Source organism: uncultured Bradyrhizobium sp. (assembly GCF_947648125.1).
Lineage (GTDB): Bacteria > Pseudomonadota > Alphaproteobacteria > Rhizobiales > Xanthobacteraceae > Bradyrhizobium.
Genome location: NZ_CANSMR010000019.1, coordinates 55,933 through 149,453 on the forward strand (window position 1 = coordinate 55,933; position 93,521 = coordinate 149,453).

General features: G+C 61.7%; 80 protein-coding genes and 4 pseudogenes. 53 read left to right on the forward strand and 31 right to left on the reverse strand.

What is annotated here, in order from left to right:
- Positions 1-146 precede the first annotated feature (146 nt).
- Positions 147-1,025, reverse strand: coding sequence for an IclR family transcriptional regulator (locus Q0030_RS28060; RefSeq protein ID WP_298374449.1), 879 nt, complete (start codon positions 1,023-1,025; stop codon positions 147-149).
- A gap of 173 nt (positions 1,026-1,198) precedes the next feature.
- Between Q0030_RS28060 and Q0030_RS28065 the strand changes: the two genes are divergently transcribed.
- Genes Q0030_RS28065 through Q0030_RS28075 form a run of 3 tightly spaced genes read left to right on the forward strand, consistent with a single transcriptional unit; the run spans position 1,199 to position 4,484 of the window.
- Entirely contained in the window at positions 1,199-2,839 is a 1,641-nt protein-coding gene (locus Q0030_RS28065) for an MFS transporter (RefSeq protein WP_298374451.1), read from the forward strand.
- Positions 2,840-2,893: 54 nt separating this feature from the next.
- A complete protein-coding gene (locus Q0030_RS28070) occupies positions 2,894-3,859 on the forward strand; it encodes a nitrilase (protein WP_298374454.1) in 966 nt (321 codons plus the stop codon).
- A 7-nt stretch (positions 3,860-3,866) separates the two neighbouring features.
- Positions 3,867-4,484 carry a flavin reductase family protein gene (locus tag Q0030_RS28075; protein ID WP_298374457.1) on the forward strand — a complete coding sequence of 206 codons (618 nt, stop codon included), beginning with the start codon at positions 3,867-3,869 and terminating at the stop codon, positions 4,482-4,484.
- Here Q0030_RS28075 and Q0030_RS28080 read toward each other — a convergent pair.
- The 3 genes from Q0030_RS28080 to aspT (Q0030_RS28090) all read right to left on the reverse strand — a co-directional run bounded on the left by Q0030_RS28080 (position 4,376) and on the right by aspT (Q0030_RS28090) (position 8,550).
- Positions 4,376-4,990: a winged helix DNA-binding protein gene (locus Q0030_RS28080; RefSeq protein WP_298374460.1), complete on the reverse strand. Its 615-nt coding sequence runs from the start codon at positions 4,988-4,990 to the stop codon at positions 4,376-4,378. The two genes, Q0030_RS28075 and Q0030_RS28080, sit on opposite strands and share 109 nt — an antisense overlap.
- A gap of 158 nt (positions 4,991-5,148) precedes the next feature.
- Positions 5,149-6,843, reverse strand: coding sequence for an aspartate-alanine antiporter (gene aspT / locus Q0030_RS28085; protein ID WP_298374462.1), 1,695 nt, complete (start codon positions 6,841-6,843; stop codon positions 5,149-5,151).
- A gap of 15 nt (positions 6,844-6,858) precedes the next feature.
- Complete coding sequence (gene aspT, locus Q0030_RS28090) at positions 6,859-8,550, reverse strand: aspartate-alanine antiporter (protein WP_298374465.1); 1,692 nt, start codon at positions 8,548-8,550, stop codon at positions 6,859-6,861.
- A 365-nt stretch (positions 8,551-8,915) separates the two neighbouring features.
- Between aspT (Q0030_RS28090) and aspD the strand changes: the two genes are divergently transcribed.
- On the forward strand, positions 8,916-10,547 hold the full coding sequence (aspD, locus tag Q0030_RS28095; protein ID WP_298374467.1) for an aspartate 4-decarboxylase: 1,632 nt from the start codon (positions 8,916-8,918) through the stop codon (positions 10,545-10,547).
- Between the two features lie 478 nt (positions 10,548-11,025).
- Positions 11,026-11,229, forward strand: a pseudogene (locus tag Q0030_RS28100) (hypothetical protein); the annotation flags it as partial.
- Between the two features lie 222 nt (positions 11,230-11,451).
- Here the strand turns inward: Q0030_RS28100 and Q0030_RS28105 are convergent.
- The gene (locus Q0030_RS28105; protein ID WP_298374470.1) at positions 11,452-11,712 is read right to left on the reverse strand and encodes a hypothetical protein; all 261 of its coding nucleotides are present in this window, start codon (positions 11,710-11,712) and stop codon (positions 11,452-11,454) included.
- Between the two features lie 301 nt (positions 11,713-12,013).
- Here Q0030_RS28105 and Q0030_RS28110 point away from each other — a divergent pair, with 301 nt between their 5' ends.
- The gene (locus tag Q0030_RS28110; protein WP_298374472.1) at positions 12,014-13,093 is read left to right on the forward strand and encodes an AI-2E family transporter; all 1,080 of its coding nucleotides are present in this window, start codon (positions 12,014-12,016) and stop codon (positions 13,091-13,093) included.
- Positions 13,090-13,530 (forward strand): potassium channel family protein, encoded by a 441-nt coding sequence (locus tag Q0030_RS28115; RefSeq protein WP_363323502.1) that lies wholly within the window; start codon positions 13,090-13,092, stop codon positions 13,528-13,530. The genes Q0030_RS28110 and Q0030_RS28115 overlap by 4 nt, the downstream gene beginning before the upstream one ends.
- Positions 13,531-13,538: 8 nt before the next feature.
- On the opposite strand, the gene Q0030_RS28120 is transcribed toward Q0030_RS28115, so the two are convergent.
- Entirely contained in the window at positions 13,539-14,207 is a 669-nt protein-coding gene (locus tag Q0030_RS28120; protein ID WP_298374688.1) for a helix-turn-helix domain-containing protein, read from the reverse strand.
- A gap of 248 nt (positions 14,208-14,455) precedes the next feature.
- On the opposite strand from Q0030_RS28120, the gene Q0030_RS28125 reads away from it, so the two are divergent.
- The 3 genes from Q0030_RS28125 to Q0030_RS28135 all read left to right on the forward strand — a co-directional run bounded on the left by Q0030_RS28125 (position 14,456) and on the right by Q0030_RS28135 (position 17,571).
- A complete protein-coding gene (locus Q0030_RS28125) occupies positions 14,456-16,300 on the forward strand; it encodes an ABC transporter substrate binding protein (RefSeq protein WP_298374475.1) in 1,845 nt (614 codons plus the stop codon).
- Positions 16,301-16,385: 85 nt separating this feature from the next.
- Positions 16,386-17,018, forward strand: coding sequence for a response regulator (locus Q0030_RS28130; protein WP_298374478.1), 633 nt, complete (start codon positions 16,386-16,388; stop codon positions 17,016-17,018).
- 178 nt (positions 17,019-17,196) lie between these two features.
- Positions 17,197-17,571, forward strand: coding sequence for a response regulator (locus Q0030_RS28135; RefSeq protein WP_298374480.1), 375 nt, complete (start codon positions 17,197-17,199; stop codon positions 17,569-17,571).
- 16 nt (positions 17,572-17,587) lie between these two features.
- On the opposite strand, the gene Q0030_RS28140 is transcribed toward Q0030_RS28135, so the two are convergent.
- Both Q0030_RS28140 and Q0030_RS28145 read right to left on the reverse strand, forming a co-directional pair.
- Positions 17,588-18,139 (reverse strand): invasion associated locus B family protein, encoded by a 552-nt coding sequence (locus Q0030_RS28140; RefSeq protein ID WP_363323503.1) that lies wholly within the window; start codon positions 18,137-18,139, stop codon positions 17,588-17,590.
- Between the two features lie 64 nt (positions 18,140-18,203).
- Positions 18,204-19,091 carry a dienelactone hydrolase family protein gene (locus Q0030_RS28145; protein WP_298374487.1) on the reverse strand — a complete coding sequence of 296 codons (888 nt, stop codon included), beginning with the start codon at positions 19,089-19,091 and terminating at the stop codon, positions 18,204-18,206.
- A 150-nt stretch (positions 19,092-19,241) separates the two neighbouring features.
- On the opposite strand from Q0030_RS28145, the gene Q0030_RS28150 reads away from it, so the two are divergent.
- The 3 genes from Q0030_RS28150 to Q0030_RS28160 all read left to right on the forward strand — a co-directional run bounded on the left by Q0030_RS28150 (position 19,242) and on the right by Q0030_RS28160 (position 24,335).
- Positions 19,242-20,936, forward strand: a complete 1,695-nt coding sequence (locus Q0030_RS28150) for a SulP family inorganic anion transporter (RefSeq protein WP_298374489.1) — start codon at positions 19,242-19,244, stop codon at positions 20,934-20,936.
- A gap of 178 nt (positions 20,937-21,114) precedes the next feature.
- Complete coding sequence (locus Q0030_RS28155) at positions 21,115-23,865, forward strand: decarboxylase (RefSeq protein WP_298374491.1); 2,751 nt, start codon at positions 21,115-21,117, stop codon at positions 23,863-23,865.
- Positions 23,866-23,900: 35 nt separating this feature from the next.
- Complete coding sequence (locus Q0030_RS28160; RefSeq protein ID WP_298374494.1) at positions 23,901-24,335, forward strand: hypothetical protein; 435 nt, start codon at positions 23,901-23,903, stop codon at positions 24,333-24,335.
- A 42-nt stretch (positions 24,336-24,377) separates the two neighbouring features.
- Here Q0030_RS28160 and ppk2 read toward each other — a convergent pair whose 3' ends face one another.
- Positions 24,378-25,178 (reverse strand): polyphosphate kinase 2, encoded by an 801-nt coding sequence (gene ppk2 / locus Q0030_RS28165; RefSeq protein WP_298374497.1) that lies wholly within the window; start codon positions 25,176-25,178, stop codon positions 24,378-24,380.
- Positions 25,179-25,203: 25 nt separating this feature from the next.
- Complete coding sequence (locus Q0030_RS28170; protein WP_298374500.1) at positions 25,204-25,656, reverse strand: hypothetical protein; 453 nt, start codon at positions 25,654-25,656, stop codon at positions 25,204-25,206.
- 155 nt (positions 25,657-25,811) lie between these two features.
- Between Q0030_RS28170 and Q0030_RS28175 the strand changes: the two genes are divergently transcribed.
- The 8 genes and pseudogenes from Q0030_RS28175 to Q0030_RS28210 form a co-directional block, all read left to right on the forward strand.
- Positions 25,812-26,255, forward strand: coding sequence for a hypothetical protein (locus Q0030_RS28175; protein WP_298374503.1), 444 nt, complete (start codon positions 25,812-25,814; stop codon positions 26,253-26,255).
- A complete protein-coding gene (locus Q0030_RS28180; protein WP_298374505.1) occupies positions 26,248-27,480 on the forward strand; it encodes a biotin/lipoyl-binding protein in 1,233 nt (410 codons plus the stop codon). Before Q0030_RS28175 ends, Q0030_RS28180 begins: the two co-directional genes overlap by 8 nt.
- Positions 27,481-27,504: 24 nt before the next feature.
- Positions 27,505-27,918 carry a hypothetical protein gene (locus tag Q0030_RS28185; protein WP_298374507.1) on the forward strand — a complete coding sequence of 138 codons (414 nt, stop codon included), beginning with the start codon at positions 27,505-27,507 and terminating at the stop codon, positions 27,916-27,918.
- Between the two features lie 121 nt (positions 27,919-28,039).
- Positions 28,040-29,338: a TAXI family TRAP transporter solute-binding subunit gene (locus Q0030_RS28190; protein ID WP_298374512.1), complete on the forward strand. Its 1,299-nt coding sequence runs from the start codon at positions 28,040-28,042 to the stop codon at positions 29,336-29,338.
- Between the two features lie 87 nt (positions 29,339-29,425).
- The gene (locus Q0030_RS28195) at positions 29,426-31,117 is read left to right on the forward strand and encodes a DUF3300 domain-containing protein (RefSeq protein ID WP_298374513.1); all 1,692 of its coding nucleotides are present in this window, start codon (positions 29,426-29,428) and stop codon (positions 31,115-31,117) included.
- On the forward strand, positions 31,114-32,046 hold the full coding sequence (locus Q0030_RS28200; protein WP_298374515.1) for a DUF2950 domain-containing protein: 933 nt from the start codon (positions 31,114-31,116) through the stop codon (positions 32,044-32,046). Before Q0030_RS28195 ends, Q0030_RS28200 begins: the two co-directional genes overlap by 4 nt.
- A gap of 28 nt (positions 32,047-32,074) precedes the next feature.
- Positions 32,075-32,497, forward strand: coding sequence for a hypothetical protein (locus Q0030_RS28205; protein ID WP_298374517.1), 423 nt, complete (start codon positions 32,075-32,077; stop codon positions 32,495-32,497).
- A 250-nt stretch (positions 32,498-32,747) separates the two neighbouring features.
- Positions 32,748-32,861: pseudogene (locus Q0030_RS28210) on the forward strand (aldehyde dehydrogenase family protein); the annotation flags it as partial.
- 741 nt (positions 32,862-33,602) lie between these two features.
- Here Q0030_RS28210 and Q0030_RS28215 read toward each other — a convergent pair.
- Entirely contained in the window at positions 33,603-34,862 is a 1,260-nt protein-coding gene (locus Q0030_RS28215; RefSeq protein ID WP_298374520.1) for an ATP-binding protein, read from the reverse strand.
- 689 nt (positions 34,863-35,551) lie between these two features.
- A complete protein-coding gene (locus Q0030_RS28220; protein WP_298374522.1) occupies positions 35,552-35,986 on the reverse strand; it encodes a DUF2721 domain-containing protein in 435 nt (144 codons plus the stop codon).
- Between the two features lie 612 nt (positions 35,987-36,598).
- Between Q0030_RS28220 and Q0030_RS28225 the strand changes: the two genes are divergently transcribed.
- Positions 36,599-37,900, forward strand: coding sequence for a TAXI family TRAP transporter solute-binding subunit (locus tag Q0030_RS28225; protein ID WP_298374524.1), 1,302 nt, complete (start codon positions 36,599-36,601; stop codon positions 37,898-37,900).
- On the opposite strand, the gene Q0030_RS28230 is transcribed toward Q0030_RS28225, so the two are convergent.
- The 4 genes and pseudogenes from Q0030_RS28230 to Q0030_RS28245 form a co-directional block, all read right to left on the reverse strand.
- Positions 37,897-38,721: an LssY C-terminal domain-containing protein gene (locus Q0030_RS28230; protein WP_298374527.1), complete on the reverse strand. Its 825-nt coding sequence runs from the start codon at positions 38,719-38,721 to the stop codon at positions 37,897-37,899. The two genes, Q0030_RS28225 and Q0030_RS28230, sit on opposite strands and share 4 nt — an antisense overlap.
- A 96-nt stretch (positions 38,722-38,817) precedes the next feature.
- Positions 38,818-39,015: pseudogene (locus Q0030_RS28235) on the reverse strand (phenol degradation protein meta); the annotation flags it as partial.
- 82 nt (positions 39,016-39,097) lie between these two features.
- Positions 39,098-39,610, reverse strand: coding sequence for a helix-turn-helix domain-containing protein (locus tag Q0030_RS28240; protein WP_298374530.1), 513 nt, complete (start codon positions 39,608-39,610; stop codon positions 39,098-39,100).
- Between the two features lie 137 nt (positions 39,611-39,747).
- Positions 39,748-40,392, reverse strand: a complete 645-nt coding sequence (locus tag Q0030_RS28245; protein WP_298374690.1) for a response regulator — start codon at positions 40,390-40,392, stop codon at positions 39,748-39,750.
- 823 nt (positions 40,393-41,215) lie between these two features.
- On the opposite strand from Q0030_RS28245, the gene Q0030_RS28250 reads away from it, so the two are divergent.
- Positions 41,216-41,398, forward strand: coding sequence for a hypothetical protein (locus Q0030_RS28250; protein WP_298374532.1), 183 nt, complete (start codon positions 41,216-41,218; stop codon positions 41,396-41,398).
- Positions 41,399-42,056: 658 nt separating this feature from the next.
- Here the strand turns inward: Q0030_RS28250 and Q0030_RS28255 are convergent.
- Positions 42,057-43,166, reverse strand: a complete 1,110-nt coding sequence (locus tag Q0030_RS28255; protein WP_298374535.1) for a biotin/lipoyl-binding protein — start codon at positions 43,164-43,166, stop codon at positions 42,057-42,059.
- 35 nt (positions 43,167-43,201) lie between these two features.
- Here Q0030_RS28255 and Q0030_RS28260 point away from each other — a divergent pair, with 35 nt between their 5' ends.
- The 4 genes and pseudogenes from Q0030_RS28260 to Q0030_RS28275 all read left to right on the forward strand — a co-directional run.
- Entirely contained in the window at positions 43,202-43,600 is a 399-nt protein-coding gene (locus Q0030_RS28260) for a hypothetical protein (RefSeq protein WP_298374538.1), read from the forward strand.
- Positions 43,601-43,783: 183 nt separating this feature from the next.
- Complete coding sequence (locus Q0030_RS28265) at positions 43,784-44,137, forward strand: response regulator (RefSeq protein WP_298374539.1); 354 nt, start codon at positions 43,784-43,786, stop codon at positions 44,135-44,137.
- Between the two features lie 176 nt (positions 44,138-44,313).
- Positions 44,314-46,113: a sensor histidine kinase gene (locus Q0030_RS28270; protein WP_298374542.1), complete on the forward strand. Its 1,800-nt coding sequence runs from the start codon at positions 44,314-44,316 to the stop codon at positions 46,111-46,113.
- Positions 46,114-46,122: 9 nt separating this feature from the next.
- Positions 46,123-46,221 (forward strand): annotated as a pseudogene (locus Q0030_RS28275) (IS481 family transposase); the annotation flags it as partial.
- Here the strand turns inward: Q0030_RS28275 and Q0030_RS28280 are convergent.
- The 5 genes from Q0030_RS28280 to Q0030_RS28300 all read right to left on the reverse strand — a co-directional run bounded on the left by Q0030_RS28280 (position 46,215) and on the right by Q0030_RS28300 (position 49,848).
- Positions 46,215-46,466 carry a hypothetical protein gene (locus tag Q0030_RS28280; protein WP_298374545.1) on the reverse strand — a complete coding sequence of 84 codons (252 nt, stop codon included), beginning with the start codon at positions 46,464-46,466 and terminating at the stop codon, positions 46,215-46,217. The pseudogene Q0030_RS28275 and the gene Q0030_RS28280 overlap by 7 nt on opposite strands.
- Before the next feature lie 89 nt (positions 46,467-46,555).
- Positions 46,556-47,302: an outer membrane beta-barrel protein gene (locus Q0030_RS28285; protein WP_298374547.1), complete on the reverse strand. Its 747-nt coding sequence runs from the start codon at positions 47,300-47,302 to the stop codon at positions 46,556-46,558.
- A gap of 128 nt (positions 47,303-47,430) precedes the next feature.
- The gene (locus Q0030_RS28290) at positions 47,431-48,384 is read right to left on the reverse strand and encodes a helix-turn-helix domain-containing protein (protein WP_298374549.1); all 954 of its coding nucleotides are present in this window, start codon (positions 48,382-48,384) and stop codon (positions 47,431-47,433) included.
- A 121-nt stretch (positions 48,385-48,505) separates the two neighbouring features.
- Positions 48,506-48,859: an HdeA/HdeB family chaperone gene (locus Q0030_RS28295; protein ID WP_298374552.1), complete on the reverse strand. Its 354-nt coding sequence runs from the start codon at positions 48,857-48,859 to the stop codon at positions 48,506-48,508.
- 272 nt (positions 48,860-49,131) lie between these two features.
- Entirely contained in the window at positions 49,132-49,848 is a 717-nt protein-coding gene (locus Q0030_RS28300) for an outer membrane beta-barrel protein (RefSeq protein ID WP_298374555.1), read from the reverse strand.
- Positions 49,849-50,499: 651 nt separating this feature from the next.
- Between Q0030_RS28300 and Q0030_RS28305 the strand changes: the two genes are divergently transcribed.
- From Q0030_RS28305 to Q0030_RS28315, 3 genes are read left to right on the forward strand one after another with little or no spacing between them, the layout of a single operon-like run.
- Positions 50,500-51,150: a hypothetical protein gene (locus Q0030_RS28305; RefSeq protein WP_298374557.1), complete on the forward strand. Its 651-nt coding sequence runs from the start codon at positions 50,500-50,502 to the stop codon at positions 51,148-51,150.
- Between the two features lie 11 nt (positions 51,151-51,161).
- Positions 51,162-52,595 (forward strand): DUF1254 domain-containing protein, encoded by a 1,434-nt coding sequence (locus tag Q0030_RS28310; protein ID WP_298374561.1) that lies wholly within the window; start codon positions 51,162-51,164, stop codon positions 52,593-52,595.
- Between the two features lie 29 nt (positions 52,596-52,624).
- A complete protein-coding gene (locus Q0030_RS28315; RefSeq protein WP_298374564.1) occupies positions 52,625-53,311 on the forward strand; it encodes a hypothetical protein in 687 nt (228 codons plus the stop codon).
- 264 nt (positions 53,312-53,575) lie between these two features.
- On the opposite strand, the gene Q0030_RS28320 is transcribed toward Q0030_RS28315, so the two are convergent.
- The gene (locus Q0030_RS28320; RefSeq protein ID WP_298374566.1) at positions 53,576-54,697 is read right to left on the reverse strand and encodes an alkene reductase; all 1,122 of its coding nucleotides are present in this window, start codon (positions 54,695-54,697) and stop codon (positions 53,576-53,578) included.
- Positions 54,698-55,282: 585 nt separating this feature from the next.
- Here Q0030_RS28320 and Q0030_RS28325 point away from each other — a divergent pair.
- Entirely contained in the window at positions 55,283-56,224 is a 942-nt protein-coding gene (locus tag Q0030_RS28325) for a ring-cleaving dioxygenase (RefSeq protein ID WP_298374569.1), read from the forward strand.
- Here Q0030_RS28325 and Q0030_RS28330 read toward each other — a convergent pair.
- Both Q0030_RS28330 and Q0030_RS28335 read right to left on the reverse strand, forming a co-directional pair.
- Positions 56,221-59,082 (reverse strand): winged helix-turn-helix domain-containing protein, encoded by a 2,862-nt coding sequence (locus tag Q0030_RS28330; protein WP_298374571.1) that lies wholly within the window; start codon positions 59,080-59,082, stop codon positions 56,221-56,223. The two genes, Q0030_RS28325 and Q0030_RS28330, sit on opposite strands and share 4 nt — an antisense overlap.
- A 92-nt stretch (positions 59,083-59,174) precedes the next feature.
- Entirely contained in the window at positions 59,175-59,606 is a 432-nt protein-coding gene (locus Q0030_RS28335) for a hypothetical protein (protein ID WP_298374573.1), read from the reverse strand.
- 197 nt (positions 59,607-59,803) lie between these two features.
- Between Q0030_RS28335 and Q0030_RS28340 the strand changes: the two genes are divergently transcribed.
- Positions 59,804-60,727, forward strand: a complete 924-nt coding sequence (locus Q0030_RS28340; protein ID WP_298374576.1) for an AraC family transcriptional regulator — start codon at positions 59,804-59,806, stop codon at positions 60,725-60,727.
- Positions 60,728-60,744: 17 nt separating this feature from the next.
- Here Q0030_RS28340 and Q0030_RS28345 read toward each other — a convergent pair whose 3' ends face one another.
- Both Q0030_RS28345 and Q0030_RS28350 read right to left on the reverse strand, forming a co-directional pair.
- The gene (locus Q0030_RS28345; RefSeq protein ID WP_298374578.1) at positions 60,745-61,371 is read right to left on the reverse strand and encodes a hydrolase; all 627 of its coding nucleotides are present in this window, start codon (positions 61,369-61,371) and stop codon (positions 60,745-60,747) included.
- A gap of 14 nt (positions 61,372-61,385) precedes the next feature.
- Positions 61,386-62,201 (reverse strand): alpha/beta hydrolase, encoded by an 816-nt coding sequence (locus Q0030_RS28350; RefSeq protein WP_298374611.1) that lies wholly within the window; start codon positions 62,199-62,201, stop codon positions 61,386-61,388.
- A gap of 343 nt (positions 62,202-62,544) precedes the next feature.
- On the opposite strand from Q0030_RS28350, the gene Q0030_RS28355 reads away from it, so the two are divergent.
- The 8 genes from Q0030_RS28355 to Q0030_RS28390 all read left to right on the forward strand — a co-directional run bounded on the left by Q0030_RS28355 (position 62,545) and on the right by Q0030_RS28390 (position 70,630).
- Positions 62,545-63,183, forward strand: a complete 639-nt coding sequence (locus tag Q0030_RS28355; RefSeq protein WP_173641047.1) for a hydrolase — start codon at positions 62,545-62,547, stop codon at positions 63,181-63,183.
- 132 nt (positions 63,184-63,315) lie between these two features.
- Positions 63,316-63,600 carry a XapX domain-containing protein gene (locus tag Q0030_RS28360; protein WP_298374617.1) on the forward strand — a complete coding sequence of 95 codons (285 nt, stop codon included), beginning with the start codon at positions 63,316-63,318 and terminating at the stop codon, positions 63,598-63,600.
- A complete protein-coding gene (locus Q0030_RS28365) occupies positions 63,597-65,474 on the forward strand; it encodes an amidohydrolase (protein WP_298374620.1) in 1,878 nt (625 codons plus the stop codon). Before Q0030_RS28360 ends, Q0030_RS28365 begins: the two co-directional genes overlap by 4 nt.
- A gap of 1 nt (position 65,475) precedes the next feature.
- Positions 65,476-65,916, forward strand: a complete 441-nt coding sequence (locus tag Q0030_RS28370) for a DoxX family protein (RefSeq protein WP_298374623.1) — start codon at positions 65,476-65,478, stop codon at positions 65,914-65,916.
- Positions 65,917-65,941: 25 nt separating this feature from the next.
- A complete protein-coding gene (locus Q0030_RS28375) occupies positions 65,942-66,895 on the forward strand; it encodes a glyoxalase (RefSeq protein ID WP_298374626.1) in 954 nt (317 codons plus the stop codon).
- Between the two features lie 8 nt (positions 66,896-66,903).
- Positions 66,904-68,325 carry an alginate export family protein gene (locus Q0030_RS28380; protein ID WP_298374628.1) on the forward strand — a complete coding sequence of 474 codons (1,422 nt, stop codon included), beginning with the start codon at positions 66,904-66,906 and terminating at the stop codon, positions 68,323-68,325.
- A gap of 1 nt (position 68,326) precedes the next feature.
- Entirely contained in the window at positions 68,327-69,022 is a 696-nt protein-coding gene (locus Q0030_RS28385) for a YoaK family protein (RefSeq protein ID WP_298374631.1), read from the forward strand.
- A 6-nt stretch (positions 69,023-69,028) separates the two neighbouring features.
- A complete protein-coding gene (locus tag Q0030_RS28390) occupies positions 69,029-70,630 on the forward strand; it encodes a Na+/H+ antiporter (protein ID WP_298374632.1) in 1,602 nt (533 codons plus the stop codon).
- Positions 70,631-70,690: 60 nt separating this feature from the next.
- Here Q0030_RS28390 and Q0030_RS28395 read toward each other — a convergent pair whose 3' ends face one another.
- Together Q0030_RS28395 and Q0030_RS28400 are read right to left on the reverse strand one after the other, a co-directional pair.
- Entirely contained in the window at positions 70,691-71,320 is a 630-nt protein-coding gene (locus tag Q0030_RS28395) for an alpha/beta hydrolase (RefSeq protein WP_298374634.1), read from the reverse strand.
- Positions 71,317-72,255: a ring-cleaving dioxygenase gene (locus Q0030_RS28400; protein ID WP_298374636.1), complete on the reverse strand. Its 939-nt coding sequence runs from the start codon at positions 72,253-72,255 to the stop codon at positions 71,317-71,319. Before Q0030_RS28400 ends, Q0030_RS28395 begins: the two co-directional genes overlap by 4 nt.
- A gap of 123 nt (positions 72,256-72,378) precedes the next feature.
- On the opposite strand from Q0030_RS28400, the gene Q0030_RS28405 reads away from it, so the two are divergent.
- The gene (locus Q0030_RS28405) at positions 72,379-73,272 is read left to right on the forward strand and encodes a LysR family transcriptional regulator (RefSeq protein WP_298374639.1); all 894 of its coding nucleotides are present in this window, start codon (positions 72,379-72,381) and stop codon (positions 73,270-73,272) included.
- A 101-nt stretch (positions 73,273-73,373) separates the two neighbouring features.
- Here Q0030_RS28405 and Q0030_RS28410 read toward each other — a convergent pair whose 3' ends face one another.
- Positions 73,374-73,670: a hypothetical protein gene (locus Q0030_RS28410; RefSeq protein WP_298374641.1), complete on the reverse strand. Its 297-nt coding sequence runs from the start codon at positions 73,668-73,670 to the stop codon at positions 73,374-73,376.
- A 406-nt stretch (positions 73,671-74,076) separates the two neighbouring features.
- Here Q0030_RS28410 and Q0030_RS28415 point away from each other — a divergent pair, with 406 nt between their 5' ends.
- The 9 genes from Q0030_RS28415 (at position 74,077) to Q0030_RS28455 (ending at position 88,223) form a co-directional block, all read left to right on the forward strand.
- Positions 74,077-75,063: an ABC transporter permease gene (locus Q0030_RS28415; RefSeq protein WP_298374644.1), complete on the forward strand. Its 987-nt coding sequence runs from the start codon at positions 74,077-74,079 to the stop codon at positions 75,061-75,063.
- Positions 75,064-75,122: 59 nt separating this feature from the next.
- Positions 75,123-76,145: a sugar ABC transporter substrate-binding protein gene (locus Q0030_RS28420; protein ID WP_298374646.1), complete on the forward strand. Its 1,023-nt coding sequence runs from the start codon at positions 75,123-75,125 to the stop codon at positions 76,143-76,145.
- Between the two features lie 112 nt (positions 76,146-76,257).
- On the forward strand, positions 76,258-78,369 hold the full coding sequence (locus tag Q0030_RS28425; protein ID WP_298374649.1) for an SMP-30/gluconolactonase/LRE family protein: 2,112 nt from the start codon (positions 76,258-76,260) through the stop codon (positions 78,367-78,369).
- 33 nt (positions 78,370-78,402) lie between these two features.
- Complete coding sequence (locus Q0030_RS28430; protein ID WP_298374652.1) at positions 78,403-79,491, forward strand: SMP-30/gluconolactonase/LRE family protein; 1,089 nt, start codon at positions 78,403-78,405, stop codon at positions 79,489-79,491.
- Positions 79,488-81,029, forward strand: coding sequence for a sugar ABC transporter ATP-binding protein (locus Q0030_RS28435; protein ID WP_298374655.1), 1,542 nt, complete (start codon positions 79,488-79,490; stop codon positions 81,027-81,029). The genes Q0030_RS28430 and Q0030_RS28435 overlap by 4 nt, the downstream gene beginning before the upstream one ends.
- Positions 81,030-81,125: 96 nt before the next feature.
- The gene (locus Q0030_RS28440) at positions 81,126-81,836 is read left to right on the forward strand and encodes a GntR family transcriptional regulator (protein WP_298374658.1); all 711 of its coding nucleotides are present in this window, start codon (positions 81,126-81,128) and stop codon (positions 81,834-81,836) included.
- 117 nt (positions 81,837-81,953) lie between these two features.
- Positions 81,954-83,633: an AMP-binding protein gene (locus Q0030_RS28445; protein ID WP_298374661.1), complete on the forward strand. Its 1,680-nt coding sequence runs from the start codon at positions 81,954-81,956 to the stop codon at positions 83,631-83,633.
- Positions 83,634-83,644: 11 nt separating this feature from the next.
- Positions 83,645-84,949 (forward strand): acyl-CoA dehydrogenase family protein, encoded by a 1,305-nt coding sequence (locus Q0030_RS28450; RefSeq protein ID WP_298374663.1) that lies wholly within the window; start codon positions 83,645-83,647, stop codon positions 84,947-84,949.
- A 781-nt stretch (positions 84,950-85,730) separates the two neighbouring features.
- Positions 85,731-88,223: an autotransporter domain-containing protein gene (locus tag Q0030_RS28455; protein WP_298374665.1), complete on the forward strand. Its 2,493-nt coding sequence runs from the start codon at positions 85,731-85,733 to the stop codon at positions 88,221-88,223.
- Between the two features lie 28 nt (positions 88,224-88,251).
- On the opposite strand, the gene Q0030_RS28460 is transcribed toward Q0030_RS28455, so the two are convergent.
- Positions 88,252-89,847, reverse strand: coding sequence for a serine hydrolase (locus Q0030_RS28460; protein ID WP_298374667.1), 1,596 nt, complete (start codon positions 89,845-89,847; stop codon positions 88,252-88,254).
- Positions 89,848-90,636: 789 nt separating this feature from the next.
- On the opposite strand from Q0030_RS28460, the gene Q0030_RS28465 reads away from it, so the two are divergent.
- From Q0030_RS28465 to Q0030_RS28475, 3 genes are all read left to right on the forward strand, one after another.
- Positions 90,637-91,347, forward strand: coding sequence for a TonB family protein (locus Q0030_RS28465; RefSeq protein ID WP_298374669.1), 711 nt, complete (start codon positions 90,637-90,639; stop codon positions 91,345-91,347).
- Positions 91,340-91,906, forward strand: a complete 567-nt coding sequence (locus tag Q0030_RS28470) for an RNA polymerase sigma factor (protein WP_298374672.1) — start codon at positions 91,340-91,342, stop codon at positions 91,904-91,906. Before Q0030_RS28465 ends, Q0030_RS28470 begins: the two co-directional genes overlap by 8 nt.
- Positions 91,907-92,019: 113 nt before the next feature.
- The gene (locus Q0030_RS28475) at positions 92,020-93,006 is read left to right on the forward strand and encodes a FecR domain-containing protein (RefSeq protein WP_298374675.1); all 987 of its coding nucleotides are present in this window, start codon (positions 92,020-92,022) and stop codon (positions 93,004-93,006) included.
- Positions 93,007-93,521 lie beyond the last annotated feature (515 nt).

Here is a 93,521-nt window from a genome sequence, read left to right on the forward strand (position 1 = left end):
GCGCAGCATTCGATCCTTCCGCCAAATTTCAAAACGAAGAGACGATAGCCCGATCGAACGTGAGACATTAGCTTCCGGGGCACTGAACCACCGCAACGGTCGCGCTGATTGCACGCTAACGCTTGAACCAGCGCTGGATTGCGATTTCAGCCTCCAGGTTGCCAGCCGGCGGTCGCGGAAAGGGCGCGCGCGTGGGCGATCAGGGCCGTCGCTGTCGGACCTTTCAGGTCATCGTCGAGAATACCGATGGGTCCCATCATCGTGATGGCTGCGATCATGAAGCCGGCCTGGTCGAAGATCGGTGCGGATAGGGAGGTGAAGTTCGGCAGAAGGGCGTCGCGACAGCGGCTGATGCCGTCGCGCCGGATTGTGTCCATCATCTCCTCCACCTCGGTCTTGGTGGTTGGCGCGTCATCCACCCGCATCTCGCGCGAACGTTCTTCCTTGAGCTCTTGATCCAGCATTTCGCCCGTCAGCGAGCGCGGCAAGTGTGCAAGAAAGTTTCGCCCCAACGCAGACCGCAGCAGGCTCAGCACGCTTCCGACACGCAGCTCGATGATGGGTCGGCTGGCTCCACCCTCGACGCGATAGATGATGGTGGGGCCACGGTTGCCCCACACGCCGAGAAACACTGTGTGCCCGATCGTCGTTGCGAGTTCGGTCATGGCCGGCCGCGCAACGGCAAAGACGTCGAATTGCTCGATGGCCGCCATGCCGAGCTTCAATGCGTAAGGACCGAGAGCATAGCAGCCGGTGTCGGTTTCCTGTCGGACGATGCCGACAGCCTGAAAGCTCACCAGGTAATAGTGAACGTTGGCCGCCGACATTCCGGTGTTGGCGGCGATCATCTTCAGTGGCACCGGTCGAAGTTCGGTTCGCAGGTAGTCGAGGATCTTGAAGCCGATCTCGATCGACTGAATGCCGCGCCGACCGGTGCGTTCTGCGGTGGTGATTTTGACGGATCTGGCTCCTCGTGCGGGTACGGATGCCGGATCGGGCGGTCGGGGGCGGCGCGGCCTCTTCACTCAAAATCCTTAAAAATCATAGCGTTAGGGCGGTTGTCGTCGTGGCGCATTATTGAGCGCGACTCGCCGGATATTCAAGCTTGCCGTATTTGACGACATCATATGTATATGACTAAATAAAATGGCTTGATGCGGGGCTGGGTTTGGCCGCGGGCGCAAACAGGGGAATGACGATGGATGCACGAGTGACGGCGGTACCGGCCGATCAGAACCTGACCCGCAGCGAGGAACGGCGGGTCGTTCTCGCCTCGACCCTCGGCACGGTGTTTGAGTGGTACGACTTCTTCATCTACGGCTCGCTCGCCGTGTTCATGAGTTCGGTATTGTTTCCCCCGGACAACCCGACCGCGGCCGTGCTTGCTTCGCTCGGCGCTCTTGCGGCCGGTTTCGTGATCCGCCCGATCGGCGCCGTGGTTTTTGGCCGCATCGGCGATCTCGTCGGTCGCAAATATACCTTCCTCATCACCATCGTGATGATGGGAGGCGGCACGGCCCTGATCGGCTTCCTGCCCACCTATGCCAGCGTCGGTCATGCTGCATGGATCTCGCTGGTCGTGCTGCGATTGATCCAGGGCCTCGCGGTCGGGGGCGAATATGGCGGCGCCGTCGTCTACGTTGCGGAACACTCGCGTCCGGACCGGCGCGGGCTTCTGACCGGCTGGATCCAGATCACATCGTCGGTCGGGCTGGCGCTCTCCATCGCGGTCATCATCGGCACGCAAAGCGTCATGAGCGAGGCCGATTTCAGGGCTTGGGGATGGCGCGCTCCCTTTATCATCTCGATCGCGATGCTGGCATTCTCGATCTACGTCCGAGCCAGGCTGCACGAATCGCCCGTCTTCACGCGTCTCAAGGCGGAGCGCCGCCTGTCCATGAGCCCGGTTAGAGACACGTTCGCCCGGTGGTCCAGCCTTCGCCTGGTGTTGCTCGCGCTGTTCGGTGTGACCGCGGGGATGGGATCCACCTATTTCACCGGCCAGTTCTACGTGATGATCTTCATGCAGCAGATCGCAAGGATCGATCTGCAAACATCCTATATCCTGATGGCCATCGGCCTCGTCATCGGTGCACCCGCTTTCATTTTCTTCGGCTGGCTGTCCGATCGGATTGGACGCAAATGGCTGATGATGACGGGGCTCGTGCTGTCGGCGCTGTGCTACCGGCCGATGTTTTCATCGCTTCTGGAGGCTGGAAATCCGCAGCTCGTGGCGGCGACCCGCAGTGCGCCGGTGACGGTGCATGCGGACACCACCAGCGAAGCGTGCAAGTTCGGCCTTGCGGCTGCGCTGCTGAGTTCGCACGGCGACCACGGCAAGCCTTGCGTCCAGGCCAAGAAGCTGCTGATCGGAAGCGGAATCAACTTCAGCTATGGCGCTCCGGTGGACGGCCAGGCCGTGTCCATGACGGTCAATGGCAGGACGATTCCCGGATACGACGCGGTGGCTTATCGCAAGGCACTGTCCGAAGCAGGTTATCCCGCCAAGGCCGATCCCGCAAAGGTGTCGTCCGCCCACATCGTCTTTCTGCTGGTCGTCATGACCGTGATCGTCGCGATGGTCTATGGGCCGGTGGCATCGTTCCTGGTCGAGATGTTCCCGGCGAACATCCGATACACGGCGCTTTCGTTTCCTTACCACATCGGTGCCGGCATCTTCGGTGGCTTCCTGCCCTTCTTTGCAACCTATCTTTCGCTGGCGGTTGGCGACGTTTTTGCGGGGCTCTGGTATCCGGTTGTCATTTGCACGGTCGTCGCGGTGATCGGATCGATCATGTTGCCGAACAGGCCGCAAATCGAGACTGATCACTCGGTGTGACATCGTCGCGGGCCGCAGCCGCGGCCCGTTCCCCTTTTCGGTGCCCAGGATAGCGTGATGGATATCAATCGACCGAACACATACAAGGCGGCCGTCGTTCAGGCCGCGTCAGATCCGACAAGCTCGCTGGCGTCGGCGCAAAAGGCGGCGGCCTTGATCGAGAAGGCGGCTGACGCCGGCGCCAGGTTGGTCGTCTTCCCTGAAGCGTTCCTTGGCGGCTATCCCAAAGGAAATTCGTTCGGCGCTCCCGTCGGCATGCGCAAGCCCGAAGGACGCGAGGCGTTCCGTTTGTACTGGGAGGCGGCCATCGATCTCGATGGCGAGGAGGTCGAGACAATCGCCGCGGCCGCGGCCGCAACCGGTGCTTTCACGGTCATCGGCTGCATCGAGCGAGAGCAGGGCACGCTCTACTGCACGGCGCTGTTCTTCGACGGAGCTCGTGGTCTCGTCGGCACGCATCGCAAGCTGATGCCGACCGCAGGCGAGCGGCTGATCTGGGGTTTTGGCGACGGCTCGACCATGCCGGTGTTTGAGACCTCGCTCGGCAATGTCGGCGCGGTGATCTGCTGGGAAAACTACATGCCGATGTTGCGTATGCACATGTATAGCCAGGGGATCAGCATCTACTGTGCCCCAACCGCGGATGATCGCGACACCTGGCTTCCGACCATGCAGCATATCGCCCTGGAGGGACGCTGCTTTGTCTTGACGGCCTGTCAGTATCTCAAGCGCGGTGCCTTCCCGGCGGACTACGAGTGCGCGCTGGGCGCCGATCCCGAGACCGTGCTCATGCGCGGCGGCAGCGCCATCGTCAATCCGCTAGGCAAGGTGCTGGCGGGGCCATGCTTCGAGGGTGAGACCATCCTGTATGCCGACATTGCGCTCGATGAGGTGACGCGCGGCAAGTTTGATTTCGACGCTGCGGGGCATTATTCGCGTCCGGACGTTTTCCAGCTCGTCGTCGACGATCGACCGAAGCGGGCGGTCTCCACCGTCAGCGCCGTTCGCGCGCGCAATTGAGGGACCGATGCTCTTCGATATGGGCCAGCTTCCGGCGGATATCCGCTACAAGATTCTCACCGCGACGGTTACGCCGCGCCCCATCGCGTGGGTGACGACCCGTTCCCGGGGCGGCGCCGCCAATGCGGCACCTTTCAGCTTCTTCAACGTCCTCGGGCATGAGCCGCCGACGGTCGTGCTCGGCCTGCTGCGTCATCCGAACAAAGGCTTGAAGGACACGGCGCAGAATATCGTCGAGACGCGTGAGTTCGTCGCTCACCTGGTGTCGCGCCATATGGCCGAAGCCATGAATGCGACGGCAGTCGATGCTCCGACCGGGGTCGACGAGACGGAGATTGCAGGGCTTCAGACGCTTCCCTCGCAGATGGTTGCGCCTCCGCTCATCAAGGGGTGCCCAGTGGCGTTTGAATGTCGCTCCCTCTCGGTTCAGGAGACCGGGCCCCGGCAAATCGCGGTGATCGGCGAGATCGTTTGTGCGCATGTGGCGGAGCCGTTCGTGATCGATGCGGAGAGAGGCTATATCGATACGATCGGCCTCGACCTCATTGCCCGCATGCACGGGTCGGGCTGGTATGCGAGGCCACGCGACCTCTTCCAGCTGGTGCGGCCGCCGCCGATCGAATAGGGACGGCCGGCGCGCGGCCCCGGTCCATGCGGGTACATATGAATTCGGTAGTCTGAAGCACCTGGCCTTGCGTCAGCTCCGGTTCGCCCGCGAGCAGCTGCCGGCTGCGAAGTGCCGACGTTAGGGCTGATTCGCCGCGTGATCGCGGCTTGGGCCGCCTGGGCACAGAGGCTCGCGATCAGGTCAGGATGGTTGCCGGCAGCCTCGGATTTCTCCGCCCAGCCCTCCAGTGCCTCCAGCATCGGCGGAAGGGTCGCGGCGCGCAGGTCCGCATAGTCTTCGGTGACGGAGCGGCCAAGATCGGTGACACGGTAGCGTGTTTGCTTGCGCGATGAGGAGCCTTCGGTCTCGATCAGGCCGGCCTTCACCAGCTTTCGCGTGGCATATTGCAGATTGGGTACGTTGACGCGGTTGACCAATTGCCCGATCTCGGAGAGCCGCTTGGGCTCGTCGCCCATTCTGACCACGTTGAGCACGGCGACGTGTCCCTTCTTTGTACCCTCCATTCGACAAGTTTCTGCGCTTAGGCGGACGATCGGAGGAAATATCGCAAATTTACGTCGTGTGAGGAAAGGCGGTAGCGGTCTTCCGCTACCATGCGCCGCGATTGCGCGCGCCAATCTGCGATATTCCGCGATTTCGTACGCTCACTACGCGCGTCGGCTCATCCAGCGACAACGACCACCATGATCGATCCCCAAGTTGTCAGCAGAATATTCGAAATCGGATAGGCCGGCGTATAGCCGAGCACCACCACGGAGCTGCCGGAGCGCTCCTGAATGGCGGCCATCGCTGCCGTGACCGTCTGTGCCCCGGTCAATGCGCCGAGCAGGAGAATGGGATTCATGCGCAGCACGAAATGGCCAAAGCAGAAACCGACGATCTGCGGCAACAGGGTGACGATCATGCCGCCCAGCAGCAGGCCGATGCCCGACTCCCGTAGAGCGGAAAGGAAGATCGGTCCGGCATGAATCCCAGTGAGCCCGACGAAGGCCGCCAGTCCGAGCGACGTCATCAGACTGATCGCGCCGTCGGGGATCCGGCCGAAATACGGCAGACGGGTGCGGAGATAGCCGACCAGAAGTCCGGCGAGCAGGGTGCCGACGCTGGTGCTCAGCGAGATCGTGATGCCGCCCACGGAAAAGCTCAGGAGAACACCAACGAGGCCGCCGAGGAAAATCGCGAGCCCCAGCACGACGAAATCGATGCTGGTGCTCGGCGCGACGATGACGCCGATGCTGTTGGCTGCATTCTGCACCACCGGTTCAGGACCCACGATGCGAAGCAGATCGCCGCGCTGCAGGACGACGCCGGCGGCAATGGGAAGTGCCTCGCCACCCCGGCTCACCGAGCGCAGATAGAGGCCGCGTGCCCAGCTCTGCTCCGACGCTTGCTGGAGACTGCTGCCCGCGAGCTTCGGGTTGATCAGGAACACGTCGGCCGAGACCAGCGGGATATCGAGCAGCTCCCGGTCCTCCACCTCCTCGCCGCGCGGCTCGATCAGCTCCACGACGATTTGGCGCGGAGCGGACAGCGCGACAACGTCGCCGGCCGCCAGTATGGTTCCAGGCTCCGCCTCGAGGATGCGCTCTCCGCGGCGAATGCGGTGGATGAACACGCGCTGCCCGGGCACCCGCGCCTCGGCGGCCGCAACCGTCAATCCGACGATCGCCGCGCGATCATCCAGCCGGTAGGCACGCATTTCGAACTTGCGCCAGGCGGACGCCAGGCCGGGCTTGGCGCGCGTGATGCCCAGGGCCTGTTCCAGCTTCAGCGCTTCCGTCTTCAGGTCGATCTTCAGCAGCGCCGGAACGACAATCGTGCAGAACGTGATCACGCCGGCATAGCCGAAGATGTAGCAAACCGCATCGGCCACCGCGATGTGCGAGACAAACAACGCACGCTCTGCGTCGGAAACGGGCAGCGAATTGACTGCGTCGGTCGCCGTACCCATTGCGGCACTCTGGCTCAGCGCACCGGACAGGAGTCCGGCCGCAAAGCCGGGGTCAAGTCGCAGTACGCGTGCCACGACGATCGCGGCGGCAAGGCCAGTGAGGCTCACGACAACGGCCATCAGCACCGGCTTCAGCCCGTCGCGCTTCATCGCCAGCACGAATTGCGGACCGACCGAATAACCCACCCCGAACAGGAACAGCAGGAACAGGAACGATTTGGTCATGCTGGAGACGGGCACGTGCGCGAAGTCGCCGACCGCAAGGCCGGCGAAGAGCGAGCCCGTCACCGGGCCAAGGCTGAAAGCGCCGATCCTGAAGCTGCCGATCCAGTAGCCGGCCGCGATCACCAGGAACAGTGCGAGCTCCGGATAGCGGACCAGAAACTGCTGTAGCCAGATCAACATTTTCCAGGGCCGCGGCTACGTCATCATCATCACGAGCACCATGCCCCAGATCGTCAGCAGCGTGTTTCCGACCGCGTAGGTGACGGTATAGCCGAGGCCGGGTATCTGGCTTTTCGCGCGGTCGTTGATCATGCCGAGCGATGCGGTGGTCGTGCGTGCGCCGGAGCAGCATCCGAGCAGGATCGCGTCGTGGAAGCGGAACAGGTATTTGCCGACGAACATCGCCAGGATCAGCGGAACGGTGGTCACGACGACACCCCAGAGGAACAGACTGAAGCCAAGCTTCTGCAGACCTGCGACAAATCCCGGTCCCGAGGAGATGCCGACCACGGCGATGAAGACGTTCAGGCCGACCGAGTTCATGAACCACACCGTGGGTGAGGGGATGCGGCCGAAAGTCGGGTGCACGGATCGCAGCCAGCCGAAGAACAGACCGGAGATCAGCGCGCCGCCGGAGGTGGACAGAGTGAGCGGCACGCTTCCGATCTTGTAGACGAAGGCGCCGACCAGGGCGCCGATCGCAATGGCCGCGCCGATGAACGCGACGTCGGCAACGTCGGTCGCGCGATCCGGCCGGCCCAGCATCTTTGTGGTGGCTGCGACATCGGACGTGCGGCCGACCAGGGTGACGATGTCGCCCCGATTGATCTTGGTGTTCGGCAGGATCGGAATCTCGGTCGCGATCGCGCCCCGGGCGATCCTGCGCAGGAACACGCCGCGCGCGCCCGGTTCTTTCGCCAGTTGCTCCAGCGTCTTGCCATCGACGTCCTTGCTGGTCACGTAGACATCGACGCCCTCGATCGGCACCGCAAGCAGCTCGCGATCGTCAACTTCCTCGGCCTGCTCGCCGATCAGCTGCACGAGCACATCGCGGCGGCCGGCGACGGCGACGACATCGCCGGCATGAATCACGGTGTCGGAGGCTGCCTCCACGATCTGCCCGCCTTGCCGAAGCCGAAGGACGAAAATGCGATGATCGGGAATCAGGGCCTCAGCCTGCGCGACCGTTTTGCCGACGACAGGCCCGCGCTCACGAACGCGATAGGCGCGCACGTCGAACTGATGCCAGGCCGTTCCCGGGCCGCCCAGCTCCTTTTTGCCGCCATGCTCCTCTTCATATTTCTTGCATGCGGCCTCGAGATCGATGCCGAGCAGCGCAGGCCCGAGCAGGGCCAGCACGATCGCCGACCCGACCGTGCCGAAAATATAAGTCACGGCATAGGCGACCGGCATGGCATCGAGCAGTTTCTTGGCTTCGTCCGCGGGCAGGCCGAGGCGATTGATGGCGTCGGTCGCGAGTCCCATCGACGCGGAGATCGTTTGCGAGCCGGCATAGAGCCCGACGGCCGATCCGACGTCGTAACCGGCGATCTTTGCGCCGAGATACGCCGAGAGCAGACAGAAGACGCAAACCACGGCCGCAAAAATCGCCTGCGGAATGCCGTCCTGTGCGATGCCGCGCACGAACTGCGGCCCGACGCCATATCCGATCGCGAACAGGAACATCAGGAAGAAGAACGGCTTGAGCGGGCCTGAAATGGTGATTCCGATCTGGCCGATGATGACCGCGGCGATCAGCGTCGCGGTGACGGCACCGAGGCCGAGACCCTTGTAGGTGAAGGATCCGAAATAATAGCCCAGGGCCAAAGAGAGGAAGATCGCGATCTCGGGATAGGTGCGGAGCGTCTGGAAGAACCAATCGATCATGATGTCACCCGTTCTGCTGTCCCGGGGCTTCGGCATGCGCCCGCATCGATCTCGTGCAAGCGGCCGAAAAAGGGCGAGCAACTGTATCGATCGACATCAGACGGTGGCTGACAGGAAGGATGTTGATCTATGTCAACCGCAGCTGCGAAGGCCTCGCGATTTCATCACGTTGCCGACACCACGCGTTTGGTTCGCACTATTGCATCGTGACGCGGTCATCCGTCGCTGCGGTGGCATCGTCTGCGCGAGACCGTTGACATAGATCAAGGCTCGTCACCGGCCGGCGGTCATGCTCAGCGCGATTGCGCAGGCGAGGAGCCTGTCCGCCTCCATTCCAACACCTTGCATCGTCCCGGGAGTGTCAAATGGCCGATCTTCTGACCTTAAAGAAATTCGAGGCGTTGAGCCCCTTCGAGATCAAGGACGAGTTGATCAACCTCGCGAAGAGCAATTCGAAGCGCAGTCAGATGCCCTTCCTGAACGCCGGGCGCGGCAATCCGAACTGGGTGGCGACCACGCCGCGCGAAGGCTTCTTCCTGCTCGGACAGTTCGCCATGACCGAGAGCAAGCGGGTGATGGAGCATCCGGCGGGCATCGGGGGCATGGCTCAGGCAAAGGGCATTGCCGGGCGGTTCGAGGCCTGGCTCGCACAGCACAAGGACATGCCGGGCGCGAGCTTCCTGACCGAGATGCTGCCCTTTGCGGTGAAGAAATTCGGCTTCGATCCCGACGCGTTCGTCCACGAGCTGGTCGATTCGATCATCGGCGACAATTACCCGGTGCCGGACCGGATGCTGGTGCACAACGAACGGATCGTGCACGAATATCTGATGTGGGCGGTTTGCGGCGAGCCACGGCCGGCCGGGAAGTTCGACATCTATGCGGTCGAGGGCGGCACGGCGGCGATGTGCTACCTCTTCAAGTCGCTGAAGGCCAATCGGCTGCTGGTGCCCGGTGATACGATTGCGCTGGCGACGCCGATCTTTACGCCCTACATCGAGATGACGCACCTGGAAGACTACGATCTGAAGGTCGTTCAGATCAGGGCTCCGCAGGAAAACAAATTCCAGTTCACCGACGAGGAAATCAGGAAGCTGGAGGATCCGAAGGTCAAGGCCTTCTTCGTCGTCAATCCGTCCAATCCTCCGGGGATGGCGCTGAGCAAGGAGACGATCGCCAAGTTGGCCAATCTGGTCAAGACCAAGCGTCCCGACCTGATGATCCTCACCGACGACGTCTACGGAACCTTCGTGCACAACTTCCGTTCGCTGCTCGGCGAGCTGCCGCACAACACCATCGGCGTCTACTCCTATTCGAAGTATTTCGGCTGCACGGGATGGCGCTTAGGGGCCATCGCCATCCACGAAGACAACATCTTCGACAAGATGATCGCCAAACTACCGGACGAAGCCGTGAAGGCGCTCGACAAGCGTTACGGACCGCTCACGCTCGAGCCGCGCAAGCTCAAGCTCATCGACCGCATCGTCGCCGACAGCCGCGACGTGGCGCTCAATCACACCGCGGGATTGTCGTTGCCGCAGCAGGTGATGATGAGCCTGTTCTCGCTCGCGGAGATGATGGATGTGAAGAAGGCCTACCAGGCCGCCTGCATGGAGATCGTCAACAAGCGCCTGTGGTCGCTGCTCGACGGGCTCGGGCTCGCCGACAAGCTGACCCCCAATCCGAACTACGATGCCTACTATGCCCTGATCGACTTCGAGTTCTGGGCCCGAAAGAACATCGGCGACGATGCCGTCGAAAATCTTAAGAAGAATGTCCACCCGCTGGACCTTGCGTTCAGGCTGGCCGAAGCCCACGGGATCGTGCTGTTGAACGGGGGTGGCTTCGATGCACCGGAATGGTCGCTTCGTGTGTCGCTCGCGAACCTGCCTGACGATGTCTACGACGATATCGGACGCGGCGTCCGGACCATCGCCAGGGGCTATCGCGATGCCTATGAAGCGGCGACAGGGAAGGGGGCAGGCGCAAGGCGCTGACGAGCGAAGTTCTGAATGCGGCGCAACAGCTGTCGGTGGAATGTTGCTGAATGTATCGCGCCGTCAGCCATCCGGCTCTTATAGCCCGATCGGGCTGGCCGGGTCGTTGCACGTGGTTCCGACTTGTTGGCACAAGCTGCACGGTCACTCGGTGCCACCGTGATCTACAGTGACCATCATGCGGTACGGCAGCGACATATTTCGGCGAGCGTTTCGATCGAGCCATCCGGCTGGCGCTCGCAATTGGCTGCGTCGTTGGCTTGAAGCTGGCGACGGCGATTTTGCTTTCAGGACGGTGGTCATGACGGCCGGGATGCTCTCGACTGTCGCGTTTGCCTTTGGACTACTGTCGCCCTGAGCGATGAATGCGCTTCAAAATCGTTGCAAGTTCGACCGGATGTCGAGACCGTCTTGCGCCAGGTTAGGTATCGGGGCTTGGGCCACGATCTTCCTGTTCTGCTGCGCACGACACGCGGTCGCGCTGCCGCTGACGCCCTTCCGTTATGAAGCCCAGGCTCAGCGGCATTGTCCTGGCGATACCGTGGTCTGGCTCGATTTCCGCCGTGGACGTTACTATCTCAGGGGGCAGCGCCGCTATGGCAGGGGTTTTGACGGAAGTTTCGGGTGCAGGAATGAAGCCCGCGACAGCGGCTATCGGCGTTCGCTGTTCGGCCTCCGGTGACATCATCGTAGGCCGGCTTGGCGCCCCACGACCGATCTACCATCCGTAGCGCGGCTGGGCGTAGTATCCGTAACCTCCGTTTGACGGGCAATAGCCGGAGCCGTAACCATATCAGCTTTCGTAATAGGGATATTCGCCATGGGCTAAGCTCGCGATGGCTCCGCCAACGATCGCACCGGCTGCGGCGGCGCCCTATCCTCGATAACCCCATCCGCGAGAGCCTCAGCCTCCGCCCCAACGGACTTGAACGGCGGCATTGTCGACCGCGCCCTTCATGGCAGCGATGTTGGTCGGCAGGGGAGCCGCCCGGCTCATGCTGAAGCCGATCGTGCTCGCAAGCAGGATCAAGGCCAGCAAAGTTTTGGTGTTTGCCGTGGCGTCCTCCAGGCGCGGGTGACATTGGTGGTCGTGATCGAACGGCAGCCAAATCGAGATCGGCTTCCGATTCACGCTCAGTCGAGCCTGCCAGCCGGAGCCAGCCAAAGCCTGATTTGAATCAAACTGGCGCCGGGACCTCTTTTGGGGACACAGACGCTCGATCCTGCACCTTCGGACAATTGCGGCGAACGACAGTCCGGCGCCTAGTGGGACCGCGATCGCGGTCGTGATCCCGGCCGTGATCGCATCCCGACGACGTTGGAGCGGCCCCGATTCCTACCCCCGAACCGGGGCCGCTCCTTTGCGAGGGGTGGACGCGTGACGCTTGATCTGGATCAAGCCCCGCGTGGCAGTGCGATGGCACCGTTTCCTGTGTGCCTACGGATGCTCAATCGAAAGCACGTTCTTGAAAACCCTTCGCCAGCTCGTGGCCGGAGACGAATTCATCCAGCTCGCAATTCGGCTCGGATTGCTGTCGCTGCTGATCTACTGGTCGTTCGTCCTGGTCCGCCCGTTCGTGCCGATCCTGGCCTGGAGCGTCGTGCTCGCGGTCGCGCTCTATCCGGTCTTCAACTGGCTCACAGGGATGCTCGGGGGCCACGCGGGCATCGCGGCCCTGGTCCTGACCCTGATCGCGTTGGCCGTCGTCATCGGACCGGCAACCTGGCTCGGGATCGGGGCGGTGGAGGGGGTGAGGGAGCTCGCCGGACAATTGAGCGCCGGTAATGTTGTCGTCCCATCGCCGATGCCGGGGATCAAGGATTGGCCGCTGATCGGCGGCCCGCTCTACGACCTCTGGGATCGGGCGTCGACCAATCTGCGCGCCGTGCTCCGCGAGGTCGTGCCGCATCTGAAGCCGCTGGCTGGGATCCTGTTTGCGTTTGCGAGCAATGCCGGCGTCGGGATGCTGAAGTTTCTGCTGGCGGTCGTGCTGGCGGGGTTCCTGTTTCCCCACGGCCGGCAGCTTGCCGCGGCATGCAGGGGCTTCCTGTCCCGCATCGTGCCGGAGCAGAGCGAGCACTTCCTCGACCTGGCCGGCGCGACCATTCGGGCGGTCTCCCAGGGCGTTATCGGCGTCGCCGTCCTGCAATCGCTACTCGCCGGCATAGGCTTCAAGCTGGCGGGGATTCCGAATGCGGGCCTGCTGGCGTTCGTCGTGATGCTGTTGGCGATCGTGCAGATTGGAGCGGCGATCGTGCTGTTTCCCGTCATCATCTGGCTCTGGTCGGCCAAGGACTTCACGACGGCGCTTGCCCTGACGTTGTTCTTCCTGGTCGTCGGCGTCCTCGACAATGTGCTGAAGCCGCTGGTCATGGGGCGGGGCCTGACCACGCCGGCCCTCGTGATCTTCGTCGGCGTGATCGGCGGCACGCTTGCCCACGGCATCGTCGGCCTGTTCGTCGGCCCAATCATTCTGGCGGTCGCCTGGGAGTTGATCACGGCGTGGATCCGGGACGACCGTGCCCGGCAGGCGGGCGAGCGATGATACTGCTTCAACTCATCGTGGGATCGGCGGTGAGCGCGATCAATATCGCGGTCCATTCGCTATTCACCGTCGCGGTGATTGGGCTGCTGCGGAACATCGCCTTGAGCGCAGCCGGCAGGCCTGGATTGCAGCTCAGCGGCGTGATGGTGGCGGCCGCGCTGATCCTGATGGTCGCACACACGCTGGAGATCATGGTGTGGTCACTGGCCTATTTCGTAATGAGTGCCGCGCCTGCGGATAGCGATCTGATCTATTTCGCCTTCGTGAATTACACCACGCTTGGTTACGGCGACGTGATCCCGGTAAAGGCGTGGCTGTTGCTCGGCCCGATGGCCGCCATGAACGGCATCCTGATGTTCGGCTGGTCGACTGCCGTCCTGTTCGAGGTGCTGCAAAAGACCATCGAACGCCAGGGCACACTCACGAAATCCTCGTAATGTCCCGGTCAGTTGTCGAGCCTGGAGAGCTGGTCGCGGTCGACCAGCATGATTTCGCGCTGGTTCGAACCGAGGAAGTTGAGGGCTCCGTAGGCGTGCAGCTTGGATAGCGCACGCGATACGGTCTCGAGGGTCAGTCCGAGATAGTCGGCAATATCGCGACGGCACATCGGCAAGGCGACGACGCCGACGCCGGTCAGCCGGCGATCCATTTCGAGCAGAAACGCGGCCACCCGCTCCAATGCGGTCTTGCGGCCGAGCAGCAGCATATGGTCTTCGGCATGCTGCAGGTTGCTGGTGGTCATGATCAGCAGGTTGCGAGCCAGGTCCGAATCGGAATGGGCCACCCGTTCGAGGCTTGTTCGCTTGATCAGGCGCACGTTCGTGTCGACGATGGCTTCGGCTGTGAAGCGATGAGTTTCGGCATTCTCGAGACCGAAAATATCTCCGACGAGGTGAAAAGCACCGATCTGGCGTCGTCCGTCGGAGAGCAGCTTGTAGCTGCGGACAGCTCCCGAAACGACCTGGTAGACGTACTCTGCGGGCTCCTTCTCGCCGTAGATCTCGGCGCCCCTTCGGTAGTGGAATTCGCTGGTGATGAAGTTGGCGCGATTGGCGGTCAGCCCACCGAGGATGCTCGGTATATTGGCCGGTCTGACATTGACGCGAGCGAACATGGACCAACTCTCTTTTACAACGGTCTTGCGCCGTCCGCAGCGGTATCGAAAACGCTTGTCCGCGTGCAATGAGTACGACAGGGTCCGACCAGGCTCTATTGGTCTTGAGGCCATTGTCCCAAAGGACAGGGTGCGCGAAATGCGGCAATTTGTTCGTAATTGGTACGCAAGTCCTGGATGACTTTTCAGTATTGCGACGATAACCGTGCTAGCTTTCCTGAACCCGTTGATCTCCGGCTCCGAGCGCTATGGGCAAGACAATTCAGCTCTCTGGACTGATCATCCTGCTGGCTACCATGCTGTGGCCGGCTGGTCTCCATGCGCAGGATATGCGCCCACATTCCATACTGGTGCTGGACCAGTCCGATCGGCTTGGCCCCTTCTACTACCAGGTTTTCGTCGGGCTGAGGGACGCCGTGAGCGCGCACGGTCACGCTCCGACGACAGTCTATACTGAGAGCCTCGATCTCAATCGCTTCGGCGGTGAGGCCTATCAGGACGGTTTCCGGAGATTTCTCGAGGAGAAATACCGCGATCGACCGATCGGCGTCGTGATTGCCGTTGGAGCGGCGGCGCTCGAGCTTGCGATTCGCTGGCGCCCGCAACTTTGGCCCGGCACGCCGATCGTGTTCACGCTGGTCGAGGAGGCCGATTTCAAGCGATTGCGGCCGCCGGCCTATGTCACCGGCGGGATCGTGACCTTGAAGCTCAAGGATGCCGTCTTGGCCGCCCGCGCCGTGGTGCCAGACCTGAAGACGGTCGTGCTCGTTGGCGCAGGATGGGATCGGCAAGTTCTTTTTCGAAATTGGAAGGACCAGGCTGCCGCCGGCCTTCCGGGCCTCGACCTGATCGAGATCATCGGACGTCCGATGCCCGACGTCGTCGAGCAGGTGGCCGCGCTACCCGACCACAGCGTGATCATATACACAGGGCTCTATAGCGACGGCAAAGGCAATTACTATCCGCCCTCGGAGGCCCTCGCATTTGTCGCGGCGAAGGCAAATCGTCCCATTGTGGTTGCGGCGGAGACGTTCCTCGAGCCGGGCGGTATTGGCGGATTCGTCATCGTCCCGTCTTTGATCGGCGCCGACGCAGCACAAAGAGCGCTGCGGATCCTGGATGGAGAAGCGCCGGAAAACCTGCCGCCGTCGATGATCGATGCCGTGAAGCCGATCTTCAACTGGCAGCAGATGCAGCGCTGGAATGTCAGCGAAGCCAGTCTGCCGCAAGGCAGCGAAATCCGCTTCCGGGAGCCGACCTTTCTGGAGAAGTATCGCTGGCGGGCCGTTGCGCTCGCTGCCGCGTTGCTGGTCCAGACGATGCTGATTGCGTTCCTGCTGCACGAGCGGTACATGCGACGAAAGGCGGAGGTCGAGGCCCGCAACCGCCTGTCCCAGCTTGCTCACAGCAATCGGCAGGCGACCGCCGGAGAACTGTCGTCCTCGATTGCGCATGAGCTCAACCAGCCGCTTGGCTCGATCCTGACCAATGCCGAGAGCGCGGAGCTGATCCTCGGTTCGCCGACACCCGACCTTCAGGAGGTGCGGGAAATCATTTCCGAAATCAAGCGCGATGATCTGCGTGCGAGCGAGGTGATCCGCCGGATGCGCAGCCTGCTGAAGCGTGCGCCGTTTGAGAAGAAGGAGATCGATCTCAACCAGACCATGCAGGAAGCATTCGATTTCCTCAAGCTGCAAGCCTCGGCGCGCAATGTCGCAATCTACCTGCAGACATCACCGCAGACCCTGCGGGTGCAAGGTGACCCGGTCCAGTTGCAGCAGGTCATTCTCAACCTCGTGGTCAACAGCATGGACGCGATGGGAAAGATGCCCTACGGACGCACGATCATCGGGCGGACTGAAGTCGACGGAGGAGCGTCGGCCGTGATTTCGATCTGCGATTCCGGTCCGGGAATTCCCCCGGACAGGCTGAACGAGATTTTCGATCCGTTCTTCACCACGAAGGAGCAGGGAATGGGCATCGGACTGTCAATCGCCCGGACGATTGTTCTGGCGCATAGTGGTCAGATCTGGGCTGAGAACCAGTCCGGTGGTGGAGCGGTCTTCCACCTTTCATTGCCGCTGGCGGCATAGCGCGTTTGGGCTCTTACTTTGGCAGCCGGTAGTGCTAGTTTAGCGAACGCAGTATCTCGCCGTCAGTCGAGTAGGAGAGAAGGTAATGCACGCTTACGTGCATATTGTCGACGACGACGCCTCGTTTCGCACAACACTTGAGCGCAGGCTCAAGCTCGCCGGCTACCGTGTTGCGACCTATGCATCGGCCCGGCAACTGCTCGATCAATTGCCTGGCGATGAAGATGCCGGCTGTATCGTGCTGGACGTGCGCATTCCCGGAATGAGTGGTCCGGAGCTGCAGATGCGCCTCAACGAGCTGGAGTCGACGCTTCCGATCGTATTCCTCACCGGATATGCCGACACAGCGACGACTGTGCAGGCGATCAAGGCCGGAGCCGAGGATTTCCTGACCAAGCCGATCGCGTCAGAGCAACTGATCGAGGCAATCAATCGCGCTCTCGCGCGGCACGAGTTGGCCCGCAGCCAGCGAACCCGGCTCGACTCACTCCGCGCGCTGCTGGCAAGGTTGACCCCGCGCGAGCGGCAGGTGTTCGATCTGATTGTGCGCGGTCGGATCAACAAGCAGATCGCCTATGAGCTTGGCACGACGGAACGCACGATCAAGGCGCATCGTCACCAGGTCATGGAGAAGATGCAGGTGCAGTCGCTTGCCGAACTGGTCTCGATCGCCGAGCGGCTCGGCGCGCGCGAGCTTGAGGGCGAGGTCAAGGGGTGACCGCGCCCGGGGCGCGGCTGCGGCCGTCCTGTCCCATGGTACAATATGAAAGCTCTGTGACGGCGCTTATCTCAAGCTGGAATGGTGCCGCGCGCCGATGGAGGTTTAGTGTCCTGCATCGAGACACGGTCGTTGGGTCGCGAGTCAGGATTTGGCGCCGAGGTGGAGGTTTCAGAATTTGCCGATCCCGAAAATTGTTCTCGTTGTGGACGATAATCCCTCGATGCTCCGGGGAATCGGACGGCTGCTTCGGGAATGTGGATTTGCATCCAGATTATTCGAGACCGGAACTGCTTTGCTAAGTGACGGCAGCTTCGATTGCGCGCTCTGTCTGATCCTGGACATCAATCTGAGCGATGGCTCAGGGATCGAACTGCGGCACCGCCTGGCGGACCAGGGCGTCGAAATTCCCGTCATCTACATCACCGGAAATGACAACCCGGCGACACGCATGGCCGCAATGGCATCGGGATGCGTGGCCTATCTGACCAAGCCATTCACGGCAAAATCGCTGATGCAGCCGATCGAACAATTGTTGGCCGGCGCAGTCTAGCGATCACGGGTCTCGATCATTCGTCAATGGCTTGATCGAGCGTCAGCGTGGGTGGTCCCTTGCGGACGCTCGCAAAGCGGTCGAGCGGGACCGATGTCGTCACCGTCAGAATGCTGGTGTCGACCACCTCGATCGAGAGCACCTTTCCGCCGTCCATTTCCTCGAGCAGCTTGGGATCGGCAACATCGGCGGCGATGCACATGTTGCTCACGCACCAGGTATAGGGCAGGCGATGGACCTGCTGCTGGTCAACCGACAGCTTGACTCCGGCCTGCAGGTACATCCCGACCGGCAGGAATAGCTGGAGACGCGCGGTGCCATCTTCACGCTCGATCAGATCGATGCGAACGGCCGTCTGGCCGGTCCCGAAGGTGCCGGTGATCGTCGTCCGGCATAATGTCCTGGTACCGGCCGCATTGAAACAAAGCTTGCGCCAATCGCCGAATTTGACGTCCCGCGCCGCGCGTGCGCCCCGCGAGGTTACCTCGGCGCCGTCCTTGACCGCAGCGGGCGGCGAGGGCGTCTGTTGACTGTGCGCAGCACCGATGCTGACCGCGAACAGGGCCAACGTCGCCAACGCACGATACAAGGCACCAAATCGGTCCATGGATGCTCCTCCAGCGAGATTGCGCCTAGCGCACCGTGCCCAGAAACCGTTCGACCAGTGGCGACCAGATGGGGATCGAATCAGGAGAGCCGATCAGGAAATGCCCTTCGTTGCCGAACGGCGGCAACAGATGGTACTCGGCCCGGCCGCCCGCGCGCGTGAAGGCCTCGTACATTCGCTTTGACAGGGCTGGGCCGAAGAATGTGTCGTTTTCGATGTAGAGCCACAGCATGGGCACCCGCGACGTGTTGCCAAACACGCCGGTCGCTTCGACCAGTTTGTCGGGGCCACAATTGTTGTTGGGCTTGCCATCGACGCGGCCGCCGCGGCCCGCCGCGAAGGTGATGATGGCCTTGACCTGCGGCGGGTTGAGGCTCGACAAGGCGATCGCGGCCCAGCCGCCGGCCGACTGCCCGACGACGATGACGCCTTCCGGCAGGGTGCGTTTTTCGGCAGCCATGTAGTCGATGATCCAGAGATCGACCTGCGCGACGGCGAGACCCGGGTCGAGGAAATTGGGATTGGTGCACTTCCCGATCTTGGAGAAGAACGGGCCATAAAGACCGCGTTCGGGAATATCGATAGCCGCAGCGCCATAACCGGTGCCGACCGGCGCCACCACGAGATAACCGCGCCGTGCAAACCACATTGCGGCATCGCGAAATTCGACCAGCGGGAAGAAGCTACGATCCCTGGCGTTAAGCGACACGCCGTGGTTCATGATGACCAGCGGGAAAGGGCCATCGCCGAGCGGTCGAACCAGATAGGCGAACATTGGTAGCGGGAGCGGCAAGGCCCAGATCTCTTCCTGGATGCGCTGGGACGCGCTCTTGTCGTCGGCGCGTGCCGGGGTGATCAGACCAAGCAGGAGAAGTGTTACGGTCGCGAGGGCTCGTAGGCCGTGCTGACGCATGTCATGCCCTCCGGCGATTCACCCGCAAATGCGCAGGTCGCGACAATCGTAGTGTTGATCCGCGAGGGCGACGCTTGATCTGAATCAACGTGGATCGATCTGCCCCGGCGCAACCACATGCGTCCAATGCGGCGTGATATGGCGGAATTGATGTCGATCCAGGGCGAGATAAGTTGGGTCCGACGGTTTCCGCCGGCGAGCTGGCTTGCCGACTATCGCGCATCCTGGCTTGGTGCGGACGCCATCGCCGGGGTCACGCTGGCGGCCTACGCGATCCCGGTATCGCTGGCCTATGCAGGGCTCGCCGGTCTGCCGCCGCAGATCGGCGCCTACGGCTATCTGCTTGGCGGCGTTGGGTATGCGTTGTTGGGCTCATCCCGACAACTCGCGGTCGGACCGACCTCGGCGATCTCGCTGATGATCGCCGGCGCCGTCGGCATATTGGCCGGCGGCGATGCCACGCGCTACGGACAGATCGTCAGCCTCGTTGCCTTCAGCGTTGCAGTGCTGTGCCTGATTGCCTGGCTGTTCAAGCTCAGCCTGCTGGTGCGGTTGATCAGCGACAGCATCCTGGTGGGCTTCAAGGCCGGGGCGGGGCTGACCATCATCATGAGCCAGCTGCCGAGCCTGTTCGGCGTGGCGGGCGGCGGCCATAATTTTTTCGACCGCGCGATCAAGCTTGCCGGTCAACTGGGCGAAACCAGGCCGCTGGTGCTCGGCATCGGTGCGGCTGCGACCGTGCTGCTCCTGCTCGGCGAGCGCAGGCTGCCGGGAAAGCCCGTTGGGCTCGCCGTGGTCGCGCTGTCGATCCTCACGGTCTCCCTGTTTGGTCTTGCAGATATGGGATTGCCCGTGACCGGAAAAATCCCGACCGGGTTGCCGACCCTTGCGCTGCCGACGTTCGGCTTGCTTGAATTTGACGATCTCTTTCCCATCGCCGCCGGATGTCTCGTGCTGGCTTATGTCGAGGGCGTGTCGGCCGCGCGAAGCTTCGCGGCCAAGCATGGCTATGCACTGGATGTCCGGCAGGAGTTTCTGGGGCTCGGAGCGGCCAATCTCGCTGCAGCTTTGGGGCATGGCTATCCCGTCGCCGGCGGGCTGTCGCAGTCGGCCGTCAACGACGCAGCCGGCGCGCGAACGCCGCTGGCCCTCGTGTTCTGTTCAGCAACCCTAGCGCTCTGCCTGTTGTTTTTCACGGGTCTCCTGACCAACCTGCCGAAGACCGTGCTTGCGGCGATCGTGTTTTCGGCCGTCTACAAATTGGTCGATATTCCAGCACTCGCCCGCATGTGGCGGATCAGCCGGATCGATTTCTACGCGGCGGTCATCGCGCTGGTATCCGTGCTGTTCCTGGGAATCCTGCAGGGCGTGCTGCTGGCGGCCGTCGCCTCGATCTTCCTGCTGCTGCTGCGTGCGTCCCAGCCCAATGTCGCGTTTCTCGGCCGTCTCCCCGGTAGCGGCCGCTATTCCGATCGCGCGCGCCATGACGACGTGGAACCGCTGACCGGGATCGTCGCCTTCCGCCCCGAAACCTCGCTGCTTTATGTCAATGCGGAGACGATCTTCGAAACGGTACTGGCCGCACTGCGGACGTCCCCCAATGTCAAGCTGGTCGCCTGCGACCTGTCGGCCTCACCGTTCATCGACCTGGCGGGATCGCGCATGCTGCACGATCTCCACGAGGAGCTCGCATCGCGCGGCATCACGTTCTGCATCGTCGGTGCGCACGCGCAGTTGCGCGATCTGCTTCAGGCGGACGGTCTTGCCGACAAGACCGATAGCGGAGACTGGATGCGTACGCTCGACAACGTATTGAGCAGCAGGAAGCCGCAGGCAAACGATTGACGCGCGCGGCTTCGCGGACCGTTCCCCTGACATTCGAGCCTTGTTGCATCGCAAGACGTTGCGATCACCTGTTGGCGACAACGTTTGTCTCAACCGCTGCGGATTGACTTGGATCAAAGGGAGCGGGGGCGCGGTCCGTACGCTTGGACCGGACCACCGCCAGGATCGGGAGATATTCATGGCCAACGACGCGAAGCCGGTACGAGAGCGTATCGACCAGTTCTTCTCCGGACCCGGCGGACGCGCCGACAATTGGCGAGATCTGGTCGAGGCGGCAAAAGCGTGGAGCAGGGGCGGCGACCGTGCGCCGTATGACGCGGCGCTGTCGGCGCTTGCGGTCACGGAGGAGTTTCACGGTTACCCGGGCCTGCGCTTGATGACGGCGCTGAAGGAAGCCGCGGCGGCGGGGGACGCCGCCACCTCGCATATGCTTTCGACGCGGATCGCGCAGGCACTTCAGACAAAATCCTTCCGCCAGCATGCCGGTGACTGGAGCACGCAGGACGAGGGCAATGGCGACGTTCCCGATCTGCTCCCGCCGACCCTCGGACAATCGGCGGCGCGCCGTCCTTACTTCGAGACCCTGATCGTGACCGGGGTGCCGGCCAGCAACTGGCCGGGGCTCCTGGCGGAATGGCGCAGGCTGCGGCGTCCGGTCGACGCCTTCATCTATGAGCCTGTGGTGGTGGGCAGTCTCGAGGACGCCTTCTGTGCGGCAATGCTAAATCCCAACATTGCGGCGGTGGTGATCAATGAAGGCTTTGGGCTGCGCTCGCACCACGATGCGCCGGTGCTTCGTGCCATGACCGGCGCCATGGGGCTCAACGAAGAGTCCGATGCGTCGGCGCTGCGGCTGGCCCATATCCTGAAGCGAATCCGGCCTGAACTCGATCTCTACCTGATGTCCAATCGCGACGTCGAGGAGTTGGCCGGCAATCCCGAGGCTGACGTGGTGCGCCGGGTGTTCTACTCGGTCGAGGATATCCTCGAATTGCACCTTTCCATTCTTGAAGGCGTGCAGGATCGCTTCGACACGCCGTTCTTCGACAATCTGAAGAAATATGCGCAGCGGCCGATCGGGACCTTCCACGCATTGCCGATCGCGCGCGGCAAGTCCGTGTTCAAGTCGGACTGGATCCGCGATATGGGCGAATTCTACGGGCTGAACCTTTTCCTTGCCGAGAGCAGCGCCACCACCGGTGGCCTCGACAGCATGCTGGAGCCGACCGGCAACATCAAGAAGGCGCAGGAGAAGGCCGCGCGCGCGCTCGGCGCCGATCGCGTGTACTTCGTGACCAACGGCACTTCGACCTCGAACAAGATGGCGGTGCAGGCGCTGCTGGGTCCCGGCGACATCGCGATCGTCGATCGCAACTGCCACAAGTCGCACCACTACGGCATGGTGCTGGCGGGCGCGCAGCCGCTCTACGTCGAGGCATTCCCGATGACCGAATACTCGATGTACGGCGCCGTGCCCCTGAAGACGATCAAGCAGGCGCTTCTGAACGCGAAGGCCGATGGCCGGCTCGACCGGGTCAAGATGATCGACCTGACCAATTGCACCTTCGACGGTCACATCTACAACACGCGGCGGGTGATGGAGGAATGCCTCGCGATCAAGCCCGACCTGATCTTCCTCTGGGACGAGGCCTGGTTCGGCTTCGCGCGGTTCTCGCCATTCCTGAGGCGGCGAACCGCGATGGGCGCGGCGAACGAGATAGAAGCCTGGATGCGCGATCCGAAGTCGGTTGCGGCCTATGAGAAGCAGCAGGCCGAACTCGGCAAGAACCCGTCGGACGAGGTGCTGCTCAAGACCAGACTCATCCCCGATCCGCGTCAGATCCGGTTGCGGGTCTACCAGACCAACTCGACGCACAAGTCGATGTCAGCGATCCGGCAGGGCTCGATGCTGGCCGTCAAGGACATCGAATTTCACTCGGTCGAAGCGCAGTTCAAGGAGGCCGTATTCACGCACGCTTCGACCAGTCCGAACCAGCAGTTGATTGCGAGCCTCGACGTCTCGCGCCGCCAGATGGAGCTCGAGGGTTATGGACTGGTGGCCAATGCAATGGAAATCGCGTTCGCCATCCGCAATGCGGTCAACACCAATCCGCTGATTTCCCGGTATTTCCGCGTTCTGGGTGCGGATGCGATGGTCCCCAAGGAATATCGCCAGAGCGGGTTCACCGACTATCTGGCGGTCGGCACCAACTGGGCGAGCGCCCTGAAGAGCCTGAACGACGACGAGTTCTGCCTCGATCCAACCCGCATGACGCTGGTCTGCGGCACCGCCGGGTACGATGGAACGCAGTTCAAGGGCCTGCTCGCCAGCCGTTACAACATCCAGGTCAACAAGACCTCGCGCAACTCGGTCCTGATCCAGTCCAACATCAACAATACGCGGAGCGACGTCGCGCATCTGGTCCGGGTGCTGGCCGAAATCTCCGGTGAAATCGATCGGGGCCTCGCCAAAGGCGGAGCGAACGCCAAGGTCGATTTCGACGCACGGGTTAACAGTCTGATGAAGGACGTGCCCGACCTGCCGAATTTTTCGCATTTCCACGAGACCTATCGCGGCGATGCCGGCACCAGGACGAACGAGGGCGACATCCGCAGCGGATTCTATTCAGCCTATGATGCCGCTGGATGCGAATACATTCGCCTGAACGATCCCGAGATCGACCGGCGCCTGAAGAACGGGCCGGCTCTCGTCTCAGCGAGCTTCGTGATCCCGTATCCGCCGGGCTTCCCGATCATGGTCCCTGGCCAGGTCATCACGCAGGAGACGATCGACTTCATGCGCAAGCTCGATGTGAAGGAGATCCATGGCTATGACGCGGCCGAAGGCCTGAAGCTCGTGACAACCGACGCTCTCGCCAGGATGGGCAAGCCGAAGGCGTCGGCGCCGAAGCTCAAGGCTGCATCCTGAATCCGTTGACGCAACCGATCCCTGGAGGGGAAATCATGAGGAAATTGGATTTGCTTGGAGCTCTCGTCGCGCTGGTAATCGGATCGGCTGGCTTCGCCACGCCGTCGCTGGCCGAAACCGGCGCGGTCGCCGTCATCTTCACCAAGGGCGGTTTCATCGTGGGTGTCGGAGGCGGCGAGGGCGTACTGACCTTGCGAGGCAAGCATTATCCGTTCACCGTGTCGGGCATGAGCGTCGGTTTCACGATCGGCGCCTCGACCACCAAGCTCGTCGGGCGCGCCATCAACCTGAGGGGGCCTGGCTCAATTGAAGGCTCGTACAGCGCCGCGGGCGCTGGAGGTGCGATCGCCGCGGGCGCCGGAGGCGTGCAACTGCAGAACGCCAATGGCGTGATCCTGCAGCTCAGCGGCCCGAAGGTCGGCGCCGAAGTCTCGGCCGCCGTGGGCGGTGTCACGATCCGACTGAAATAGGCCGGAAGGAGCCAGGCCGCGGATCCGGCGCGGCCTGGCTTTTCAGTATCGTTCCTCGACGAACTTCATTCCCCGAAGGCCGGTCTGGTCGTTGTAGCGACCTTTGTTGGAGCGCCTGGGGAGCTTGACCTTGTCGCGCTTGACCCGTCCGTGCGGAATGGTCTTCAGCAGGAATGAGATACAGTTCAGCCGCGCGCGCCGTTTGTCGTCGGAACGGACGACGTGCCAGGGCGCATGCTTCGAGCTCGTCGCCTTGAACATCAGGTCACGCGCCCGGGAATAGTCGTACCAGCGCCGGTAGGATTCCGTGTCCATCGGGCTCAGCTTCCACTGCCGCAGCGGATCATCGATCCGGGCCCGGAAGCGGCGTTCCTGCTCATCCATCCCAACCTCGAGCCACAGCTTGATCAGGATGATGCCGCCCTCGATGATGTACTGCTCCATCTGCGGGCAAAGCGAGAGGAACCGCTTGTGCTCCGCCGGCGTGCAGAATCCCATCACATATTCGACGCCTGCGCGATTGTACCAGCTGCGATCGAAGATGACGATTTCGCCGGCGGCCGGAAATTGCCGCATGTAGCGCTGGATGAAAAGCTGGGACTTCTCACGATCCGACGGCGCGGGCAGGGCGACCACGCGAAACACACGCGGGCTGACCTTCTCGGTGAGGGCCTTGATGGTTCCGCCCTTGCCGGCCGCATCGCGCCCCTCGAACAGGATGATGACCCTGAGCCGGTTCGCCTTCACCCATTCCTGGAGTTGGCAGAGCTGGATCTGCAGCTTGTGCAGCTCTTCCTCATAATCCTTGCGCTTCATCTTTCCGGAGGAATTTTCCTTCGCCATTGATACCCGTCCATCGTTTGAGCCGTTAGCCCCAGGCAATGACGATGCCGATGTCGCCGGGCATGCCGCCAGGGTATTCAATGACCTGGTATCGGATGCGGTAGCCGCGCGGTTGCAGGTAGTCTGCCCAGAGCTGGTATATTTCCTTCGGAATGCCCGTCAGCGTCTTTTCCCAGCCCGCCTCCATCTGATTGATGGCCCGCCCCTTGTCGCTGCACAGCGTGTTCGGGAAGCGGTAGACCTGCACTTCGGTCAGCCCGTTGCGTACCGCGCGCTGAATCACCGTCGAGGCCAGCTTGACCTTCTCGTCCTCGCTGAGTCCGGACGGCTTGCTCAACCGCTCAATCAGGGCGCGCTTCTCGGCCTCAACAGCCGCCGCGCGCTTGGCATGCTCCTCGGCCTTTTCCGCTTCCGTGAGCGAGGCCTGCTTCTGGATCTCGTGCGCATTCGGGATCAGGTCATCGATTTTGTCTCGCATGGCTGGGGACTCCTAAGCCCAAGCTTCGACCATGGCTCAAACGGTAGGAGCGAACCAACCGGCTTCCTTGATCCAGATCAAGCAAGCTGTATGGTGGAAATGCACGGTGCAAGGCACGGCTGCGACGCGCCAGGCGCCCGGACGGGAGATGAAATTTGAGCGAACAGATGCATCCGGCAGCCCCCCATCATCTGCCGTTCTTCATTCCCGGCGCCGACGGGTCCGACACCCTGATGGTGGTGATGGGCATTTTCCTTGTAGCTACAGTCCTATGGGTTGGCACCCTTTACTGGAAGCTGCACAGCCTGCCGGAGCGCATGGCGCACAAGTCCCAGAAGCTTCAGTTTGAGATCGTCGCCGTCCTCGGCCTGATATCGCTCTTCACCCACATGCATATCTTCTGGGTCGCCGGCCTGCTGCTGGCACTCATCGACCTGCCGGATTTCGGCACGCCCATGCGCAGCATTGCAGACTCCGTCGAGCGCATCGCCGACGCGACGCCCGGCGCGCCCGCTGCCGAACCGGAAGCCGAATCCGGACCTGCCGGCAGTCCCGACGTCCGCACGCCCGCGAAGCAGGAGGTGCACAACCATGCTTGAGCTCATGATCTGCTCGCTGGTGACGATCCTGCCGGATTACCTCTACCGCCGCTATCGGCAAGGCAAGCGATTTGGCAAGGAGATCACGTTCTTCTCTGTCTGGTACGAACTGAGATGGGGCATCACCGGCTGCCTGATGCTCACGATCTCGCTGATCACGATGATCTTCTACTTCCATCCCTCGACAACCTCCGCGGCGATCTACTTCAGGACCGTGCCGATCCTGCCCGAAGGTTCCGGCCGCGTCGTCGAGGTCAATGTCGACTTCACCGCGCCGGTGAAGAAGGGCGACGTTCTGTTCCGTCTCGATAGTTCGAAGCAAGAGGCTGCGCTCGAGACCGCCAAACGAAAGATCGCCGAGGTGGATGCGTCGCTGATCTCGGCGCAGGCCGATGTCGTCAAGGCCGACGCCCAGATCGGGGAGGCGAAAGCCTCATTGCAGCAGGCCAAGGACGAACTCGATGTGAAGAGCGAATTGCAGCGCCGCAATCCCGGCATTGTGCCGCAACGCGACATCGAGAAGCTGCAGGTGCTGGTTGATCAGCGGCAGTCCGGCGTCGATGCGGCCAACGCCGTCAAGGAATCGGCGACGTTGCGCGTCTCCACGCTCCTGCCGGCGGAGAAGGCGAGCGCCGAGGCCGCGCAGGCGCAGGCGCAGGTGGATCTCGACAAGACGTTCGTCCGTGCAGGCGTCGATGGCCGCGTCGAGCAATTCGCCGTTCGCCCCGGAGACCTTGTCGCTCAGATCATGCGGCCGGCCGGAGTCCTGATACCGGACGAAGCGGGCCGCAACAGGTTGCAGGCAGGGTTCGGGCAGATCGAGGCCCAGGTGATGAAGCCCGGCATGGTTGCGGAAGCCACGTGTATTTCGAAACCCTGGGTGATCATTCCGCTGGTCGTCACCAGCGTCCAGGACTTCATCGCCGCCGGCCAGTTTCGGGCCAGCGAGCTATTGATCGACCCGCAGAACCTGCAAAAGCCGGGTTCGATCCTCGTGTTTCTTGAGCCGCTCTACAAGGACGGCCTTGATGGCGTGACACCGGGCAGCAGTTGCATCGTCAATGCCTACACCAGCAATCATGACGTGATTGCCGATCCGAAAACCGGCGTGTTGAAGGGTTTTGCCCTGCACGCCGTCGACGCGACCGCACTCGTTCATGCACTGCTGCTGCGGATCCAGGCTCTGCTGCTGCCGATCCAGACGCTGGTGCTCAGTGGTCACTGACGGGCGCGAACAGGGAGACTGGAGATGAAGCCGGACGGCAAGCTTCGTGCAATCGTGGTGGCGGGCATGATCTTCGCACTGCCGGATCATGCGCTCGCGTTCGATCTCGCCGGCGCCTGGGCCACGAGCGCGAACCAATGCGGCAAGGTGTTCGCCCGCAAGGGCAGGGCGAACCAGGTCACGTTCACGAATTTCTCCGGGGTCTATGGCGGCGGCTTCATCGCAGAGGCCGATCGCTTGAGGGGCAAGTTCGAGAATTGCAAGATCAAATCGCGCAAGGATGACAGCAAGGACATCAATATCATCGTGAGTTGCGCTTCGGGGATCATGGTGTCCAACGTGCAATTCTTCCTCAAGGTCGTCGACGACGACACCATCACGCGCGAGTTTCCGGGTATCGAGGGGATGCAGGTCTCCTATCATCGCTGCAAACTCTAGCGGAATGCAGCCTTTGACCAATTTCTGCGGCCCGATATATTGAGCGTTGTGAAGCAAAATCCGGTCAAGCGCCGGATTGACCGAGTAGCGCGCCGTGGATCCCAGCAATTTGCCAAGGTCGTTGCGCATCGCCCTGGTCGTCGGGCTCGTGCTGATGCTCGGGGGTGCCGCTTTGTTGGCCTATCGCTGGTATCTTCGGCCGACAACGCTCACTGTCGCTGTCGGTTCGCTCGATGGCGAGGCGAACAAGCTCGTTTCGGCGATCGCCGGCAAGCTCACGGAGTCGAAGACGACGGTCCGGCTTCACCTGGTCCAGACCACGGGGCCGCTCGAGTCTGCCGCTGCGTTCGCGTCCGGAAAGGTCGATCTCGCGGTGGTGCGTGGCGATGTCGGCGACCTGTCGCAGGCCCAGGCCGTGATCGTGCTGGCCCACGCCGCCGTACTGATCGTTGCGCCGCCTGGGGCTTCGATATCTGACGTGACGGAGTTGAAGCGCACCACGCTCGGCGTGATCGGGTTCGACACCAATCAGAAGCTGATCAAGGTGTTGTCGGACGAGTACGATCTTGCGCGCGCAGGCGTGACGTTCAAGTCGCTTCTGCCCTCGGACGCGCGCCGGGCGCTGGAAACCAAGGAAGTCCGCGCCATCCTGCTCGTGATTCCCCTGACCGAGAAATATCTGTCCCTTCTGCGGGGCGCTCTCCCGCACACATCGCGAACCGGCCCCGTGATGATTGCCATCGAGTCCGCGGGCGCGATTGCTGAGAAGGAGCGAGCCTACGAAAGCTTTGACGTGCCCAAGGGAACATTGCGGGGCTCGCCGCCAATTCCCCCCGACGACCTGACGACGCTGCGGACCTCATTCTACCTGGTGGCGCAGAAGAAGCTTGGCAACGACCTGATCGGCGACCTGACCCAGTCGATCATGACCGCACGGCACGATCTGCTCGCCGAATTGCCCGGGCTGGCGCAGATCGTGACGCCCGACACCGATGCAGATGCCTACATTCCCGTACATCCGGGCGCGGCCGCGTTCTACGAGGGGACCCGGGAGAGCTTTCTTGATCAATGGGGAAATGCGATTTTCCTGGCGCCGATGATCGCGGGGGGCCTTGCATCGGTACTTGCCGCCGCCTGGAAATTTCTCCGGCAGGCCGAGACACCGAGCCGCCAGGAGGCGCTCGACATGCTTTATGCGCTGGGACCTCGGATCCGGGCGGCCGAGCATGTGCCTGAGCTGGAAGAGATCGAGCGCGAAATCGACCAGGTGCTGCGGACACAGCGCAGCGAGCCGGTCGGGGACGACAAGAGCGAGCGCGCCGTCACCGCGGTGAACGTTGCGGCCCACCGGCTCGAAAGCCTGATCCATGATCGCCGTGCCCATCTTGCGTCGCGGCAAGCGGACCAGGTCGGAAGCTGAGCGAACCGGCGCTTTCCTTGATCTCGATCAAAGGCCGGACGTGGCCCGTGGCCGATTCTGTCGACCGTCGTGTCAATGGAGGTGGCCATGTTCCGTTGGGGCAAGACCCTGTTTGCGATTGCGCTGATGTCGGTAACGCCCGTTGCCGCATTGGCGCAGACTGCCGACAAGCCGCCGGCCCAGGCCAGCCAGCCAGCTGCGGCAGCAGCGCAGCCGGCCGATCAACTCCTGAAGCCAGAGCAACTGGAAGCCCTGGTGGCGCCGATTGCCCTTTATCCGGACTCGCTGCTGGCCAATGTGCTGGCGGCTTCGACCTATCCGCTCGAGGTCGTCCAGGCCGATCGCTGGCTGAAAGAGCGCAAGAGCCTGAAAGGGGACGCGCTCAAGGCCGAGGTCGACAAGCAGGCCTGGGATGACAGCGTGAAGGCACTCGCAAGCACCGCTGACGTGCTGTCGATGATGAGCGACAAGATCGATTGGACAAAGAATCTGGGCGACGCCGTGCTGGCCCAACAGGCCGACGTCATGGACGCGATCCAGCGGCTGCGCAGCAAGGCGCAGGCGAACAACAAGCTGGTGACGACCAAGCAGCAGAAGGTCAGCGTCCAGACCCAGGAGAACAAGCAGGTCATTGTCATCGAGCAGACCGATCCGAACACGATCTACGTTCCCTACTACGATCCGGCCACGGTCTACGGGGCGTGGCCCTATGCTGCGTACCCGCCGTATTATTTCGGCTATCCGTCCTATATCGGTGCGGGCGTGGTCGCGGCGGGTCTTGCCTTCGGTGCCGGATGGGCGATCGGGCGCTGGGGCAATTATTGGGGCGGCGGCTGCAACTGGGGCAATCGCAACGTCTATGTGAACCAGTTCAACAGAACCAACAATATTGCGAACGGCTGGCAGCACAATTCCGCGCATCGCGGGGGCGTTCGCTACAACAACAGCAGCGTCCAGCAGCGCTTCGGCGGCAACAACAATCGTGCCGGCGTCAGCGACCGGATGAACTATCGCGGCCGCGATGGTCAGCAGGTTCTCAACCCGGGTGGCGATCGCCCGGGTGGCGCAGATCGAGGAGACCGGGCAGGAGACCGCGGCGGCGATCGCGCCGGAGACCGTGCGGGTGATCGCGCTGGAGATCGTGGAGGAGATCGCGCCAGAGGTGGCGACCGCGCCGGTGCGGGCGATCGTGCCAAAGGTGGCGACCGCGCCGGTGCCGGCAACAAGGCCAAGGGCGGCGGCGATCGCGCAAAGGCCGCCAACCGTGGCAGTGCCGGTAACCGCGCCGCTGCGGCTAATCGCGGTGGCGGCAGTCGCGGCGGTGCCATGAACGTGTCGTCCGGACGGGCAGCCGCGGCGGCATCGGCGCGCGGGCGATCGAGCATGGCCAGCATGCCGCGCGGTGGCGGCGCGAGTTTCGCCGGCCGTGGTGGTGGCGGCGGAGGTGGCGGCTTCCGAGGCGGCGGAGGAGGTGGTGGCTTCCGCGGCGGCGGTGGCGGCGGACGGCGTTCCGATATTGCGCTCAAGCACGATATCGAACTGCTCGGATATCTCGCCAACGGCCTCGGCTATTACCGCTTCAGCTATCTCGGCAGCGACAAAGCCTATGTCGGCGTGATGGCGCAGGAGGTCGAGCAAGTGACGCCGGCGGCGGTGACACGCGGCGCCGACGGCTATCTCAGGGTCTATTACGACAAGCTCGGTCTCAAGTTCCGCAGCTACCACGACTGGCTTGCCGCCGGTGCGAAGATTCCATCCCCGTCGGAGGCTTCACGATGACAGGCACTTCGTACTTGCGATTGGATCGCCTCGCTTGGATCGGCATCGCGGCGGCGGCAGCATTCGCCTTGCTACTCTCTCCCGTTCGCGCCCAGCAGGGCTTCCCGAATCCGGAAGATGCGGCGGCCGCCCTGGCGACCGCCGTCAAGGCCGGTACGAGCCGGGCCATGCTGAAGGTGCTGGGCCGCGATGCGGCCGATATCATCGAGTCCGGCGACGATGTCGCCGACGCCAATGCGCGAGAGCGCTTCCTTTCGGCCTACGACGCCAGGCATTCGATCAAGGCCGACGGCAACAAGAAGGCCACCTTGATTCTGGGCCCGGATGATTTCCCGTTTCCGATTCCCCTCGTCAACAACAATGACGGCTGGAGTTTCGATGCGGCGGCGGGACGTCGCGAAATCCTCTATCGCAGGATCGGCCGCAACGAGCTTGCCGCGATCCAGACCTGTCTTGCGTATGTCGACGCGCAGAATGAATATGCCGAGAAGGATCGCGGCGAGGGGGTGGGTACCTACGCCCAACGCATCGTCAGCAGGCCGGGCAAGACCGACGGGTTGTTCTGGCGCGACGACAAGGACCCGAGCCCGCTCGGCGAACTGGCGGCCCACGCCGCGGCGGAAGGCTACAAGGCCGGCGAGGAGGCCGAGCCCTACCACGGATACTACTATCGCATCCTGAAGGCGCAGGGCTCCGATGCTCCGGGCGGCGCGCTGAACTATGTCGTGAAGGGCAAGATGATCGGTGGATTCGCACTGGTCGCCTGGCCCGCGGAGTACGGCAATTCCGGCGTCATGACCTTCCTGGTCAACCACGCGGGCACTGTCTACCAAAAGGATCTCGGTTCACGCACCGAGTTCCTCGCCAAGCGCATGATCGTTTTCGATCCGGATCACACCTGGAAGAAAGTCGACCTTTCAAATCCGTGAGCTACAAGGGGCTGCAGCGATGCGATGCATGATCCGTCCCATCATACTGGCGCTTGTGGCGATGATCCTGGCGGTCACGCCATGCTCCGCGCAAGCGACCGGCCATGTCCAGGTCAAGTTCGTGAAGGCGGCTCTCGTCGTGGGTGGTGGCGGTGGGAGCGGCACGCTCATCTACCGTGGGCGGCACTATCCGTTCATCGTGTCCGGCTTCAGCCTCGGCATGAGCGCGGGCGCGTCGGTGACCTGGCTGGAAGGCACTGCCTCAGGCATTAGGGAAGTCAACGATTTCGCCGGCAGCTATACGCTGGTCGGGGGAGGCGGCGCATGGGCGGCCGGCGTGGGCGGCGTGAGTATGCGAAATGAGCGCGGTGTTCTGCTGATGCTCAAGGGGCCGAAAGCAGGCCTGGAATTTGCGGCAAATCTGGGCGGGCTAACGATTTCGCTGCGGTGAACTTGAGCGCGAATGGGCGCCGAGACCGAGAACACTTGGCGAGCATCTCAAGCCGCTCGAAGTCGAACGCAAAATTCGGAACGATCTCTACCTCGTCTTCTTCGGCGTCCGCATTGAAGAACTCGAGGTACCGGTAGCGGTTGGATGGCGAGCAGTACTGGCCATGCCTAGGCGACCAGCTGAAATAGCAATTTGAGATGGTTGCATGTCCGGTGTTGAACCTGTTCGAGCGCTATACTGGGGGTGAAGAATCGCATGAGAAGTCGCCCCCTTTGGTGGCGTGAAGCAGTCGGGTATGGGACGTGGGGGCTCGAAATATGGAGCCGATGATTACGTCAAGCTCGAATATCTATGCGTCGAAGTCGAAGACGCTGCCGGGTACGGCACCAGCGTGCCTGGAATTGCTTGGCCACCCCCTTTACGTCAGGATGAGATGGTCTCAGGCAACCATTGGGGCCGACCATGGCTAGTCAAAATCCTGCTTACGCTATTTTCCTTGAGGCAACCATTATAACAATTCTCTTTGCAGCGACGCCACTAAACGCTCAACCAAATAGACAAGACGCGAGATGCTTCGAAGGCGTATACACGCTCGAAGAGTTTAAGAGAGATGGTGAAGTCTTTAGGCCGCCGCAGGTGAGTGGCCGATATGTGCTCATGGACGGCGTTATCGTCTGGATATTCAATGACCGGACGCAACCGTCAAAAGAGACGAGCACGACCGCCTTTGGGCGATATACGCTCGATCAAAGCTCATTCGCATACGGGTACGACGAATACGAAGCATACACACAGACGGACGCAGGTCTGTCCGTGTCCCGCAAGGTGCCTTGGCAAGGCTTGCGGCCGTACGCTTTTGACACGGATGGCTCGCACATTCGCAATACGGAAACGAAGACTGAATTTTCGTGTTCCGCAGATGGTCTGACGTACGCTTACGGAGACGGAAATTATAGGAAATACCGGCGCGCGAAGTCGGGTGAGTAACTAAGCGACCAGCTTGTCTTCGCCGGCGAGCGGGAGGCTCGCCGGCGACGCATCGCCATCGGCAAAGTGCCACCTTATCGCCGCATCAGGCCAAACTCGTCCTGCCTCAGGAGGCGCATCATGCGCGCGGATCGATCGACGTGTGGGCTTGGCGGCCGTCCGGCCCAAGCTGAGCTGGCGCCACCCGCGGAAGGACGAGTTGAATCCTTGTTCCACCGCCGGGTTCGCTATCGAGATGCAGCCTGCCGCCCAGGCAATTCGTAACGACGGTGTGGACGATGTGGAGACCGAGGCCGGTGTTGCCTTGATCGCGGCGCGTCGTGAAGAACGGATCGAACGCCTTGCGCTTGACATCAAGGCTCATGCCGCAGCCATTGTCGGAAAAGACAATTTCGACGCAGTCATTTTCCGATGCCGTTACCTTGACGTCGACGGTGCCACCCTTGCCCTCAGGAAATGCATGGGCAGTTGCGTTGAGAAAAAGGTTGGTGAGCGCCTGTCCGTACGGTCCGGGATAGCTGTCCATCGTAAGATTGGGTTGGCAATCGACGTTCAGGATCAGATTACGTTTCCCAAACCCTGACCGGAGGCTTATCGCGAGTTGTTCGGTCAGATGGCCAAGGTCGAATACGCGTCGATTCGAGTAGCTCCGGTCGGTTGCCACCTGCTTGAACGACTCGATCAGTTCGGCTGCGTGCTGCAGATTGGCAACCAATTGCGATGACGCCTCGCGACTGATCTCGAGAAATTCCTTCAGATTTGATCGCCTGAGACGGTCCTGCGCAAGTTCTGCCGCGATCGAGGCGATCTTGCGTTCTAAGGTAGAGGCGACGGTCAGACTCGTGCCAACAGGATTGTTGATTTCATGCGCAACACCGGCCACCAGCCGTCCGAGTGCCGCGAGTTTCTCTGCTTCAACAAGGCTGTTTTGGGTCGCGCGCAGCACGGCCTCGGCACGCTTGCGCTCGGTGATCTCCTCGGCCGCGACGTTGACGGCAACAATTTCACCACTCGGGCTGCGCAGCGGATGCCAATAGGTGATCCAAAACCGCTCGTCGGCCTGGTCGGCGCGCTGGCCCGCAACCTCGATACCTATCACCGGTTCGCCAGTTTGCATGATTGAGCCGACAATGCCCTCGACTGCCTCGGCCAAAGCCGGCACGCAATCCCTAACCGAGCGCCCCAGATGATCCTCGATAGAGATGCCGCATATCTCGGTGAGGCGCTGGTTGATTTGCAGATAACGGCAGTCGGGTGAAAGGCAAGCGAGGCCGATAGGCGCCGTGTCGTAAATCAGTTGCAGAACGGGTTGCTGAGGAAACAGCACGACAGACGACGACTTCACCGCAGCCGCACCGCTATTCGGATTCTTGGACAACGTATGCCTCCTGCCGGCTGTTACCGGTCGCGTCGCACAGCAGCAATTTGTCTTCGCGCGCGGTGCTCAAACCCGGCAATTTCACAGACGCATCCGGAGACGGCTTAGGCACGGCGCTCGTCCCGGGGGCGCTGATCCTGAAGCACAAGGTTATCAAAGCGGACGCGGCAGACTATGCGAAATCGGCTGCGTGGGGTCGGATACGCCGAGCAGAGTGGCCTAGCGTTCTACCAGGACCGGAAACGAGGTCCTGTTGTCGGATTTTGCATAGACGAAAGCGGCCCAGCTTAAGTACAAATTGATTGGGACGAGCGTTTGAGCACTCGTTTGAGGACCTGTTAGCCGCTGTGATAATCGCGAGGGACGGATGCCCATCTCATTTTCGATGATTATTGTGAGCTCGCAATTGGTCGTGGCCGTGGCCGACAATGTGCCGAGGTTCGATGTCGCGCGGAGTTGCAAGCTCGATGTTGCCGCTACAGCCGGGCTTACTGTCGATCAACCCATAAAGCGTTGCATAAGCGATGAACAGAAAGCGCGGCAGCAGCTCGCAAGCCAGTGGTCCAAATTCCCGGCGTCAAATAGGGCAAGCTGCACCGCGGATGAAAGCGTTGGAGGTACGCCGAGTTATGTCAGCTTGCTCACATGCCTCCAGATGAGCCAATGGGCTCGGTAACCGATCGGATGCGCTAGCCGTAATGATCGTACTCGCTTAGCGCAATGCGGACCTCTCGGGCAAAATCAACCAGCGATACCGTGAAAGCGCCGAGCGAGACAATGAACAGGATAGCAACCCCGCGCTCGTGTTGAACGTCAAAGAACGCGGTCACGAACGCCACGATGATGAGAATACTTATTGAGATACTGCCGATGACCGCCCAGAAGATGGCCCTGTTCATCATGACGGCGCGTTGAACAAGACGTGGCAGGTCGGCTTTGAGCCGGCTTCTGACCGTGTCTTCGTCGGGGATCCCGTTCAGGAAGATTGCTCTATCGATGATCCTGTTTAATCGGGATATCAGCACCGCGATGAAGGCCGCCAATGCACCGAGAAGAAACGCCGGCGCCGCCGCCTGCGAAATCACATGCGAGAGCTGACTGACCGTTGGGGTATCTGGCAACATCGAGCTGAGCCTATGCGTTACACTGTCTCGCTACGTCGGGGGTGCGCGCTGCTGTCCGGCATTGCCCGGGATCTGGACGTGGGGGTGCGTTCATACTGCGGCAAGGCCAGGTCGGGTAAAAAGGCTTAGACACGAGCGGGGGCGAGCAGAAGCAGCAGCAAGAGGGCCGCAGCGATGACAACGGCAGGTTTCATTTGAACCTCTCCCTGACAGTAGTAGCTGCGGTGGAACGAAGCAGATCGAGTTTCGTCCACTTTCCGATCCCTTCCTTCTTCAATCCGAACGTGAACGCCCGTGCGCCACGTACGAAGTTCAGCTTGCCAAGTTAAGCCTGCCCAGCGCGAACGACTATGCAAAATCAGACAACGCGAGTACGTCCGCTCAACTTCGAGAGGCCCGGTTCGCAAGACCCCTGGAATGAATGCAAATATTTCCCGCCTCGGCGCCGGATTTTGCATAGCCAGGCAATCCTGCGGGTTCGTAATAGACGTGGTTCGTCGGCGCGGTTCACCTTCGCGGTGAACCGGGTAGGGTCCGGAAAAAGCGATTGATCATGTCAGGAACGTCATGACGAGCCTTCCAGTCCATCTATGGCCGCGATGGCTCAGGATCATGATCGTCGGGGTCGTAGCCGCCGCCGTCATCGGCTCCGGCTGGTTCGCGTATCGCTATTTCGCAAACCCGGTGTTCCTCACCGTCGCCGTTGGGTCGGCCGACGGTGAAGCGCTTGTGCTCACCTCAGCGATCGCTGCGCGCCTGACGACATCGGGCGCGCACGTTCGCTTGAAGGTCGTCGATGCAGGGACGTCCGCGAAGGCGGCCGAAATGCTGGCTGGAGGCAAAGCTCACCTCGCCGTGGTTCGTGGCGATACTGGCGGACTGTCGGATGCGCGGAGCGTGCTTCTTCTGACCCACGGTGTGGTTTTGATCATGGCGCCTTCGTCGGCGAGCGCCGATCGTCTCGCTGACCTGCGAAACACCACGATTGGCGTCGTTGGAGGGGCCATCAACCAGCCCGCGGTCGAAGCCTTGAAGCAAGTCTATCTGTTCGATCGCGCCAATGTCCGTTTCAAGGACGTAGCTATAAGGGAGGGAGCTTCCGCGCTGTTGTCGGGACAGGTTCACGCGCTCCTTGTCGTTGTTCCTCTCACCGAGAAGTATCTCGCAAAAGTCCGGCAGTTTTTCCAGCCAAATGGCGCCAAGGGATCGGCTCCAAAGCTGATCGAGATCGACTCGGCCGGCGCTGTAGGAAACGTTGCGCAATATTACGAAAGCTACGATATTCCAAAGGGTACGTTGCGAGGTGCGCCGCCCGTTCCTTCGGACGATCTGACGTCGCTACGAGTTGCATTCTACCTTGTCGCCAACAAATCGGTGAGTGCCGACACTATCACCGACCTGACGCAGGAGCTGGTCGACGTTCGCAGGGATTTGTTGTCGCAATATCCGATACTGGCGCAAGCCGCCGAGCCGAGCACCGATACCGACGCGCTGATTCCGATCCATCCAGGAGCGGCTACCTACTACAACGGAAATCAGCAGAGTTTTCTCGATAAATACGATGACAAGCTCTACTACACGTCATTGCTGATCGGATCGCTGATCTCAGTCGTTGTCGCGGCGTGGCGTTTTGCCGGCTCGGGTATCGTATCGCAAAGCATGCTCGAACCGCTCTACGAGCTCGGCAATGAGATCAAGGGCGCGAAGAGTGAGGCCGAGCTGGATGAAATCGAAAGGAAGATTGATGACATTCTGAAAGCGGAGCTTGCCAGGAACGCGAATAGTGATGGTGCCGACAGCACTGATATGGCCGCGCTTGGTCTTGCGGCTCAAAGGTTGCAATATCTGATGAGCCACCGCCGCACGCTGCTTCGAACGACACCGACGACCAAGCGGGTTGCGGAGGTCAATTAGGGCGCACCGGAGCGGTCAGTGTGGCCCGGAGACGCCCAGGAAAACACGGCATCTTTTATCTGAATCAACGCCGGCGGCGGCAGCGCCGTGGCAACCTTGTCCGCCTTGTCGCCTCGAAGAACAAGCCTGGCCACCCATATCTCTCCATCCGTATAATAGAGGTCTCCCTCGCCATTCCGTCCATTGAGCGTGGGACCGATCCCTCTCATTTGATAAATGCTTGTGACCGTCTGTGCCTGGTTCAGTCCGTCAACCAATTGGTCGCGCTCTTCATCAATGTTTGGTGCGATCTTGTGCGTCACCTGACCGGTGTCGCGGCTCAGTGTCACTCCCTCATCGAAAGTAGCAGATCCAAGCCAGACGGGACGTGCGTCGGCCCCGTTGGCAAGCATCAACCACAGCCGGACGTGTTGCCGGCGGTCGGCGCTCACCCCGTCCGGTTTTTCAAACGCCAGGTCCTCGCGCCGCCCTTCGAAGAAGAGCGGACTAACAGGCGCGTCCTTGTAAGGCCGATCAAACAATACGCTGCCCACGATTTCTGCGCTCGTCCGTAACGTAATCGGGTCTGCGGGATACCAGCCGGCGGCATGAAATGCAGAAACGACGTCTTCACGGCTTCCAACGAGGCCGACGTTGATGGGACCGCCTGGAATCCCCTGCGCCGTCGCAGTCAGCATCGGCCGATGTGAGAGTCCGGGCTCGTGTTCGATCCGCGACCATGTCGCAGGCAGAATCAGGTAGCTGATCGTGACGTAACAAGCGATCACCGCTGCTGGGAATAGCCAATAGCGCCGTCTGAGTCCTCCTGGATCGACATTCATGGTGCCGCCTTCGAAATTTGATCGTGGCAAATGGACGCAATATCTGCGAGCCGCATACTGCGGCCGGGTGACCCGACCCAGCTCCGGATAAGCCGCTTACTTCGTCACGATCCGCCGCGTCGGCGTGACCGTGCCGGTGGGCGGCATCGGCCGGACCGCGAACGTTATCCAGGCGTTCAAGCCGGATGGCCGGTTCTGCGCTTCGAACTCGCCATAGGCTTTCGGGTTGAGGTATCCCTACATGTCGCCGACGGGAAACAGGAAGCCAACCTGAGGGCCGATGCAGAGCACGCGCGGCTATTGCGGGTCATCTGCCTGTCCCCTCAACGGCGGCGTGGATCAGCGCAACGATCGGACGTCTCATTTCGGGCCAATGCTATGCAAATTCGGCCCGGTTCTGAATTTCGTTCTCATCTGTGTCAGCAAGATCACGCTGGAATTGTATTATTCCGGACCTCGCTGAAGGCTGCTCGCGGCTGTCGGCATGGGCCTGACCTGTGGGACTCCGCTGCAGGGTTTTCGAAGGACTTTCGCCATACACCTTGCGATACTCGACCGAGAATCGGCCCAATTCCACAAAGCCGAAAAGGGTGGCGATCTCGGTTACCGTTGCAAGATTACCGTCGGCGGACAGAAGCGCGCGCCTGGCCTGCGACAGCCGCTGCATACGAAGATGGCGGCACGGGGGGGCGCCGTGAACGGTACGAAATGCCTTGCGCAGCGTGCGCTCGCTGACGGCAAGAGCGTCGCAGAGAGCCGAAATGTGCAGCGGCGAGTCGGGCTCTGCGAGAGCGATCGCCTCGGCCCGGTCGACGAGACTGCGCCAGGTTCTGCTGGTTGATTGGTAGGAAACGTCTGAAAAGTCTTCTGACCAATAACGGATAGTCATTAGTGCCCCCGACTTTACGATCGCGGTAAAAGCGCTGGACCTGTGGGCAACACAGCATCAAGCCGCGGGGGCGCGCTACTGTACCTGTGGGCAAACGGTGCCTCGTCGAGCGGCCCTAGGCACTCACCCGGCGATGGTTATGAAGCGCCCTTGACGTCAAGCGAGGGCTCAGGCGTCAGCATCCCGGTGCGCTCCGCCACAGAGACTGCCTCCGCAAACGAGCCGACCTGAAGCTTTTGCATGATCATCTGTCGATGATATTTGATGGTTCGCTCTGAGGTCCCCAGCGAATAGGCAATCTGCTTGTTCATCTTGCCCCGGACCATCAGCGCGAACACTTCGTTCTCGCGAGGAGTTAGTTGCGCAATCAGCGCCCTCAGCGCATCGAGCCGACCCTGATTCCGTTGGACCTCCCTTAAGCGTGACAGCGCGCGCTCGATTGCTTCCAGCAGCGTCTGCTTGAGGATCGGCTTGGAGAGAAAGTCCTCTGCGCCGGCCTTGATGGCGCGAACGCTCGTGGGAATGTCGCCGTGACCGGTCATAAAGATAATCGGCCAGTGATGCGACAGTTTTGCCAGCTCCTGCTGAAGCTCCAGACCGTTGAGTGCCGGCATCTGCACGTCGAGGAGAAGGCAGCCCGGCTCCGCGTCGGTGGCCTCTAAAAAGCTCGCTGCCGAATCGTAGTCGGCAACGGCATAGCCTGAAGCTTTCAGCACCCGGGAAATCGCGCTGCGAAACGATGCGTCATCGTCTACGATATGAACTATAGGCGCGCCCGCTATTCCCAAATCTCTCGCCCTCGTCGTGGCTCGTCGGCAAAGTCCCGAAAGATCTCCGGAAACGATTTGCTGCGGGCAGACCAAGGCTCAACTAAGCACCGCAGCAAGAAATAACCGGAACCGCGAGAATAAGTGGGTGCCCCCCGGGCAGTCAACGCGGAGTGTACATGTATGGAATATACAAGCCTGTGCCTGACTGCTGGAATATGCAGTTTGTGCCAAGCGGGCGAGGCTGGCTACAGGTACGCCGTGTAGGAGCTGACCATTCCAGAATTGATGTCACCGGGTCGATGACGCCAGCGTTCGCGGCAAATGCCATGGCATTTCCAGATATTCCCAGTCGCAGCGAGTCGCGGCTCATCTCCTGCGGGATCGAGATCGTTGCTGGAAATACTGTTGTCCCGCCGAGCGCGTTGGTGAGCGTGAGCGCTCCGGACGTGGCAATCTGCCCCTAGCCGACGCCTTTCTGGGATTTCGGTGATCTTTGCGCAGTAGATGCGGCCTGGCGCATTGTCGAAAACGATATCGACGGGAGCGCCGACCTTGATCGCCCATGGGGGACAGCACGCGCGATTCTCAGTCCAGCACGATTCAATCTACGACTGGGACAACCGCTCTCCGCTTCCGATATCCCAAAGTTCGCTGAACATGGGGAACAAGAACGCCGTCGTCGGGCCAAACAGCAACATGCCATTTAGCGCTTCCAAAGCTCCTGAGGCTGGGAGGGTATCTCAACTGAAACGCCGCCATCGGTGCTGGCGGTCGCGCACCTGTTACATGCCTGGCGCAACTTCCACAATTTCGTGACGCGGCGTTGCATCGCGCTATGCAAAAACAGACCGCGCCGCAATTTGAAAGCTCGACGTGGCTGCTACCGCAGGCGAACTCCCCGGGTACCATTGGAGCGCGCTGGGCCGCGGATTGCCGCCCTTATCCCGTCCTTATCGCGCTCGACATTGTGTTCCAGCGCGTTGGCGACGAGCCGTTTGTTGCCATCTCGCACGATTGAAAGCGGACGCGCCAGAGCGTCTATCAATTGCAGCAGGCAACCCGCCAACTCCTCTTGGGAATTCACACTAGGTGCTCCTGCTTCTGGCCAGACACAGCGACAGCGCGCCGTAGAGAAGAAGACCGAAGGGTTCGATCATACGGACCAGCGCCGCCTCTGCCACTTCGTGAGGGAGCTTGGAGGCATAACACGCGGCCGTGTCTCGCATGATAGATATCCCCGACCGTCCTGTCAGTATCGACGCACTCCAACGGCCCCTCTGCGGTATCCATACCGGCCAACTCCAACCGCTGCACATCCCCGTGGCCCGCAACGAGCTGCAGCGCAACCTCTTGGCCCGCATCCCGCGGCGCCTGCTCTATAGTACGCTTCACTCCGACCGCCACCAAAGCTGACGAGACCAAGAAATACGGTGAGACTTAAAGCGATGACACGAATAATCGGTGACATTTTCTTCTCCGGCGCTATCCATGCTGTCGCCCGACATTGTACTGATCAGGCTTGACATGATTATCAGGAGCCTCGTGGCGTCGACTATGCAAAAGCGGACAGTGAGCAAGAAAGTCTCGGCGCGTCCAGCCTGCGGTTACTACCCGTATCGACCCTGATGCCGGGACGCGCTGGATTTTTGGGGATCTCAGTGCAATGTCGACGTCGCCTACAGGTAGGCGGTGTAGGCACTGACCCAAACGAGAATGCAAGAGAGCAGGCCGATAACTCCTGCATTTCCGGCAAATGCCGTGGCGGTCCCGGACATTCCAAGCCGCAGCGAGTCACGGCTCATCTCAGCCGGAACAGAAATTTCCGCCGGAAACACGGATGCGCCGCCGAGCGCGGTGGTGCGCGCCAGTGTTCCCGAGACCGCGATCTGTCCTTGCCCGACTCCCTTTGGAATGCCCGAAATCGTTGCGTGATAGATCAGCCCCGGGGCGTTGTTGAACACAACATCAACGGGAGTGCCAATCTTGATCGTCTGGAATCCGTTCTGCGAAAACATTCCGACAATTGCAATCTCATTCTCGACGATAAACGACATTGTGGAGCGGGCTTGCAAGGCGCGATCGCCCACCGTCAATGCGACAGCGGTGACGTAACCATCGGCGACTGCGCGAACGGTCGTCTGTGCTAACTCCCAGTTCGCGTTCTCCAGCTGCGCTTGAATCTGGGCGACCGACGTGTTGATGCCGCCGATTTCGGAATCAAGCGCGAGTTTGGCGCTCTGTTGCGCGGCTTTTGCCACGTTGAGTTGCGCCAGCGACGTCTCATATTGATTTTGGCGGTCCTGCCCCTGGAATTGTGAGTTGGCATCGTCAGCCACAAGCGTCTGAATATCCGCCAGACGTTTCGCGTTGAACGCGACCTGCGAGGTCAGACCAACAACATTCGCTGTGGCCTGCTGGTAGTTCGATTTCAGAATCTCGGTCTGCTGCCTTGCCGCAGCAAGCGATGCTTGCAACTGCGCTACCTTGTATTGAAATGGCGCCGGATCGATCTGAAACAGCACTTCGCCCAACTTCACGGGCACGTTCGGCTTTACCGGAATGGCAATCACCTCGCCGGTCACATTCGGCGTCACTTCGACCACCCGGCCGGCGACCGTCACCTTGCCTGACGGCGTCAGGTAATTGAACAACGCAAGGAATGTCGCGAGGATGAGGCTGCCGACAAGCACCGAAACGGTTCCTGACAGCCAGCCCCAGCGCACAAGTCGGAATTTCAAAAATACTGCCCACAACGCAGCAACGTAAAGGCACAGGATGATAACCACGACGGAGCCTCTCCGTTCGGAAGCGAAATCTCCAATTGCAGGTAGGTGGCCATCACGCGCTATGCAAAATCGGCACAGCAAAGATCCATTCGATTGGACCTTTCCGCTTTAATTTCACCGTCCGGCGGATTTTGCATAGTCGGCACGGCATGACCTTTCCATGGTTGTCGCCAAGTGTGACGTCCTTCGATGGGACGAGCTGGATTCGTAACAAGGGGACGTGGCAGGGCGACGCCGGCATGCTGGCGACGAGGTACAGTGGCTGGTACAATGGACTTGCCCGAATGCACTATCTGGATGTGAAAAAAGGCAAGGAAGCGGAGCATGGGGTAATCGTGTACTGCAAGGCGAACCCGGACCAACTGGTCATCGAGCCGATTGCCGTCGTGTTCAAGGACATGCAGGCGAAGCTGGGGATTGAAATGAAGCACTAAAACCTAATGGCTTATGCTCGGGCCGGGCGAACCTGTACTCCGGCCGGATTTTGCATAGCAACAAAGTGGCGCCGGAGCAGAATGACTGTTTGCACACCGCGCGCCGATCTTGATCGCGACGAGCAAATTGGCGATTGCCCTTTTTTGACATAAGATCTGGAAACGGCCAATGATGGCTTCGCTATGCGCACCATAGCTGTCGTCGATGATAATCCCGGCATGCTGCAGGGTCTGAACCGGCTTTTGTTGGCCCACGGCTTCCGGGTCCGGACGTTTGCATCGGCGGAGTCGTTTTTGGAATCCTTTGCCGAGTGCGAAGCTGACTGTCTTCTCCTCGATATTCACCTTGGCGGAATTTCAGGCATCGACCTGCAACGGCGATTGACCTCATCGGGGAGCGAGTTACCGGTGATTGTGATGACGGCCATCGATAATGAGGTCACCCGGCAGGAGGCGTTTGACGCCGGTTGCGTCGCCTATTTGAGGAAGCCGTTTCTGGCAAAACTTCTCATCGATGCCATCAGCAGGATTCCCTGAGGAACGCATAGCCAATCTTCACGATCGCCGAAAATTGTAGCCGAAGTTGATGTCAATATTTGCTCTCCCGCAAGCCGGGTAACTCGGGTAGTGTGCGACCCAGGTCATGAAAGTTCGACATCCTGCGTAAACGGCCGCTTTATCGCATGATACCTCGGGTACTTCTCGGTTCGATCGTGCTGCTCATAGCGATGACCGGTGCCGCGTTTTCCCAGCCGAAGCGGGTGCTGATTGTTCATTCCGTCGGTCGCGATTTTTCGCCGTGGGATGACTACGCACGAAAGATCCGCGAGGAGTTGAGGCTTCAGTCGAAAGATCCCATCGATATCTTCGAGGTGTCGCTGTCGACGGCCCGCTTCCCCGACGGCAATGAAGACGCCTTTGTCAGCTATTTGAATGCGGTGTTTTCCGAGCGCAAACTCGACCTGATCATGACGATCGGGGGGCCCGCGGCTGCGTTCTTTCGGAACAACCGGCAAAGGATATTTCCTTCCGTCCCAACCCTCTATGCTGCCTTTGACCCACGAATGTCTCCGAAGATATCGGAGGCGGACGCGATGGTCCCGGTTTCGGTCGACATATTCGGCACTCTCGACCAGGGTCTACAGCTGGTTCCGGAGGCGAATAAAGTCGTCGTCGTGATCGGGAATTCTCCGATCGAGAAGCTTTGGCTCGAGGAGATGCACAAGCTGTATCAGCCGCTGACAAACCGGGTCGAGATAACCTATTTCAACGAACTGTCGCTGGAAGAGATACTCAAGCGGGTGGCTGCCCTGCCACCCCGGACCATCATTGTCTATGGGCAGATGTTGGTGGACGCCGCTGGCGTCGTGTACGAAGGCGGTCAAGCCATAGATCGGCTTCACGAGGTCGCCAACGCGCCTATGTTTTCGGAGCAAGACACGTTCTTTGGCCGAGGGATCGTCGGCGGCCGGATGTCGGACATAGCCGACATCAGTCGACAGACCGCCGCCGTTGCGGTGCGGATCCTGGCCGGGGAGTCGCCGGGTAGCATCAAAACGCCTCCGATCCCCGCTGCATCGCCGAGATACGACTGGAGGGAGCTGAAGCGCTGGAAGATCAGCGAGAGCCAACTGCCGCCAGGCAGTCGGGTCATGTTTCGCGTGCCGAGCGTGTGGGAGCAGTATCGGCTGGAAGTGTCGGCCGTTACGGCCGCTATCCTGCTGCAGGCCGGTATCATTGGATTGCTGCTGGTCGAGCGGCGTCGGCGCCATGTCGCTCAAGCCGAGGCTAGCAGTCGTCGTCAGGAAGTGGTCCGCTTGAACCGCGTTACAACCGCCAGCGTTCTGTCGTCATCGATAGCGCATGAACTCAACCAGCCGCTCGGGGCGATTTTGAGCAATACTGAAGCTGCGCAGGTGCTGCTGACGGCGAATCCACCTGACGTTGCTCAGCTCGGCGAGATCCTTTCCGACATCGTCCGGGACGAACAACGCGCCAGCGACATCATCAGCGGGTTGCGAAATTTGCTGAACAATAGGACGGAATCCGATCTACGAACGTTCGATTTGAACGATACCGTACGGGGCGTAGTCAAAATTGTGTCTCCTGAAATTACAAGGCGGGGAGTGAGCTTGCGTACCATTCTCGCGCCCGAGCCGTTACCGGTGCGGTGTGATCCGATCCATCTGCAGCAAGTCCTCATGAACCTCGTGATGAATGGCGTGGATGCGATGGACGAGGTGGTCCCGCGCAACCTTTCGATCCGGACGGCGCTGGCTGACGCGGATGGCGTCGAAGTCCAGATAGTAGACTCCGGTCCGGGTATCCCCAAAGACAAGCTGGCCAGCATCTTCAATGCATTCGTCACAACGAAACCGCAAGGGACTGGGCTGGGACTCCCTATCGCGCGCACGATAGTTGAAAGCTACGGTGGCGAACTCTGGGCAGAGAACCGCTCCCGGGGCGCGGTGTTCTCATTCAGGTTACCTTTGAATCGTCCCACGACAATGTAGGCTCTGCTCCTCAAGCATCCCGGGACCGATAGCCAGGTCCAGCGCATCAACCGCACGATCAAGGAAGCGACTGTCCAACGCTACCATTACGATCGACACGATCAGCTCGAAGCACGCCGTACGAATACATCTGCAAATGCAGGACTTCCCGCAAATGCGATCGCATTTGGCGCGACGCCGGTGAGGACCAGCTTGCAGGGCAGCATGTCCGCGCCCCTGGAGTTGAAAACAATCAGTGATGGAACGACCTGGGATTTGGTGGCCCCGATCGTCTTTGTGTCTTGGGCCCAGGCCATGTTTGTGACCGTCAGCGCACCGAGAAGAGCAACCGCACGCATCGTATTCGACAGCATGATTGGCCCCAGAATCGGAGAGACTACCTGGGCCCAGGCATGATGGGAGCGAATGGAGGCCGGCCGAATTGGCCGGCCTCCTCTCTTCATCAGTAACCGAACTTGTAGTTGACGCGGAGCGCGAGCAGGTTCGCATCCGTCTTGGTGTTGCTGGTGATCGACGCGATGGGGCCCAATGACGGCGTCAGGAAGGTGTTGCTCTCGTTCACCCTCCACAGATAGTCGTACTCGATGCCGGCCGTCCAATTCGGAGAGAAGCCGTACTCGAAGCCGACACCCACGACCCCACCCCAGCGGGTCCGATTCGCAAAAGCAAGGCCCGTGCCGGTCACGTTGTTGATGAGGGCAAAATTCTGGCTACCAACCGCGGCGCCGCCCTTAACATAGAACAGAGCCTCGTTGGCCGCGTAGCCGATTTGACCCGTAAAGAGGCCCAAGCCGTTAAGGGTCGACTTGTAGGTGTTGGCCGGGTTCTGCAAGCTGGCGTGCGAGTTGCGGATGTTGGCCCAGTCGCCCTGCGCTTCCAGGCCGTACACCAATTGTCCAGCCTGCCAGCGATAGCCAAACTGACCACCGATGATGCCGCCGCCTTTACTGTTGCAACCTTCCGCAAACACACCGCCAATACCGTTGATCGCGGTGATATCGATACACTGGTTGCTCCAGCCATATCCGCCGTTCGCGCCGAGATAGAAGCCGGACCAGTTGTACATCATCGGCGCCGCGATCGGGGCCGCCTTGTAGGTGGGCCGCGGCGGAAGGTCAGCGGCCTTTGCAATACCGGTGAACGAAACGGACATCACCGCCGCTGCGGCAAGTAAGCTAATCTTTTTCATCGTTGTAAGCCTCATCGAATGTGGAGAGCACTCAAGCCAAGTGCCATCGACTCCGGCTCAGCTGGTATGCAGAAACTGTCACTGCCAACCATTTCACTGCGGTGTTGCAACAAAACACCACTGCAAGCTTACGGCGAATTGCCGGACTCCAATGCGCGAAACCGACGATGTGTCTCGGATGGCAACTCGCCGAACAGCGATCTGTAGTGGCCGGCAAACCTGCCGAACTCGGTGACGCCGTGGGCCGCCAGAATATCGGCGAGTCTGACGGATGCATCACTCTCGCGACGGATATCATGATAAGCTAGGTTCAACTGCCGCAGCTTCAGATAATACTTTGGCGAGAAGCCGAGATAACGCTCGAAAGCGCGCAGCAAGGTTCGGTACTCCGCCTTGGTAGCTTTCACGATATCCTTGATATGGACGATGCTTTCCGACTTTGCCCGCACGAATTCGAGCGCCTCCAGAACGATTCGCTCGGACGAGAGGGTGTACTTGTTGGGCAGGAGAGCTTCGCTCAGGCGATTGTCCCAGACGTAAGCCAACCTATCCATCAAGGCGCGCTCCGTCTCCCGGGCCATCATGGGTTGATCGGCGGCAGCGGAATCGGCGATGGAGCACAGGGCCCGCTTCGATGCTTCGACCAATCCCGATGCGATCGGTACTGGCAATCGGGCGAGATGCTTGGTGGTGTTCGGCGATTCCCGACTTGCGGCTACGGGAAGGATCTTCCTCGCGACGTCCCCATCACCCGGCAGCGACCATGCTATCCACTCGACGTGACCGAAACGAACAAAGGTAAATTGACAGTCCGGGGGCATAATGACCAGGTCCGACACTTGGCATGGCACGCCGTCGAGCAGGACGCGATCGTCGAAGTTGGACGACTGGATGATCACCGTGGTCAAATTCGGATCAGTGATACCATGGGTGATCCCCGGGCCGCCGTCGGCGCCAAACTGAAGGATCGCTCGATTCAAGGAGAGGCTCTCCACCCCCCATCGGTGGGAGGACGGGGCGGATTTCAGAAATGTTACCCTCGCGCCCTGAATGGCGTCGGCGTATTTTCCGAAATCGTCCAAATCCAAGATCCCGCCCAGTCAGAGCGGCAGCACGCGTGAAGCGGAAGGGAGGCTGTGCGGTTTCGGCAAGGCCGCACAAGCGGATCGGTCTGCAGCCGCCACCGACGCCGTCCCAGACGATCTACTTCATCTGGATGCCCAGCAGCTCCCGCTCCGCTTTGAACACAACAGCAATGGCATCGATGATGCGCTTGTCGGGATTGGCCTTGCAGTAGACGATGACTTCGTGCTCCGCGACCTTGCCCTTGCGCAGGTCGAGGAAATGCTTCTTGGCAAGGCCGTTGTACCATCCGCTGTACCAAGCCGTCAGCGCATCGGCATCTTCCTGGTAAGTCCCTGCGAGTTGCGCGCAGGTCAGCTTCTGGACGTCGATGAATCCGTTCGCATCGACATAGGACGACAGCGGCACCTGGGCCTTGGCTGAAGCCATGCTGGCAACAAGCAGAGTGGCGGAAAGCAGCAGTTTCGAACGCATTGGGGAACCTCTTGGAATAAAATCGAATGTGGAGAGATTTCAGACGATCCGGCTTTCAGAATCCGGTCGCCTTCGCGGACAACCGGCATACGAGCTGAGACCATCGGCTCGGATGCGCTATCAGGCTTAGTGCAACGCAACTAGATGGAACGAAGCAGTGCATCGTGCAGTCCGGTGGGTGAGGGGCGGCGCATATACATACGTCCATAGGCATCGACCGCCTGGACACATGCGGGCGCGATAGCAACGCCGCTCCCGCGGCCAAACTCTGTTCAGAACCGATAGTTGATGCCGCCACGCAGGATATTCAATCGATCCGAGCTGACCCCGGTGCCGGCGACTTTCGTGTAGAGATACTCGGCCTTCACGGACCAGTTCGGCGTGAAGCCATATTCCACGCCGAGACCTGCGCTGATGCCGGGCCGCCAGGAAGAACCCGAACAAGGCAGAACGCCGAGCGTACCGCAGGGTACGCCGGCGACGGTCGACGCGCTGGCGGTTGACTTGACGAGGGCTGCGCCGCCGGTGGTGTAGAGTAACACGTTGTTCATGGCGACGCCGATGCGCGCTCTCACCGTTGTCAGCGCGTCGATACTTGTCGAGGTGTTCAGCGTGACACCGTTCCCGATGCCGAAAATGCTGGGCGTTACGACGGACGAGCCCTTGATGTTGGCCCAGTCCAGATCACCTTCCAGGCCGAGCACGACATATCCCTGCTGAATCTGCCCGCCAAACGTACCGCCGATCATGCCGCCAGTAATGTCGAAACCTGCACGATCGAACCTGTTGGAGAACAGCACCAGCGGGTCCTGGTTGCCCCATCCATATCCACCATTGCCGCCTACGTAGAATCCCGTCCAGTTATAGACGGCGGCAACCGGAGCCGGGGCCTTGTAGGCGGGCGCCGCCGGCAAGTCTGCCGCAGCTGCGTAGCCGCCCATCATCCCTGAAGCTGCGATCGCAACTGCAACCCTTCCAATCTTGTTCATTGCCGCACCTCATTGATTGAAGAAATTCATGCGGCATCAAATCGCATCGAAGGCGCGCAACCTGCTATGCAGAATCTGACGCTTGCTTTCAATTTTTCTGACTGTGGCTTGGTTGCTGCAGCCGAGGCATCGGCACCATCCATGTTGACCGCAAGTCCACCTTTGCGAACGGCCTTGAGCGTCGAGCGAGCGAGTTCACGAACATGCAAACTCTGACAACTCGGTGAGGTTGACTCGGCCGAAGAACGCACAGCGCGAACGTCACGGCGTCCGGCGAGTTCTCGGATCGATTTGCCTTTTGCAAGTCAAAACCGCCTAGCGTTCCGTCCAAACGTGGTCGAGCTCGTCTCGGCTCGAGGTAAGCACTTCACCGGCGGCCCATTAAAGTTGGGTTGAATGTCTTCCGGAATCGCCACGGCACCGAGGCCTTCGATTTTTTGTTTTGAGGATAGTCACCGATGATGGCTTCGAGGGTTTCGACGACATAGGTGACGGGGTTGACGTCCTTGAGCTTGCAGGTCGCGACGAGGCGAAATTTCGGGCGCTGCTCGTTTTTGCATAGTCAATGATGCATCGCGGCTTCATGGTTGCCAACGTGCGTGACTGTCCCTGCGAGCGGGAGTCACCGTGTTGCGAACATGAGAGGCAGACATGAGGTGCGCAAAGTGGGTTCAAATTGCGGGGTTGCTGGCAGTGACGGCGGTGATGGGCGAGGCGGGAACAGCCATCGCACAGACTGCTCCGGCGCCGTCATCCATGAAGACGATCGGGACACCTTCCGCCGCGGCCAAGCCCGAGGTCGTACCCTCGTTGATCGTTCTCAATTCTCGCGGGGCGACGCTTCAGGGGGATGTGCTGACGCTGATCGGCGTTACGCCCAATTCCATCATATTCGCTGACCGACCGGTGCGCGCCGCCGGCCACGAGCTTACCGCAAACCTCATCGCGGATTGGGGCGCGAGCACGCCCGGCAACGACAGCTTCGTCAAGGATCCGCCGAACGCTACCGTGTCCGTCTTGAGCAAGGACGGTTCGGTGAAGGATGCCGTGGTCGTGCTGAAGAATCCGAAGCTCGATGGCGACAAGCTGACCTTCAATGTTCAAACCCTTGAAGGCGACCTCAACGGTGGCGACGGGCCGGCCTCGATCTTCATCGACATTTTCGGAGTCTGGCGCCGCGCCGCCTTCCGCGGTGCGATGTACGCCGGCGCCGCCGCGGCAGTCGGAGCGGCCGCGTACGCGGCACCCTACGGTTACGGCCGTCCGGCCTGCGGCTATTACCCCTATCCCCCCTGCTACTGAGGAGACCTGTCATGAACATCACCCGTCGCAATTTAACGATTGGCGGTATGAGCCTGCTTGCGGGCGCCTCGATGAGCACCTTGAGCCGCGCCGAACTGGGTGAATTTCTCGGTATCGGAGAAGGACTCGAAGATTTCTGGCTAGCCACCGACGCGTATGTCTTCGGCTATCCGCTGGTGACCATGGAGATGACGCGCAGGGTCGTTACCAATGTCGCAAGCGTTCATGGCACCCGCGGGCCGATGGGCCACATCATCAAGCTGCGGGAATATCCGAACGCGTCCTATCGGGACGTGACGGCGCCGAACGCCGACACGCTTTACACGACTGCGTTTTTCGACGTCGGCAAGGAGCCCTGGGTGCTCAGCATCCCCGATATGAAAGACCGTTACGCGCTCTTTCCGATGCTGGACGGCTGGACCTCTGTGTTTCAGGTCCCGGGCAAACGTACCACCGGGACCGGCGCGCAGACCTATGCGATCACTGGACCGGGATGGAAGGGCGAATTGCCGGCCGGAGTTAAGGAGTACAACTCTCCCACCAACATCGTATGGCTGCTTGGCCGCATCTACTGCACCGGAACTCCGGAGGACTATGCCGAGGTTCACAAGTTGCAGGACGAATTCAAGTTGGTGCCGCTGAGCTCGTACGGAAAATCCTACACACCGCCGACCGGCACGGTCGATCCCTCGATCGATATGAAAACGGCAGTACGCGAGCAGGTCAACCGCATGGATGCGGTGGCCTATTTCACCCTGCTTTGCAAACTCATGAAAGACAATCCGCCGATGGCTGCGGACGCGCCTCAGCTCGCCAAGTTCGCCAGGATCGGCATCGTCCCGGGCCAGGACTTCGATCCGAGCAAGCTCAAAGCGGACTTCCTCAAGCGCGTGCCCGAGGTCGCCGTCGACCGGATCATGATCCAGTTCAAGGTCAATAAAGACGTCAGGGATGAGAACGGCTGGATCTTCACGACCAAGACAGGCATCTATGGCACCGACTATCTCATGCGGGCGCTCATCACCGCCATCGGACTCGGCGCCAACCGGCCTCAGGACGCCGTCTATCCGACCTCTCAGAAGGACGCAGAAGGTCGAAAGTACAACGGCGCGAACAAATACGTGATGCGATTCGCGAAGGGACATTTGCCGCCGGCGCTCGGCTTCTGGTCGCTGACGATGTACGACAGCGGCTATTTCTTCGTGAACAATCCGCTCAATCGCTATTCGATCAGTGCTCGGCAGGATTTGAAATCCAATCCGGATGGATCGACTGATCTGTACATCCAGAAGGACTCGCCGGGCAAAGACAAGGAATCCAACTGGCTTCCGGCGCCGGCGGGAGATTTCATCCTGATGCTGCGCCTTTATTGGCCAAGCGAGAAAGACCCGTCGATCATCAACGGATCGTGGAAGCTGCCGCCGGTAACGAAAGTCACCGCCTAACCGCCAAACCGGCAGATGAGGAGAGAGCAATGGCCAAGTATGACATCACAAAGCTTAACGTTGCGATTGACCGGCTGCTTGCGGTGACCCAGAACCCGCGGCATCGGTTCATGCTGCAAGCTTACAGCCGACACCGATATCTGGAGGTAGCCGGACGCTACGAAGAGATTTTTGCGCCGGAGATGATGTCGGAACACCCGGTCTATCATGTTCATGCCGATGATACGAACGCGAAGCTTGAAGGCCAGGATGCAGTCAAGAGCCTCTACCGGATGTGGGCGCAAACCAACCAGTCAATCTTCTACACCGAGAACGAGCAGGTCGCGGTCGCGGACAATTTCATCGCGTCTGTGACGGTGGTCCACCAGCAAGTAGCCGGCCGATCTCTGCTGGCGAACAAGGTGATGTCGCACCTGCCCGGCTTTCTTTCCGAAGCGATCCTGAAACGAGTTCTCGCCGCGAAGAGCTTCAAGGCGGACGAGAACTCCATGTATCTCTACACAAATGTCATTCAGATGATCTGGCCCTATGACGATCGAGGACGGCTCGTCGGCGAAGATGTCTGGGAGCCCGATCCGGACAAGGCGGTGATCGTCAAGCTGGACCCGGCCGACGTGGTGACCACGGAGCAGGCCGGCAAGGCGCTCGCGCCCTTGATCAAGCCGCTTCCGTCTTTTGACGAGGAGGTACTTGGCTCGGCGCGAAGGTCCGCTTGATGGTCATGGGCCACTGGATCTCTGGGCCGGCTAGCGAACTGGTTGCCGTCCCGCAGGGCTGGTTCAATATGACCATGAACCTCGACGGCCCGAAGTTGGATGCGTTGGTGGGAAGTCGAGTCCGCCGTCGTGCGTGAAGACGCTGCGAACCCTGTCGGCTGAATGAAGTTGCTTGAAGCGCCGATTCAAAACATCGGCGCTTCGCTTCCGAGCTCGAGCGCTCAGAGTTGGCGCCGGGACTTACCGATTTTGCTCCGACTGCCACTATTCTCGACCAATTTGCTCGTCAATGAACGCTAGGCTCGGGTAATCGAGATACCCCGCATCCGAACCACCATAGATCCCAACTGCCTGTAGCGAGTTGTATGGACCGCCAGCTCGTATCCGCGCCGGGAGGTCCGGGTTGGCGAGAAAGAGGCGGCCGAACGCGACTGCGTCCGCCTCGCCGGTATTGACGATGTCGGCTGCACGCTCGGGCGTGATGCCGGCATTGACGATCAGAGGCCCGCGATAATGTTCGCGGAATATCGCGAGCATTCGCTCGTAGTCAGACGCTCCGGTCCACGCGTTGGTGTCTGCAAGGTGCAGATAGGCAAGCCCCGCGGTCTGTAACCAGGGCGCGAGCCGTCCATAGGTGTCTTCCGGCATCGGATCCCGCGTGCTGTTGTAATCGGCAAAAGGCGACAGCCGCAGTCCGATCTGCGATCGCGGCATGACATCGGAAATCGCCGCAACTATCTCAAGAAGCAATCTGGAGCGCGCTTCGATGCTTCCGCCATAGTCATCGGTTCGCAGATTGATCGTCGGTGAGAGAAACTGGTGAACCAGATAGCCGTTGGCGCCGTGAATCTCGACACCGTCAAAGCCGGCGCGAACGGCGTTGGCGGCCGCCCTTCGAAATTCGTTCACGACGGTCTCAATCTCCACCTTGGTCATCGCACGTGACGACGTGGCTGCGACGCGCACATAGGCACCGTTGGCGAGCAGCGCCCATACCTGAAGCCGTTCCAGATCGTCATTCACGCCCGATGGTGACAGCGGCTGCCTGTTGGACAACAGACCGCGCGCGCTCGCGCGGCCGGCATGCCAGAGCTGCGCGACAATCCGGCCCCCTTGCTTGTGGGTCCGCTCGACGACCGCTTTCCAGCCCTCGGTCTGCTCGTCGGTCCACAGGCCGGGCGTTCGATCAAAGGCGTTGGACATCGGTCCAACGTTGATGCCTTCGCTGATAATCAGGCCGGCGCCGGCGCGCGCCGCGTAATATTCGCCAGCGGAACCATTGATGACACCATGTTCGTCGGCGCGCGAACGCGTCATCGGCGCCATGACGATCCTGTTCGGGAGACTGAGGTCGCCGAGCGCTGCGGGACGAAAGAGACCTGCCATGTTTTTCACCTTCGGTTGGGCTGTTCGCAAGATTGGCGCCGGCAGCTAGCGCCGCAGGAGCGTCGTGTAGTTCGCAGGGATCCATTGCTCGGCAAAAATATGCATTGATCTTGTGCGCGACGATCGTACGCGTGCCCTGCGTCGTCCATTGCGACTCGTCCTTGACCGGAGTGGGCGGCGAGCGATGCAATGACGGCAACGCTCAAATTGACGTGCATGTCCCGGCCACCGCGCGTGCATTGGGCTCGCTGGGGTCCGATGTCGTTTCGATGTTGATCCAAAACAAATCCCGCTGATTGCACATCCTGGCGCGCGGTTGTACGATTGCGTCCGGGTTGAAAGTGAGGATGCTGCCGGTTGTAGCTCCCAAGTCCGTCTGGCCCGCCACGTGATCGGGCGAAAATCCAAGACATTTCGACCGGAATCGGCCTCAATAAGCGATCAGACAGCGGCGACTGCCGATGGCGGGAGCAGAGACGACGAATTGCGCTCGTGTGCGATTTGGGTCGCCATATCGAGGATTGCATATCGGCTATGAAGGGTTCTTTTCATTACTGTTCAGCAAGGCAATGGTGAGCGCGTATCGTGGCCGAACCAGACAGATCGCGCGCGCCATCCCGTGGACTTCATCACGTCACGACGATCATTGATGACGTAGAGCGCGCCGCGAATTTTTATGCCGGCGTTCTCGGTCTGAAACGAGTCAAGAAAACGGTATGCTACGACGACCCGGGCAGTTACCATCTCTACTATGGCGACGACGCCGGCAACCCGGGAACGGTGTTGAGTACCCTGGCATGGCGATGCGTCGCAAAGGGATTGGTTGGGGTCGGCGAAGTCGTGCAGACCGCCCTTCGTGTGCCGGCCGGATCGCTCGAATGGTGGTCGGAGCGGCTCAAGGCCGCGAACGTCGCGTGCCGGTTCGATCATTCGCCATTTGGCGAGCCGCTGCTTTGTTTCGCCGATCCGGACGGAACGACGCTTGCCCTGGTGGAAGCGGTGCAGCATCGTGGCGACGCCGGGCGCAGCGATCCCGTTCGAGCGGTCATGGGTTTGAACGAAGTCACCCTGAACGTCCGCGCGGAGGACGCCACGGTCGATATCCTCCAGGACGTGCTGGGTTTCAAGCGCGTTTCGCAGGCCGATGATTCGATCCGGTTCGCCGCACATGACGGTCCTGGAGGCACGCTGACGCTGCGGATGGTGGGCGCGTCGTCGCGGGGCCGTCTTGGGGGCGGCACGATCAGGCATGTCGCTTTCCGCGCGGCCAATACTGAAGATCAATCCGAGATGATCCGGAAGCTTCAAAGACGGCACGACATCGCCGTGACTGAACCGATTGAGAGAACATATCTGACTGCGATCGGCTTCCGGGCGCCATGCGGCGTGCTGTTCGAGATCGCAACCGATGGGCCCGGCTTCGCGGTCGACGAGCCGCGCGATCAGCTCGGGGAGGGTCTGAGATTGCCTGGCTTTCTCGAGGAGCGTCGTCTGGAGCTGCAAAACATCCTGCCCCCGCTGAGCTAGCCGGGCTTGCGGTCGTGCAACTCGTCGAGCATGGCTGTGGTTCGCCGGAAGGGTACGGCGTCGAAACCCTCGGTGAATTTTCCGAGCGTCCGCTCGAGCACCGCTGCAGCCTCGCTATTTCGTCGCTGCTGACGCAGGAAGCTTGCAAGACTTTCGGCCGACCTAAGCTCCCATCCAAGGGCGCCTTGCCGTTCCGAAACCTCAAGCGCTTCGCGCAAATAGGTTTCGGCCGGCTCCGAGTCGGGTCCCTGCAATGCAGCGAGGACATCGCCGTGGATTCTCAGCGAATCCGGCAGCAACCAGAGCGCCTCCGTAGCCTTGGTTCGCTCCAGGCATTCCGCGGACGCCAGCAGCGCTTCTTCCGGTCGATCGTCCGCCGCCAGCACCTCGGCCAGGCGGCCGAGAAACGGGATCGACACGTTTTCGTATTGTGCGCCGCTCAGCTTCGAGAGCGCTTCCCGCAACAATCTCTCGGCGGGTTCGATCTGACCGCGCAGGAACAGCAGCCTGCCTTCGAAACCGATCGACGAAAACACGTAGCTTTGGATGTCGTTATCCTGAGCCACCTGCCTGAACCGCTGTATCGCGCAAGCAGCCTTGTCGAGGTCCTCCAGGCTCAGGAACAGCGAAACCCCGCACCAACTGAGCGCCTGGCAGATCGAGGTCGGATTGCCGGTCTCCTCCGCTTCGGAATGCGCCGACAGGCAGGCTCGAACAGTTCGATCGAAGCGTCCCAGATTCCAGTAGGCCCGTGCCATCACGCATTGCGCATAGACCGAGTGATTCAGTCCCCATCGGCCGATCTGCGAGACGTCACTGTGAATTCGGAAGTACTCGTGGGCTTCGCGCGCGAGCTCCAAGGCCGGTGCATATTCGGCGCGAAAGAACAGCGACGCACTCTTCGCGCTCTTCGTCATCGCCAGCGCCGCTGGCTCGTCGGCGTCAGCGACGAGCGTCTCGATCCTCTGCGTCCCTTCCAGCGCGCCCTTGAAGTCGCCGCGCCGGTGCAGGAAAACGATCAGGCCCAACCGCGCCCTCAGCTCCCATTGCCGGTCGCCCAGGCGTGCCGCAAGCTCGATTGCCCTGTTCAGGGCGTCGCGCGACTGGCCGGTCATGCCCTGGGTGAACATCAAGGCGAGGCCGTGAGCTGCCTTCAGCACCATCTCGTTGCGTTCGCTTTCGATCGCCGGATCGAGCGCGTCGATCGCCCTGGTCGTCCATGCGATACATTCCGTCAGCAGCGAATTCTCCAGCCAAACGGGTACGGCGGCGGCCGCGAGCGCAACGCCCGCTTGCGCACGGCCACCCGTCGAGAACGCCCAGTCGAGGATTCCGCGCACATTGTCGAGTTCCTGGACCGCATTCCTGAGGGCTTGCACCCGCTTCGGCCCATCGGCGTACCTGCAGAGCATTTCGGTGACGCAGGCCGCAAGGCGCGCGGTGAGCTCGTTCCGCTCGGATTGCTCGACCAGCTTGGCAAGCGCGAACGCCTTGGTGATCTCCAGCAGCCGAAATCGGGCGCGCTCGGAGCCGATGTCGACCGAGACCAGTGATTTGCAGACCAGATCAGCGAGGATCGATGCGGTGTCGGCGCCGTCGGCTGCCGGAATCACGGAGACGGCGGCCTCCAGCGTGAAGCTGCCGGCGAAAACGCCGAGGCAGCGGAGAACGTACCGCTCGCGTTCGCACAGCAGCTGGTAGCTCCAGTCGAGTGCGGCAGCGATCGTACGATGCCGCGCCGGCGTGCCGCGGCGCGCATCCGCGAGCAGGTGCACGCGGTCCTCGATCCTGGCGGCCAGTCCGTTGACGCCGAACGCGTCGACGCGCGCGGCCGCGACCTCGATCGCAAGCGGGTTGCCGTCCAGTTCGCGGCAGATCTGCGCGGCGAAGCCGGTGTTGCCATTGGTAAGCTCGAAATCGTTGACGATGGCGGCGGCCCGCTCGACGAACAACTGAACTGCCGGATAGCTCAAGGCGTCCTTCGGTCCGAGGGACAGACCCGCTGGAGGCACCTCGAGGGGAGGGAGCCGGAACACCTGTTCGCCATCGACGCGGAGCGGCTCTCTGCTCGTGGTCAGCACCTTGATGCCGCCGGCGCCGCGCAGCAGCTCGCCGATGGCGGCCGACGCCGCGTCGATCAGATGCTCGCAATTGTCGAATACCAGAAGGAGATTCTTGTAACGCAGCGCCGCCGCGATACCGGACAATATGTCGCTCGAACGAGCGTCGATCGGAAGGGCGGACGCAATGACGCTCGAAATCAACGAGGCATCCGTGATCGAGCCGAGGTCAATCAGCCAAACGCCGTGCGGAAACAGCGGCAACATCGCTTCCGCCAGCCGGAGCGCGACCGATGTCTTGCCGACGCCCGGCGGTCCGACGATGCTCAACAGGCGGCTGTCGGTCAGCTTTTGCCTCATCGATCGAAGCTGTTCGGTGCGTCCGACCAGCCGGTTCAGTTGCGCCGGCAGGTTGTGAGCCGCCTGCACCGCTGGCCGATCAATGGCTGGGCGCTCTTCTTCGAGTACCTTGATGGGCGCAACGAAGCGATACCCGCGTCCGGGACTGTTGACGATGTACTGATTGGCGCTGTCGTCCTCGCCGAGCGCGCGGCGAAGCGCCGCCACCTGGACGGTCAGGTTCGCTTCAACGACGAATGTATCGGGCCAGGCGATCTCGACGAGTTCGCGCTTACTCACCAGCTCGCCCGCGCGCTCGACCAGCGCGATCAGGATCTCGATCGCCTTGCCGCCGAGGCGAATGACGCGGTCGCCCTCGAGCAGGATTCGTTTGGAGGTGGAAAGGCGAAACGGTCCGAATAGAAACGTACGCTCTGGTCTGTCGTTGCGATCGGGCATCCTTCAGTCAGCCATGGGCCTCCTCAAGGGACCTTGCTACGCCACAGCCCGGAGGGTGTCCATCCCCTTGGAGGTCTGCGCGAACGAGGACGTCACAGCTGGTTTTCGCGCTCGACCTGAAGGGCAATCGCCTGCCGGCGGGCCATGATCGCGGTCATGGTGAGGCGTTCGGCCTCTACCGCGGACAGCGCCGCCAATTCCACCGCGACCGTGGCCATTTGCTCGATCAGATCGGCGCGGGCGTGCAGCTGCGCGGTTTGCCGTTGGCTGACCCATCTCGACAGGGTTTCCGGCGCGAGTGCGGCGTCGCGTTCGAGGCCCGCGCGCAATGCCTCGCGAAGCGCTGCGGCGCGTTCGGAGGACTCCTGGACGGCTACCTGCAATTCTTGCGTCCGGCTCACGAATTCCTTGTCACGAGCAACGGCGCCCCCAGCGAATAGTCCGTTGATGTTGCCAAGGCTCACCTGCAGGCGAGCCAAATGGAGGCACAAATCCTCACCGAATTGAGCCAAATTGCCGTTCATCAAATCCTCGTCTGATCGATGTACGCAACTCTCGCGCGGCGGTAGGTCGCAGCCAACTAAAATCTTGCAAATTCCATGCGGCTCACGGAAACGCCGCATCAGCGTGTGGAAGCATTCTTTTTGGAACGATTTACTGGCCATGCGATGGGGTGGGGAATAACCATCGGCTGGGTGTGCAGAATCTCGACGGGGCTCCGATGGACGACACCGATACTTCATCCGACGGCTTTTATGGCCGTCGACTGGCCTCGCACCTCGGAATGGAAGGCGATTGCGTTCGCAAGATCAATCGCCACGGCAAGCTTGCGCTTGCCATCACGCGATTGACATGTACCCGCTTTGTTCGTGAGCGGACCGCGGCGATTCCGTCGGAGCCGGCATTCAGCATCCTCCATCAACTGGGCGATCTGGATCGGCACTCATGCTGGCTCGCCGGCCGCCAGAGGTATTCCGGATCGTTCGGTGCGGGCACGGTGAGCGTCATCGACCTGCGCGACAATCCGCAGTGTGAGTTCAGAGGCCCGTTTGATGCGCTCCAGTATTACATCCCGCGCCGCGCTCTTGACGACTTCGCCTACGAGAACAGCGCGAAGCCGGTCTCCACGCTGAAGTGGACCCGTGACCGGCGCGATCCCTACCTGTCCACGCTTTCAAACGTTCTCTTGAACGCCCTCGAAGAGGAGAGCGCGAACAATCAACTCTTCGTCGATCAACTCGGACTGAGCTTGCTCGCCCATTTTGCGCAGACCTACGGCGATCTCGGCTCGCGCGCGGGCGTTCAGGAGGGTGGATTGGCGCCGTGGCAGGAGCGCCGTGCCAAGGAGATCATGCGTGCCCGCCTTGCCAGCGGATTGACGATCGCCGATGTTGCGGCCGAATGCAGGCTGACGCCGAGCCATTTTGCCCGCTCGTTCCGGCGCAGCACGGGTATCGCTCCCCACGAATACCTCTCCCGGCTCCGGATCGATGAGGCCAAGCGCCTGATGACAACCACCAAGCTGCCGTTGGCGGATATCGCGCTGATCTGCGGGTTCGGTGACCAGAGCTATTTCACCCGGGTCTTCTCGCGCAGCGTGGGAACGAGCCCCGGTGCCTGGCGCAGGGCTCGTTCTGAAGGCTGACCGGCTTCCGCCGAAGCCTAGGTCGGATGGATCATGCCACGCGCGTAAGACAGTCCGATCCCGTATCCGCCGCCATGGGCCTCGACGATGGCTCGCGCATGGTCATATGTCTCCCGGCGGGTCCAGTCCCGCTGCAACTCCAGAAGGACCTGGATCCATGATGTCGGCCGTGCTCCCGCGGCCTCCATGCGGCGAAGAGCCAGGTCATGACCGACCGTGGTGAGACCTCCGCAGGCATCGCCGACCACGTAGACCTCGAGCCCGGTGGCCAACGCCGATAGAACGGTGAAGCTGACGCATGCTTCGGTCAGCAGTCCCGATACGATGAGACGCCGCCGGCCAGTTGCGAGAATCTTCCCGCGCGCGTTGTCGTCTTCCCAGACATTCATGTTGCGCCGTTCGATCGGGACGATGCCGGGCAAGGCCGCACTGATCGCCGGCATCAGCGGACCGCTGTAGACTTTCGTCGCAGAGGTCGAGGCAATGACCGGAAGGCTGAACGCCGTGGCCGTCTTGGCCAGGGCGACCACGTTGTTGAGGAGGACTTGCCGGTCGATCGAGCTAACGCCGAAGGCGAGCCCGGCCTGCTGGTCTGCGAACAGGAGCGCGCAGTCTTTCGATTCGAGAAGGGGAGCGTCAGTCATGTGTTCACCCAATGTCACGACTTGAGGAATTCGAGCAGATCCGCGTTGAGCTGGTCCGCGTGGGTCGTGGCGGTCGCGTGCGGAGCGCCGGGATAGACCTTGAGCGTGGCGGACTTGATCATCTCGGCCGCGAGCTTGCCGGTGTACTGAAGCGGGACCACCTGATCGTCGTCGCCGTGGACCACGAGCGTCGGAACGTTGATCTTCGCCATATCCAGGCGGAAGTCGGTTTCGGAGAACGCCGTCACGCAGTCGATCGTCGCCTTGATGGAGGCCTGCAAGCCGATCTGCAGTGTCTGCTTGAAAACACCCAGGGAGACTTTGGTGCCGTGGTTGGTCCCGTAGAAGAGCGGGCTGAAATCGTCCAGGAATTGCGGACGATCCTTGGCGAGGCCGGCCTTGATGCCATCGAAGACGGCCTTGTCGACACCGTCATGGTCTGCCGTCTTGCCGAACAACGGCGTCACGGCGCTCACCAAGGCCAGCTTTGACACCTGCGAGGAGCCGTGGCGTGCGATGTAGCGCACGATGTCTCCGCCGCCCATCGAGAAGCCGACCAGGGTGATGCCCGTGAGCTCGAGATGCTTGATGAGTTCGGCGATGTCATCTGCGAACGTATCGTAGTCGTAGCCTTCCCAGGGCTGGCCCGACCGGCCAAAGCCGCGGCGATCGAACGCCACGGCGCGGAAGCCGTGACTGGCGAAGAACAGCATCTGGGCGTCCCACATGTCCGCGCTGAGCGGCCAGCCATGGCTGAACAGGATCGGCTTCCCGCTGCCCCAATCCTTGAAGTAGAGGTCGGTACCGTCCCGTAATTTCAGCAGCGCCATCAATTGCTCCCCTATGGAGGCGATGGCCGCGCACAGATATGTCGGGCCAGCCTCCGCCAAACTCATCGATGGAAGCCCCCGTGGCTTGGACGGCCTCGGCGCTGTTTGCACGGGCTCGCGGTCTCGGCCGAGCGCGCCGTCTGCAAGCTCCGAAGGGCGCGATCCCGGAGCGAGACATCTCCGAGTGCAGTTTTGTTGCACGCAAGCCTTCATCGCGACTTCGTCCAAGCAGCGACCAACCTGTCCAAGCGGCGGCGCCGCCTCGGGTCATACACTCGAAGCCGTGCGGACGCTGGATGTCATTCGCTCCGGCCGGCAATCGTCAATTCAAGGAGAAATCTCGATGTCCAAACTCGATATGCTGACCCCAGACAACAGCGCCATTGCGCTCATCGACTACCAGCCGGCGATGTACCAGGGTGTCCAGTCGCACGACCGCCTCGTGGTGTTCAACAACGTCCAGATCCTGGCGAAGGCCGCCAAGCTGTTCAAGATTCCGACCGTGCTCTCCACGGTGGCGAAGGATTCGTTTTCCGGGCCATTCATGCCTGAAGTCGCCGAGCTCTTCCCCAATCACGACATCATCGACCGCACCTCGATGAACTCCTGGCTCAATGCCAATTTTCGCAAGGCGGTCGCGGCGACCGGGCGCAAGAAGTTCGTGATCGGCGGTCTCTGGACCGAGGCCTGCGTGATGTTTCCGGCGCTGGACATGCTGAAGGAAGGCTATGAGGTCTACATCCCGGCGGATGCATGCGGCGACCTCTCCATGGAATGCCACAACCGCTCGATGGATCGCCTGGTGCAGGCCGGCGCGGTTCCGATCACCTCGTGCCAGTACGCGTTCGAGTTGCAGCAGGACTGGGCGCGCACCGAGACCTACGACGGCATGATGGAGATCCTGAAGGCGCATTCGCCTTACGGCATCCAGATCCGCTTCTCGAAGTGGGCGCTCGGCGAGCATGCGTCGGAGGCTGGCTAACGCATGATCCGGAAAATTGCGAAGCGGTGTTTCGAATAGATCGTGCTCAAGCAAGGGGCTAACGCGCGATGAGCTGATCTCATCGCGCCTTAGGCCGCCTGATTTCTCCCTCCATCCTCCGAGAGGGGTGTGATGAAGATCTACATTCTGTCCCTTGGCGCCGGCCTGCTGGTCGGCGTCATCTACAGCCTGCTCAACGTACGTTCGCCCGCTCCTCCTCTGGTGGCGCTGGTCGGTCTGCTCGGCATCCTGGTCGGCGAGCAGATCGTTCCGGTCGCCAGGCAGATCGTCGTCGGCGAGGGCCTCGCCGCCGCATGGCGGCAGGCGAAATGCGCGCCTCACATGTTCGGCCTGCTGCCGGGGCGGCACGCCGAGGAAATCAAGACAACCACAGATGTTGCGGAGAAGGCGTCATGAGCGCTCCTGATACGATTCTGCATCGCGGCCTGTTCACCACGCTCGACCGGTCCAACCCGGCCGCGAGCGCCGTCGCCATCAAGGACGGGCGCTTCACGGCGGTCGGCCACGACCACGACGTGATGAAACTCGCCGGACCATCGACCAGGGTGATCGATCTGAAGGGACGGCGCGTCCTGCCCGGGCTGATCGACAATCATCTTCACATCATACGCGGCGGGCTCAACTTCAACATGGAGCTGCGTTGGGACGGCGTGTGGTCGCTGGCCGACGCGATGGCCATGTTGCGCAAGCAGGTCGCGATCACGCCGCCGCCGCAATGGGTGCGCGTCGTCGGCGGATTCACCGCGCACCAGTTCGCCGAGCGGCGCCTGCCGACGATCGACGAGCTCAACGCCGTCGCGCCGGATACGCCGGTCTTCATCCTCCATCTCTACGACCGCGCGATGCTCAATGCGGCAGCGCTGCGCGCCGTCGGCTACACCAAGGATACTCCGGAGCCTCCGGGCGGCGAGATCACGCGCGACGCGAAGGGCAACCCGACAGGGCTCCTGCTCGCCAAGCCGAACGCCAACATCCTCTATGCGACGCTGGCCAAAGGACCGAAGCTGCCGTTCGATTACCAGGTCAATTCGACCCGGCACTTCATGCGTGAGTTGAACCGGCTCGGCGTCACCGGCGCGATCGACGCCGGCGGCGGCTTCCAGAACTACCCCGAGGACTATGCGGTCATCCAGAAGCTCTCGGACGAGGGGCAGCTCACGATCCGCCTGGCCTACAACCTCTTTACCCAGAAGCCGCAGGGTGAAAAGGACGATTTCCTGAACTGGACAAGGACCTCCAAGTACCAGCAGGGCACCGATTACTTCCGCCACAACGGCGCCGGAGAGATGCTGGTGTTCTCGGCAGCCGATTTCGAGGACTTCCGGGTCGCCCGGCCGGACATGCCGCCGGAGATGGAAGGCGAACTCGAGGGCGTCGTTCGTATCCTCGTCCAGAACAAATGGCCATGGCGCCTGCACGCGACCTATGACGAGACGATCTCGCGTGCGCTCGATGTGTTCGAGAAGGTCAACCAGGACATGCCGCTGGACGGCCTGCATTGGTTCTTCGATCACGCCGAGACCATTTCCGACCAGTCGATCGATCGCATCGCCGCGCTCGGCGGCGGCATCGCCGTGCAGCACCGCATGGCCTATCAGGGTGAGTATTTCGTCGAACGCTACGGATATGGCGCGGCTGAAGCGACGCCACCCGTGAAGAAGATGCTCGATAAGGGCGTCAAGGTGTCCGCGGGCACCGACGCGACCCGGGTCGCATCCTACAATCCCTGGGTCTCGCTCGCCTGGCTTGTGACCGGCATGACGGTCGGCGGCTTGCGGCTCTATCCGCCGCGCAACTGCCTCGACCGCGAGACCGCGCTGCGGATGTGGACCGAGAATGTCACCTGGTTCTCGAATGAGGAAGGCAAGAAGGGACGTATCGAGGTCGGGCAGCTCGCCGATCTCATCGTTCCGGATCGCGACTATTTCTCATGCAGCGAAGCCGAGATCGCCGATACGTCGAGCGACCTCACGGTGGTCGGCGGCCGTATTGTCTACGGTGCCGGAGATTTCAAGGCGCTCGATACCAACGCACCACCGCCGGCGATGCCGGATTGGTCGCCGGTGCGCAGCTTCGGCGGCTATGGCGATTGGCTCGGAGCTGACGGCAAGGCAAAGGCCGTCAGAGCGAACGCCATGCAGATGTGCGGTTGCGCCAGTGGCTGCGGTGTGCACGGCCATGACCATGCCCGCGCCTGGACCGGCAAGCTGCCGCTTTCGGACCTCAAGAGCTTCTGGGGCGCGCTCGGCTGCGCCTGCTGGGCGGTTTGAGATGCATGCGAAGGCCGGCACGCCGCGCTGGGTCGCAGCCATCCTGTCCTGGTCGTGGCTGCTCCCGATCGCCAGGGGCGCGCTGGTCTCCGCCTTCCTGATCGGCGGCATCCAGAAGCTCGCCGATTTCCCGGCAGCGGTCGCCGAGCAGGCGCATTTCGGTCTGCAACCGGCCTGGCTGTGGGCCGTAGCGGCGATCGTCGTCGAGCTTGGCGGCTCGCTGCTGGTCATCGCCAACCGGTTCGTCTGGCTTGGCGCCGGCGGACTGGGCGTGCTCACTTTCGTGGCGATGCTGACGGCGAACGCATTCTGGCTGTCCACAGGCCACGAACGGTTCATGGCGATCAATGCGTTCTTCGAACACCTCGGCCTCATCGCCGGTCTTGTCGTCGTGACGATCTGCGCTGAAAAGACGCAACCTCGTCGAATCAGCGAATCCTAGTCCAATCTCGCTCAAGGAGTTGTCCATGAAACGGCTATCGGCATCGATCCTGCTCTTGTCGGTTGCGGCTCTTGCCGCAACGGCGCCGGCGGTCGCCAGGGATGCGGGAAAGGCCGGCAGGGAGATAGTTGCGGTGGCGCCGCAGTACGATACGACGCATGTCTATGTCGCGCCGGATGACGTGGACAAGTTCGTGTCGAGCTTTCTGGCGACTTTCGGCGGCCAGAGCACCAAGCAGGTTGTTGCAACGGTCACGCCCACGCCGAGCAGCACGACCTCGCAGCTGCTTCAGACGCCGGTCGGGACGGTCTCGCTGTTCGGCTTCAAGACGCCGGTGCCGTATCCGTTCGGCGCCGAACGGAACGGATATCTTGTCAGCGATATCGACGTTGCGATCAAGGCCGCCCGTGCGGCGGGCGCCGACGTGATCGTCACGACGTTTCCGGATCCGATCGGACGCGACGCCGTGATCCAGTGGCCGGGCGGCGTCAATATGCAGATCTACTGGCACACGACCAAGCCGAACTACGCCGCCTTCGAGAGGATCCCGGAGAACCGGGTCTACGTTTCGGCGGACCGAGCGGATGCGTTCGTGCGGAGCTTCCTTACCTTCTCGCGCGGGAAGGTCGTGTCGCAAACCGCGAAGGCCCCGGGGATCGAGATCGGCAAGACGGGACAGACTTACAAGCGGATTCGCATCGAATCGACATTCGGCAAGATGGTCGTTCTCGTGACCGACGGTCAGCTGCCCTATCCCTACGGCCGCGAGACGACGGGCTATGAGGTGGCGGATCTCGACGCGACGCTTGCCAAAGCAAAGACGGCCGGAGCCGCTGTCCTCGTCGAACCCTACACATCCGAAGGAAGGTCCGCGGCGATCGTGCAGTTTCCGGGCGGTTACATCGCGGAGATACATGCGACGTCTGCCAAACATGCTGCCCGTGCAGACCAGCAGCCTCCTGAACGCGCCTTGAAGTAATGGTCGTCATGCCGGCATGGATCGACACACGAATTGCCAGGACGCTATTGCCCCTTCTGGCGATCGCGTCCTCAGTCCATGCCGCCGTTGCGTCGGATGCGGATGACGCAACGGCGAAGCGACCTGCGATCCAAGCCAACCGATGGGCCGAGGATTGGTCGGTGCTTGCCGATCCCAGGTTGCGGACCGAACCTTTCGACGGGCTCAAATACATTCCCCTGTGGGCCACGGATCCGAAGAGCTACATCTCACTCGGGGCCACGTTGCGCGAGCGCTTCGAGTCGAATAGTGCGTCGGCATTTGGAACCAGCAACACCCCCGCGGACAGCTATCTCCTGCAACGGCTTCAAGTTCATGCCGACGTGCATTTCGACGAAAACTGGCGGGCGTTCGTCCAGCTCGAGGACGACCGCGCCTTCGACAAGCAGAACGTCTCCTCGGTCGACCAGGACCGCCTCGATCTGCGACTGGCATTCATCGAGTATGTGAACACCACTGCGGCGGGCACCTTCAAGGCGCGCGCCGGACGTCAGGATTTTGCGTTCGACCTGCAGCGCTTCGTTTCATCGCGGGACGGACCGAACGTGCGGCAATCCTTCGACGCGATCTGGGCCGATTGGGAGAGCGGTGCGTGGCGCATCCTCGGATTCGTCAGCCGGCCCGTCCAATATTTGGACGGGCGTCCGTTCGACGACACGTCGAACGACCGCTTCAAGTTCAGTACGCTGCGCGTGGAACGGAAGGTGTTCGGAAACGACGAGCTGTCCGGCTATTATTCGCTCTATGAGCGCAGCGACGCCAAGTATCTCGACGCGCGCGGCGATGAGCAGCGGCATGTTCTGGACATACGGTTCGCAGGCAAGGGCGCAGGGTTCGATTGGGACCTCGAGGCCATGGGGCAGGCCGGCCAGGTCGGTACGACGGACGTGCGGGCCTGGGCGGTCGGTGCGCGGACGGGCTATACCTTTTCCGATGTGACGTGGCAGCCGCGCATCGGCCTGCAGCTTGACGCGGCGTCGGGCGACCGCCACCCCGGTGACGGTGTGATCGAGACCTTCAATCCGCTGTTTCCGAACGGCTACTATTTCACGCTGGGTGGCTACACGGGGTATGCCAATCTCATCCATCTCAAGCCTGCGATCTTCGTCAATCCCACGGATCGGCTGAAAGTGATGGCGGCGGTTGCTTTCCAGTGGCGTCAGACGACGGCTGATGCGGTCTATGTCCAACCGAATGTGCCGGTCGCGGGAACGGCCGGAACCGGCAGCGCGTGGACGGGGGCTTACGGGCAGTTGCGCCTCGACTACGCCTTCAACGATCATCTCACCGGCGCGATCGAAGCGGTACACTTCGCCGTCGGCAATACGATTCTCGGCGCCGGCGGGCACACCAGCAACTATCTCGGTCTCCAACTCCAATACGGCTGGTAGCATGTCAAAGCCTGTTTCCTTTCTCGCTCTCCTGATGAGCCTCAACGCCGGTTTCGTTGACACGGCCGGCTTCCTTGCGCTTCAGGGGCTCTTCACGGCGCATGTCACCGGCAACTTCGTCACGTTCGGTGCCGCCATCGTGCTCGGAACGTCCGGCGCGTTGGCCAAGCTGCTTGCGCTTCCTGTCTTCTGCGCCGTTGTGATCGTGACGAGGATATTCAGCTTCTATCTCCCGGTCATGGGACTACCGATCCTCCGCTCGATGCTGGCGATCAAGACCCTGCTTCTCGCGATAGGTGGTGCAGCGGCTGTCCATTTCGGGCCATTCACGCAAGGCGACAGTTGGCAGGCGGTCGTCACCGGAATGCTTCTCGTTGCCGCGATGGCCATTCAGAACGCAGCCCACCGCATCCACATGGGGACGGATCCTCCCAGCACGCTGATGACGGGAACGACGACCCAGATCATGATCGATGTCGCTGACGTCCTGCGGCTTGCCCCGGCCTCCGTTCTGAGCGTTGCCTGGCCCCGCTTGGGTAAGATGTCGGCGAGTGTGGCTGCGTTCGCGTTGGGGTGCGCGGCGGGCGCCTGCCTCTATGCCAAGTTCGGTACCTGGTGCTTCGTGCTGCCTCCGCTTCTCGCATTGCCGGCCGTGTTTCTTGCAGGAGCCGAGCCCGCACCGGAAAAGACGGCCTAGCGCGCGATGAGTTCAGCCGAGTCTTTCCAGACTATCCTTCTGCTGCTGATGATCGCCGTGATGCTCGACACGGTGGCCCGTCGCTTGCGCCTGCCGTCCGCGTCGGTGCTCGTGCTGGCCGGCATTGTGCTGGCCCTGGTTCCGGGACTTCCCGAAGTGGAGTTCGACCCGGACTTCGTCATGGTGCTGTTTCTGCCGCCGCTCTTGCTCTCCGGCGCCTATTTCACGGTGTGGCCTGACTTTCGCGCCAATCTCAGGATCATCCTGCAGTTGGCAGTCGGAGCCGTCGTGTTGACGACCCTGCTGGTCGGTGTCGTGACCCACTTCTTCTTCCCGGCATTGCCCTGGGCGGCGTGTTTTGCGCTTGGCGCAATCGTTTCGCCGCCCGACGCCGTCGCGGCGCGGGCCGTGCTCGACCATCTCAGCGTTCCGCCGCGCATCGCTGTCCTGCTCGAAGGCGAAAGCCTCATCAACGACGCATCGGGCCTCGTTCTCTTTCGTTTCGCAGTCGCTGCCGCACTGACCGGTGCCTTCAGCGCCGGGGCGGCCGCAGGAAGTTTCGTCTATGTCTCTGCCGTGGGCATCGGGATCGGTCTTGCGCTCGGCTGGATCTGCGCTTTCGTCGCCGGAAGGTTGACTGACGCCAGGCTCACCGTGGTCTGGACGTTCCTGTCCGCCTGGGCCGCTTACCTGCTGGCCGATCGCCTGCACGTGTCGGGCGTGCTTTCGACGGTTGCATGTGGGCTGGTCCTTGGACGTCTGCAACACAAGGCCCTGAGCGCGGCGTCCCGCGTGCAGGCGCTGGCGGTATGGTCCGTCGTCACCTTCGTGATGGAGGCGTTGGTCTTCGTACTGGTGGGGTTGGCGCTCCGGGGTGTTCTCCACCGGTTCGGCTCAGATTGGGGGATCGTGCGTACGCTCGCGCCCGCGGCCGCGACGATCTTTGCGGTGCTCGTGCTCGCCAGGTTCGCGTGGATTTTCCCGACCGCCTACATTCCGAGGGCGCTGATCCCTTCTCTGCGCGAGCGGGATCCCTATCCACCGCTGGCCGTTCCGTTGGTGATGAGCTGGGCCGGGATGCGCGGGGTCGTCAGTCTCGCCGCCGCATTGTCATTGCCGGAGCAATTTCCGGGCCGCGACATCATCCTGTTCGTGACCTTCTGCGTCGTCGCCGCGACCATCGTCGTCCTCGGACTGACGCTCGGTCCGGTCGCGAAGATGCTGGCGGGGAAGGAGTTCTTGCTTCACGGCGAGGAGACACTGTCCGAAGAGGCTATCCGGGCCGAAATCGCGCGAGCCCAGTTCGACTCCATCAGCGCGCATTCTCTCGGTTCCGAGGGGAAGCACGCGCATCCGCGACTCGTCGAACAATACGGGCATCGTCTGGCGGTTGCCGAGGACCATGTCCTCGCCAAGGGCCCTCACGGGGAGCGGAGACTTCAGCATTACCGCGCCGTATTGATCGCGGTGGAGGCAGGCCGCTCCAAGCTCCTGGAGCTCTTCAATGCCGGGCGCATCCACGACAGCGTCATGCACCGGCTGGAAGGAGAGCTGGATCAGGAGGAGCTTTTCGCGGCGCGTGTCGTCGAGGTGATGGAAGGCGGTTGACGGGCGCGTCCATGGCAATGGAGCCGAACTGCCGGCGTGACAGTTCGGCTCCTGATCAAGCTAGGCAACCAGGGTATCGACGCTGGTAATCCAGTCGCGGGATAAGTTGACGTCCGCCTGCGACAGTTGGTGGCCGGCTGGCAGAGTCCTGAGGATCACCTTGGCTCCCGCATCGGCGAGCATGGCCGACAGTCTGGCCGCATTGCCGGCCGGAACGATCGGGTCTGCCTGCCCCGAAAGGATGAGCACCGGTTTGCCGTCGAGCCTGGCTTTGGGCGGATCCGACAGCGGCACCATCGCTCGAAGCAGGACTGCGCCGGCGAGAGCGTCCGGCTTCATCAGGAGAAGCGCGGCCGCGATATTCGCCCCGTTGGAAAATCCCACCGCAACCGGCGCCGCGATGCCGTGGCGCTGCCGCGCGCTCTCGACGAATGCACCAAGCTCCAGGGCACGCTTGCGCACGTCTTGTTCGTCGAACACGCCCTCCGCCAGGCGGCGGAAGAAGCGCGGCATGCCGTGTTCGAGGACGCGGCCGCGTGGCGAGAGCAGGGCCGAACCCGGCGATATCATGGCGCCGAGTTGCAGCAGATCGTTCTCGTCGCCGCCGGTGCCGTGCAGGAGCAGGAGCGGCGGCGCACCGGGCCTGGTTCCGGGCTCAAAGCGATAGATGAATGAGGACTCGTCCGTCACGACACGGCTCCTTCCAGCTTCGGCAAGACACCCTCGATCTCCTTGCGGTGCGACTCGAGGAAGCTCGGCAGTTTCAGTGCGCGTCCCAGCGTCTCCACCGGCTCATCGACGGCAAAGCCCGGGATGTCGGTCGCAATCTCGAACAGCACGCCACCGGGTTCACGGAAGTAGATCGAGCGGAAGTAGTTGCGATCCTTCTGTTCGGTCGGATGCAGTCCGTGACTGTCCACGAGCCGCTGCGCCATTCTGCCCTGCTCGGCGTCGTCGGCCGCGCGGAAAGCGATATGGTGCACCGAACCGCCGCCTTGATGACCCCGCAGGAATCCCTTCGCCTCATAGATGTCGACGACGCTTCCGTTGATGTCACCGGCCGCCTTGTAGCGGATCACGGAGCCCTCTCGGGCCGTCTCCTTGAAGCCGAACACGTCAGTCAGGACCGCCGCGGTTTTCCCGGCATTGTCGAGCAGCAGGGTCACGCCGTGAAAGCCGCGGATCGCGTGCTCGACCGGAACGTCGCCATTGCTCCAGGCCGGCTCGTCTTCGGCGCCCGGCACGCCGACGAGCGCCAGCGCCATGCCGTCCGGATCCGTGAACGGCAGGACCGATTCTCCGAACCGCTTTTCCAGCGCTTCGTAATGAATGCCCTTTTGAAGGAAACGCTGCGTCCAGTAGCCGAGCGAGCGTTGCGGCACGCGAAAGGCGGTCTGGTGGGTCTCGCCGACGCCCCTCCGGCCCGGAGGAACGCCCTGCCAGGGAAAGAACGTCAGGATCGTGCCGGGCCGGCCGGTCTCGTCGCCATAGTAGAAATGATAGGTGGCCGGATCGTCGAAATTGACGGTCCGCTTGACGAACCGCAGGCCGAGATCCCGCGTGTAGAAGCCGAAATTCCTGATGGGGTCACCGGCAATGGCGGTGACGTGATGAAGTCCTGACATGTTTTCCCTCCAGCTCGATTGAGCAACTTCGTTTCGGGAGCACATATCGGATGGCTTTGTTCTGAGGACAATTCATGCTTTTATGGCGTCTATGTCTACGATTTGGCGACAATCGAGGGGTGGATGGACAAGCTGGCGAGCCTGAGAGCCTTCGTGAAGGTCGTCGAAAGCGGCAGCTTCGCCGAGGCCGGCCGCCAGATGCGGCTCTCGCGGTCGGCGATCAGCAAATATGTCGGCGATCTCGAGGAGAGCCTAGGGGTGCAATTGCTGAACCGCACCACCCGCCACGCGAGCCCGACCGAAAACGGCCAGATGTATTTCGAGCGGGCCGTCGTCATCCTTTCGGACGTCGATGCCGCGGATCAGGCGGTCACCCAGTTGCAATCGGCGCCGCGCGGCCTGTTGCGCGTCAATGCGCCGATGTCATTCGGCACGATGCGCCTCGGGCCCGCGCTGGCCGATTTCATGACGAAGTATCCCGACCTTCAGCTTCAGCTCGTGCTGAGTGACGATCTTCTTGACCCTGTTCAGGACGGCTTCGACGTCACGCTTCGCATCGCCGAACTGGAATCTTCGAGCCTGATTGCCCGCAAGATCGTGCCTGTCGAGCGGGTGGTTTGCGCCTCACCCGATTATCTCAAACGACATGGTACGCCGCTCCATCCGCAGGATCTGCGCGATCACGTCTCTCTGACCTACGGCTTTCTGCTGACAGGTAATCAATGGAAGCTGACAGGCAGCGACGGCGTCCACTGGATCCAGCCGGCATGGTCGCTTTGCGTCAACAACGCGGAGGTGCTGCGCGACGTGGCGGTCAAGGGCAAGGGCATCGCGCTGATACCGGAGTTCATCGCGGCGGAGGCGCTGAAGAACGGCAGCCTCCAGGCCGTGCTTGCGAACTATTCGGCCCCGCCGCTCACGCTTTACGCGGTCTATCCGCCGACGCGACATCTTGCCGTCAAAGTTCGCCTCTTCATCGATTTCCTTGTCGATCGGTTCGGGCCGGGCGCCGGTTGAGCGCGCTAATCCGTATTCCTTTCGCGCGACCAGCGATTGCCGAGCGCAAGGCCGTATTGGTAGAGGGCGTTGCCATAGTCCAGCTGCAACCGTTCGGTGGATTAAAGCGCGACGTCGACATTCGCGCGTGCTGATTTCAATGCGCGTGCGAGAACCGAGGCCTCGTAAGCCGCTTTGGCGGTCCCTCCGGCCGTGTGAGGTTCGATACCAATCAGCTCAACGGGCGGGTCGGGACGCGGCTGTTGTCCCGCTACCATCTTTCCCCATACTCCTTTGACGCGGTTCGGATCAGCCTTCTCCACCAGGAGGGCGTTCAGCCGACCCGCGATCTCTACCGTTAAACCTCCCAGCCGCTCGGGATCGCGGAAGAGGGTGAACGCGCCCCAATTTGTCGCCATTAAGGTTCTGTTCGTGTGGGCGTGTCGCGAGGCGGTGCACCTTCCATAATCAGGTGCAACAGATTTTGCCTGACTGGCGACCTCGCAGCTCCTGCTCCACCGAATGCTCGGATCGGCATCCATTTCACCTTGCCCTGGGGCGACCTCACGATCAGCGCCAGGCCAAATGTATCCAATTATTCTGTTTCGGCCTCAGCGCCTCAAAAGGATGTAAGATGGATCGATCGCGAAGAGTCGCGATTATTGTCATATAATATGTTGAAATAATTCATTTATAAACGATGGATTGAGCGATGCTTCTTTACGCTGGATATCCCATCACGCAGCACTTTGGATACCAAGGTTGACTTCTGGATACATTTTGTCCAGTTTCCTCCCAGAATAAAATCAATCTGGGGAGGGGCCGGTGACCGGCATTTCGGGCGCGCGCGGGCCGAAATTGACGCAGACGACAGCCGTGCTGGCGATGTGCGCGGTCTTGATCGTCGTTTTCTCGATCTTCCTGCGGGGCTTCCTGACGCTCGGCAATCTGTTCGCGCTGGCGCGTAACATTTCGATACTCGGCATCCTCGCGCTCGGCATGGCGGTTGTCGTGATCGGGCGTGGACTCGATCTGTCGCAAGTCGCCTCCTTCGCCGCCTCCACCGCGATCGCGATCATTCTGATGAATTCGGGTTATGCGACGCCGGTGGCGCTGCTGATCGGCTTCGTGATGGCGATCACCATCGGAATCCTGAACGGGTTCCTCATCTCGGTGATCGAGATGCCGCCGCTGCTGACGACCCTGGCATCGAGTCTTGCGGTATTGGGGATCGTACGCACCACGGCTGTGCAGCACTATGTCGTCTACCTTTCGAAGGGGCACGACGAGTTCCTTCGGCTGGGCGGAAACATCTGGGGCGGTGTCCCGATCTCGATCCTGATCTTCGCGGCCACTGCGGTCGTCGTGCATCTCTTCCTATCTCGCACCGTCATCGGGCGCTTCGTCTATGCCCATGGCGACAACCCCGATGCCGCGCGCCAGACCGGTCTGCCGACCCGTCCGCTGACCATGATCGAATACGCGCTGTGTGCGGCGATCGGTTACGTCGGCGGCGTCGTGATGATCGCGCAGACAGCGCTGATGCATCTCCAGGTCGCGGAATCGACGATCATTTTCGATGTCATCATGGTTGTGGTGCTCGGCGGCGTCAGCCTCGTCGGCGGCCGCGGCAATGTGATGAGCGTCATCGCCGGAACGCTGCTGATCGGTGTGCTGCTGAACGGCATGACCATCATGGACATGGACGTGCAGACCCAGAACATCGTCAAGGGAGTCGTGCTGCTGATCGCGATCCTGCTCGATTCCCGGCTGCATCCGCGCGACGAGGAGACGTCGAAGCAGGGCGATTGAAGCTCTGCATCCATCAACGGGCCGCAACAATCGGCCGACATAGAAGGGGAGGAAGAAACATGACGAAAGCACTGCACAGGAAAGTTCTTGCCGGCATCGGGCTGGCGGCGATGGTGGCAACCGCCGCGCTGGTGGCGGCGCCATCGCAGGCGGCCGGTCCGCGCGACCAGTTGCGCGACAAATTCGACAAGGCGCTCAAAGGCAAGACGGTGGCCTGGTCGCCAGTCTGGATGGGCGTTCTGGAATCCGAATGGACCCGTGTGATGAAAGACCGTTTCGACGATTACGGCATCAAGCTCGTCACCCGTGACGCCAACATGAAGTCCGACATCCAGCTTCAGACCGTCAGCGACTACATCAACGAAAAGCCTGACGTGATCGTGGTCCAGAATCCGAACGTCACGCTGCTCGCCAAGGAGCTGAAGCGTGCGATGGATGCAGGCATCTATGTTGTGCAGGTCAACATGGCGTCGAATACCCTGACCGACGCCTATGTCGGCGTCGATGCCAAGGATCTCGGCACCAAGATCGCTCGCGAGGTCATCAACCAGTGCGGCGGCGGCAAGGGCTCGGGGGAGGTCGCGATCCTCGAGGGCGAGGCGACCGCAGCCTATTCGCTCGACATGAAGAACGGCGCCATGGAGGTGTTCAAGACCGATCCGTCGATCAAGGTCGTGTCGTCGCAGCCGACAAGCTGGGATGCCAACAAGGCCGGCGATATCACGACCACCGTGTTGCAGCAACATCCGAAGCTGTGCGGGATCCTCAGCGTCTGGGGACCGCAAACTGCCGGCGCGGCGCAGGCGATCAAGGCGGCCAATATGGGCGACAAGGTGAAGGTGTTCGTCGCCAGCGATGGACAGCCCGCGGATTGCGATCTGCTGGAGCAGGGCGCATTCTCCGCGAACCTTTCGTATCGCGCCGACGTGCAGGGGCAGACCATCGCCGACGCGGTGATCGCGCTCTTGCAGAGCGGCGACAAGCCGGGTTCGAAGAACGTCGCCTATTACACGACCCCCGCCTGGGTGAAGTCGAAGGACGATCGGATGTACTGCTTCAGCATCCCGAAGGGCGTGAAGTAGACGTTCCGGCGCCCGCGCCCCTGCGGCGCGGGCAGGCCGGAGTTGAGATCCCCATTCCCTGCGTCGTCCCGCCGTTCGGCCGTGCCCGTGCCGAACCCGCCGGAGTCTGTTGATGAAAAGCCTGCAACGAGCCTGGCACCGCCATTCGCCCCAACTGTTCCTGGGCGAGCTTCTTGAGAAGCGGTGGATGGAGCCGATCATTCCATTCACGCTCACGATCGCGGTATTCTTGGCATTCGCGGTGATGATCCCGCGGTACCTGACGGCGAGCAGCCTTCAGGAGCTGATGCGGAATTTCGCGGAGCAGGGGATGGTCGCCGTCGCGATGGCCTTCTCCGTGCTATCGGGCGGCATCGACCTGTCAGTCGGCGCAGTGTTCGCAATGTCGAACTTCCTCGCGCTCTATTTGTATCTCATTGTCGGGCTGCCGCTGCCCGTGATGATCCTGCTTGTCGTCCTGTTCGGCGCGGCGATGGGCGCGATCAACGGCGGGCTGATTGCTTACGGCAGGACCCGGCCATTCCTGACGACCCTGGTCGTCCTCATCATCGTTCGCGCCGCCTATAACAAGGTGACGGTGGCGTTCACGAACGAGCTCGCAAGTATCGACAGCGGGTCCAGCACCTGGGATTTCATGGGATCGGGCAGAGTTCTCGGTATTCCCTTCAACATGCTGGTGTTGATCCTGCTTGCCGTCGGAACGCACTTCTTTCTCACTCGCATCAAGCCCGGCGTCCACATCATGGCGGTCGGGTCGAGCCGCAAGGCGGCCCGGCACGCCGGCGTCAACGTCAAGCGCGTGCTGTTCTCGGCGTATGTGATGTCAGGGGCTATCGCGGCACTGGCGGGAATCCTTTACGCAGCGCGGCAAAGCAGTTCGGGCACCGACACCGGCGTCGGCTGGGAGATCAATGCGCTGGCCGCGGTGGTCCTTGGCGGCATCAGCCTTGCCGGTGGCCGCGGCACCATCGCGCGCGCCGTCATGGGCGCGGCGATCATTTTCATGCTCACCAGCGGCATGGTGCGGCTGGGCATCTCCGGCAACCTGACGACTGCCATCATCGGCATCATCCTGCTGCTCGCGGTCGGCTTCAACGTGAAGTGGGTCAAGAACAAGGGCAAGGTGCTGCAGAAGGTCTATGTCACCCCAAGCTGGGTCGATTTCGAGCCGCCGCCGTCGGTCGAGCGCGGCAGCGGCACGCCGTTCGCGGAGAACGACCGCCTGAAGAACGCGGAGGCGATCGCGCTCAACATGATCGAGGGCCCGGAGGACGTCATCCTCGATCGCAAGGACAACCTCTACACCGTCAACCGCAACGGCTCGATCATCCGGTTCCTCGCGCCCGACTATACCGTTCGCGAAGAGTTCGCGCGCATCGGCGGCCGGCCGCTCGGGTTGGCATTCGATCGGGATCAGAACCTCCTTGTCTGCATCGCCGGCATGGGCGTGTATGGCGTCAAGCCCGATCGTTCGGTCTTCAAGGTCACCGACCGCACCACGCGCACGCGCACACGGCTCAAGGACGATTCGCGGCTCTATCTCGCCGACGATCTCGACGTCGCGCCCGACGGCAAGATCTATTTCAGCGAAGCCTCGACCCGCTATGAACTGACCGACTGGGCGCTCGACGGCTTCGAAGGCCGCGGCAACGGCCGGCTGATCTGCCACGATCCGAAAACCGGCATCACCAGGACCGTCCTCAAGAACCTGACGTTTCCCAACGGCATCTGCATTTCGCATGACGGCCAGTCGGTGCTGTGGGCGAGCACCTGGCTGTGCCAGATCAACCGTTACTGGATCGCCGGCCCGAAGGCGGGCACCAGCGAAATCCTGATCGACAACCTTCCAGGCTATTGCGACAACATCAACCGCGCCTCTGATGGCAAATACTGGCTCGCCTTCGTCGGCCTGCGCACGCCGGTCTATGACCTTGCCATGCGCAATCCCGTTTTCCGCACCCGCATGGTGAAGCAGATCCCGCCGGACGAGTGGCTGTGCCCGGGGATCAATTACGGCTGCGTGGCCAAGTTCGACGACAACGGCGTCGTGACCGAATCGCTCTGGGATCCGGGCGGGCTTTCACATCCGACCATCACGTCGGTTCGCGAACACAAGGGCTATCTCTATATCGGCGGTCTCGAGAACAACCGCATCGGCCGTATCCGCCTGCAGGACGCCGCCCCGACCTGGGAAGCGCACAAATCCTATTGGGGAGGGGCCTGAGCCATGTCTCTGCTTGGCGATATTGTCGATCGCGTGTTGTTTCCGAACCGGGAGCTTCATGTCATTCCGGTGCTCGATGGCGCGTTCTCCCCGAACCAGCGGCTCGATGGGGCCCGCCAGCTCGGCGCGGAGATCGAACGGCCGGATGACATCGCGCTCGGGCAGGACGGTGCGCTCTACGTCTCGACCGGCAACAACATCCTGCGTTGTACCGGGGACGATTTCAACACGCGCGCCGTGTTCGCGACTCTCGACGGGCCGGTCGGCGGACTTGCCAGCGCGCCGGATGGCAGACTGCTCGCTTGCGTCTCCGGTGTTGGGTTGGTGGCGCTTTCGCCAGTCGGCAAGATCGTCGCGAAGCTCGAAAGCGTCGGCGGTGAGAGGGTCGCCTGCCCATTGTCGGTGACGGCCGCCCCCGACGGGGCGATCTACCTGACCGACGGTTCGCGTAACAACCGGCCCGACCTCTGGCTCACCGACCTGATGCAGAACCGGGCCCCGTCGGGTCGACTCATCGTTTGTGATGCCTCGCTCGGTGGCGCGAGCGTGCGCGCGGACAAGCTGGCGTGGCCGCTTGGCGTGGTCGTTTCCAGTGACGGCAACGAGGTGTGGGTCGCCGAGTCCTGGGCCCATTGCCTGACCGCTTTTTCACGCGCGGGCGGCGACAAGCGCGTGATCGTCAAGAACTATACCGGCTATCCGGCGCGTCTTGGCCGAGGGGCGGATGGAGAGGTCTGGATGGCCTTCCTGGCGCTTCGCACGCAGTTGACCGAATTCGTCCTGCGCGAACGGGCGTTCTGCGAAGAAATGATGCGGACGGTACCGTCAGAGCTTTGGATCGGGCCGGCGCTGGATGGCCGCCTCAATCCGCGCGAGCCGACCCAGATCGGCCGCATCAAGAAGCTCGGCATTCAGAAGCCGTGGGCGCCGCCGCGCTCGTATGGCCTCGTTGCGCGGCTGGACGCCAAGGGTATGGCGACGGAGACGTTGCACAGCCGTGTCGATGGTCGGGTCCATGGAATAACCGCCGTCCGCCCGATTGGCTCCCGCGTGCTGGCGGTATCCAAAGGGCGCGATTGCCTGGTTGAACTGCCGCGTGGTCGCGGCGCGCAGGAAGGATGAGCGCCATGCCGGCGGAACAACAGGCAGGAACCCCGCTGCTTCAGGTCGTCAATGGCAGCAAGGTCTATGGAGGTCTGCATGCGATCGATGGCGTCAATTTCGATCTGCGGCCGGGCGAAATCCACGCACTGCTGGGCGAGAACGGTGCGGGAAAGTCGACGCTGTGCAAGGCGATCGCAGGCGCAATCGTCCTGACCTCCGGGGACTATATGATCCGCGGACGCAAGGTCTCGTTCGCCTCACCAAAGGAGGCGCTCGAGGGCGGAGTCGCGATGGTCTACCAGGAGTCCAGTCTGGTGCCGTCGATGACGGTGGCGCAGAATCTCGAACTCGGCATGGAGAAGTGGGTTACTGTCTACAGCAAGATCAACATTGCGGCGACGCAGTCTTTGCAATCGATGAACTTCAATGTCGATCCGCTGGTGCTGGTCGAGAATCTCGGAACTGCCAAGCGGCAGATGGTCGAGATCGTCCGTGCTGTGCGCCACAATGCACAGGTCTTCATCTTCGATGAACCGACTGCGTCACTTACGCCCGAAGAAACGCAACATCTGTTCCATCTTCTCAACACCCTGAAAGAGAAGGGCGCCGGGATCATCTTCATCTCGCATGCGCTGGAAGAGGCACTCAATATCGCCGATCGCATCACCGTACTCCGGGACGGCAAGCTCGTTGCCACGGTGCCTGCAAAGGACGTCACCCGCGACTCGCTCGTGCGGATGATGGTTGGCCGCGAGGAAACGGCAGCTCAGTACGCAACCCACGGCGCTGATCCGGATGCGCCGAAGCCCAGCGCGCCGCGCGGCCAGAAGGTGCTTTCGGTCGAGAACGTGACGATGGGCAGCATCGTCAAGAATATGTCGTTCTCGGTCTTCAACGGGGAAGTCGTCGGCATCTTTGGACTGGTCGGGGCGGGACGGTCGGAGATCGCCCAGATCGTCAGCGGTGCACGGAAGCGCAACTTCCTGCGCGGCGGGATGATCTATCTGCGGGACAAGCCGGTCCGCTACCGGGTGCCGCGGCAGGCGGTGCGCGACGGAATCGCCTATATTACCGAGGATCGGAAGGTCGACGGCTTCTTCGAGACGATGACGGTGGATCAGAATATCTATCTTGGCTATCTGTCGTCGCCGCGCATCAGGCGATTTCTCTACTCCACGCGCGAGATGAAGCGGATTGCCGATCAATGGATCTCGGCGCTCTCGATCTCGGCGTTGAAGCGAACGCTGAAGATTGTGGAATATTCCGGCGGCAATCAGCAGAAAGTCGTGGTGGGAAAGTCTCTGGCGCAGGAACCGACAGTGGTCATCTTCGACGAGCCGACGCGAGGGGTCGACGTCAGCGCCATTCCGCAGATCCACCAGGCCATCCGCAAGCTGGCGGGCGAGGACAAGGCAGTCGTCGTGATCTCTTCCTATTTGCCGGAGATCCTGGCGATCTCGGATCGGATTCTGGTCGCGCGTGGCGGGCGTATCGTCGAGGAAATGGCACGGGCCGATGCGACCGAAGACAAGATCATGTACGCGGCCATTCACTGACAAGGAGGGCCTTTCATGAGTGCCTATCAGCGGCCTCCCTATTGGAACGACGCGGCGCGCGACGCCAATGAAGATGATCCGGATGGCGGTCGGCTGATGAGCGAGCGGATCGCAAGCGAGATCCGCAGCGCGGTGCTGAGCGGCGAGATGCGGCCGGGTACGCGGATCCGGCAGGAACTTCTCGCGGCGCATTTCGGAGCGAGCCGTATTCCCGTGCGCGAGGCGCTGAAGCAGCTCGAGAACGAGGGGCTGGTCGTGATGGCGCCGAACCGTGGCGCCTGGATTGCTGACGTCGATTCGGAAGAATCGATCGAGATCTACAAGATCCGCGAAGCGGTCGAACCGCTTGCCATCGGTGAAAGCATTCCGAACCTGACCGACGAGGACATTGAGGCGCTTGACCGGATTGTGCGCGAACTTGAGCAGGTAACCACGCTCGAGGAATACATCCAGCTTGATCGGGAGTTTCATCTGCGAACCTATTCACGCGCGCGGATGCCGCAACTGCTGGCGATGGTCGAGCGCTTCTGGAACAGCACGCAGCATTTCCGCCGGCAGTTCGTCAGCGAAACATATGCCAAGGATGGCTTTCCTTTCTCCGATCCCCAGCACGTCCTGATCATGGATGCGATCCGGGCGCGCGACGTCGACGCCGCACAGGTGTTGGTGCGCCTTCACATCCGGCGCACGCGCGTTGTCATTCAGGCGAAAGAGAGTGGGGCGGCCCAGCCGCCCCTTGCGAACCGCGGCGCGATACCGCACGCCCGCCTCGGCTCGGTCTATCGAGGAAAGAAGTCCAATGACTAGTTTCCGGAACAGCGGCTTTGTCCGCGCCAGAATGATGATGGCGGGCGGCCATCAGGGCCGCAAGGCTGGGTGTGGCGGCCGGCATCGTCGCGACCGCGGCGGCAACGGGCAACGAGAATGACTGCCGATTCCGATTCCGCGTCGCGTGTTCGCGCCTATGAGGAAGCCGCAGGTCTGCTGCGGGCGCATCTCGCGGAAACGCCTGTCGCTCCTCCCGATTGCAGAAGGCTGACGGCGCTCGATCTGTTTCGTGCCGCGCCGGGCGAGGCGCCGGCGGTGTTCTATTTCGATGCGACGCAGACCTATGGCGATATTGACCGGTATAGCGACCGGCTCGCCGGCGTGTTCGCGAGCAGAGGGGTTGGGCGCGGCGACCGGGTTGCCGTCATTCTCCAGAATGTGCCGCAATTCGTCATCGTCAGTGTGGCGGCCTGGAAAGTCGGGGCCATCGTCGTCAGCCTCAACCCGATGTACCGGACGCCGGAGCTTCGCAAGCTGTTCAAGGATTGCGAACCCAAGGCGGTGATCTGCCACGATGATCAATGGGACAACGTTGTCCCGGCGGCGGCTTCGGTCGATCCCGAACTGGTGCTCTGGACCGCCGCTCGTGAATTCCAGATGCGAAACGATGTCCGCGTGCTGCCGGAGCCGGGTGCGGCGCCGCAGGCGCACGCGCTGGCCACGATCTTCACCGGAGACGCACCGGCGCCGCCGGCGCCGGTTCTGGCCTCCGATGACATCGGTCTGCTGCTCTACACGTCCGGAACCACGGGCGTTCCCAAGGGCGCAATGCTGACGCATCGCAATCTGGTGGCAACGGCGCTGATCTGCCGCGATCATTTCGAGCTGAACGGCATGTCGCGGATTTTCGGTGTCGCGCCGCTGTTCCACATCACCGGCTTCGAGATTCAGATGGTCGCAGCTTTCGCCGCGCATGCGGCGATGGTGCTGACCTATCGCTTCCAGCCGCAGGTCGCGCTCGATGCCTTTCTTGAATGGCGGCCGACATTCATCGTCGGCGCCATCACCGCGTTCATCGCGCTCATGAACCAGGCCGACGCGACCAGCCGCCATTTCGAGAGCTTTGTACATCTCTATTCTGGCGGCGCGCCGATTGCTCCGTCGGTCATCGATGCGTTCGCGAAACGGTTTGGGCGGGCGATCCGCAGTTCCTACGGAATGACTGAACTGACCTCTGCAAGTCACCTTGCACCCAACCAAGGTCCGATTCCCGTCGATCCCGCATCCGGCGCGCTGTCCATCGGCAAGCCGACGCCCGCCGTCGATGCGATCGTCGTTGACGACGAGCGTCGCCCGCTCGGGCCCGGCGAGCATGGCGAGGTGGTTGTGCGCGGTTCGGGCGTGATGGCGGGCTACTGGAGAAAGCCCGCGGAAACCGACGAGGTGCTGACCAATGGTTGGCTGCACAGCGGCGACGTCGGCTTCTTTGACGAGAACGGCTGGTTCTATCTGGTGGACCGCAAGAAGGACATGATCTCCGCCTCCGGCTTCAAGGTCTGGCCGCGCGAGGTGGAAGACGTGATCTACGGCTTTCCGGGTGTGCGCGAGGCAGCCGTCGTCGGCGCCGCCGATCCGTATCGGGGCGAGACGGTGGTGGCGTTCGTATCCGCCCGGCCGGGCGCCGCCATCGATGTCGCCGCGCTCTCACGCTTTTGCCGCGAGCGATTGGCGGCGTACAAATGCCCCGTCGACATTCGCATTCTGGACGATCTGCCTAAGACAGAGTCCGGGAAGATTACCCGAAGCACGCTCAGGGACGGCCTACGCGGCGAGTAAGGAGAGCTCAGGTGGATATCACGCAAAGCGAACGCAGCCGGGAACTGGCCGAGCGTATCCAGCGCTTCATGATGGAGCACATCTATCCGAATGAGCGCCGATACTATCAGGAGGCGGAGCGGCTCGGGCCTTGGGCCGTGCATCCGGTTGTCGAGGAACTGAAGCCGCTCGCACAACAGGCCGGCCTGTGGAACCTGTTTCTGCCTGTTCACGAGGACGGGCTGACGAATCTCGAATATGCGCCGCTGTGCGAGATCATGGGACGTTCCCATCTTGCTCCCGAGGTCTTCAATTGCAGTGCGCCGGACACCGGCAACATGGAGACGATCCTGCGCTACGGTACGAAAGCGCAGAAGGAGCGTTGGTTGAAGCCGTTGCTCGCAGGCGAGATTCGTTCGTCCTTTGCGATGACCGAGCCCGACGTTGCCTCATCCGATGCGACCAATGTCGCCAGCCTGATCGTGCGTGACGGCGACGATTATGTGATTAACGGTCGCAAGTGGTACACGACCGGCGCGACCGATCCGCGGTGCCAGATCATCATCTTCATGGGGCAGACCGACCCGGCGCACCCGGACCGTCACAAGCGCCAATCGATGATCCTTGTGCCGAAAGATGCGCCGGGCGTGCACGTCGTCCGCTCGCTGCCGGTGCTCGGATTCTACGGCGTGCCGGATCGCGCATCCGAGGTGATGTTCACCGATGTACGCGTGCCGGCCGCCAACATGTTGCTTGGCGAGGGGCGTGGATTCGAGATCGCACAAGGACGGCTCGGACCTGGACGCATTCACCATTGCATGCGGTTGATCGGCCTCTCCGAGCGGGTGCTTGAGCGTATGTGCCGGCGAGCGCTCAAACGCGTCGCTTTCGGCAAGCCTCTCGCCGAGCAAACGGTGACGCTCGAGCGGCTCGCCGAAGCGCGCATGAAGATCGAGCAGGCGCGGCTGCTGACTCTCAGGGCGGCCTATATGATGGATACGGTTGGTAACAAGGCCGCGCGACAGGAAATCGCGATGATCAAAGTCGTCGCGCCAAACATGGCGCAGACGATTGTTGACTGGGCAATACAGGTTTTCGGTGGAGGTGGAACCAACAACGACCATTTCCTTTCTGCAGCGCTCGCTACGACCCGCTTGCTGCGACTGGCCGATGGCCCCGACGAGGTCCACCGCAACCAGATAGGCAAGCTCGAGTTGCACCGTTGGCTCAATTCCGATCCGGCGCGGACCGGCGGCGGGGCCGATCCGATGTCCCCGGAAGAATCTGAATCATGGTCCGAAGGGGGCCTGTGGCCACGTCCAAAAAGTCTACCCTAGATGGGTCCGGAAGGTGCGGGGCTTACCCACTACGTGTCGAAACTGCCCGGCCCGCCTCGGAAGTTTCATCTACGGACGACGGTGAAAATGTCAGACCCCGCTGCATCCCCGGCAGAGCCGGAGGCATCCCTTGTTGGGCTGGGGGCTAATGAGGATGCATGCAAGATTTGCGACAGAACAACTTAAAGGCCTACTTGATCTTTGGCCTGCGCTTGCGATCGATTCGTCGGAATCCGATCGATCGGACCGCAACATCGATTTTCAGGTCAACCGGCTGCGGGCGCCCGCAGCGCGATCGAATATCTCTACTTCACGTCGGCGCGTCATCTCGTCTCGGAACACGCACGCGCCAACGTCATGCGGGGCATGATTGCGCACGTGACTAGGCTGCACGGCGAGCAGGCGTTTCCCGCCTTCGTTCGTGCACGGACGGGGTTGGTCGCGGCACCTGACCGCGTCCGTGACCTGCGTCGACCTGATGCAGAGAAGTCACATCCCGGCATTTGTGTGGCTTTCAAATATTGAGCAAACAATTGGCTGCTAGGAAACCACGACCGGCTTGATTTGGCCGGCCAGCACGCAAGGTGGCATCCGGCATGTCTCGTTTGGCCTGGGTCCCCGTGAAAAGCGGGTGATATCCATGGCGCGTCCGGCACATCCCGTTGCAATCCGTCCGATCCGTGATCGCGCCGACCCAGTGTCGGCGATCGCTCTGACCGCAAAATGGTCTGGTAACGGATGGCTGTCGCGTCATCGCCAATCATCGCGGGCAGGCGCCGCGATGATCTCGGCCACCGCCGTCTGCCTGTCGATTGCGTCCGCCGCCAGCGCGCGAGCCGAGACCGTGGAATGGATCGGAACGGGAAACTGGTTCACCGCCGCCAACTGGAAAACGATCCCCGACGGCGATCCGATCCTGCCGGACATCAATGACAACGTTTTTATCTATCGAACCGGACCGGTGATCGACAAGCCCGGCGCCTTCAGCGACAACCTCGTTGTCGCCGGACCGAATGGATCGTTCGCGATTACGGCCGGCGGGATCCTCGTGACTTCGACCAGCGCTAGTCTGGGAGTCGGTATCAACACGTCTGGTACAGCAACGGTTACCGGCGATGGCGCGACATGGGATAGTATCAAAGCTCTCAGTCTCGGCAGCGGCGGTGGCGTTGGGCATCTGGTCGTGTCTAACGGTGGCAAGGTGAATGCCAACGACGTCGTTCTGGGCGCAGGCGCGGCGGCGGCGGACAGCACCATCACCGTCAGCGGGCGATCTTCAGAGCTGCATGCCTATGAATCCCTCGTCATCGGGGCCGGCGCCGGCACGCGTGGCAAAGTCGTTGTCAGCGACGGCGGGACTGTCAGCAGCGGCAATTTCTTTACGCTCGATTCGACCATCGGCGGTTCGAACGTCTTCATCGGAGGCAGCACGACGAATGCGGCAGATGCCACCGCTCCGGGCTTCATCAAGGTGAACCAGATTGAATTTGGCGGCTCCGGCAACAGCATCAACTTCAACCACACCGACACGACCCGGACCTATGTGTTCGCGCCAATCCTGTCAGGCAATGGCATCCTGAACTTCATCAACGGTGCGACGGTGCTGACGGCCGACAGCAGTAACTTTGTCGGACCGACCAACGTCCGCGAGAAAGGCACGCTGATCGTCAAGGGGTCGCTGGCCGGCTCGGACGTCGCCGTGTGGGGCGTTCTGGGCGGCAACGGCAATGTGAAAAGCGCGACCATCAATGGTGGCGGCAAGATCGAGCCCGGCAATTCGATCGGCACGCTGCATATCAAGAACAATTTTGCGATGGGAGCCGGGTCGACGTATCGCGTCGAGCTCAGCGGCACGGCCAGTGACCTGATCGTCGTGGGCGGCACCGCGAACATCCAGAGTTCGCTGTTCGAGGTTGCGCACGACACCGATACCTCGTCAGCGCCGGTATTGCCCGGCAAGACCTACACGATCCTCACCACGCAGGGCGGCCTGACGGTCGCATCTCCGTCGGTGGCGATCGCGGATTTCCCGTTCGTTGCGTTTACGCTGAGCACCGACGCCTTCAACGGCTATCTGACGACCTCGCGCAGCTCGGAACGGTTCGCCGATCTGGCCTCGACGCCCAACCAGAAGGCCGTGGCCAACGCGCTGGACACGGCCGCGGCCACCAATCCGGCATGGCAGCAGGTGGTGGGCGCAACCGAAGCCCAGGCGCGCGCCGCCTTCATCAGTCTCAGCAACGCCTCGATCCATGCCAACGCGGCCGGCGTCCTGTCCGAGCAGTCGCAATATCTGCGCGATGCCGTGACCGGCCGGTTGCGGCGGGATTTTGACTACGGCACGCCGTTGGCGCCGGCGGGCAGCGCGCTATCCTATGCAGCGGAGGCGCCGCGCAACGCTTATGCCGCAGCGGGACTACCGTTCTATGAAGCCCCGCCGCTGGCTGCTGCGCCGACGCCGGCGCAGGTCTATGCAGTGTGGGCGCAGGCGCTGGGCAGCCAGGGTTCGCTCAAGGGCGACGGCAACGCGGCGCAGACCGATCACTCGCTCGGCGGCGTGATCTCCGGCATTGATGTCACCTTCGACGGCAGGTGGCGCGTCGGCCTGGCGGGCGGGTACAGCCAGTCCAGTTTCAGCTCCACCAGCATCGCCGCATCCGGCTCGAGCGAGAGTTACCATGTCGCGCTTTATGGCGGCGGTCAGGTCGGCGCGTGGGGCCTGCGCGGCGGCGCCAGCTTCTCGTGGAACGACATCGTCACCACGCGACAGATTGCCGTGGTCAATGTCGTGGAAACCCAACGCGGCGTCGATGCCCTGAAGACGACGCAGGTGTTTGGTGAGGTCGGCCACACCTATGGCTTCAAGGCCGGCGCGCTGGAGCCGTTCGCCAATATTGCCTATGTGCGTGTCGATGGCGGCGTCAACGAAACCGGCATGGCGGCAATGACCGGGTCGGCGACGCTCGATACCACCTACACGACGCTGGGTCTGCGTGGCGCGGCGGCGTTGACCAGCGCGCTGACGGCACGGGGCACACTCGGATGGCGACATGCGTTGGGCGACATCACGCCGGAGGCCGCTCTGGCCTTCCAGCCCGGTGGGGCGGCGTTCACCCTCGCTGGCGCCCCGATTGCGCGCGACGCTCTCGTTGCCGAAGCCGGCCTCGACCTCGCTGTTGCCGCCAACGCCTCGCTCGGCGTTTCCTGGAGCGGCCAGTTCGCCGACCAAAGCCGCAGCAATGCCGTCAAGGGCAATTTCAGCTGGAGATTCTGACTTCAGTCAGGTGAGCACACGAGGCTTTTCAACGTCGCAGGAACGAGCCGAGTCCGTTAGCGTCGAGATATTCGATCGTCACTTCACGCGCCGGCTCCTTGCCGGACCGTTTGAAGGTGACCGACGACAGCGAGCCGTCGGTCTGGTTCTCGCTGGAAGGGCTAACCGAAAACACATCACCATCCCAGTGCGTCAGCATGTATGGCGTGCCCGACGGGCCAATCTTCAGTTCCAGATGGCCACTCACCTCGACGATCTCGACATTTCCGAAATAAGCGTTGGCATAAACGCCGGCGTAGGACGAAACCTTTGCCGCCGGCGCTGGATTGGCGGGCGGTGACTTGCCGACGAGATCGCCCGTCGGCGCCATGAGTCCGGCCATGATGGGAACATAGGCGGCAAACCAATCCCGCGTTACCGTGCCGAACTGGACAAGATCCGTGAAGTACGCACCGAGTGCCTCCGCCGAACCGCTCGGCGCCGCGTTGGTCAGCACAACGATCCCGATCCCGGCTGATGGAATCATCGCGTAATGGGTCCCGGCGCCCAACGCGAAGGCGCCGGAATGACTGATCATCGTCCGGCCAGCCGGTGTGATTCCGACGCCGAATCCATATCCGTAGAAGCCTGGCCTGGCGTCGACCGCGGAGGAATGGGTCGAAATGATTTCGGCCGTCACGGCCGGAAGCAGCGCTTCCGCTGGAATGATCTGCCGGCCTTCGAATGTACCGTTCTGCAGCACCAACGCCATCCATCGGGCGAGATCGTTTGCCGATGAACTGACGCCGCCCGCCGGCGACTCCGCGTCGGGCAAACGTTGATACTTCGGCTGGAAGCCGTCGCCGACCTTCACATGACCCAAGGCGCGGTTCGGTCGCTTTTCGAAATCGGCGAAGCGCGAACTGGTCGCGGTCATGCCGAGTGGCTTGTAAAGGACGGCTTCGGAAAGACTTTCCCAGTCCTGACCCGATGCGGCCGCCACGGACTCCGCCGCTGCCGTCAGGCCGAAATTTGTATAGGCGTAAACGTTACGGAAGCTGTGAAGCCGCAGCAGGCCCAGGCGCTCCAGCACGGTTCGTCTGTCATAGCCGAGATCTTCCAGATCATCGCCGGCGTGATCCGGCAGACCCGAGCGATGACTGAACATGTCGGCAATGGTGACATGCTGCGTGATCCACGGGTCGGTCAACTTGAGCCAGGGCAAGTGCGCGACGACAGGAGTGTCCCACTTGACGATGCCCGCGCCGACCTGATGGGCCACGACGCTGGCTGCGAGGGATTTCGAAAGCGAAGCGATCTGAAACACGGTGTCTGCGTCGATCGGCTGGCTCTCCCCGATTTTCCGGACGCCAAAACCCTTCGCGTAGACCGTCTTGCCATCCCGCACTACCGCGATCGCCATGCCCGGTATGCCGCTCCTCTTCATGACGTCGCTGGCGATCGCGTCGAGGCTGGCAATGGCCTTGTCGATCTGGCCATCTGGAATCGGAACGCCGGCAGTCTGGGGCGGTGATGTATCGGCAAGGCCCGGCATCGGCGTGTTGGCCCAGAGAAGACAGACCAGCCCGGTGGCAAATAGCTTCTTGGTCGGGCGAAGTGCCGCAAACGACTTCAGCAAAGGCATGATACGGCGCTCCGGCGTTCAGAATTGTCGTGCGCGGTTCTACGAACAGCGGCCGTACCGCTGCCGAATCCGTCCAGTGTAATCGATCTCTCTACCCAAAAACCATAACGTTCGATCTCGCAAACGAGGTCAAAAGGCGAGTTCGTGGTAAAGGCCGCTATCGGTGCCGAGCGGACGCTTGCGAAACATAGTCGACCGTTGATAGTCCGTTCGACGATAAAAAGCGCACCGCACTGTTTGGCCTTATCTTGCGATAACGCCGTCGAATCTATGATCGAAGACGAGGGACTTTTCGCCAGATCGAATGCGCAGAGGTCGTTTGATGTTGGTGAAGCAGGCCGATGGGCGACGATGGAATAGTGCCGCTGATTTGCCCGACGTGTCAAAATGTTTTGGCTGGTAAAGCATCCATGCCAGCGACCACTTGCTACTTTGCATGGGGTTGTTTTCGATATTTTGGTTGGGAGCGCAGCGCGGCGCCTTCCAGTCCGTCTTCGCTTTCGGTTCGTTCGAGCTATGCCGGACACCACGCTTCACCCTTCAGGCCCCGCGTGGCTGCGCCACGCGTCGCCAGGCGGAGGGCGAAGCATGGTGGGCCCGGCAAGACTCGACCTGCAACCAGACCGAAAGGGTGCGGACCCAGTCGTTTCTGGAAAGATTGGGCTCAGGTTCCTGACTCGGGCACGGTGCGCCACAATGATGGAACCTATATGAAGAGGGAGTGGCTCAAATCCCGTGCAGACGCTATGGGATGGTTGGAGTTCATTTGGGAAATGACGTCTGCATCTCATGCAGTTTCGATGGCGTTTCTGGTTCCGCGGCTTTTTTTCCCTAGGCATGTTCTGGGCTTGTGCGGTGTCGGCACAAACCGCGCAGCCGGCGAGCCAGGCCTGGTTCGACATTCCCTCCCAACCGCTCGCGTCGGCGCTCGACGCCTATAGCAAGACGACCGGCGTCGTCATCGCCTATAATGGCAATCTTGCGGTTGGACGGCTCTCGAATCCGGTGAAAGGGCAGTTCAATCCTCAGCAAGCCATTCTGCTTCTTCTGAAAGGCAGTGGATTGGTCGCAGACTACACCGCATCCGATGCCATCGTCGTCGTTCCAGCGCCGAATGAAACTTCTGTGACGCGATCGCCATCGGCGATCGCGCAAGCGGCCTTGTCACAACAGAGCGCTATTGAACGGCGATACTCCGCACTGCTACAGGAGCGGCTCAACAATGCCTTGTGCGCTCAGCGTGCGACGAGGCCCGGTACCTACCGGGCCGCAATCAGCTTTTGGGTCGGATCTTCTGGCAGTGTGACGAGGGTGAAGCTTTTAGGGACGACCGGCGACCCGCAACGGGATGCAGCGATTGCGGAGGCGGCGCGTCGCGTATCCGCAGGCGAAGCTCCCCCTGCGCAGATGACGCAACCCTTCACCATGGTTATCCTGCCGCGGGCGTCCGGCGGCACCGTCGACTGTCCGCGGGGTGAAGGCGGCCGACAAGATGAGTGAGGACGAGAGGTTCTCGAACTCTCCCGATCATGAGCCCGCCGCGGACAACGACAGTTCGCGAACGCTGCGGGCGCTGTTGATCGAGCGCTATCAGGACTTGAAGTCGCGCCTGGCACGTCGGCTGGGCTCGCTGGAATGGGCGGAAGACGCCCTGCAGGATACCTATCTGCGTCTGAACGGCAGGGAGATCGTTGGCGACGTCCGCAATCCGGCGGCCTACCTGCTTCGATCTGCCTTCCATGTCGCGCTGAATCAGCGGCGCGCCGACAACCGGCGCCTCAATGCGGGGGAGGTCGAGGCGCTGCTTAATCTCGCCGACGATGCGCCCGATGCCGTGCGCGTGATTTCTGCCCGTGCCGATCTCGAAAGGCTCAAGCAGGTAATGGCCGAACTGCCGCCGCGCCCGCGGGCTATCCTGTTGGCCGCCCGGCTCGAAGGTTTGTCCAGGCAAGCAATCGCCCGGCGCTTCGGAATCTCCGTGAGCCTGGTGGAAAAGGAATTGAGGAGGGCGCAGGAACATTGCGTCGCCCGTTTCAAGAAAATCCAGCGTTCGGAGTAGAAAATTGTGCGGTTCGCGCTTCCACGGAGTGTCTATGTTGTGGGAGGACCGCTGGTTCGCCCGCAGAGGACTGCAACTGCAGTCCTCACGATGACCGGCAACATGCAACGTTGATGATTGAAAGCGACCAACATCACGACGAGCTTCCCCCGCTGGAGCGCGAAGCCCACGCCTGGATTCGGCGCTTGACGTCTGGCGAGGCGAGGGCGTCCGACGCGGCAGCGTTGCAGCGATGGTGCGGCCAGAGCCCGGCGCATGCGGCCGCTTTTTCCGAAGCCAGCCGGTTCTGGAAGGCGTTCGGACCCGCCGGTCAGAGCCTGCTCGCGGACGAGAGAGTGACGAACCGCGGACCGCGCGCCGGCGGCAGGACGTCGAACCTGAGTCGCCGCGCGGTCGTGGGAGGCGCGCTGGCGGCCACGGCAGCCGGGATCATGGTGGTGCACCCGCCACTCGATCTGTGGCCGTCGCTGTTCGAACTGCGGGCTGATTACCGCACCGGCGTCGGCGAGCAGCGTGAGGTGGCCGTGGTGGACGGCGTCGTGGTCCAGATGAACACGCGCACCAGCATCTCGCTGGGATCGGGAGATGCGTCCGGCGCGGTCGAACTGATCGCCGGCGAAGCCTCCTTCAAGGTTGCCGATCGGCGAGCCGAGACATTCAGTGTGATCGCGGCGGGTGGAAAAACCACGTCGACGGGCGCGCAGTTCGACGTGCGCGTTGAGGGGGCGGGCGTCCGTGTCACCTGCCTCGCGAACGAGGCGCATGTGGAGCATCGGACGCAGCGGATGGTCCTCAAATCCCGGCAGCGTGTGACCTACGGCGATAGCGGATTTGGCGATGTCGTCGCGATCGACCCGTCGATTGCCGCTGCCTGGCAGCAGGGTCTGATCATCTGCAACATGATGCCTTTGGCGGATTTGATTCAGGAGCTGAACAGATACCGATCTGGCCGCATCGTGCTGCTGAATGCGCAGTTGGGGCGCAATCCCGTCAACGGCCGCTTCAGGATCGATCGTCCCGACGAGGCCTTGGTGCAGATCGAGCGGGCTTTCGGCATTCACGCCCGCACATTGCCCGGCGGGCTCGTCTTGCTGGCCTGAGCTTTCTCGCTCAGATTTTGTTTCACGCGCTTTTTTCGCGCCAACCGGCGCCGCCCCCGGATCAGTCTCAGCGCATTACATCGCGACGACGTTCTGACGCTCCGGAGTGGTGACACAAAACATTCATAAAATTCCCTTGAGGGGTCCGGCGCTGGGAGGTGTCACGACAGTGAGCCAGCGGTCATCACAGTGATCGCAAATCGGCCTGGTCAGGATTTCCAATGTACGTCGATCGTGTGATTTCCCGCGTATCGCGCGCCCTGCGCAACGCTTCGTGGTTTCGTCCGCCGCAGAGCCGTTCGGCGAGCGGAAGAGCGGGTCTCGTATTGGCTGGCGTGCGGACACCCCGGTCGCGCATCAACCGGGCCGAAGCTCCGGCGCTTTGCTCCGTGCGTCTCTGATCCGCTCCTTATTCGCTCATTTCGTTCCCAGAGGATACCTGATGCCGTCTCGCCGGAAAGCCACCCGCCGTCCTCGCCTCGATCCGCGTCGGGTCGCGCCGCCGCGGCAGCGGA

Excerpts from the sequence above, each read along its gene's own strand:
- Q0030_RS28065 (WP_298374451.1), top strand. The coding sequence starts at position 1,199 with ATGGATGCACGAGTGACGGCGGTACCGGCCGATCAGAACCTGACCCGC.
- Q0030_RS28075 (WP_298374457.1), top strand. The coding sequence starts at position 3,867 with ATGCTCTTCGATATGGGCCAGCTTCCGGCGGATATCCGCTACAAGATT.
- Q0030_RS28080 (WP_298374460.1), bottom strand. The coding sequence starts at position 4,990 with ATGGAGGGTACAAAGAAGGGACACGTCGCCGTGCTCAACGTGGTCAGA.
- aspT (WP_298374462.1), bottom strand. The coding sequence starts at position 6,843 with ATGTTGATCTGGCTACAGCAGTTTCTGGTCCGCTATCCGGAGCTCGCA.
- aspT (WP_298374465.1), bottom strand. The coding sequence starts at position 8,550 with ATGATCGATTGGTTCTTCCAGACGCTCCGCACCTATCCCGAGATCGCG.
- aspD (WP_298374467.1), top strand. The coding sequence starts at position 8,916 with ATGGCCGATCTTCTGACCTTAAAGAAATTCGAGGCGTTGAGCCCCTTC.
- Q0030_RS28115 (WP_363323502.1), top strand. The coding sequence starts at position 13,090 with ATGATACTGCTTCAACTCATCGTGGGATCGGCGGTGAGCGCGATCAAT.
- Q0030_RS28120 (WP_298374688.1), bottom strand. The coding sequence starts at position 14,207 with ATGTTCGCTCGCGTCAATGTCAGACCGGCCAATATACCGAGCATCCTC.
- Q0030_RS28125 (WP_298374475.1), top strand. The coding sequence starts at position 14,456 with ATGGGCAAGACAATTCAGCTCTCTGGACTGATCATCCTGCTGGCTACC.
- Q0030_RS28130 (WP_298374478.1), top strand. The coding sequence starts at position 16,386 with ATGCACGCTTACGTGCATATTGTCGACGACGACGCCTCGTTTCGCACA.
- Q0030_RS28145 (WP_298374487.1), bottom strand. The coding sequence starts at position 19,091 with ATGCGTCAGCACGGCCTACGAGCCCTCGCGACCGTAACACTTCTCCTG.
- Q0030_RS28150 (WP_298374489.1), top strand. The coding sequence starts at position 19,242 with ATGTCGATCCAGGGCGAGATAAGTTGGGTCCGACGGTTTCCGCCGGCG.
- Q0030_RS28155 (WP_298374491.1), top strand. The coding sequence starts at position 21,115 with ATGGCCAACGACGCGAAGCCGGTACGAGAGCGTATCGACCAGTTCTTC.
- Q0030_RS28160 (WP_298374494.1), top strand. The coding sequence starts at position 23,901 with ATGAGGAAATTGGATTTGCTTGGAGCTCTCGTCGCGCTGGTAATCGGA.
- ppk2 (WP_298374497.1), bottom strand. The coding sequence starts at position 25,178 with ATGGCGAAGGAAAATTCCTCCGGAAAGATGAAGCGCAAGGATTATGAG.
- Q0030_RS28170 (WP_298374500.1), bottom strand. The coding sequence starts at position 25,656 with ATGCGAGACAAAATCGATGACCTGATCCCGAATGCGCACGAGATCCAG.
- Q0030_RS28180 (WP_298374505.1), top strand. The coding sequence starts at position 26,248 with ATGCTTGAGCTCATGATCTGCTCGCTGGTGACGATCCTGCCGGATTAC.
- Q0030_RS28185 (WP_298374507.1), top strand. The coding sequence starts at position 27,505 with ATGAAGCCGGACGGCAAGCTTCGTGCAATCGTGGTGGCGGGCATGATC.
- Q0030_RS28195 (WP_298374513.1), top strand. The coding sequence starts at position 29,426 with ATGTTCCGTTGGGGCAAGACCCTGTTTGCGATTGCGCTGATGTCGGTA.
- Q0030_RS28200 (WP_298374515.1), top strand. The coding sequence starts at position 31,114 with ATGACAGGCACTTCGTACTTGCGATTGGATCGCCTCGCTTGGATCGGC.
- Q0030_RS28205 (WP_298374517.1), top strand. The coding sequence starts at position 32,075 with ATGATCCGTCCCATCATACTGGCGCTTGTGGCGATGATCCTGGCGGTC.
- Q0030_RS28220 (WP_298374522.1), bottom strand. The coding sequence starts at position 35,986 with ATGTTGCCAGATACCCCAACGGTCAGTCAGCTCTCGCATGTGATTTCG.
- Q0030_RS28225 (WP_298374524.1), top strand. The coding sequence starts at position 36,599 with ATGATCGTCGGGGTCGTAGCCGCCGCCGTCATCGGCTCCGGCTGGTTC.
- Q0030_RS28230 (WP_298374527.1), bottom strand. The coding sequence starts at position 38,721 with ATGAATGTCGATCCAGGAGGACTCAGACGGCGCTATTGGCTATTCCCA.
- Q0030_RS28240 (WP_298374530.1), bottom strand. The coding sequence starts at position 39,610 with ATGACTATCCGTTATTGGTCAGAAGACTTTTCAGACGTTTCCTACCAA.
- Q0030_RS28250 (WP_298374532.1), top strand. The coding sequence starts at position 41,216 with ATGCAAAAACAGACCGCGCCGCAATTTGAAAGCTCGACGTGGCTGCTA.
- Q0030_RS28265 (WP_298374539.1), top strand. The coding sequence starts at position 43,784 with ATGCGCACCATAGCTGTCGTCGATGATAATCCCGGCATGCTGCAGGGT.
- Q0030_RS28280 (WP_298374545.1), bottom strand. The coding sequence starts at position 46,466 with ATGCTGTCGAATACGATGCGTGCGGTTGCTCTTCTCGGTGCGCTGACG.
- Q0030_RS28285 (WP_298374547.1), bottom strand. The coding sequence starts at position 47,302 with ATGAAAAAGATTAGCTTACTTGCCGCAGCGGCGGTGATGTCCGTTTCG.
- Q0030_RS28295 (WP_298374552.1), bottom strand. The coding sequence starts at position 48,859 with ATGCGTTCGAAACTGCTGCTTTCCGCCACTCTGCTTGTTGCCAGCATG.
- Q0030_RS28300 (WP_298374555.1), bottom strand. The coding sequence starts at position 49,848 with ATGAACAAGATTGGAAGGGTTGCAGTTGCGATCGCAGCTTCAGGGATG.
- Q0030_RS28305 (WP_298374557.1), top strand. The coding sequence starts at position 50,500 with ATGAGGTGCGCAAAGTGGGTTCAAATTGCGGGGTTGCTGGCAGTGACG.
- Q0030_RS28310 (WP_298374561.1), top strand. The coding sequence starts at position 51,162 with ATGAACATCACCCGTCGCAATTTAACGATTGGCGGTATGAGCCTGCTT.
- Q0030_RS28315 (WP_298374564.1), top strand. The coding sequence starts at position 52,625 with ATGGCCAAGTATGACATCACAAAGCTTAACGTTGCGATTGACCGGCTG.
- Q0030_RS28320 (WP_298374566.1), bottom strand. The coding sequence starts at position 54,697 with ATGGCAGGTCTCTTTCGTCCCGCAGCGCTCGGCGACCTCAGTCTCCCG.
- Q0030_RS28330 (WP_298374571.1), bottom strand. The coding sequence starts at position 59,082 with ATGCCCGATCGCAACGACAGACCAGAGCGTACGTTTCTATTCGGACCG.
- Q0030_RS28335 (WP_298374573.1), bottom strand. The coding sequence starts at position 59,606 with ATGAACGGCAATTTGGCTCAATTCGGTGAGGATTTGTGCCTCCATTTG.
- Q0030_RS28340 (WP_298374576.1), top strand. The coding sequence starts at position 59,804 with ATGGACGACACCGATACTTCATCCGACGGCTTTTATGGCCGTCGACTG.
- Q0030_RS28345 (WP_298374578.1), bottom strand. The coding sequence starts at position 61,371 with ATGACTGACGCTCCCCTTCTCGAATCGAAAGACTGCGCGCTCCTGTTC.
- Q0030_RS28350 (WP_298374611.1), bottom strand. The coding sequence starts at position 62,201 with ATGGCGCTGCTGAAATTACGGGACGGTACCGACCTCTACTTCAAGGAT.
- Q0030_RS28355 (WP_173641047.1), top strand. The coding sequence starts at position 62,545 with ATGTCCAAACTCGATATGCTGACCCCAGACAACAGCGCCATTGCGCTC.
- Q0030_RS28360 (WP_298374617.1), top strand. The coding sequence starts at position 63,316 with ATGAAGATCTACATTCTGTCCCTTGGCGCCGGCCTGCTGGTCGGCGTC.
- Q0030_RS28365 (WP_298374620.1), top strand. The coding sequence starts at position 63,597 with ATGAGCGCTCCTGATACGATTCTGCATCGCGGCCTGTTCACCACGCTC.
- Q0030_RS28370 (WP_298374623.1), top strand. The coding sequence starts at position 65,476 with ATGCATGCGAAGGCCGGCACGCCGCGCTGGGTCGCAGCCATCCTGTCC.
- Q0030_RS28375 (WP_298374626.1), top strand. The coding sequence starts at position 65,942 with ATGAAACGGCTATCGGCATCGATCCTGCTCTTGTCGGTTGCGGCTCTT.
- Q0030_RS28380 (WP_298374628.1), top strand. The coding sequence starts at position 66,904 with ATGCCGGCATGGATCGACACACGAATTGCCAGGACGCTATTGCCCCTT.
- Q0030_RS28385 (WP_298374631.1), top strand. The coding sequence starts at position 68,327 with ATGTCAAAGCCTGTTTCCTTTCTCGCTCTCCTGATGAGCCTCAACGCC.
- Q0030_RS28390 (WP_298374632.1), top strand. The coding sequence starts at position 69,029 with ATGAGTTCAGCCGAGTCTTTCCAGACTATCCTTCTGCTGCTGATGATC.
- Q0030_RS28400 (WP_298374636.1), bottom strand. The coding sequence starts at position 72,255 with ATGTCAGGACTTCATCACGTCACCGCCATTGCCGGTGACCCCATCAGG.
- Q0030_RS28405 (WP_298374639.1), top strand. The coding sequence starts at position 72,379 with ATGGACAAGCTGGCGAGCCTGAGAGCCTTCGTGAAGGTCGTCGAAAGC.
- Q0030_RS28410 (WP_298374641.1), bottom strand. The coding sequence starts at position 73,670 with ATGGCGACAAATTGGGGCGCGTTCACCCTCTTCCGCGATCCCGAGCGG.
- Q0030_RS28420 (WP_298374646.1), top strand. The coding sequence starts at position 75,123 with ATGACGAAAGCACTGCACAGGAAAGTTCTTGCCGGCATCGGGCTGGCG.
- Q0030_RS28425 (WP_298374649.1), top strand. The coding sequence starts at position 76,258 with ATGAAAAGCCTGCAACGAGCCTGGCACCGCCATTCGCCCCAACTGTTC.
- Q0030_RS28435 (WP_298374655.1), top strand. The coding sequence starts at position 79,488 with ATGAGCGCCATGCCGGCGGAACAACAGGCAGGAACCCCGCTGCTTCAG.
- Q0030_RS28440 (WP_298374658.1), top strand. The coding sequence starts at position 81,126 with ATGAGCGAGCGGATCGCAAGCGAGATCCGCAGCGCGGTGCTGAGCGGC.
- Q0030_RS28445 (WP_298374661.1), top strand. The coding sequence starts at position 81,954 with ATGACTGCCGATTCCGATTCCGCGTCGCGTGTTCGCGCCTATGAGGAA.
- Q0030_RS28455 (WP_298374665.1), top strand. The coding sequence starts at position 85,731 with ATGATCTCGGCCACCGCCGTCTGCCTGTCGATTGCGTCCGCCGCCAGC.
- Q0030_RS28460 (WP_298374667.1), bottom strand. The coding sequence starts at position 89,847 with ATGCCTTTGCTGAAGTCGTTTGCGGCACTTCGCCCGACCAAGAAGCTA.
- Q0030_RS28465 (WP_298374669.1), top strand. The coding sequence starts at position 90,637 with ATGCAGTTTCGATGGCGTTTCTGGTTCCGCGGCTTTTTTTCCCTAGGC.
- Q0030_RS28470 (WP_298374672.1), top strand. The coding sequence starts at position 91,340 with ATGAGTGAGGACGAGAGGTTCTCGAACTCTCCCGATCATGAGCCCGCC.
- Q0030_RS28475 (WP_298374675.1), top strand. The coding sequence starts at position 92,020 with ATGATTGAAAGCGACCAACATCACGACGAGCTTCCCCCGCTGGAGCGC.